The following is a 115,343-nucleotide window of genomic DNA, read 5'->3' as shown; positions in this document are numbered from 1 at the left end:
GCAATAGAACAACTTGATGAAGATGTGGTTGATTTAAACTTTCCAGTAACCGAATACCCAACAAAAATCAGCTCATTTAACTTTGATAAAGACCCTGTTGTAAGTGGTGTTTTACAAGGTATTAAAGGCCAGTACTTAATTTTTGAAAAAGGCGTTATTAATATTCGTAAATTTACGTCTTATGAAGTAACCGTAGGCTAACGGGCTATGTTAAACAGCTACCCACAGTTATTGGTTATTTATAATGAGCTTGAGATAGCCCATAACCAACAAGAGCAACAAGAGTGCTTACACAGCGTTATGCAAAGTGAACTAAGCGATGTGCGAGTACTTAATAAGCAAGGTGACTACCTTAATTTACAAGGCACTGCTTGCCCTGAATTGAATGGCGAGCAACTAGCACAGCTTGTTACAGCTTACTTATTAAATGAAGGACAATGCTGCCTTGGTAAAATCAAAACCCTAAGCACAGCGCAGGCGTTTAATTTATTAGGGCTATAAACACTCTCTTTATTTAAACCTCAGTAAGCACTTTTATATGCGCTACAGCACTGCGACCTAAAGCTGATAGCGCATAGCCACCTTCTAAATACGAAATAACACCTTTGCAGCCGCCCTCTTTAGCAACACCACATAGTTGCTCGGTAAGCCAAATGTAGTCATCCTCTACAAACTTTAAGCTCGCCATATCATCTTCTAGGTGTGCATCAAACCCTGCGCTTATAAAAAGTAATTCAGGCTTAAACGCTTTTAATTTTGGTAACCATTGCCCAGTAAACACCTCTTTTAGGTCGTCGCCATTACTAGCAATTGGCAGAGGTGAATTAACTATATGACTATTATTTTTAACCGCTGTATTAGGATAAAACGGATACTGAAATAACGAACAAAGCAGTACGTTTTCGTCATCAATAAAAATGTCTTGTGTGCCATTCCCATGGTGTACATCAAAGTCAGCAATCGCAATCCGCTTAATCCCTTTGCTTTGTGCGTACTTAACGGCAATAGCTAAGTTATTAAACACACAAAACCCAGATGATGAATCTTTATTAGCATGATGCCCTGGCGGGCGCACAGAACAAAAAGCAGCATCGAGTTTATCAGCAAGTATTTCGTCAACAGCTAACAATCCGGCACCTACTGCCCGCTCAATCGCTTTAAACGAATCGGGGCACAGCCACGTATCGCCATCTAAATTAGCGAGCCCTTCTGTTGGTAGTGTAGTTTCTACGTGCTTAACTAAAGCTTCATCGTGAGCAAGTAAATAATGCTCACGCTCGGCCTTAGGTGCTTGCAGGTGTGTTAAGCCAACATCTACACCGCTGGCTAATAATCTGTCGGTAATTGCATCTAAGCGCTCTGGGCACTCAGGATGGTCGTCTATCATTTTATGTTTACGGCAATGAGGGTGTGAAATAACTGCAGTACGCATAAAATGCTCCTAGCCAAAGTAAATTGAATGCTTAATATAACAAAGCCACCGACGGGTGGCTTTGCGACTTTGGTTTATATTGATACTTTAAATATCGATACCTTGAATATCAATATTATTAGCTATTTTGCTTTTAAATGCAGGTTTCTAAAATCAAAGCTAAAGTCGGTAACTTGTGTTGATACTGCACGCATTTTAGCGCTGTTTACACGATTTTGTGAGCTCATTTCAAAACGAATAAACGCATCCGCTTCAAGCAGCTTTTCATCCCACTTAACTATAAATGTATTACCAGTGTAATGCTCAAGTGTGCCTTTTAAGCGCTTAGTATGCGTAAAATCAATATGCAATTTACTATCAAGTTGTTCAATAATTACATCGCCATACCAATCATCGTGTAATGTACCGGTGTAATTAATGTTTGGTAATTGTGGTTGGTAGTCAGCGGGGGCTTCTGGTTTTGCATTAGCGTACGCCTGTTGTTTACCTTCAAAATGACTTTTAGCTAAATCCTCTACCCAGTCTTTATCTTCAAGCTCAAGCGCATCTTCAAGTACTTCATGGGTTACTGCCGAAAGTGCACCGAAAGCTTGTTGATTAGATAAAATAACAATACCAAGTTTTTTCTCAGGCAATAAAGTAACTTGCGATACCATTCCTAAAATACCACCGCCATGACCTAGCTTTTTAAAGCCGTGGTAGTCTTCAATGCTCCAACCTAATCCATAACCTCTAAACTGCTGATGATACGATTCAAACGCACTTTTAGACGCCATAGACGTAATATGTGGGTGCCACATTTGCGCTTGTTGCTTTTCGCTAAACAGCTGCTCGCCACTTGGCATTTTACCGCCTGCTAATTGCGTACGAAGCCATTGGCTCATGTCGTTTACACTTGAAGCAATGGCACCTGCGCCTCTAAAATCTTCTAGGTAATTCACAAAAAATGGATGAAGCGTGCCATCCATAGGAATATGACCTGTCGCCCAGTTTTTATTACTTTTTGGAATACGTGAAAAGCCTGCGCGTGAGTTGTCCATGTGTAGCGGTTGTAATATATTTTTTTCGATGTAATCGTTCCAGCTCATCCCCGACACACGTGCAACCACTTCACCAGCGGTAACAAACATCAGGTTGTTATAAGCGTACTTACTACGAAAACTGCTCGCTGGTTTTAAATACTGTAATCCCGCTAAAATTTCATCAACTGACTTGTCGGTACTTGGCCAAATCATTAAATCGCCTTGCCCAAGCCCTAGCCCACTGCGGTGACTTAATAAATCACGAATACGCATTTCGCGTGTTACGTATGAGTCGTATAATCTAAACTCTGGTAAATGATCAATTACGCGGTCATCCCAGCTTAACTTCCCCTCATCAACCAACTTGGCAAGCGCTGCTGTTGTAAACGCTTTCGTGTTTGAAGCAATACCAAACAAGGTGTCTTTGTTTACTTTTTTGCTGGTATCGAGATTAGTTACACCAAAGCCTTTAGCAAATATCACTTTATCGTTTTCAACAATGGCGACTGCCATGCCGGGTACGTCAAAACGCGCCATTGAGGCTTTAATAACGTCGTCAATTTTGTTGGTATCAACTTGTGCCCAGCTGCTAAACGTAGTGCCTGCTAGTAGTGCAATTGCGGCAAGTTTGGTTAATTTCATATCAATCCTATTTTATTATTTTTGATGAACTGCAAATTCAATTGCTGCGCGCTCTTGATTGGTATCGCTTTTTTGTGCGCGATTTAATATCGCATCACTGTATTCTTTTGGTACGCCCGCTTCAAGTGATCCGCGATGAACGTGTTTTATGTACCAATCGTATGGGAGTACATCGCTGTCATGGGTATTAGCTATATAACAATGTGCAGTTACAGTCTCACCCGTTAGAAGCGTTGGGGCTATATCTACGCAGTCGTAACCTACGCCCTCAATACCATCTAAAATAACTTTTTCATCTTCATTAAGCTCATAAATAACGCCGTAAACCAGCGCGCCTTCTTTATCGCTTGGGCAAATACTACATTTGCCAGAGCCATCTTTAAATAGCATATCAAAAGTTAGCTCGTAACCTTTAAGTACCGCTGTTCCTACACGCTTTACATTAGGTAAGCGCGCTAACAAACGATTAGATGACATATTAGAGCCAAACGAAAAATTATATAACGGCATTTTATCTCCTGTACTTTTTAAATAAGTTAAATAACAACACGTACTGCAAGGGCAATTAAAATAACGCCAATTCCACGGTCAAACCAATAACCGCGTTGTTGGAAAAAACCCCTTACATTATTTCTAGAAAGTATTATTGAAAGCATTGAAAACCACGCCCAAGTAGCCAGTGCCATGTACACACCGTAACCGATCTGTACGCTAGTCGGTGTTGTTGGGCTAATCACGAGTGTAAATAACGACATAAAAAATAACGTGGCTTTTGGGTTTAATGCATTTGTGAAAAAGCCGCGCCTAAAAGCAAGCCAAACAGGTTCCTCTTGAACGGTTTTGTTTTCAACATCTTTTGCAGCCTCGCCTTCATTACTTGCTGTAGGTTTTGCAGCTCTGAGTGCTTGTACGCCTAAATAAGCTAAATATGCACCGGCAAGATACTTAAGCGCCATAAATAAACTAGGCGATTGCGTTAAAATAAGCGCAACACCTAAAACGCAATAGGCAACGTGCAGTAAAATAGCAGCGCCAACACCGGCGCTTGTCCACAATGCATTGCGCCTTCCTTGTTGCACACTTTGCTTAAGTACTACGGCAAAGTCAGGCCCTGGGCTTGCTACTGCAAAAAAATGAGCAATAACAATCAGTAAAAATTCATCTAAGTATTCCACGCAGATCCTTGCTAGTTTGGCGAATAAGCTAATAACAGCGGGTTAGCCGAGTTATTTACCAATGCTTTAATTTCTTTTTGTGCTTTTTTGAACTGACCACGTAAATGCGGCTTTAAATGTTTTTTAGACACTTTATCGTTTTTAAAGTAACTAATCAGGGCATGCATAAATACCGTATGTGTTTCACTTAACTTAGCTTCACGGTTAGCGTATGGATTATAACAAGAGCCACAACCGCCTTTAAACTGATACACCGTGTTGGTCATCATCACACCAAATCCTAAAAAACAAGCAAGTGCATCGGCAGCTTGTGGTAAATACTCCCTACCGCCTGGCGGTAGCACCCCAACGTGATGGATAAGTATGGTGGCCAGAGTACCCGCATAACTTGCCACTAAATCTTGTGGCTGATTAATCTGATTAGGGTTAAAAGAGATACTGACCTTATGGCTTGGCGGCACAATTAGGTGGCTGCCTTCGCCACGTATTTCATCACTAAATTCAAAGTGCGGAAAAACTTGTGGTTGTAACTGCTGAGGTGCGACTAATTGAATAGGCCATGCATCCATACCCGCGTAATTAGTAACGCGGGTAAAAACATTACTCGCCATTTCCTCAATGCTCGATACCGAATCAGGGAAAAAAGTGGCCGTTGGCAGTATTATTTGTGTTTGCTTTGTAAAAAACTCAGCATCAAAATTTTCTACAGCCCAAATAAATGTATCAATAAGCCATTGCTGCTCTTGATCTTCCAATAAAGGTGCCGATTTAAATAAAGCTAACATAAGGTGCTCTTATAAGTTTTAGTGCTAGTTTAGTCTTTCTGTGTAAGCGCCCAATCCCACGCTTGAGTATTGTATAGCGGCACTGTTGATAGCGCATGGTGGTGGCTACCACTGGATTCTTTAGTTGAGTACGATAAGTACAATAAAGTACGATTCTCAGCATCGTAAATACGGCGCACTTTTAGTGATTTAAATAATATACTTTTAGATGATTTGAATATCACTTCACCTGATTTACTGCGGTCTATTTTTTGTAGCTGCTGCGCTGTAATAGGCCCCGTTTGACGACACGCTATAGACATATCAGAGGGATCAGAAAAATCCAAATTAGCCTCTATATGACTAATATGACAAGTAACGCCTTCAAGGATTGGATCTTGCTGCGAATTAACTACAACATCTTTAGTTGTAAATAACCCAAGACTTACCGACGCAACATCATCAGAGCAAGCACTTAATGTAACAACAGCACCTGCAAGTAAAACTAAACGTTTAAATTTTTGTGGTAATTTCATACTTATCCTTAATTAATATATAAGTAACTTAGCACCTACGTTACTAAGCGAAGGTTCACCTGTATGTTTTTATACTAACATCAAAAATAAATACGACTAAATTAGTTTAAAGTAAAGATTTTAGATAGCTCAGGGTTTAGCGAACCCTGTTGTATTTGATACAATTAACTCTCGCTCATGCAGTAACTCATAATAGGAAACGCCTAAATGCCGCACATTATTATTGAACACTCAGAAGACCTCCCTGTATTACCACAAGTTCTCGTAGAAAAAATTCACAATACCGCCTTTGAAAGCGATTTATTTGAGTTAGAAACCATAAAAACGCGCGCTATTGCTTATCAGCAATATCAACTTGGCGCAGGAAAATCAGGGTTTATACATATCGCGGTACATATATTGGCTGGGCGCTCAATTGAGCAAAAACAAATGTTAAGCGAACTGCTACTTTCATGCTTAAAAACATACTGCAGAGCATCAGACAGTTTAAGCGTAAATATTTACGATATTGAGCATGAGATATACCGTAAAAATTAGTTAACTCTTGTAGTTTTGAGCAATAAAAGTAAACACTAGTAAGTAAAAAGCCCCAATAGGGGCTTTTTTTGTATTCTAAAATCAGGTGCAGCTCATTGTCATTTACAAAACAGAGCATGAATAGCGTCCGATTTAACGCTGGAATTTAATAGTGCATTCGCACTCTTTCAAATTTAAGAAAGCTTAGCTTAATCTATGGATTAACTTTATTTAAATTATATTTATTATTAGAGGTAAATAAAGAATAATAAATTACACGATATTAAGTTCATGTAGCTTTAAATAATTTGAGTAGGTATTTTTTGGAAAGTTTGCAAAAGTGGTGGCCCCTCCCAGACTCGAACTGGGGACCTAACGATTATGAGTCGTGTGCTCTAACCAACTGAGCTAAGGGGCCAACTTTTATATAACTGCTAGGCAGTTAATTTTTGAAGCGTTCAGTCACAGAGCGACTAAAGCGGGTTGCAGTATAAAAACTTTTTAGGTGCTTGTCACTACCAAACACCTTTATTTTAACAATCAGTAAGCTAACTGCTTAAATAGTAATCTTTTAGGTGGGTATAAGCATAAAATACAAGATATTCCCGATGATATTCTCTGCATTAAATTATAAAAACCTTCCTCCCACATGTAGTCTTTTGTATTTAACGCTCTACTTTTTAAGTAAAGCTAACATATATGTGTAGGCATACAAGGCTGTAAAAAATATGCTTGGGGCCACTGTAAGTGCCAAATTAGGTGTCTGATTAATTACATTCACCATAATCACTAAGCTCGATTGAACAGTAATCGGAATAATAGGCGCAAAAAGTACACCTGCTATTTTTTTGTTACCTAAATACGAGGCGCTAGAGTTAATTGCATTATTGAAGCTTTGTCGTATTGCTACGTTTTGTGGTGTTTTAGAATGAAACATACAAATAATTGGAGTTACAAACGCAAGCGTTACATAACTAAACTTATACTTGTTGACGACCTTTTCTAAAATAAAAGTAAAAAACAGCGTTACAAATCCACTATACAAACCTTGTACTAATGCAGCTTGAAGCGTGACCGATTTAGCAATATCTGCCGAACTGTTTGCCCAGTAGGCCCAGCTAAAATAGAAAACGAATGACACAACGCCTGACAGTATAAGTCGAATATTCAATTAGCTACCTCAATATGCGTAAAAGCTTGGTTTAATGATAACACTAGAAGTGATGGTAATATTGTCACTAAATAATAGAGTAATTAATCGCGTATTGTAGATATATAAACAAACTAATGTTAAAGATTTCCTAACTAGCATCAATACAGAATCAGAACACTGCAGTTAGTTAGAAAGTTTAATTGAAGTAAACAATGGTTTGGCTGAGGGTATTTTGGGAGTGAGTTACAAGAAATAAATCACTTAGTTTGAGTAAATTAAAAATTAGATTTTGATAAAAAATATTTACTTTAAAAGCTAATATTGTGAGCCGAACAGTACTGGGGCACTTGTATCATTAGCCCTCAGTAGTCGGCTTACACAATATATAATCTGTCATTATTTTTTCGCAATAATGTAGATTGCATGTATTAACCCTGGGAAATAACCTAGCAGTGTTAATAAAATATTTAACCAAAAATGCATACCTAAGCCAACTTGCAAAAACACACCTAATGGCGGTAATAAAACCGAAAGTATTATACGAATAATATCCATGACTAAACTCCATTTAAATTAAGCATTAAAAAGACGTAAAGCCCAGTGTTAGTGGGCCTTAACCATACTGTATTATTCAGCAACAATAGCTAGTTTATCAACTACGTCACGAACATCTTCAGCATTTTTAGCAATTTTAACTGCTAGTTGTTTTTCAGCTTCAGACTCTACTGAACCGTTCAGAGTTACAATACCATTGTCGGTATCAACATCAATGTCTGTACCACCAACTTCTGAGTCAAACAGGAAGCGAGTTGTGATTACAGTGGTGATTTTAGCGTCCGTTAGGTCGTTATCATCATCGTCCATCATGTCATTGCTTTTATCTTTGGTATCCATGCTTTTAACAACAGTAAGGCTGTTATCAACATCAGATACACCATCTAAGCTAAGTACAAGTTCTTCTGCTAGCTCTTTATCAAGCTCGCTATTAACTTTACCTGTAAGTACTACTTTGCCATTTTTTACATCAGTGTTAATGTCAAAGTTGTTTAGATTAGTGTTCATAAGTAGAACTGTTTCTGCCTTACCGTCAATCCAAGCATCTTTACTTTCGTTTTCCCAGCTGTTTGCTTGGGCACCCATAGCCGTAGTACCAAGAACTAGAGCTGCGATAATAGACTTGTTAAATGTTTTCATAATCTTTCTCCTTTTGATTAAAGACACTTTAACTAATGCGAGCTTTGGGCCAACTTTATTTATACTTAAATTTCAACAGGTTGAGTTAATTTTTGAGTGAGTCATTATCTATAGTTGTGTAACTATTTACAGGCTACTCGGTAAAACTTTCTCAAATAGTGAAAATAGCTAGATAATTGCATTTTTGGTTAATCTATCGTTAATATAACAAAATAAAAAACATCATTATAAATTAACCTACTGATAATTAAGGTGATTATATTTGGTGCGTGCTTTGCATATAAACATCAAGAGCAATATCAATAGTAAATATAATAAGGAATGCCCCATGTCTGTAAAAGTTGAAGACCGCCCGATAGAGCAAGTACGCGAACAAGTAATTGATCAATTAATTTATAATTACAGTCATGGGGTTATTTCTGTTGATGCATTTGAGAGACGACTCGATAGCGCGATGGATGCACCTAATAACGAAGCACTGCTAGCCTTAGTAGAAGACTTAACACTTAATACCGATCAGCAATATAAAGCAGAAAAACAATCGCAATTTAAACCACATTATAGCGCACAGCAGAACAGTGATGATGACTTTACATTACGCAGTATTTTAGGCTCTAACGAACGAAGCGGTCAGTGGGTTGTCCCAAAAAATATATATTTAAGTAACTTTATGGGATCGGTGGTACTTGATTTTACTGATGCCATTTTTGCGCATCAAAATGTAACTATTCACGTTAACTGTATTTTTGGTAGCGATGAGATTTACGTACCAGAGCATGTAAATGTAGTGTCTAAAATGTTTTGTATTTTAAGTAGTCTTGAAAATAAATCTGTGTCGCTTAACAAACGCCAAGGTCCTACTATTCATATTGAAGGAAAGGCAGTTATGGGATCGGTTGAAGTAAAAATAAAGCGCACAATTAAAGAAAAATTTATGAGCTTTGCAAATGAGCTAAAAACCCAGTTTGGCACGGGTAGTAATAGCCGCTAACTATAATTGAGTAGCAGCACTTTAGCGTGCTGCTTAGTATTTTATTATAAATCGTTATTTCGCTCGCTTGGTATATCACTTAAATACTCTACAAACTCAACTTCAAACCCTGCAGGATCAATAAAGTAGACATTCTTTCTGAAAGGATTCTCGCTACCTTGCTTGCTTACTGTAAAACCCACTTTATTTAAGCGCATTACTACTGCGCTTAAATTATTAGTTACATAAGCAAAGTGTGCAAAACCAATTTGATGGCCCGATAAGTTTCTGTTTTCACCCTCACCATGGCTGCTTATCGCAATGTAATGCGTGTCATCTCCAAAGTGTACCCAGCGTCTTGGTTTTCCATGCCAATCGCCTCTGCCCTCACTTCTAATCGACCAATGTGGAAATACAGCGCGATAAAATTTAAGCATACTATCTATATCACTCGCGACTAAGTTTACGTGCTCTAAATACATAATGTTGTCCTATCAATTAAGTTAGGGGCACGATAAAACCTCAAGCTAACTTTAGGTAAAGCGTTATTTAAAATTAATTCAATTTAATTAACACACAAAGGAACATAGTGACTTATTAATTGCTCATTATTATTTTTTAAAAATATAGACACTTTTCAATCTTGTATAAAAAACAAACATAAGTATTTGGGGTTTATTGTTTACTTTATGTCAAAAGTCGCTAAAATACGCCGGCTGAAATATATAAACGTTCTTTTACAACCCAAAGGTAATACCATGCATCCAATGTTAAACATTGCGGTTCGCGCTGCGCGCAACGCAGGCAAAATTTTACTTCGCGCAAGTGAAGATTTATCAAAAGTTGAAGTGCAACAAAAAGGCGCTAACGACTTAGTAACTAACATTGATAAAGAAGCCGAAGCCGTAATTCGTGACACTATTTTACAGTCTTACCCTACTCACTCTATTGTTGGTGAAGAATTAGGTGAGCATAAAGGCAAGGATGATGATTACCAATGGATTGTAGATCCTATCGATGGAACAACTAACTTCATCAAAGGTATCCCTCATTACGCGGTTTCTATCGCACTTAAAGTTAAAGGTCGTTTAGACCAAGCTGTTATTTATGATCCAATTCGTGGTGAGCTTTTCACTGCATCTCGCGGTCAAGGCACTCAGTTAAACAGTAAACGTCTACGTGTTAGCAAAACTACGGTTCTTGCAGGCACTGTACTTGCTACTGGTTTCCCTTTCAAAAACAAAAACCACATGGATGCATACACTGAAGCGTTTAAAGCATTGTTTGTACACACTGCAGACATTCGCCGTGCAGGTTGTTCTGCTTTAGATATGGCATACGTTGCAGCTGGTCGTGTTGATGGATTTTTTGAAATTGGTTTAAAACCTTGGAACTCTGCTGCAGGCGAACTTATGGTTAAAGAAGCGGGCGGTATGGTTGTAGATTTCGCTGGTGGTAATAACTATAACCACAGCGGCAATATTATCTGTGGTTCACCAAAATTGACTCAAGCAATTATTCGTGAAATTCGTCCAGTACTAACTGAGTCGTTACTTCGCTAATTTGATGCTATTAATAGCATGCTAAAAAGGAGCTCAGGCTCCTTTTTTTGTGTCTAAAAATAAGGATTATCTAGCTTGAGTTCTACTGTTTTACCTTTTTCGTAAGGTAATGTATTTAAATCCTTCGCAAAGTATTCATCAAACAACGTATCAAACTCACCATTTTTTTGCATTATTTTAAGCCCTTTTTCAATTGCCACTGCAAGCTCTGGCTTACTATTTGATACAAAATAATAAAATCCTGTTGGGTAACTTATATATAAGTTAGGTACTATCACTAGGTTGCTTTCTTTATTTGCCGCTAGCTCTGAATTAACCTCGATGAATGAACGTGGAAAGTAATCAATACGCCCTGCACTTGTTAAGGCAAACATAGCCTGATAATTTGCAAACGGTCTTATATGCAAGCCATTAAATGCCATTATTTTTGTATCTGGCCAATCATGACCTTGCACCGCAGAAAGCTTACCTAACTGCCCTAAGCTAGTAATACCTTTAAATCTAGCAATGCTGTTCTTACTTGTTAATAGTGCCCTTTTACCTATGTAGCCTTTAAATAATGGGATTTTAATCGCAATAGCTAAAGACTCTCTTTCGGGACTGCTCATACTCCAGTATAAATCTAAATTTTTTGTATCTAGTGCTATTAAAGTACGTTGTTGATGGGGATGAATTAAAACGGGGTTAATCTCTGCAGGGTATTGTGCGCTAACCAATGCTTTTTCTAATAGCTCGTTAAGGTAGTCGTCACGAGCATATTGCACACGCTGCTCCTGGGCTACATTTACGATATTTACCTCACTCGCTAAAGCGCTGCATACAAACAAACTTACTACGTTAATCAAATACTTTAATGGCAACATAATTATCACCTTAGTTATTATCGGTAGTTTTAACAGTTATTATTGATAGTTTAAATTATCGCGTTATTTAAGCTAAATAGCTTCCAGCGCCTAAATATAAGATGACGATATTATGTAACTGTACTTATTAATAACCGCGCTATTAATACTTATTTTAAATACATAGTACGACGTTACACTCATGGCGTGCTCTACAAAGTTAGCACTGTTTATTCATACTTGCACAGTAAAGCTAAAACAATCGTGAGCATAAATATATTACAGGCAATAAAAAACCGCTCAATGAGCGGTTTTTTAAAGTAGTTACAAAACCATTACGGCATTGCGTCTAGGTCTGCACCTTCTTTTTCAATTACTTCTGGTATTAAGTCTTCTTTGCTTACGCCCATTGCTATAGCAACAGAGCTCGCAACATAAATCGAAGAATAAGTACCAATAAACACACCAAATAGCAATGCAGTTGCAAAGCCATGAATGGTTTGTCCGCCCCATGCAAACAAAGCAATCAATACTAAAATAGTCGTGATTGATGTTACAAGTGTACGATTAAGTGTTTGCGTAAGTGAAATATCAATAATTTCTACAGTATCGTCAATGCGCACTTTGCGGAAGTTTTCACGTATACGGTCAGATACAACAATCGTATCGTTAAGTGAATAACCTATTACCGCAAGAATTGCCGCTAATATAGTTAAATCAAACTCTAAACCTAATATCGAAAATAAACCCACAGTAATAATAACATCGTGTAGTAGTGCACCTACCGCACCCACAGCAAAGCGCCATTCAAAACGAAATGCAACGTAGATTAAGATACAAATAAGTGCAGTTAACATGGCAAGGCCACCCTGCTCTTTTAAGTCTTCACCTACACTTGGGCCCACAAACTCAATACGGCGCATTACTACGCTGTCGTCTGCTTTTTTAAGCGCATCAATTACTTGGTTACCAATCACTTCAGCTTTTACATCGCTACCGCGTGGTGCTAAGCGAACTAAAATCTCTTGGCTTGAACCAAATAGCTGCACTGATGCATCTGCAAAACCATTATCAGCTAGTGCATCACGTACTTTTTTAAGATCAGCCGGTTGTGAAAAACCCACTTCTACCGCCGTACCGCCGGTAAAATCTAAACCAAAGTTTAGGCCCTTAACAAAAATTGATGCAAACGACGCTAAAATTAATAACGTCGAAAAACCCATAGCCACTTTTCGAAGAGACATGAAACGAAGGGTTCTACTACCCAAACTTAAAATTTGCATGTCAGCTCCTTAAATCGAAAGTTTATCAATACGTTTACCACCAACAAATAAGTTGATTACCGCACGGGTACCAACGATGGCTGTAAACATTGAAGTTAAAATACCAATCGCAAGTGTTACTGCAAAGCCCGCTATTGGGCCGGTACCTACTGCAAACAGTATAATGGCAGCAATTAGCGTGGTGATGTTGGCATCGAATATAGTGCTAAATGCGCTATCGTAGCCAAAATGAATTGCTTGTTGAGGGCTTCGGCCATCGGCTAGCTCTTCACGGATACGTTCAAAAATAAGTACGTTAGCATCAACCGCCATACCTACCGTTAATACAATACCGGCAATACCAGGTAGCGTAAGTGTAGCGCCTGGAATTAAAGACATAACACCAACAATCAGTACTAAGTTAGCCGCAAGAGCAAGGTTTGCAACCATACCAAAGCCTTTGTAGTACACAAGCATAAACACAAGTACAAACGCAAAACCAAGTGCAACCGCAGTCATACCCGCTTCAATATTTTCTTGACCTAAACTTGGACCTACAGTGCGCTCTTCAACAATTTGAATTGGTGCTACAAGCGCACCTGCACGAAGTAGCAAACTTAAGTTATGTGCTTCAGCTGGGTTATCGATACCTGTAATACGGAACGAGCGATCAAGACGTGCTTGAATTGTTGCTACGTTAATAACTTCTTCAACCTTAATAGGCGGAAGCGCTTTACCGTCTGCATCTTTTTTACCTGATGGCTTATATTCAATAAATACCGTTGCCATACGCTTACCAATAGCACGTTTGGTAAAGGCATTCATTTTTGCCCCACCTTTGCTATCGAGCGTAATACTCACTTGCGGGCGTTGGTATTCATCAGCGCCAGATTGCGCGCCAGTAATATGACTGCCTTCTAGAATAATACGCTTTTTAAGTACAACAGGGTAACCGTCGCGGCTCATGATCATTTCAGTACCCGCTGGGATACGACCTTGAGCAGCAGCGCTGATATCAGCGTTTTCGTCTACTTCGCGAAATTCAAGTGTTGCTGTTGCGCCTAAAATTTCTTTAGCGCGTGCTGTGTCTTGAATACCTGGTAGTTGAACAATAATACGCTCAGCGCCTTGGCGTTGTACGTTAGGTTCTGCAACACCAATTTGGTTGATACGGTTACGAATAATCGTTTCATTTTGCTTGATAGCGTAGTCACGAATTCCTTTGAGTTTTTGCTCACTCATCGTCGCAAAAAATGCTTTATCGTTACTGCTGTCATCAATGTAAACGTTTAGTGGGTAGCGAGTTTCTAAAACGCTTTCAGCTGCATTTTTATCTTCCTCGGTACGCATTTCTACACGCATACGCTCAGAGCCGGCTACACGTCGAACACTACGGTAACGTAGTTTTTCTTCGCGCAGGTCGCTACGAAAATCTTGTTCCATTTGCTCAAGCTGGTTATCAACCGCTGTTGCCATGTCGATTTCCATGGTGAAATGTACGCCACCACTTAAATCAAGACCTAGCTTCATAGGGTTACCACCAACCGCTTTTAACCAAGCTGGTTGAGCAGGTGCCATATTAATAGCAGAAATGTAATCGTCGCTCAGCGAATCACGCAGTAAGTCATGCGCTTTAAGCTGTTCTTCAACATTTTTTAAACGAACTAAAATTTGCCCATCTTCAAGTATTGTCGATTTAGCGGTTACATTATTTTTTTCAAGGATTGCGTTTACTTTGTCTACAACACTGAGATCTACATCAGCGCCTTTAGCACCTGAAACTTGTATAGCCGGATCACGACCATACAAGTTTGGAGAGGCATATAAAAGGCCAATGGCTACCACAGCTAAAACAAGTAAATACTTCCAAACTGGAAACTTGTTTAACACGGGGTCGTCCTTATTATTTTTATAGCGACTTCATTGTGCCTTTTGGCAATACTGCAGATACTGCAGATTTTTGTACTGTTACTTCTGCCTGCTCGTTTAAAGAGATAACGATGAAATCTTTCTCTTCAGAAATCTTCACAATTTTACCCACTAAACCGCCTTGGGTAAGTACTTCATCGCCTTTAGCCATCATACTCATTAAGCTTTTGTGCTCTTTAACGCGCTTAGCTTGCGGGCGGTAGATTAAAAAGTAAAAAACCAAACCGAAAATAGCTAACATTATTAGCATTTCCCAACCACCGCTTGCCGCAGGTTGACCAGCTGCTGCGTGTGCATTTGAAATAAATAAACTCATGATACTTCCTCTTTAATTTTAAAGTTTAATTTTTTATATCTACTAGCTCTGGCACGTCTTGGCCTCGGCGAGCATAAAAATCTTGTACAAATTCTTCTAATTTACCTTCGCTAATTGCATTACGTAAACCTTCCATAACACGTTGATAGTAACGTAAGTTATGAATTGTGTTTAGTCGCGCACCTAAAATTTCGTTACATTTATCAAGGTGATGCAAATAAGCTCGTGAATAGTTTCCACACGTATGGCAATCACACTCAGGGTCAAGTGGCCCTGTGTCTGTTTTATGTACTGCGTTACGTATTTTAACTACACCTGTGGTAATGAATAAATGGCCGTTACGCGCATTACGTGTTGGCATAACACAGTCAAACATATCAATACCACGGCGAACAGACTCAACTAAATCCTCTGGCTTGCCTACACCCATAAGGTAGCGTGGTTTGTCTTCTGGCATTTTAAACGCACAATGATCAAGAATATTCATCATTTCGTTTTTAGGCTCGCCTACTGATAGACCACCTAATGCATAGCCATCAAAGCCAATTTCTTCTAAGCCTGCTTGCGATTGTGCACGTAATTCTGGGTACATACCACCTTGAATAATACCAAACAAAGCAGATGGATTGTCGCCATGCCCTTCTTTTGAACGCTTAGCCCAACGAAGAGATAACTCCATAGAATCTTTAGCTTCTTTTTCAGTTGCTGGGTATGGCGTACACTCGTCAAAAATCATAACGATGTCTGAGCCTAAGTCGCGCTGTACTTCCATCGACTTTTCAGGCGACATCATAATTTCATCACCATTTACTGGAGATTGAAATAACACGCCTTCTTCAGTGATTTTACGCATTGCGCCTAAGCTAAATACTTGGAAACCGCCTGAGTCAGTTAAAATTGGGAAATCCCAATTCATAAAGTCGTGTAAATCACCATGTTGCTTAATGATTTCAGTACCTGGGCGAAGCATTAAATGAAAGGTATTACCTAAACATATTTGCGCACCAGTGGCTTTTACCTCATCTGGCGTCATACCTTTTACAGTACCGTAAGTACCAACAGGCATAAATGCAGGTGTTTCTATTACACCACGGTCAAAAATTAAGCGGCCGCGGCGCGCTTTTCCGTCAGTACAATCTAATTCAAATTTCATATCATCCTCAATGTCAGAAAAACAGTCCAACAAGCTATAATTTAACCGCTCGATTCTACCCTTTTTGCCTCATTAATACTATTAGCTGCGATAAATTCAGTTTTGCTTATTATGCTAAACAAAAACCCCAGCTTCGTTGCTGGGGTTTTTAGTGTTTTTTACTGAGTATTAAATAATAAATGGTTACTTACGTGTTAAAAACATCGCATCACCGTAACTAAAAAATCGGTATTTTTGTTCAATTGCCGTATCGTATGCACCCATAATATTGTCTTGTCCGCTAAAAGCGCTGACTAGCATTATAAGCGTTGATTCTGGTAAGTGAAAATTAGTGACCATGGCGTCAACAACATTAAATTGATAACCCGGAAAAATAAATATATCGGTATCACCAAAATACGTATCTAATTTACCGCCATGAACTTTAGCTGCCGACTCTAATGAGCGTACTGAAGTTGTGCCTACAGCAATTACGCGCCCGCCACCTGCTTTGGTTTGTGCAACGGCAGCAACTACATCATCGGGTACTTCAATGTACTCGGAGTGCATTACATGCTCATCAACACTATCCACTCGTACTGGCTGAAAAGTACCGGCGCCAACGTGCAAAGTAACAAAAGCCATGTTTACACCTTTATCTTTTAGTGCCGTCATTAACTTATCGTCAAAATGTAAGCCCGCTGTTGGCGCAGCAACTGCACCTGGCTTTTCTCCATAAACAGTTTGGTAACGCTCGCGATCAGCTTCGGTATCAGGTCGGTCAATATAAGGAGGCAGTGGCATATGACCAATATCATTAAGTATATCTAGCACGTTTTGGCTATGATCAAACTCAAGCTCAAATAATGTATCGTGACGTGCAACCATTATTGCCTTGGCTTTGCCCTCTAAAATAACTTCGTTACCAACCTTAAGCGACTTACTTGCCCGTACGTGCGCAAGTACGCGATGTTCATCTAGCACTCGCTCTACAAGCACTTCAACTTTGCCGCCAGAGGCTTTTTGACCAAACATACGTGCTGGAATAACGCGTGTATTGTTAAAGACTAACAAATCGCCTTCGTTTACTAAATCAAGTATGTCGCTAAACACTTTATGTTCTAGAGTTCCGCTTGGGCCATCTAAAGTAAGTAAACGGCTGCTAGTTCTGTCCGCTTTAGGAAAACGAGCTATTAATTCATCAGGTAAGTCAAAGCTAAAGTCAGCCACGCGCATAATTAGTAATCCACATCATTTAAAATCGCGCCAAGTGTATATGTATCGGGTATTAAGCTCAAGAAATCAGCCAAACTTATAATGTCTTGTTTGCGTGTTTCTCATTAAATTTTCTTGTTCTTATGGTTAAATGTCACTATTCTTGTTCGGCTGAATTATTATAAGTTACATTAGGGGTGTTCAACACGTGCCAAACCAGCTTAAATTGCTAATATTAAACGCAAGTAGTGCTGAACGTCGCGCGATTAAAGGCACTTTAGATAGCTTAAATGTATTTACCTTTATTGATACGCAAGATAGCCAACAAGCTTTAAAGCTTTTAAAACAACACCCTGTTGATATTATAATAACGGGCATTAATGTTGGAAAAATTGACGGCTGGCGCTTTTCGAGGATGATCCGCTCAGGATTATTAAAAACACCAAAAAACACCCCAATTTTACTTATTCCGCCAATTTACTGTGAGCGTATTGCCGAAACAACAGCCCGAAGCTACGGGATAGATGCTGTACTGCCGTTTGAACATAAAGACATGCTCCCTCAAGTACTTGCGAATGTTTTATCTACTCACTTAGAAAAAAGTAGCCGGCTAAACTTATTATTATTAGAGCCACTTCAAAATACGGCCGACAAAATAAGTGAACAGTTAAAGTTAAACTTTGCTATTACTCACGTTACCTCAGCCAAAGCAGCACTAAACGCTTACAACCAACAGCAGTTTTCAATTGTGCTACTCGATGCCACTACATCAAGTGCAGAGAGCTCGAGTGTACTCGTTGAAGAAATCCTACAGCACAATTCTAAACAAGCTATTGTTACGATTATAGAAAGTGATGATGCTGATTACGCTGAGCAGCTTTTGCTGTCTGGTGTTACCGATTTTATTAGAGCCCCATACGACCCTTCATTTTTAAATAAAGTGTGTGACCACGCCGCACGACGTGAAGATTTTATGGTGAGTTATGCTGAGTTTGCTTACAAAGTAGAGCAGCTAAGCGTGAGCGAAGTGCGTTACAAAGAGTTATTTTCGGCTCATCAGCGTATTTTATTGCATTTGAATACGGTTGTTTTAGAGCTTGATCAGCAAGGGCATATTCGTTTTATTAACCCTGCATGGGAGGCATTGAGCGGTTTTGGTGTTAAATCATCACTACAAACCCCATTAAGCGCTTATTGTAATAACGAAGATAAAGGAAGACTAAATTATACTATTAATGACATTTTACATGGTGGCGAGCAACAGCAACAAATAGAAGTAAAGCTCACCCATAAAAATGGCAATTTAATTTGGGTCGAATGCAGATTACAGCTAATCAAAAATAGTCGTAATAACGCGACCATAACTGCCACTATCGACAACATACATGAACGTAAACAAGCAGAGATCCAACTACGTCATTTAGCACACCATGACCCATTAACTGGTTTACATAACCGTTATTACTTTGATCAACAGCTTAATAAAATATGCCAAGATAAATACACGTATGATGGCATAGAGCATGCTGTTATTTATATTGACCTCGATCACTTTAAAATAATAAACGACAGCAAAGGTCACCACCAAGGTGACATAGTATTAAAAGAAGTGGCGCAATTATTTAAAGCAAATATTGGCGAAGACCATTTGGTGTGCCGAATAGGCGGCGATGAGTTTGCAGTCATACTTACCAATATGAATTTACTGGATGCACACCTTATTGCTGAAGGTGTGTGCAGCGCAATAGAAAAACATGCTTTTAAATCAGAAGATCAGATATACACGATTAGCTGCTCTATCGGTTTAACTCAAATTACGACACAAAATAATGATCCTAATGAATGTTTAAAACAAGCCGATATTGCTTTGTATATTGCCAAAAATCTAGGGCGTAACTTAGTACATTGCTACTCAAAAGAGGACGCTCAAAACAATACGCTTCAAACTGGGCTTGAATGGGGTCACGAAATTCGCCAAGCACTGCAGCAAGATAATATTGAACTGCATTACCAACCTATTTGGGATTTTAAAGAGTGTAAAGTTGCTTATTTTGAAGCGCTCTTACGCTTAAAACTCAAAGATGAACTTGTGTACCCAAATCAATTTATTCCCTCTTTAGAGATGCTTAACGACACATTTTTGATGGATCAATGCGTTATACGTAATGCCGTTGCTTGTGTGTCTAAGCACCCAGAGTTAAACCAAGTTGCTATTAATTTGTCAGCACAATCATTCTTAGATGAACGCTTATTGCCATTAATTGAATCAAACCTTGAAAAGTATAACGTGCCCCCTTCGCGGATAATTTTTGAAATAACTGAATCAGCAAGTATTAACAACTTAAAAGCGACTCGTAAAATGATTGAGAAGCTTAATAGCTTAGGCTGTCATTTTTCTATTGATGATTTTGGAACTGGCTTTAGTACATTTAACTATTTAAAGCAGCTTCCAGCACAGCATGTAAAAATTGATGGCTCATTTGTAAGCGACATGCTTAATGACCCTATAGATTTAGCGTTAGTAAAAGCAATAAATGATATTAGTCGGTCTCTCGATAAGCGCTCTGTAGCTGAGTACGTTGAAAACGAAGAGATATTTTTTGCACTAAAAGAGATAGGTGTTGATTATGGACAAGGCTACTTTATTGCACGCCCAGTACCTGTTGAAAAAGTAAAAGATGAACTTGAAAAAATTTCAAAAAATAAAACGTTTTACCAACAACAAGCTAGCCCAAAATAAACAAAATTAAACAATTTGTTACTACCAATATTACCTTTCTTGCCTATACTTTCAGTATCAAATAAAAAATGTCGTGCCTTTTAATGTATTTCACTTTAAAAACATGACATTACCTTTTGGCGACGTAGTGCTGATATTTATAGTGGGTTTCAAAGCTATTTAAGCTTTTAAGGAGAAAGGTATGACACAGCTAGTTATGTTATTACTGATTATACATTTTGCAATCGCGTATCAGTGTTATCGTTACGCAAATATTAAAGGCTACCCAGTTAAGGTTTTTACTGTATTAGGCTGCGTGCCTTACTTTAACTTGGTGGTATGGATTTATTTACTATTTTTACCCGAACTTGAGCCTTTTGAAAGCCATCTTCAAAATCAAAAGCAGCCTTTATAGGCTGCTTTCATTCATTTCCTATTCTTATTTAGAAAAATCTAAACTACATTGGCGCTTTAAAAATATCTCAAGCTGTTGACTAAATAACTTAAAGTCGCGGATCCGCCCCGTAGTTTTACGCCACAATATGCCAATATCTCTATATGCATCGCTTTGTGATGGTGTTGCCACCATATTTTTATTATCTAAAATTCCGGCGTTAATCGCCATTTGTGGTAAAAAAGTCACTCCGAGCTGATGCTCAACCATACTCAATAATGTATGCAAGCTTGCTGCTTCAAATGGGTTAATACAACTAGCACGATTTAAATGACATGCACTGAGCGCATGGCCTGTCATACAGTGCTCACGCTCGAGTAAGAATACGCTAGCCTCTGGTAATAGATTAAAGTCGACTACGCCCTTTGCAGCGCTGTAATCCTTATGGTGCACTAAACTAAACTGATCTTTTGCCAATACTTGTGTATGAAATTTATCGGTTTCGTATGGCAGTGCAAGTAGCGCTAAATCAATATGCCCATGCTCAAGTTTATCCAGTAGCTTATCACTCGTATCTTCTATTAATACCAGCTCTAAATCACAAAAGGTTTCTTTACAAAAGTGATACAGAGGAGCCGCTATAAAGCTAGCAATTGTAGGTATAACACCCACCGTTAATTTACCACTCAGTGGTGTTAAAAAGCTTTTAGTGAGCTCTTTTAAACTAATTGTATCGTTAATTATTTTACGAGAGCGCTCAACAACTTCTTCACCAATACTGGTAAACATAAGGCTGCGATTTTCGCGTTCAATAAGCTGGCAACCCAAAGTTTCTTCAAGATTTTGAATAGCACTGCTTAAAGTAGATTGCCCAATAAAACAGGCACTGGCAGCTCTGCCAAAGTGCTGATGTTGATGAACAGCTAATAAATACTGTAGCTGTTTGATACTTGGAAGATTGGTCATTTTTTCTTTCCACAAATAAAAAGACCCCAACACCTAGGGCATTGAGATCTTTTCAAGCTAAAAGTCTTTGAGTACTTTTTTGTTAAACCCCAAATGCGGTTCTTAGTACGTAGAAAATAACAATAGCAAGGGCAGCGCCAACTGGCAATGTAATTACCCAAGAAACTACAATGTTTCTGATAACACCCATGTTAAGTGCACCAATTCCACGTGCCATACCTACACCTAATACCGCACCCACTAAGGTTTGAGTAGTAGAGATTGGCATACCAGTACCTGATGCAATAACAACGGTAGAAGCAGCGGCTAGTTCAGCAGCAAAACCACGGCTAGGCGTTAAATGTGTAATGCCTTCACCAATCGTTTTAATTACTTTTTTGCCCAAAATAGCAAGACCCGCAACAATACCAAAACCACCTAGAGGTAGAATCCACCAAGCAATAGCCGCTTTTTTAGCAATTTCACCATTGTTTTCAACAATATTTACAACAGCAGCTAGTGGACCGATTGCATTAGCAACATCGTTAGAACCATGTGCAAAGGCCATACAACATGCTGTTAATACCATAAGAACAGCAAACACTTTTTCAACATTGTTGAATTGCATTTGTTTATCTGCTTTTGGATCGATATTTAAACGAGAAATAGCAATTTTACCAATTATAGCAACGACAACTGCTACAGCTATTGCTAAGGCGTACCCTTCGGCTGCACCTAAATCAACACCAACATGCTTTAAGCCTTTTTTAATTGTGACCAAGGCCATTATAAAACCTGCTAAACCCATATAAAGTGGTACATAGCGTTTAGCATTTTTTAGTGGTGCATCTGTATTAAAAATAAGTTTTTGTGCACTCATAAATATTAAGTATGCAATAAAGCCTGATATGGCGGGCGTTATAATCCAACTACCAACAATACCACCTACTTTATCCCATTGAATCGCCTCAGTACCAACAGCAACTAACGCAAAACCAATGATTGCACCAATGATTGAGTGAGTCGTTGATACTGGCCAACCCAAGAACGAGGCCATTAATAACCAAGCACCCGCTGCAAATAAAGACGAAATCATACCCAGAACCATAAGTTCAGGAATGTCTGCAAATGGTGCGGCATCGATAATTCCTTTACGAATTGTTGATGTAACCTCACCACCTGCTAAGTAAGCGCCTGCAAATTCAAAAATCATCGCTATAAAAATAGCTTGTTTGATTGTTAGCGCTTTTGAACCTACAGATGTGCCCATGGCGTTCGCTACGTCGTTCGCGCCAATACCATAAGCCATAAAAAAGCCGACTGCTGCGGCAATTAAAATTAATACCGTGCCGTAAGATGCAATGATATCCATTGTAAAACCTTAATCTTTCGTGTTTGAACTGATTTTAAATTAACGAGCTAACATCAGCTCAAGACGTGATCCTACGCGCTCTGCAATATCTGCAAGCTCGCCAACCCATTCAATGATTTTGTACAAAAACATAACATCAATTGGATTTAACTCACCCTCTACATCACGTAGCTGGCGGCGTACTTTTATCTGCATTTCGTCCGTGTCTTGTTCTATGGCATCCAATTCAACTAACATTTTTTCTACTAAGGTGACTTCTCGACCTTTAAAACCCGTTTCTAGCAATTCTTCTAATTCGTTAATTGCTTTAGATGCTTGTTTAGTCGCATCTACACAACGGGTTAAGTAAGCTAAGAAATCAGCTTGCATAACTTTTGGAATGGTCATTTCACGACCAATCACTCGCCCTGCAATGTCTTTCGCTTTATTAGCAATCTTATCTTGTTGAGTTACTAGTTCGAGAAGATCTGTACGCTCTACCGGCATGAATAAACCACGCGGTAATTGTAAACGTATATCTCTTTTCATATCATCAGCTTCACGTTCTAAATTGCGAATAGTGATGCGAAGCTCTTCTGCTTGTACCCACTCTTCTTTAAATACGTGATTAAAAAAAGGTATCAAAGCTTTACTTGCTTGATGAACCTTCTTGATGTGTTCTTCCATTGGTTTGATAGGAGATTTTGCAAATACTCCTAAAAACGCGTTTGTAGGCATAACTGACCCTTTAATCAAATTGATATGCTTTGCAGCATGAATTTTACAGTATTAACCAAGATTGTGAACGCTTTTTATTACTTCACTAAAGCTTGCAACACACAAAGCGACACTAAGCCGCTTTAATAGAAAAGCATGATGGGTAAAAAATCATAGTGATTTTTCTATATCTTCTTGAGATGTATGGCGAATATCTTTGCCATTAACAAAATAAATAATGTATTCAGCAATGTTCTGACAGCGATCACCAATACGCTCTAATGAGCGAACAGACCAAACTAAGTCCATGATTTTAGGGATTGAGCGTGGATCTTCCATCATGTAAGTCATTATTTGACGTGTGATAGCTTCATATTCGCGGTCAACTTTTGCATCTTCTTTATGTACTTGAAATGCGCGTTGCACATCCATACGCGCAAATGCATCCAGTACGTCGTGTAGCATTTTTAAAACTTGACGGCCCATATTTTCAATATTTACTAATAAATCTTGCTGATCTTTGGTAAATGAGTCTAGTGCAACTTTAGCAATTCGCTCAGCTTCATCGCCAATACGCTCTAAATCAGCGATTGTTTTAGCTATTGCAATCACTAAACGCAGGTCACTTGCTGCAGGCTGACGACGAGCAATAATACGCGTACACTCTTCATCAATGCTTACTTCCATAGCATTCACTTTATAATCGTTCTGACGTACCTTTTGAGCAAGCTCTGCATCGTTACGGCTCACAGCATCAAGCGCACTATTTAACTGCTGCTCAACTAAGCCACCCATGCTTAATACATGATTACGTACATTTTCTAGTTCTTGGTTAAAACGCCCAGAAATATGTTTATTAATATTATGTTCCATAGTTACCTTCTCTCTTAATCTTGCACAACACGCTACAACGGGCTAATTAACCGTAACGACCGGTAATGTAATCTTCGGTCTTTTTCTTCGTTGGTGTAGTAAATAAGGTATTTGTGTCTGAGTACTCAATCAATTCGCCCATATACATAAAGGCTGTTTGATCAGATACACGTGCTGCTTGTTGCATGTTATGTGTAACAATAACAACGGTAAATTGGTTTTTTAAATCGTTTATTAGCTCTTCGATTACCAAAGTAGAAATAGGGTCAAGTGCTGATGTAGGTTCATCTAATAAAAGAACTTCTGGCTCAATTGCAATTGAGCGAGCAATAACTAAACGCTGTTGCTGACCACCCGATAAGCCAAACGCGCTATCGTGTAATCTGTCTTTTACTTCATCCCATAAAGCAGCACCACGAAGTGATTGCTCTACCACTTCGTCTAACTTACGCTTCTCTTTAATGCCTTGTAAGCGTAGGCCATAAACCACATTTTCATAAATTGATTTAGGAAATGGGTTAGGACGCTGAAACACCATACCTACATTACGACGAAGTGCTGCTACATCTACGCTCTTATCGTAAATATTTTGACCGTGAAGTAATATTTCACCTTCAATACGGCAAATATCAACCAAATCGTTCATGCGGTTAATACAACGTAATAGAGTTGATTTACCACAGCCCGATGGTCCTATAAACGCAGTTACTTGGCCTTTTGGAATGTTCATATTTACTTTATTAAGCGCTTGCTTATCACCGTAGTAAAGATCGAGATCTTTAATCTCTAGCGCTTTTTGGTCATCCGTTAAATTTTCTAGGTCTAACTTCTGGCCTATATTAGCTTGGTTTACTTTTGGAGCGACTGTAATCATTTTTGTTACCTATAAAATCTTTACTAATTAGTGTTCAAGCGATCTGAATTTTTCACGTAAATGGTTACGTATACCAATGGCCGTTATGTTTAGGGTAATAATCACCGACACCAATAAAAAGGCCGTTGCGTATACCAGCGGGCGTGCCGCTTCAACATTAGGGCTTTGGAAGCCAACATCGTATATATGAAAGCCTAAGTGCATGAACTTTCTATCTAAGTGAAAATACGGGAAGTTGCCATCAAGTGGTAATGTAGGAGCCATTTTTACAACGCCTACTAGCATTAACGGTGCAACTTCACCTGCAGCACGCGCAACTGCCAGTATTAAACCTGTCATAATTGCAGGGCTTGCCATTGGAATAATTATGCGCCATAACGTTTCAACTTTTGTTGCGCCAAGCGCTAGTGAACCATCGCGTACGGTACTTGGAATACGAGATAAACCTTCTTCAGTCGATACAATAACAACTGGCAACGTTAGTATAGCGAGCGTTAATGCCGACCACATTACACCTGGCGTACCAAATACTGGCGTTGGCGACGATTCTGGATAAAATAATTGGTCTAAGCTACCACCTAACATGTATACAAAAAAGCCGAGGCCAAATACACCGTATACAATTGAAGGAACACCGGCCAAGTTAATCACTGCGATACGAATCATTTTAGTGATTGCATTTTTTGCGGCGTACTCGTGTAAGTAAATTGCAGCAACAACGCCAAACGGCGTCACAATTACAGCCATCAGCATAACCATAAATACAGTACCAAATATAGCAGGGAAAACACCGCCTTCTGTATTTGCTTCACGTGGATCATCGGATACAAACTTACCTAGTTGCACAAAGTAGTGGCCTAGCTTTGCAAAAAAGCCCATATCGTTTGGAAACCAAACATCAAGTACTTGATACATAGGAATTGTAACAACTTCACCGCGCATATCTTTTACAGTTACGTGGTCACGTTTAGCTTGTTTGCGTAGTGCAAATAAATCTTTTTCGAGTACACCATACTCTGCACGTAATTCAGCACGTGCTTGAGCAAGCTCAGCAACACGCTCATCAGTGAGAGCGTTATCAAGTAAGTAGCCTTTTTCTTTTAAACGTAAGCGTTCAAGTGCGTAGTTAATATGCCCAATGTCACCATTTTGCAAATCAAGTGCTTCGTCATTTAAATCAACCGCACGCTCTACAAGCTCATGTAGCGCTTCTATTTTATCGCCATTAACCGGTTGACCGTCTTTAATAACGTTTTGCACATAACCATAAAAGTTACCGTTTTTACTACGCTCAAATACTGCAAGCGCCGCTGGTGCTGTTTTATTTGTTATGTCGGTTTCTAATATCCAACGAAAATCTAAATCTACATATTCGCGGTTACCTGTTTTAATAAGTAAGCGCTCTATTTCTTCTTTTTCAAACCCGCTAACATCAATACCTGTCGCGGCTAAACGCGTTTTTGGTACTAATTCACGGTCGTAAACTTCGCCAATAACGGTTTGCTTTGCAATCGACCCTTCAAGTTCAAACTGTACAACTTCTGAAGGCCAGAAAAAGCTTAACCCTTTCCAGGCTATCATTGCTAATAAGCCTAAAACTGAAATCAAACTGATGCTCACTGCACCACCGGTCATCCAAATCCAAGGAGAACCAGACTTAAACCACTGCTTTACCATGTCATGTCTCTCCGCTTACATTGAGCTGTATTTTTCACGCAGTTGCTGGCGAACAAACTCAGCGACTGTGTTAAAAATGAATGTGAATATGAATAATACAAAGGCCGCTAAGAACAATATTCTATAGTGCGAACTACCTACTTCTGACTCTGGCATTTCAACTGCAATATTTGCTGCAAGCGTACGCATACCTTGGAAAATGCTCCAATCCATAATCGGTGTATTACCGGTTGCCATAAGTACAATCATGGTTTCACCAACTGCTCGGCCAAGTCCCATCATTACCGCAGAGAAAATACCTGGGCTTGCTGTTAGTAATACAACACGTATTAGTGTTTGCCACTGCGTTGCACCTAATGCTAATGAGCCATTTGATAAATGCTTTGGAACACTAAATACCGCGTCTTCTGCAATTGAGAATATAGTAGGAATAACCGCAAAACCCATCGCAATACCTACAACAAGCGAGTTACGTTGATCGAATGTCATACCTAGCTCATTTGTTAAGTACTGACGCACATTGCCGTCAAACATCCAAAGTTCAACAAATTCGCTCATAGCAAACGAAAACCAACCAATAAGTAAAACGACCGGAATAAGGATGATTGAATGCGAACCATCAGGAATTCTATGGCGTATTTTTGTTGGTAATTTAGTCCAGGCTAAACCTGTCGCTAACATACCTAAAGGTAATAATATGAGTAACCCAACAATTGCAGGTAAGTGCTCTTCTATTAATGGGGCTAACCAAAGACCCGCTAAAAAACCTAAAATAACGGTTGGTAATGCTTCCATTATTTCAACGGTAGGCTTAACCACTTTACGTAATTTGCTCGACATAAAGTATGCCGTGTAAATAGCCGCCGAAAGCGCGATTGGTACAGCAAACAACATCGCATAAAGTGCTGCTTTTAATGTACCGAACGAAATTGGCACAAGTGAAAACTTAGATTCAAAGTCGTCACTGGCTGATGTTGACTGCCAAATATAACCTGGCTCTGGGTAACCTTCGTACCACACTTCTTGCCAAAGTGCTGACCAAGTAACTTCTGGGTGCTCGTTATGAATGTCTAATACTGTTAGCTTATTATCCGCTAAAATTAACGCAGCATTTGAACGTGGTGCAATTGCAAAGTTCTCTATTGCGCCTTCACTTACTTTCCCCTGCCATAATTTTGCTTCACTCGTTGTGTAGTACACACCTAGCTCACCATTATTGCCAGTAGTAAAAAAAGTACGACGGTAAAACTCAGTAAATATATTTAATTTACTTTGCTTAGTTGTTTCAAATGAGCGAATTTTTTGATATTCACGGCCTGTGTCAGTGTTTACTTCAAACCACTGCGAAATCTCGCCGTTATCATTAGCAAGCATGAGTGAATTTGCGCCCGCTAGCAGTTGTGCAGATACAATATTTGCATTTTCTTCGTTAGCCGAAAGCAACTGAATTTGCTCTACATCACTTGGGTCACGTGTATCGTATACATACACTTGATTAGCAGAACGCACAAAAGTACGTGTTGTATCTGGCGACATTAATAACTCGTCTACACGCCCATTAACATCAAGTTCTGTACGCTCAACAACCCACTCTACTTCACCGGTAAACATATTCTCTTCAGCAATAAAGCTGCTAAATAATACACGCTTGTCTTCTGTAAGAGCTACAACCGCTGTTTTGTCTTCATAGTGACTAAATGCAAAGCGTTTAATAGCCGCACCTTGCTCATCTACTTCTAAAGCCATTTCCCCAAGAGGAAAACCTAAGCGAGGTGTTAATTTACGTTCGTTGTTTGGAAAGGTAACTAAAAATTTAGGTGCAACAACCATTACGGTGCCATCTTCTAAACCAAACGCATAATGCCCTTGAAAAGGCGCGCTTGTTGCAAAGCTTGTTGCATCACTTGGTAAATCTGCATTAAGTGTTTTGAGTTTTTTACCAAAACTACCTGACTCAACACTGTAAAAATCAACCTGACCTTGCTGACTTAGTAAATAAGCAACTTCAGTTTGCTCTTCTACACCTAAGCCTGCTATTTGCTGTGAATTAGCAACATGAAAGCTATCGCGTTTTTCTACTTTTGCTGATTCAAAAATTGGCTGTACTACATAAAGAAGGTAAAAGAATATTAATAGCAGTGCTACCAATACCATTATCCCACCTGCGGTTATGCCAAACTTGGCAAACCGATCTTTAAATAGACGGCTTCGATCCGTATTAAAAGTCGGCTTATTCGGATTTGAAGTCATCAAAACACCCTTAAATCTTAACGTTGCATAAATTATATTTCATCAAGATGACAGTAATGTTACAGCAGTAATAATAAGCACTCTAAAACAGCTTTAAATAAAACTAACGAGGTAAATGCCTAAATTAACTTCAAATCGATGATTTATAAGTGAACTAAATTATAAAATAATTGGACAAAGTATTTATCGAGGTCAATACTCAAAGAGTACTTAGTAAATAATAATGACTATTGATACTGCGTAGAGTCAACACAACTATATCCATTTTTATTAATTTAAAATCAAAGATTTATACAAAGTGCAATAACAGACAATTTATATTAAACAATACACTTAATGCCTATGCATTTACTTTCTTTGGGCTTAAAAAGAGAATTATTTATGAAGCAGTTGGTTATAACTATTTTAGGGAAAGATCGCCCTGGTTTAGTAGAGAGCATCTCATCAGTCGTATTACAAAATCATGGCAACTGGCTTAGTAGTAACTTAAGCCATTTATTAGGTCATTTTGCAGGTATTATTCAACTTGAAGTTGCTGAGGAGCATTTTCAATCATTACAAAGTGCTTTAAATAAGTTACCTAAGTTAGACGTTCGTATTGAAACCGGAAACACAGGGATTGAACCATCAACACTAGAGCAAATTAATCTAGTTATAACAGGTAACGACCGTCCTGGTATTGTTCAAGAACTGGCAAGTGTAATACGTCATAAAGGCGCGAATATTACTCACTTAAATTCAAGACAACAAAGTGCACCTAATTGGGGAGTGCCTATTTTTAGCGCTGTTGCTACCGTTACTTTGCCAAATGGTATGGATAAAGACGAAGTTATTGAAGCATTGGAATCAATTACAAGTGATTTAATTGTAGATACGGAAGAAGTTTAACCTCCATTTATGCGTGCCATACAACTGACACGCATACCATTTTAGTCCATCAAAATGCTCTGCAGATTATTTAACGCAGACATAAAATAAGCCGATGCAAGCATCAGCTATTTTAAATAATCACCTTAAAGCTAATAAGAGCGAGATAAACTCAGTAATCCCGCTCTTTTATAAAGCTACATATCCATATGACGATTAGTACTTTGCATCATTTGCTTTATACCTTGCTTTTCAAGCTCTAGTATTTGTTGAAGCTTTTCTTGCCCACTTTCGGTTTCGGCGCGTTCAAGTAAGTATTCATATAACTCAATCACTTTTTGATGTTGCTGTGCTAAATAGCCTTGAATGACTTCTTCATCGAATTGCTGATCTTTACTAATGTCTTCAAAAGTAATTAGCTCAGGATTTTTAGCAAAGTATTCATAACTGTACGTATCGAGCGTATTTATTTCAGTTATCGCTTTAAACCCGACTAGATCTTCGGCGAGTTTTTTTTCGTAATTTAGGTAGTAGTCCACCAGCATTGCATTATGTTCATCGAGTAAATCCTTTACGCTATAAAAATTAGCCGCCATTTGCGTATGAAACAAAACGGTCCAATCGTATACCTCTTTAATTGTTTTAACTTGCATGTGCATTCCTTACTTAGTTGACTGTATAAGTAATACACTGCGTAAAGCGTGCCAATTAAAAAGCTATTTAAAAACAGTTAGTTAATTTAAATATGAGTAATAACTAGCTATTTAATAGAACAACTTACAAATTATAGGTAATTTTTATAGAGCAATGCGTGAGTAGTAACAGCATTGCTCTATAGTCTTGTTGTTTTATATTATTTAAGTCCTTGTTTGCGCCACAGCAAGTAAACAGCAGGAATAACAAGTAAGGTGAGTACAATTGCACTGCCCATACCGCCAACCATAGGCGCTGCTATTCGGCTCATTACTTCGCTTCCGGTGCCTGTACCATAAAGTACAGGTAATAAACCGATAATAATTGTCGCGACAGTCATCATAACCGGGCGTACTCGAAGCCCTGCACCTTCAATAATGGCTTGCTGTAATTGCACTAAGCTAAGCGGTTTTCCGGCTTGCTCTGCTTCGAGGCATTTTTCTTGATAGGCTTGGTTTAAATACACCAACATAATGACCCCAATTTCTACCGCTACCCCAGCTAAGGCAATAAAGCCTACACCTACTGCAACTGAAAAGTTAAAGCCCTCTAAATACATTAGCCATACGCCACCAATCATTGCCAGTGGCAACGTAGCCATAATAATAGTGACCTCAGCAAAGCTTCTAAAATTAAGGTAAAGCAATACAATAATAATCGCTAATGTAAGTGGTAATACATAAGTCAGTTTTTCTTTAGCGCGCTGCATGTATTCATACTGCCCAGCCCACGTAATTGAGTAGCCAGCAGGTAGTATTAGGTCTTTATCGAGCACTTGCTGAGCGTGCTCAACGTAAGTACCAATATCAACGCCATCTATATCAATAAAACTCCAACCGTTTAAACGTGCATTTTCGCTTTTTATACCAGGCGGTCCATCTTCAATAAATACATCGGCTACATCACCAAGTGCTATACGCTGCCCTGTAGGCGTTACAATAGGTAACAACATTAACTCTTCTGGCGAGTCTCTGTATGCTTGCGGATAACGTAAATTAACAGGGTAACGCTCTTGCCCTTCTACCGTTTGTGTTACGTTTGTACCACCTATTGCAGTAGATACAACTTGCTGTACGTCGCTGATGTTTAAGCTATAACGCGCGGCTTTTTCACGATTTATATCTACTTTTATATAACGTCCACCGGCTACTCGCTCTGAGTAAACCGATGCGGTGCCTTGCACATCTTTTAAAAGCACTTCTATTTGCTGACCAATTTTTTGAATTTCGCTCAACTTTGGTCCCGCAACTTTAATTCCCACAGGGGTTTTAATACCCGTTGCGAGCATATCAATACGTGTTTTAATTGGCATAACCCACGCATTTGTAAGCCCAGGAAACTTAACCAAACCGTCGAGTTCTTTTTTAAGTTTTTCAAGAGTCATACCCTCGCGCCATTCGTCTTTTGGTTTTAACTGAATAAACGTCTCTATCATTGTAAGCGGCGCAGGATCTGTTGCAGTTTCTGCTCGCCCAACTTTACCAAATACTGTTTTAACCTCGGGCACTGTGGCAATTAGCTTGTCGGTTTGCTGTAATATTTCGCGCGCTTTACCTACCGATAAACCAGGATACGTTGTGGGCATATACATTAAGTCGCCCTCATCAAGTGGCGGAATAAATTCACTGCCTATTTTGTTTACCGGGTAAAAGCCAATAACAGAAACAACCACCGCGAGTACCAGTGTCATTTTTGGAAATTTAAGCACCCAGTTAAGTAGTGGTCGATACGCTGCGACGAGTAATCGGTTAACTGGATTTTTTTGCTCCGAAATGACTTTACCTCTAATAAAGTAACCCATTAATACCGGCACTAAGGTAATCGCAAGCCCAGCAGACGCTGCCATAGCATAGGTTTTAGTGTAAGCCAGTGGCGCAAACATACGTCCTTCTTGCGCTTCTAAAATAAATACCGGCATAAAGCTGACGGTAATAATTAATAAACTAAAAAATAATGCAGGACCCACTTCACTCGCCGATTTAGCCACAACTTCCCAGCGGTTTTCGTTGGTAAGGGGCGTTTTTTCCATATGCTTATGCATATTTTCAATCATGACGATAGCGCCATCGGTCATTGCGCCTATCGCTATTGCAATTCCTCCTAAAGACATAATATTGGCGTTAATCCCCTGCCAATACATAATTATAAATGCCGTTAAAATTCCAAGCGGTAACGTAATAATCGCCACCAGCGATGAGCGCACATGAAACAAAAACACCACACACACTAAGGCAACTACAATAAGCTCTTCAATTAGCTTACTTGTTAAATTATCTACCGCGTTATTTATTAAGTTGGAGCGATCGTACACAGGGACTATTTCAACGCCCTCTGGCAATCCCTTTTTAAGCGATTCTAATTTTGCTTTTACAAGCTCAATGGTTTTTTGTGCATTTTCGCCATAGCGCATAATAACAATGCCGCCGGTTACCTCGCCTTCACCATTCAGTTCTGCAATACCACGGCGCATTTGCGGTCCGACTCTAATATCGGCTACATCACGTAATTGCAGCGCAGTACCGTTGGCGTTTACACCAAGCGGAATAGCTTCCAAGTCGGCAACACTCTTAATGTAGCCTGTGCTTGTTACCATGTATTCTGCTTCAGCCATTTCAACTACTGAGGCGCCCATCTCTTGGTTGCCTTGTTGAATAGCGGTTTGAATGAGGCTAAGCGGAATACCATATGCGCGTAATTTATCGGGCTCTACATTGACTTGGTATTGCTTAACCATGCCACCAACAGCAGCCACTTCAGATACACCGGGCACAGTTTGTAGCTCAAACTTTAAAAACCAATCTTGTAAGCTTCGTAGCTGACTAATATCGTGTTTATTTGTTTTATCAATTAGTGCGTATAAGTAAATCCAACCTACGCCTGTTGCATCAGGGCCAAGCTCTGGCGTAGCGCTATCGGGTAATCTACTCGCTACTTGGCTTAGGTATTCTTGTACTCGGCTACGCGCCCAATACAAATCGGTTTTTTCGTCAAAAATAACGTAAACGTACGAGTCTCCAAAAAACGAAAAACCCCTTACAGTTTGTGCACCCGGCACAGAAAGCATTGCTGTGGTGAGCGGAAATGTAACTTGGTCTTGCACTACTTGCGGCGCTTGCCCCGGGTAAGTGGTTTTTATAATGACCTGAACATCAGATAAGTCAGGCAAGGCATCCACGGGAGTATTTTTTACAGCAAACAATCCTCCACCCAGTAAAATTAATGTAAGCAACAACACAAAAAAGCGATTGCTAACAGACCAGCGAATAATGGCAGTTATCATAATGGCTCCTAGTGAGAACTATGTTGCATAGTAGAATGATCAATCGGCTCTGCGTTTTGCGCTTTAGTAATTACAAATTCATCGTTAATAATGCTAAAAGTAAAATTAATATACTGGGCATTTTCAAACTGACTAATATCAATATCTGGCGCTAATACAAAGTCCATTGTGGCGGGTTCTCGATTCCATTTTTCAATGGCTTCTCGGCTAATATTAATAATGCGATTTTGTGTATCTATGGCATTAATAGTGCCGTTAACCGTGGCGTTTTGTGGCTGCATATCCATGTTCATATTTGAGTCTGAACCAGAATCCGAACTCATACCTGAGTTAATACTAGAACTAGGCATTTCCATTCGTTTAAAGTCGGAGCTTTTACTCGATTCAGAGTCTATTAAAAATTGCGCTGAAGTCACTACCGTGTCACCTGTCATTACACCTGACAAAATGACAGCTTCATTACTATTAATTTGCCCAACTTCAACTTCTACCGATTTAAAACGACCCTCACCTAATGCAATAACCACACGGTTTTGATGCTGCGTGCGAATTACCGCTTCTTTAGGGACTGTAAATTGCGCCTTACTCGCTTTAGCGTGAATGCTCACTTGTGCAAACATATTTGGTTTTAACCGATGATCTGCATTTTCAAACCTAAGCCTTACACGCAGAGTCCGGTTTTTAGCATCAAGCGCGGGGTAAATGTAATCAACCTTACCTTCCCACTTTTGATCTTTTAAGTAATCAAGCGTCATTGTAACGGGCAACCCAACACTCACTTGTTCTGATTGGCGCTCGAACACTTGTGCCTCTACCCAGATTTCATCAAGCTGGGCAATACTCATCATTGATGTGCCTGGTTTAACGTAAAAGCCTTCTCGTACTGTTAGCTCATCTACCACACCACTTTGCTTTGCGTAAAAAGTAATATTTTGCATTATCTTTTTATTTTTTTGTAAGCGCTCGATAAATCCATCAGACACATTTAACGACTCTAAACGCGCCTTTGCAGCGCGAATTAACACGGTATTATTACGATTAACTGCCAATAAAAGCTCTTCCTGTGCGTTCACCAATTGTGGTGAATACAATGTATATAAAGGCTCACCGGCTTTAACTTCTGCACCTTGTGCTTTAACATATAAACTTTCAATCCAGCCTTCTACACGCGGATGAATGTGAATAAGTTGGTCTTGGTTATATTGCACATAACCCACAGTATTTATATCGCTGTGAAGTGTTTTAAGCTGCACTTTGGCAGTTCTTACACCAAAGTTATTAACTACTGCAGGCGAAATAGTTACAGCACCTGGTCCATCCTGAGCCTTGCTAGCGTTTTCATACACAGGTACTAAATCCATTCCCATTGGCGAAAGCCCTGGCGCGTCACGCCTGTAATTACTATCCATAGGGGCTACCCAATATAAGGGCTGTTTGTCTGCGCTTTGTTGTTCATTCATTGCCGAGTTGCTAGGTAAAAACTGCATTACTAAGCTGCCTATTAACCCAAAGGCGCCTGCGCCAACTAAGGCGGCAACAAGTAACTTTAAATTAGTATTCATTGTGTAATTCTCCAGTTTGCTCGCTCATTACTTGGGGGTCTAAGCTACTTGCATAATAATTAAGGCGGGCGGTAATAATATGTTGATCTACTTGAATATTCAGTGCATCAATTTTGGCGTTAAGTTCACTAATGCGCGCGCGCATCACGTCAGAAAAATCCCCGTCGTCGCGTGTATAAGCATTTAGTGTTGCCTGAGATTGCTCTGACATTTGCGGTAATAACGTATTTTGATAAAGCGCATCGCGTTTTTGCAAACGAGCGAGTTGGCTAAACTCCTTAAAGTACATGCCTTTGAGTTTTTGAAGCGCCACCAGCTTTTGTGTTTTAGTAGCTTCTGCACTAGCAATAGCCGATTTAACCTGTTGATCTTGTCTGTTATCAGTAAACAATGGCAAATCAATACTAAACCCTACAGAGAGTAAATCAGCTCGCGACTCACCCATCGGGGTATCATCTCGGTAACCATAACCCACATTAACGCCCATCTGAGGTTTGTAGCTTTGCTTAGCGAGTGCAACTTCGGTTTGCTTTGCCGTTACGGTTTTATCTATCGCAATAATTGCGGGATGCGTCATAAGCAACTGTATTAGCTCATCAAATTCAAGGCTCGCAAAATCAACCAGCCCTGCGGTTTTAGTAAACTCAGTATTTAAAGGCTGCATAAGCATATCCATAGGTAACCACTGTGCTAAGCGGTTTTTAGCACTTTCAAATTGCTGCTCAAGCATAACCAGCTTATCTTCAAGACGGGTGAGTTCTAATTGCGCACGAATAATATCTTGCTGACGTGTTTTACCTAAGGTGCTTGCGTAGCTTGCTTCGGTAATGTCAATAAGTTGAGTAAATAGCCCTTTATCTAGCTCAATTAAAGCAATACTTCGCTGAGCACGATACGCGTTTAACCACGACTCAATCACAATTGCTTTTACTTGTGCTAAGCGATCGGCGCGCTGCCAAGGGTATTGTTGAGCAGACTGTGCTAATGCTTTTTGTCTAAGCGCTAAACTATTCCCTCGGCTAAACTTTTGGCTCAAATCAACTTTAAGCTGCGTCATCCCTTCTTGGTCAAACGCATAACCGTTAGTAGGTAAGTTGAGTAAGCCAACCGTTAAAACAGGATCGGGTAAGGTGCCTGCGGCAATGCTTTGCGCTATTGCAGCATCTTCTTGGTAGCCACTCGCTTTTAGCCATGGCTCATGCGTTAGCGCATAATTAAGCGCTTGCGTTAAGCTAAGCGTTTGCTCATTACTAGTTTGCTTTAGCATTTCGGTATTTAGGTTATTTTGCGCATTAACAGCTGTGCTAAATAACACAACACTACATAATACGACTTTAATACTTACAGCGTGGTTCATCACCTGCTCCATCTAAAAATAAAAGAAAATCTTAAATTAGGAAGCAAAAAAGGTGTTTAGGAGTTACCAATAAACGGGGTTATCGCAATTTTTACATACACCTATCCTGCTATTAAGCAGACATAGGAGGGCGATAGAGTGAACGAGGTATATTAATTTGTGTAGTAAATACACGTACATTTACTTTTTCAGATTCAAGTAAAGTAACGCTAAATAAAGTATCAACATTAAGCATTGAGTTAGCAGCGCAGCCACTCATAGGGCATTTACAGTCATTTTGTGGCGTACTTTCGTCGTCGCAACAATCCATCTGCATCATATTTTCAGACATGCTAGCGACAGCTGTTGCATCACTACTTTGTGTCATTGGCATTTGGGCATGCATTGCTGTTTTAGTTGGCATATGTGGCATTTCGCATACCATAGCTACAGACGCAACTGCCTGACCCACAAAAGTGAGCAGTAAAGTTATCATGAGTAAACTAGAGTAAAAACGTTGCAACATTATGCCTTTTAATAAACTTTAAAATGATTGTAAGGTAACCTAACGGCAACCACAAATACTTTAATTATGTAGACTGCGGTTTATCAGGTGTTTTAATTAAGTTACTCGCGATAATTGCAAATATACAATATGCGCTAAAATACCAAAACCCTTCACCAAATTGTGCATTCATAACAAGTAGCTCACCACTTTTACCATGGGCGTTACCTGCTAAGTAAGTCACTATTAATGCAATAACAAATACATCAACCATGCTCCACTTACTTAATGCACAAATAACCAGACCGAGCTTTTGCTTAAACCCATTCAAAGGTAGGCAACAATAAAGCAATTGTAATAGCAGCTTCAAGCTTGGAATAACAATAGAAAACAACCCCACTAAAGCGGCTACAAATAAATTATTATTGCTAGCAAGCTCTTTAACTGTGCCTAAAATACTTTGTGTTTTGTTATAGGCGCTAATCTCACCTTCTAACTTATCAAGCCCTAGCATGTTCGAGAACATCATTAGCATACTGCGAGTTCGACCATCGCCCTCTTCAGCCAGCATTTCAATACCCGCTTGCGCTAGTTTTGATTTATCTATGTTGCCCTCTATTGTTAATACTGGTTTTGTAATACCAGGAAACAATAAACAAAGAGCAACCACTACACTTATAACCGACAACCAATTACGCATATTTATTCTGCTATTGCCTCAATAATGTCGTCACTGTATAAAACAGCATCCAGTAAAAAATTAAATATATCGCCAATGTGTAGCTCTGAGTTTATGTTGGCCAAATGGACCATAGCTTCATCTACATTATCTAATTCAAATTCTTTTATAAGCGATAAACACTCACCTAAAGTGCCTTTTTCAAGTAGCAAAGCATCTGATATTGCAGCATCTAAGGTAAACTCTTTAACTATGTCTTTTAAATCAGCATCTAAAATAGCATCAAGCACCGAGAACAAACCCACTAGATACCCTTGCTCGGTCAGCTCTTTATTATTTTGCTCTAAAGTAAGCGACATAAATTGAGCCCGCGTTAAAGCAAGCTTAGTTAATTCGGTTGGTTTTTCGACCCCCAACTCACTAATTGCTAATACGCGAACAAATTGCCTTATTGTGTCTTCACCTAAATAAATAACCGCTTGTGAAATAGAAGTAATAACTAAATTTGCTTTGCCTGAACGCGCGTTAGCCAGCTTTAAAACCCTGGCTGTTATAGCTACATCTCTGGCCACTCGTTGATGAACTTCTTTAAAGCAAAGTTTTTGTTTTGCTGTAAAACGCAATAGATCAAAAACAGTTAACTTTGAAGGCTCTACACCTTTATACGTAATCATTTCTGGGCGAGAAAAAAAGAACCCCTGAAATAAATCACAGCCTGCCAATTTTAATATATTAAATTGTTCATGCGTCTCTATTCGTTCAACAATTATTTTTGCATGTGGATTTGCGCGTTTTATTTTTTTAATGCGCATATTGGTTTTAATAACCGGATCATCTATCTCAATTTTTATGTAATCAACATGTGCTAATAGTGGCTCCCATTTTGGATCGCCATCGTAATCATCAAGTGCAAAAACATACCCTTCTTTTTTAAGTTCTTGCACACGCTCAGCAACCGCAGGAATATTGCCCGTACGCTCTACTATTTCAATAACACTATTTTCTGGCAATAAAAGTTTGGGAAAGTTATCGAGAATAGTTTCTGATGACAAGTTTATAAAAGCTAAATGATGCGCGGTAAGTCTATCTAAACCTACCAACATTAATGCATTAAAAAACAGGCGGCTTGTCGCATGCACATCAGAAGTGCCCACAGGAAACGCATTGTTGGCTGAGTCTCGATAAAGCAGTTCGTACGAGAAAACATTCTGGTCTATATCAAAAATAGGTTGCCGCGCGACAAACTGAGTTATTTTTTGTACCTCATCAGGTATGTTATTTAATTTCACTTGGCTCTAAACCTATAAATAAGAGATGGCAAAACAGCCAATAATATGTGTACTTTAATGCAACTCGCATAAGATAAACATAGTCGTCATTGCAAAAATGTTAAAATTACATAACACTAATATAAAAATATTAATATAAAAGGTGGAGATTTGGCTAATTTTATTCGGTTATTAGTACTGAGCCCTCTGCTATTTGTATTTTTTAGCTATGCCAGCATTAACCCTACTCCCCTCAAATACAATGTTAGCGCGTCAGGTAGTCATTATCCATATTATACAAATGATCCAGAAAAGCCTGGTGTATTACCCGAAATTATTGAAAAAGCACTCGATGATACAAATATTGCAGCTTCTCATATCGACCTACCCACAAAGCGTATTACCAAATATTTACAAGATGAAATAATCGATTTTGATGTTATTTCATTAGAATGGCTCCCAAAGGATGAGAGAAATGACTCTCGTTATGTTTTTTCAGAGCCCCTTATTTATGCCACAGAAATGATTGTTACCTTGCCTCAAAATGCCCAGAACTGGCAAAACGCTGATAGCTTAAAGGGCAAAAATATAGGAACAGTACTAGGTTACTATTACTTTAATGACAACACCTTTGAGCGTGTTGACTTTCCATCCGAGAAAGAACTTATGACCGCTCTATCAAGAAACCGTGTAGAAGCAGCACTAATAGGTAAGTTAACTGCGCTCTATTGGGCAAAGCAGTTAGGGATAAACATTGCCTTTGGCGCACAGCATTCCCATGGTTTTTTAAGAATTCGTTTATTGAGCAAACATAAAGGGTTATTGCCCCAAATAAACCTAGCAATTAAAAACCTTCACGCTCAAGGATATATAAAAAGTATTGAAGATAAGTATATGAGTAATATACCCACACAAAATTAAGGGACTAATGGCGCAGAGCTCGTGTTTTGGAGTACAATAGCAGTAAATGTTAACTCGACCAGAATCAGAAAGAGCCCCATGAGTATTGAAAAAGCCTTAATCGAACGTAGTAATAATCAATGTGAATTGTGTGCAGCCACCGAGAACTTATCTGTTTATGAAGTACCACCGGTAACTGAAACCCACTCAGATAAATGTATTTACACGTGTCAAACATGTAAAGATCAAATCGAGAATAACAGCGAAATAACGCCTACACATTGGCACTGTTTAAACGATAGCATGTGGAGCCAAACTCCTGCAGTACAAGTTGTAGCTTACAGAATGCTTTCGCGTTTAGCGCCTGATAATGGCTGGGCACAAGATGCGCTAGACATGATTTACCTTGAAGAAGATACGCTAACGTGGGCTAAAAAAGCACTTGCTGAAGATGACGATTTAAAGCATGTAGATAGCAACGGTGTAGTACTTCAAGCAGGCGATACTGTTACCCTAATTAAAGACTTAGACGTTAAAGGTAGTAGCCTTACAGCTAAACGTGGAACAGCTGTTCGTAATATTGGCCTAACCAGCAACCCTGAACATATTGAAGGGCGAGTTGACGGCCAGCGCATTGTTATTTTAACTAAGTTTGTTAAAAAATAATCGTTTGTTTTTAATTATTAAAGGCGCTAATGCGCCTTTTTTTATGTTTAAAATAAGTTAAGGAATGATTAAGTAACTAGGTAATACACTAAGGACATAATATTGAGTAAGGATAACCAACATGGAAAAGCATCAAGCAGTATCTTCGCGTAAAAAGGCAGTTGCAGGGATTGGCTTATTGGCGCTTAGCGCTTTTGCAGTAACTGTCTGCGGTGAGCAAACTAAATCGACTGAAAACACAGAAATTGCAGAAGCAATAACCAGCCTAACTATCCAAGCTAGCTACAAAGATCGCAGTATGCTTCGCCCTGGCTCGCAATTAATAGTTACGCTTTCCAATGTATCTAAAATGGATGTAAAAGCCGATATAATCACACAAGAAGTGATTGATGTAACCCAAGCCCCGCCATTTACCGTTGAGCTAATTTATGATGCCAGCAAAATTAGCGATAAACATCGCTATAGCCTAAGCGCCAGAATTATAAATAAAGACAAAGTGCTTTACACAAGTACAACAAATCATGACCCGTTTGCAGAATCACAGTTAACTACCCCCTATAAAATTGAGCTTTCAAAAGTGTCGACTCAAAAACCCGATGTAACACTCACAAATACTTACTGGAAAGCAATAACAATAAATGCTCAAACTGTGAATGTTACAACTAAAGAACCATTCATTCAGTTCAATAAAGACCACCGCGTTAATGGCTTTTTAGGCTGTAATAATTTTAGCGGAAGCTATAGTACCGAGCAGCAAACAATTACACTTAGTCAGCTAGCAAGTACAAAAAAGATGTGCTCGGATAATATGAGCCAAGAAGCGGCTATGTCTGACGTACTTAGCAAAACTTCAAAGTGGGAAATAACAGGTGAATCACTAAAACTTAAAAACAGTCGCGGTAATACACTTGCTACTTTTAGTGCGGTTTATTTTAATTAATATTTAGCTCCCTTATATAAATATTACCTAACACATTCGTATTGATTTTAAATAAAATGCCCAGCAAAGCTGGGCATTTTATTATTCGTTATAAGCGCTATTTAAAGTTACTCATCAACGAGTTGTTCACTTCTGTAAAAACCACTTGGCTCACTTAACAAACTAACAAGTTCAGGCATTATTGCATCCATTGTTTGCTTTAGCTTCCATGGAGGATTAATTACAATCATGCCCGATGCTGTCATACCGTGTACATCAGTATCGGCTTCAGTGCCTAATTCAAATAACTGAATGTTGCGCATTCCTGAATCAATTAAGCCCTGCTCCATATTATCAATGCGTTCTCTATCAACAACCGGATACCAAATCATGTAAGTACCTGTAGCAAAGCGCTGATGAGCTTTAACTAAGGTTTTTACAACCGTTTCGTAGTCATCTTTAATTTCGTATGGAGGATCAATTAATACACACGCTCTGCGAGATGCTGGTGGTAACAAACCAACTAAGCCTGCAAAACCATCCTCTCCACGTACACGAATAGATCGCTTACCTTGCATGTTTTCTTCAAGTAATAATAAATCGCGCGGGTGCAGTTCAAAAAACCAACCCTTATCTTGGCGGCGTAAGTAGTGCTCTGCAATTTTTGGTGAACCTGGATAAAACGCAAGTTCGTCAGTGTCGTTAAATGACTTAATTAATTCAATGTATTCATTAAGCTCAGCATGCTCACTTTTATGATGCCAAAGTTTTTCAATACCATCTTGATACTCTTGCGTTTTTTGCGCATCGGCAGCTGCAAGTTCAAAAAAGCCAGCACCTGAATGTGTGTCTATATAATCAAGCGGTTTATCTTTAATTGTTTGATAATTTAGCACTTGTGCCAGTACTAAGTGTTTAAGTACATCGGCAGGATTACCCGCATGAAATGAGTGTCTGTAACTAAGCATTATTTATTTTCGCCATACGCAATTTAATATCGTAAGTGAACCATAAGCACTAGGCTTTGGCAACTTACACCAAGATAAGAGAGTGTTTAAGTGAACCATTTCTGAATGAAAAAGCCCATATGCTGAATTATCCCTTAACGCAAAAGAAAAATCAGCTAAAACCACCGTAAATGCTGGCAAATCAACACACTTTGCTTTACATTTGCATGACATTAATTACAGTTATATGAGCGCCTTTATGAATAACACTACTCTTCAACAACTCGAACAACTGATCGATTCTTTAATCGAACGTAATAACCAATTACAAACAGATGTTGTTACTTTAAAAGAACAGAACACTAAACTAAGCGATGACAACGAATTGCTACAACTTGAAGCTTTAGAAAATGAAGAAAAGCAAAAAGATGCCAGCACTACTTTATCTGGTCTTCTTGATAAGTTACAAAGCGCACAACAGGCTAGCTAATGTCTGAGCTGCAAAACCAGCGGGTCACTGTTGAGTTGCTAGGTAAAGAGCAGCAATTTGCTTGCCCTGAAGGGCAGGAAGATGCATTAATAGCAGCAGCTAAAAATCTAAATGACTTAGTTGAGCAAATGAAGCAACGCTCAACCGTTAGAAACGATCAAAAAGCCCTACTAATGGCAGCATTAAACTTAAGCCACGAATTGCTAGAAGCAAAAACACAGGCTACAGTTGAGCAACAGCATCAAGACCAAATGATTGATAAACTCAGTCAGCATTTGGCAAATGACCCCAAACACCAAAAATAAAAAGCGCATACTGCGCTTTTTGTTTATTATTAAAGTAATTAAACATCAGCGTAGAGATAATAAATGAAGTTAAAACTTTCAAACATAGCCTCTTCATGTAAGCACTTACTATTAGCATGCACTTTATTATCAATAGTACCTAGCACCTATGCTGCCGTCACTTGGAATACAATAAACCCTCATATTCAGTTTTTAAAGCAACAAGACAAGCTTCGCTTTTACGACTCTAACCAAGTGTTAATTGAAGGCGAGAAATGTGCCCTACTTGTTGATACGAGCGCCAATTTTGCTGCAGTTGAACAACTTGCTGAAGATTTAAAGAACCGCCTTAAAACACCCTTATGCTATTTAGTGGCTACCCACTACCATGACGATCACTTGCTAGGTATGGCGGTTATGCAAAATTTTTATCCTGATGCCAAGCTCATTGTTCATCAGCAGGTAAATAAAAATTTTAACCTTTATCAAACAGCATATACCGACAAGCTAGACACGTATGAAAAGAGCATTGAGCTGAGCTACCAACGATTAGCGAATGTGCCCAAAGAAGAGCAAGCTAAATGGCGAAATAAGTTAGAGCTTGCAAAAAAACGACTTTTTCGCTGGCAAGAATATCAACTTGGCGAACCAAAAATAATAATCGATAATCATAAAACTATCGACCTTGGTGGTTTTGAGATAACCATTGAGCCGCAGCAAGCCCATACTAACGGTGATTTAACTATTACTACTAATAATGGCAGTGTGCTGATTGGTGGCGATATCGTTGACTGGCTTCCTTACCCTGGACACGGTGAACTTAAAAGTTGGCAAACGTTGCTTAAGCAATATATTAACGACGAAAAGCTCACTATTATTTTACCTGGGCACGGCGGTACATTAACAAAAGAGCAGCTGAAACAGCCTCTATCATTTTTAACAGCCATAACAGAGCACGTTAAAAACAATAAAGATCAAAGTATTGAGCAGTTAATGCTGTCGTTTCCTGAATCAGTTATTGAGCCTTATAAACAAGAAGCGCTTAATATAAAATCGAGCAACTTCTTTTTACAAGCTGGCCTAAATCGCGCAAAAAGCGCAGAATAACTCAACACAACGGATTGTGTTAAAATAATAAAAGGAATTCACAAAAGTGATCACTATGCGCAGTTTGGTTTTATGTTGTTTGGGTATTTTGTTATTTGGTTGTCAATCAACGGAGCAAGAACCACAAGAAGCTCCACAAATATTTACTCATTTTGAGCCTGACTATACTTATGATATTGATGATGAAGTAGCTCAAACGCCCCAAGTTAGTGAGCACGTTACGCCACTTCAATTCAAAAAAACAATCGTAAAAAAGCGCCCACCAAAAACCACCGATCTGTGGGTGCATATAGCCAACAATCTACACTTTACGGTTTATCAAAATCGCGCGTTAAAAAAGCGTATCAGCTGGTACGCAAAGCAACCTAACTACTTACAAACTGTGAGTAAACGCGCAGCGCCTTACCTGTATCATATCGTAAAAAAAATTGAGCAAAAGCAACTACCTATGGAGCTCGCTTTACTACCATTTGTAGAAAGCGATTTTAGACCAACGATAGCCTCATCACAGCAAGCTGTTGGTGTTTGGCAGTTAGTTGGCGCAACAGCGCATCACTTTGGAGTTAAGTCAGACCAATGGTACGACGGTCGCCAAGACGTACTTGCTTCAACCGATGCTGCACTTGATTACTTAAGCTACTTACATAAACGCTTTGATGGTAATTGGCTACATGCTTTGGCTGCTTATAACAGTGGTGAGGGCCGCGTTAAACGCGCAATCGAAAAAAACAAAAAACGCGGTAAAAGCACCGATTACTGGTCACTCAGTCTGCCAAAAGAAACCGCCGACTACGTACCCAAGTTACTCGCTTTAAGCTATTTAGTTAAGCACCCACAAAAGGGCATTAAACGCCCAAAGCTTGCATATAAGCCATTTACAACACAGATGAATATAGGCCAGCAGTTCGACTTTTCAGTCATCGCTAAGCTCTCTGGTATAGGTTCAAAGCAGTTACACGCGATTAATCAGGGATATTTAAAAAATCAAAGCTCACCTAACGGGCCGCATACTTTACTGCTGCCTATAGGGCAAGAGGCCTTATTAAAAAGTCAGTTTTTTAAATCAAACTTTGCTGGAGAGTACATCGTTAAACAAAACGACACGCTATACGGCATCGCTAAACGTTTTAGTATGTCGGTAAAAGCTTTAAAACAACTTAATAACAAAAATAATAATTTAATAGGCGTTGGAGAAAAGTTATTAGTTGGACAACCTAAAACCCTGCCAAGCACATTAACTGTTGATTACAAAATCAGCCCTTATTTAGAACACCAAGAGATTGCGATTCCCACCATTGAAATAGATTATGAAGTTAAGTCGGGCGATAGCCTTTGGAGTATAAGTCAGCTTTACGATGTACCTCATAGCGACTTGGCAAAATGGAACAAACTCTCTGCATCAAGTATTTTAAAGCCTGGCACTCAATTAGTACTGTTTATACCACAGGCTGAAAAGCAAAAAGCAGCCCCAACAAAAAAAGATTTTCTGCTAAATTTACAAAAAACACTAAATCAGCCACGTTAAGTTTATAAACAAGTATATTTCGCGTAAAATTGCGCCCTAACATAGTTATTATTTGAAGAGACAAGCATGCAAATTAGCAAAAATTCAGCAGTTGAATTTCATTACACCCTTAGCGAAGCGGGCGAGCAAATTGAAAGTAGCACAAACGAAGCGCCACTGACTTACATTCATGGCAGCGAAGGCATGCTTCCTGGTTTAGAAAAAGCACTTGAAGGCAAAGAAGCTGGCGAAAAATTTAGTGTAACTCTAGAGCCAAGTGAATCATACGGCGAGCGTGTTGATGACTTAATTCAACGTATTCCGCTTAAGCACCTACAAGGCGACGTTAAAGTATGGAAACCTGGTATGACAGCAATGGTTAGCTCTAACCAAGGTCGTCATCAGGTTACTATAGTTAAGGTTGGTCGTTTTAACGCAGATTGTGATTTAAACCACCCATTTGCTGGTAAAACGCTAACGTTTGACGTTGAAGTTATATCAGTACGTGAAGCAACAAGTGAAGAAGTTTCTCACGGACACGTGCACGCTGAAGGCGGCTGTGGTCACTCTCACTAGTTAGCAATAAAGGAAGTAAGTATGTCTAAAGTTGCAGTTGTTACAGGTGGTACAAAAGGTATTGGCTTAGCCGTAGTAAAGCGTTTGCTAAACAATGGCTATGAAGTACATAACCTTGATATAGAGCTGAGCGAAATCGGTATATTTCATCAGTGTGATGTAAGTGATGTATCGGCGGTACAAAGCTGTATCAACGCTATCTGTGAACAAAGCAAACGTATTGATGTACTTGTTTCTAATGCTGGAAAACACTTAAGCGCAAATATAGAAAGCACCGACGAGCAAACTCTCGATGCACTTTTTGCGCTTAATGTTAAAGGCGCTTATGCCGCAATACAAAGCGTATTGCCAAGCATGAAAGCGCAAAATGGCGGCGCTATTATATTAGTCGCTTCCGATCAGGCAATTATAGGTAAACAAAACTCTTTTGCGTATAACCTAACAAAACATGCCCTTGCCTCAATGGCTAAAACAACAGCGCTTGATTACGCGGGTTTTAATATTAGAGCAAATGCGGTATGCCCTGGCACAATAGAAACCCCGCTATTTCATAACGCGATAGATGCGTACTGCGCAAAAAGTGGCGCAAACAAAGCTGAAATAGTTGCCGAGGAAGCAAGTCTGCAACCGCTTAACCGATTAGGTCAAGCCGACGAGGTTGCCGCCCTTGTGGGCTTTTTAGCAAGCGACGATGCCAGCTTTATTACTGGCAGCCTACAAAGTATTGATGGTGGTTACACAGCGCAATGAGCATGCAAATTATTGACCCTCATGTGCATTTTTTTAATCTTGCCGAGGGGCAATATACTTGGCTACAAGGCGAAAACCCGCCAGCATGGCCTAACCTAGAAAAAATTAAACAACCAATAAGTGCAGAGCAACTTGTTAAAAGTACTGATTTTGAACTTGCGGGTATTGTGCACATTGAGGCTGGGTTTGATAACACCTCCCCTATTAACGAGCTAAACTGGCTAGACTCGCATTTAAAAGGTATTCCATTTAAAGCCATTAGTTACAACCAAATTGACGCATCGGCTGATCAGTTTATAAACTCGTTAGAAGCTTTAGCTCATCTGAGTTTGTGTGGCATTAGAGATATAACCGAAGGTACTGACGCAAAGCGTTTATTAGATGCTAATAGTTTTAAAAACCTAACAATATTATCAGATACCCAACTGCATTTTGAAGCTCAATTTGATATTGAAAATAGCGAAATAACCAAACAAATAGCTTACTACGCTAAGCAGCTACCGCAGCTTCAAATTATAATTAATCATGCAGGACTGCCAAGTAATTTAAATGATTGGCGACAAGGTGTTGAGTTACTTGCTCAGCATGACAACATAGCAATTAAATTCTCTGGTTTTGAATTACTACAACTCACCAGCGAGCAACAAGCAGCGTGTTTTAGTTTTCTTTTTAATCACTTTGGCCAGCAGCGTATTATGTTTGCTAGCAACTTCCCTGTGTGCCAAATAAATACAAGCTACAACAATCTATGGCACTGCCATAAGGCGTTATGCTCAAACGATAAGACATGGCATGACCTTAGCTATACAAACGCTAAGCACTACTACCAAGTGTAAGTAAAACTAGTTATATTAAACTCTCTTTTTATGATAATACGGCCAATTTATGAAAATGTACTTTTTACTAATCGTTGTATTTTCAGCGCTTCTTCTCAATGGCTGCATATCTCAAAACCCAGACCCGACACCTAAGCTGCAACATGCCCTACTGGCAAAGCCAAATAAAACAGCCGTTAGCAAAGCAATTAAAACACTTGTACATATGCAAGAGACTCAATTAGCTGATGATGTATTTACTACCAGCGGCACAGTAACCCTTAGCAATGTAGATGGTAATAATATTATCGACACGCAAAGTCGCAATACACCCGATCAGTTTGAATTGATGATTAAAGGTAATCAGTGCTACATACGCCATCTCGATAGCAAAGCAACTATTGAACTTAAAGACGTGGAATGTAAAGTCAACGAGTTATAACAAGCTTTACCTCCCCCCGAACAAGTAAAAGCCGGTAAGTGACTAATCACTTACCGGCTTTTTAATGCATGACCTAAAGTTAGCTTAAAAGGCTATTATTTTATTTCTACGCGTTGAGAACGCATAACAATCTCATCGTTTAATTCAATACCTAACCCAGGCTCTTCTGATACTTCAAAGAAACCATTTTTAGGTTGTGGGTCTTGTAAACATAACTCGCGGTTCCACTTTTTAATCGCATAAGTATGGTGCTCATGAATCAAAAAGTTAGGGATAGCCGTTTCTAAGTGCAGTGATGCTGCCGTTGCAACAGGCCCGCCACATACGTGAGCTTGAATACGCACATCAAAAATATCAGCGTAATCACACACTTTTTTGGTTTCGGTAAAACCACCACATAAACCAATATCAGGTTGTAGAACATCAATACTTTGATCTTCTAAGTACGGGCGCACACCCCAGCGATTATACAAACGTTCACCACCAGCAATTGGCACATTAACTTTATCTGCTACTTTTGCATGTAATGAATGGTTTAAATAGTTAACTGGCTCTTCAAAGTACATACAGTCAAATTCTTCTGCAATTTCACCCAACTGAATGGCGGTTGTCACGCCCGGTAAACTGTGGCATTCAAAAATAATGTCTACTTCGTCGCCTACGGCTTCGCGAATAGCTTGCATGCGTGCACGGTATAGCTTCATTTCAGTGCGTGAGATTATTTTTGTACGGTCGTAATAAGTATTGCCGTCTTTATCGTACTGAATTGGATCTACTTTTACTGCATCGTAACCTTCGGCCATCGCCTTTAAAGCCGCTTCTGCATATTCTTGCGGTTGTACTAGCGCTTTAAATTCGCTATCCCAGTCAAACTGTAATTGCGAAGCGTACGTACGTAGTTTGTCGTTAACCTTACCGCCTAATAATTGATATACAGGCAAACCAAGCGCTTTACCTTTTATATCCCAAAGTGCGGTATCAATTGCGCTCATTGCAGCATATACAACAGGTCCGCCACCTAAACCCCAAAAGCTCTCACGTAACATACGTGACCATAGTTTTTCTGTTTGAAATGGGTCGTGGCCGATTAAAAAGGCGTCGGCCATTTCTTTAATCATAGCCGCTGCAGCACTGTGACCTAAATCGTATGCAAGGCCCGCTTCGCCAACACCACTAATACCTTCGTCAGTATGAATACGTACAAACACAGGTGTCCACGAAGGTCTATCAGGACAGTGAATATCAAATACTTCAACGCGATTTACTTTCATTAAAATTCCTTATTAACCGCTATGGGTTATTTTGCAAAACTAGGGTCAAGTCGATACGCTTTACGTAACATCGCAGGCCACGCAAGTTGCCCGCCAGTGCTGCCACTGTGTACTACGTTTGCTTGATTATAAATATTGTCGATTATAGGTTGCGGTACTTCAATCACCTCTTGCGAGCTTGATTGTAGTGCTAATTGAATTTCACACGCTCGCTGTAAATCATAAAAGCGCATAAACGCATCGCCTACCGTTGGGCCTACTGTTAAGCCACCATGATTTACCAATAACATATGGCTAGTGTTGCCTAAATCATCTTGCAGCACTTTTCGCTCGTCGTCGTTTACTGCAAGCCCTTCGTAGCCATGATAAGAAAGCGATGGCAGTGAAAACATTGAATACTGGCTAAGCGGTAATAAACCATTTTTTTGTGTAGCTACAGCGATTGTTTCTTTAGTATGAAGGTGAATAACACAATGAGCGTCTTCGCGTACCTCATGAATCGCACTGTGAATAGTAAAGCCAGCTGGATTAATACTAAATGGCGTATCGTCAATAATATTACCGTCTAAGTCGACCTTTACTAAATTAGACGCAGTTACTTCATCAAAGGTTAAACCAAAGGCATTCACTAAGTAATGATCGGTGCCAGGCAAACGTGCTGATAAATGCGTATAGATTAAATCCCCCCAACGAAAGTGCTCTACCAGTCTATAACACGCGGCTAAATCAACACGCAGTTGCCACTCTTGTGCCGATACTTTATTTTTTAAATCGAGTTGGGGTAAATCAAACATAATAAGCCTTTTAAAAACGTACATTATTAACCTGTACGAACAGATGTTTAGAAGTCTAAAGCAGTCTCTATTTTATAGCAAACACCAAACAAAACAGCCACACTATTGTGTGGCTGTTTGTAAAATTAAAATACCAATTGCATTAAAATGGTATAGCTGCGTAAATTATTTTACGTTAGCTAGGTAATCTGCGATTGCTTCAAACTCTTCATCAGTTACCGTTGCAACCATTGCTTTCATAGCCATGGTCATACCGTTATTACGTGCACCTGATTTGATGTCTTTCATTTGCGCTACTAAATAGTCTTTGTTTTGACCGTTTAGTTTAGGGTACATACCCATAATTGGTGCTTTACCTTCAGCGCCATGACAAGTTTGACAATTTTTAGCGGTATAAAGTGCAGCGCCATCGGCAGCAGCTGCATTAAACGAGAAGCTTGCGGCTAAAGTAATGCCCGCGCCTAATAGTAGTGTTTTCATCTTGCTCATTGTATTTACTCTTCTTTTTTGACGGTTAGAAAAACTGTTCTATTGATTGTAGTAAACAATCAAATAAAAAGCATACGTACGAAACGACGCTAGACGATCAACTTAACCAAAAACCGCTAACTCGTTTCTGTCTCACTTTTATATACTTTATCAAATAAAAATGAGCTTACCCTTAATGGACTATTACCACACTATATCATCTGGTACTTCAAAGTCTGCGTACGGGTCATCTTCATCTTTTGGTTTGTTTTCTGGCTCTACATGAAAAACAATATACTTTTCGTCAACTTCGGCCACTTTGCGTGCTGGTTCGTCGTCTAATACGTAAAATTGCCCTTCTAGTACACAAATAGCTAAACGACCGCCCGATAACGCTTTTTGCGTTTTCTCGTTCACGTCGATATTTTTTACTTTGTTTTGATAAGTAAAATTAAATGTGCGCTCACCACGAATAGCGTCTTGGTTGTGGTGCTCTAAAATTTGTTTAACACGCGCTTCTTGCTCGCGCTGCTTTAAACTCACTTGGCGTGTTTGGTTAAGCTCTTCAGCTTTTTTTTGCTGTTCTAGCTTGGTTTGTTGAATATGCTTTTGCAGATCACTTGGGTTGCTAGTAGCCCCTTTCTTTTGCTTTTTTTGTTGCTTACGCTTTTCTGATTTAGCAACTTTAGCATTATGCGATGTTGTTAATCCTGCTTGAAGCAATTGGTCTTGTAATGAACCCATGGCTTTGTTCCACTAAAAACTAATATTATCGCTATTTTAATCACCAACGAGTTCAAATAACAGCGCTATCGACATTAATCTAGCAAACTAGTTAAAACAAACCATGATATAGCGCAATGACTATGGTTTTAATTATGAATTAAAAGCAATTTTTAATACAATACCACGCAATCAATCAGCAAATGCACGAGCCATATAATGCGTTTACCTCATCTACTCGTTTGCTCGGTATTTATATTTTTTGTGCTTTATGCACCCCAACCCCTACTTAGCCTTTTTGCGAGCGAATTTAATGTAGCACCTGCGGTAGCTGGCAGCTTAATGACTGCAACTATGCTGCCCTTAGCCATTGCCCCGCTCGTTTATGGTTTATTTTTAGCAAAAATAAATCCACTACTTATATTACGTATTGCAATGGTGCTTTTAGGCCTTAGCTGCTTACTTTTTATTTATGTACCTAGCTTTGAGCTTTTATTATTAGTCAGATTTTTACAAGGTTTAACGCTCCCCGCAGCTTTAACAGCAATGACTAGCTATATAGGTATGAGCTATAGCGCTGATACACTTCAAAAAAACATGACCCTATATATTGGTAGCAGTATAGTTGGTGGTTACTTTGGTCGTGTGCTCGCAGCTTTGTTTAGCGACTTATGGAATTGGCAGAGCTTTTATTACGTAATTGCTTTTATGCTTATTTGCTTAGCTTTGACAATTAAGCATTCTCGCTTTACAAACCCAGCTACACCGTCGCAGCTCTCCCCTCTGGATTACATTAAACAACTTAAAGAAGGCGCTATCCTTAAAGTGTACGGTGCCGTCTTTTGTATGTTTTTTTGTTTTGCTGCATTACTTAATTACTTACCGTTTATATTACAAAACACGTTTTTAATTACCAATACTCGTGACATAGGTTTAGTTTACAGTGGTTATTTAGTTGGGGCCCTCGCCTCTATTGCTGCACCTTGGTTGCTTAAAAAAGTCCCTTCGCCTTGGCATTTATTAACTGCGGTATTTAGTTTTTATAGTGTGAGTATTATTTTATTAATGAGCCACCAGCTTAGCTTATTTTTAATCGCATTTACTTTGTTTTGTGGTGCTATGTTTGTGATTCATTCAACTGCCGCACCGCTCGTTAATAAAATAAGTAAAGCCCCGCCAAGCGTAACCAATGGCGGATATGTATCGTTTTATTACAGTGGTGGGGCATTGGGGTCGTTATTACCCGGTGTGGTATACCAACATCATGGGCAAACAGCGTTTATGTTTACGCTGCTTGCGGTTTGTTTATGTGGTTTATCGTTAATTATGTGGGCTTATTTTGAGGGTAAAAATACAACGCGCGGTTGATGCTTTGTGTGATTAAAAAATGTTTCTAAATCAGCTTTACTAAGCAACCATGTTTGGGTGTTTTCAAACGGATGACAATGAAACAAATCACCACCCCAAATATCTTGGTCAACCCATAAGCTCACTTCGTTTTGCTTATCATTTAAAAGAGCCAACATAGATACACACCCAGGAGCCACTTTTAAATACGTTGCTAAGCGTTCACTCGATGCAAATCCTAAACGCGAAAGCCCTTGTTGCTTTGATAGTGCCTTTAAATCGAGTTGCTTATTGTGCGCTGTAATAACTAAAAAGTGTCGCTTGCCTTCGTTATCGCGTAAAAACAGGTTTTTAAGACGAGTACCTGGGCGCTCAATCATAAACTCATCAGCCGCTAAGCTAGTATGTAGCGGCGGATGTTCTATTGCATCGTAAGTAATATCTAGGTCCGCTAAAAGCTCTGCTAACTTAGTTTTATCAGGCAACATATTACAAACAACGCCCTCTTAGCTGTACACTCAAATCTCGCCATAAAACATCATTAACTTCATGTTTGTTATCGCAGTATTTACGCTCTTTTAGCTCTTGATTTAATAATTCAACTGCTTGGTCTTCTAGCTGTAACTTCAGAATGCTCGATTCTTCAAAATGCTCTTTCTCTATATACTGCTTAACCTCACCACGGCTTGGTCTATTGTTAGGACCACGGTCTAGGTTAAAGTTTTCACGATGCTTAGCTTTTACCGAAACAACATAAGCAAAAAGCTTATTGCCTTGCTCATCTTGCTTTTCGTGAAACTGTTTATTATTTATTTCAAAAGGCGGATCGTCATTCGAGGCACAGCCAGCGAGTAAAACCATAAGCGCTAGAACACATTTTTTCATTGTTTTTTATCGTTTTAGTTTTGAATTAAGCCGAGTCTAACAAAAATTGACGTAAACAGTGAAAATTTACGAAAAAATACTTGACCAATTTTATAAAAAAACTTAAAGTTCGTCCCGCTTGGAACTCAGCAGTCAAGCAGTTACATTATATGTAACTTAGGAATGTGGGGCTATAGCTCAGCTGGGAGAGCGCCTGCCTTGCACGCAGGAGGTCAGCAGTTCGATCCTGCTTAGCTCCACCACTTTCCTACTCCTTTTCAAATTCGCTCTACTCTTCTATTTTTCCATTGTTTTTATTATTTTTTGACACCCTACTATTCTAATTTTTCATTCTATATAATTTTAAATTTATCCATTCAACTTGTGTCTTTACAAGTTTTTAGCTATACATAATGTCACACATTAGTACTTTAGGCTTAACATGGACATACCTAAGCGTTCAACGCTAAAAAAGCTAGCTGCAATAGGTTTAACAGCTGGTGCAATAACACATGCGCCTTATGTTTTTGCCCGAAAAAAAGTCATATTAAGAGTACTTGGTACGCATGTAACACTCCAAGAGGCTATTCGCAAGCAAGCGATGAGTGACTTAGGTATTAATATAGAATTTACTCCCGCAGGCAGCGCTGCTGTTTTGCAAAAGGCATCAATGGACCCAAGCTCCTTTGATTTATACGAACAATGGTCAAACAGCATTAATGTGCTTTGGGATGCAGGTTCTATACAGCCAATAGAAAAAAAACGACTCACCTACTTTAACGAGATAAATCCACTTACTAAAACGGGAAAACTAACCGAAACTGCAAGTATTGGTGCAGGTGATGCTCCCTATAAATTATTAAATGTTCAACCCGATGGCACATTAAGCTCACAAGAAAGCGATCATATTAGCTTTTTACCTTATGTGCATAATGTTGACTCTTTTGGTTACAACACCGATTTTATTAAGCCCGGTATAGCATACGAAACCGAAAGCTGGAGTTGGCTGCTTGATGACGAGAACAGAGGTAAAGTAGCTATCGTAAATGCGCCTACCATTGGACTCTTTGACCTAGCCCTAGCAGCACAAAGTAAAGGGCTTATAAAATTTAACAATATAGGTGCGATGACTCGTTCAGAACTTGATAGATTGTTTAGTATATTACTCGACTTTAAACGCCAAGGTCACTTTAGTGGCTATTGGAATTCGGTTCCTGAGTCGATTGAATTTATGAAAAGTAAGCGAGCCCATATAGAAAGTATGTTTTCGCCTGCCGTCTCTGCGTTAAACAGCCAAAATATTAATGTTCGTTTTGCCGCGCCAAAAGAAGGCTACCGAGGCTGGCATGGTGTTATGTGTTTATCGTCACAAACACAAAGTAGCGTAAAAGATGCAGCTTACGATTATATGAACTGGTGGCTTTCGGGTTGGCCTGGTGCATTTATTGCTCGCCAAGGTTATTACATTAGTAACCCACAACGCTCTAAACTACTCTTATCGCCGGCCGAATGGGATTACTGGTACGGTGGAAAAGTAACAAGCATAGATTTATTAAATACAAATGGCGACGTAGCAGTAAAAGCAGGTGGACAACGTAATGGCGGTAGTTACCATAAACGCTTTAGCAATGTAGCAGTATGGAATACAGTTATGCCAACCTATGACTACAGTCTACAAAAATGGTATGAGTTGATTAGCCGATAATGATAATAAATTCAATTAAATCAAAAATAATATTAGCTTTGTGTTCGCTGATTGGATTACTTCTTTTACAAAGCTATTTGTTTAACTATTCACAAACGTCCTTACTTAACTTGCAAAAGTCGCAGCATAACGCGCTTATTCAAAGTGAAGCTGTGAATCACTTAGAAAACGATATTATTTCCCTGCAAGGGCATGCAGTTTCATTTATTGACAATGCAAATGAAAATACGATTACCAAATTTAATTTTTACTTAAATAAGGCAAATCTAGATCTTAAGCAACTAAAAGCAAACACTCAAAACCATACACCACAGTACAAAAACTCACTAATACGCCTTGGCGAGTATCTAAATAATTACCAAGATACATTTGGCCAAGTTGTCGTAAACAGACAAAAACGCGAACACCTTTACACTACTCAGTTCAAACAGCCTATTGATGACCTACAGGTAACAATTAGTGATTTAGAAGGGTCTTCAAACAATGATAATAAAGTTATTTTTAACGATGTTTTACTCACAATAAGTAATTTAAAACACGCAATTATAAGCTATCTCTATAAACCTAATTTTGATGAAGCACAAAATGTAAAACAAAACTTAAATCACTTACATAAAAAACTAACGAGCACCTCTGTAATAAATGAATCCCTCTCCAATAAAACAACAAGCTTAAAACAAGCTTATAACCAACTTGTATTACTCACCCGTAGCTACACTTTTTCTGTAAATGTAGTGCTTACAGGCATAGAAAACGAATTGCTGTATTTAACTAATGAAATTAAAAACATAGAAAAAAATAAACTAATCAAAACAGAAGAGCTACTAAGTAGCCACTTAACAAAAAATACAGAACAGGCAAATATATTTGCCGTTTTAATTATGTTAATCATTTTATTTTTAAGCTATTTTATTTTTAGATCGGTTATAAAACCAATTACTCAGCTCACTTTATTACTTAAAGATATGAATAGCGAAAAGCCAGTGACTATTTCAAATAACAGCCAAAATCAAACTGAAATAGCATCGGTAATAAAAGCAGCTAACGCTTTATATTTAAAAAATAAGCAAACCAAAGAGCTACTCAATAAAACCCGCGTATTAAATTCCCAAATGGAAGCAATGAATGCCGACCTGACGAGTGCTATGGAGCAAACCGATAAAGCCAATAAAACAAAAATAGATTTTGTAGCCAATATGAGTCATGAACTTCGCACCCCAATGAATGGCATATTAGGTATGTTGCAACTTTTACAAAGCAGTGAGCTTCCCTCAAGGCAAAAACACTATGCAGATAAAGCCTTTTCAAGTGCTCAAAATTTATTGCAGATTTTAAATAATATTCTAGATTTTTCTAAACTAGAATCGGAAAAAGTTCAGTTAGAGCAAATCCCTTTTACCTTACATACTATAGTTTCTAACGTTCAAAATTTATTCTCAACAAATGCTAAGCAAAAAGGCTTGTTATTAAACTTTACTTTACACGTTGATGCAGGGCTTGAACTTATTGGCGACCCAATGCACTTAAGCCAAATAATAAATAACTGTGTAGGTAACGCAATTAAATTTACTGAGCATGGTGAAATATCATTAATTATAGAAGCGACATCTCAACACGAAAAAACAATAAACCTTCGCTTTAGTATAAAAGACACGGGTATTGGGATGACGCAAGAGCAATCAAAAATTATATTCCAGTCTTTCTCGCAAGGTGATTCAAGCACAACAAGAAAGTATGGTGGGACCGGTTTAGGGCTCACTATAAGCAAACAATTAACTAAATTGCTGGGCGGAGATATACAAGTAAGGAGCACGATTAATCAAGGTAGCGAGTTTTTCTTTACTCTACCCTTTACTTTATCTGAGCAACAAAAGCTTAAAAAACACGCCTTATTAATTAGCCCTGATAATGAGCAAATTAAAAAATTAATGGACTTACTAAGTGATATAAATATAACGACAGAAACAACACAAGAACCATTAAGAGCCATTGCAAAAATGTCTCAGCCTAGTAGCCCATTTAGTATTGTAATAATGTCGATAGAAAAAAAAGAGCTCAACGATAACTTTATTTTACAACAACTGTACGCTCAAAATAAAAACGTTAATGAAAAATTGACACTGATTTTATTAATTACCGATGAAGAGTCTCCTGAGCCAATTGCAAAAAATGAAAATATAGACATTATAATTATTGGTAATAAAAATAGTGAAGTTGAAATTTTAAGAAAGCTTTCACCAAATAATTTTAAAGAAAAGCAATTAAAGCCTCACCCTAAATTCTCGGGTTTTAATGCATTAGTTGTTGATGATAATAGAATTAACCAAGAAATAGCCTCCGCCCTTTTAGCAAGATTAGATATGACCGTGATCATTGCTGACAATGGACATGATGCATTAGATAAAGTAGAGAAAAATGACATCGATATTATTTTTATGGATGTTCAAATGCCAGTTATGGATGGGCTAGAAGCAACAAGCATATTAAGAGAGCGAGGCTACAAAACTCCCATAATTGCAATTACAGCAGCCGCAGATCCTAATGATAAAAAAGCAGCGTTTAGAGCGGGTATGGATGACTTTTTAGTAAAACCGATTATTTTTGATGCGCTTTACGAAAGTATAGAAAAGCATCTGCAAAGTAGCGAATCTCTGAGCACTATAAACCTGCCTTTAGCAAAAGAAAACCTAGAAAGCAATGACGAATTGTTAGCTAAATTATTTACTCAGTTTGTTAACGATTACAATGACTTTTCGATTAAAGCTGATATATTAATCAAAAATAGAGAGTTAGAAAGCTTAATTCGACTAGTACATACACTCAAAGGCTTGGCCGGCACATTAGGCTTTGAGCTACTGCAACAAAGCGCGCAAAGTGTTGAGGAAAGCTTAATAGATAAGAAAAGTATTAATTTATCTCATTTTAATGAGCAATTAATACTTACACTTTTTGCTGTAAAACAATTTTTGATAGCTGACAGCTTTAAAAAAGAACATATACAGCAACATGAACTAGAAAATGAAGACTCGGTTATTGATAATATATACTCATTAGCATTAACGGCTCGCCCCGTACCTAGCAGTTTGGTTAGACAGCTAGAAATGAATCAATATGATAGAGGCCACTCCCTATTTAAGCTTAAAGAAGCAATTGATCATTTTAACTACGCGTTAGTAATTGAGCTTATTGATAAGTATAGAAACGATAATAAAAATTAGGCATAACCACTAACCTGAACTAGATTTAATATTGTAAAGAACGCAGAGAAGGACAGATAGTGCATTCAAATTACCTCGCAAACAATAATGGATTAACCACAGAACAAAAGCATAAACCTTTAATTCTTATTGTTGATGACGAACCTAGTAATTTACACGTATTAGTAGAAGGACTTTTAACTGACTACGATGTACGTATTTCTACTAGTGGTGAGCAGGCTTTGATCTTTATTGAGTCAACTAGGCCTGACTTGATTTTATTAGACATAATGATGCCCGGCATGGACGGCTACGAAGTATGTAATATACTCAAAGCGAAACAAAATACCAAAGGCATCCCCGTCATATTTGTAACTGCGCTTACCGAAGAAGAGTCTGAAGAAAAAGGCTTTGCTATGGGCGCAATTGACTACATACACAAACCTTACAAGCTAGCGCTCGTTAGAGCACGCATTCGCACTCATATTACCGCTCAAGGCATGCTAGATAGGCTTATAGAAAAAAACTTTGACCTGCACGACAAACTACTTGAAATTGAGTCACTGGCGAAAGAATTAAGTCAGCGTGAAGAAGAATTAAAAGAACTCTCCTCAAAACAAAAGTTATTTTATCAAGCCCTAACGGGAACTGCTGATGGCGTTGTTATTACCGACAGTAACGGAAAAATTATTGCCGTAAACCCTTCATTTTGCCGGATTACAGGTTACTCTGAATCTGACTCCCTGCAAATGCAGTTGCACGATATTAAACAAAATAACCACCCTAGTATTAGCTTTGATCAAGTATGGGAACATGCTAGCCAAGCAGGCTATTGGAGTGGAGAACTTGTAACTAGACGAAAAAATGGCGAGCTTTACCCTGAGCTGCTAACTCTCAGTATGGTAAAAAGCGAGCAAGATACCAACGTGCACTATATTGGTGTATTTAGTGATATTTCTAGCGTTAAGATAACGCAAGAAAGAATTCACTACCTCACATGGCATGATGAACTTACAGGTTTACCCAACCGAAATGGTTTTTTAAAGCAGTTGGAGCAGCAACTTCAGGTTTGTAGTACCGAAAATAGTTATGCCTATATTTATATTATTGACATAGACAGCTTCCACTCAATAAATGATGGATTAGGCCTACTCGCTGGCGATAACATATTAAAAGAATTAACTAAACGAATTCATTCTAAGGTGAGTAAAAAAGATGTTATTGCTCGCTTAGGCAGTGATGAATTTGCAGTACTGTGTACAGTTGAAAAAGGCGTTGGCAGGATCAGAGCCCAAGCTATGGCTGAAAATAAAGCCCAAGAACTGCTCATAAGTGTAAACCACTCCTTTGTGGTTGATGAACAAGACGTTAGCTTAACAGTAAGTATTGGCACGTATATTTTTCCTCGAGAAGATCAGTGGGAAAGTGCTATAGAAACAATTCGTAACTGTGAGGCGGCTTGTTACAAAGCAAAAGAAAAAGGCGGTAATAGAGTTACCTTTTTTGATACTTCGTTTGGCGAGCAAGCAAAACGCCGTTTTGAAATAGAGCAAGATTTACGTAAAGCAATCTCAAATAACGAGTTATCCCTATATTTACAATCCCAATTTGACCGAAGCCAAATCCTTAAAGGGGCTGAGGTTTTATTAAGATGGGAGCATCCTCAAAAAGGCTTCATTAGCCCTGGTGAGTTTATATCTATAGCCGAAGAGTCAGATATAATTTATGACTTAGATTGCTGGGTAACTTCAAATGCACTTGAAATATTAACGCAACTTAGTAAAACTCACCCTAAGTTAAACCTATCAATTAATGTAAGTGGCAGGCACTTTCATGAAGCGCGTTTTTTAAGCTTTATTAGCCAACAAATAAAGCAACATAGCATTAATCCTCAGCAACTCACTATTGAGATAATTGAAGGTACATTGCTTAATCACATGGAAGCGGCTATTGAGGCTGTTCACTTTCTCAAGAAGCTAGGTATTAGGGTATCAATTGATGACTTTGGTACTGGATATTCGAGTTTAACTTATCTTAAACAATTACCCATACAAGAACTAAAAATTGACCGTTCTTTTGTATTGGAAGCACCGACTGATAATAACGATAAGTTAATTATTGATATGATTGTAAGCTTAGGCCGTTTATTTGAACTCGAGATAGTTGCCGAAGGTGTAGAGAACCAGTCCCACTTTGATTTATTGCAAGAATATCCAGAAGTTATTCTTCAAGGCTATTATTTACACAGGCCTGAACCTGCAAGCGACTGGCTTGAAAAATTAAATTAATTACAGAGTAGTCTGAAAAAACAAAAAAGCCGAGTATTCCCATACTCGGCTTTTTAATGAAATTAAGCTTTAGCGGTTACTCGCGAACTTGGCCTTCACCATTCACTAAGTACTTCTCAGTAGTAAGTGACTCAAGTCCCATAGGGCCGTATGCATGAAGCTTAGAAGTTGCTATACCAATCTCTGCGCCTAGACCCAGCTGTGAGCCATCAGAAAAGCGAGATGATGTATTAACCATAACTACAGAAGCATCAACACTACGCTGGAATAACTCTGCAGCGGCTGCGTTTTTAGTGCAAATTACTTCAGTGTGGTTTGAACCAAACTGTGCAATGTGTTCAACCGCTGCCGTAAAGCTTGGAACAACGCGAATAGCGATTTCTAGGTCTAGGTATTCTTCACCAAATTCGTTATCGGCTAACACAGTTGCATTATCAAAGTATTTAGCTGCAAAGCTGTCAGCATTTATTTTTACACCTTCTTGGCGTAATACAACTGCGCACAGATTTAAAAACTCATCTGCAACATCTTGATGAACTACTAAGCCCTCAAGTGCATTACAAACACCCGTACGTTGCGTTTTACCGTTAAGTAGTAAGTTAAGCGCAATTTCTAGGTCTGCATCTTTATCTACATATAGATGACAAACGCCTTTGTAATGCTGAATTACTGGGATCGTACTGTTTTCAGTTACAAAGTTAATTAAGCCTTCACCGCCACGTGGAATTATTAAGTCAATGCTTTCACGTTGCTGCATTAATTCCATTAATAGTGCACGATCTGGATCTGGAATCACTGAAATAAGTGATACTGGTAAGTTATGCTTTTCAAGTACGCTGTGCATTACACTTGCGATAGCTTGCGAACTTTTAAGTGCTTCTTTACCGCCACGTAAAATTACGCCATTACCTGATTTAAAACATAATGCGCCAGCGTCTGCTGTTACATTTGGGCGTGCTTCGTAAATCATACATACAACGCCAAGAGGTACGCGCATTTTACGAATTTTAATGCCATTTGGACGCTCTGTAATATCACGTAGCTGACCAACAGGATCGTCCAGGCTTACGATTACTTCAATACCTTCTGCCATTGCTTCAATACGCTCATCGTTTAGCGTTAAGCGGTCGATCATTGAGGCTGCTAAGTTATTGTCGCGTGCTGCGCTTAGGTCACTTTCGTTTTCTTTGATTATAAATGCTTTTTGCTCTCTTAATGCCGCTGCCATTTCAACTAGTACTTGATTTTTAGTCTCGGTATCGAGTAAAGCAAGTGTATGGGCAGCTTTAGCTGTCTGGCGTGAAATGTCCGTAATTAAACTCATGACTTCTCCAATAATGCGATATGTTTTTCAGATATAACTGGTCCAATTGAATCCTGCATTTTTTCGCTGAATTCACTCTGTTCGTTGTCTGCAATAAAGTTTAACAAACAGCTACTATAATTTGCGGTCGCTTTAGCTAAACGCGTACCGTCTTCACTACGTACTAAAATGGTATCACCAACAGCAAATTCACCATGGACTTCCATGATTTCATCACCGCGAATACATCCACTTTCACCTTCAAGGGATTCATCAAATGATCCATCAACAACAACTTCACCTTGCTCATTTGCTGTGTGTGTCATCCAATGTACAGAATCTTGCATCGGTTTTTCGTACGGTAAAAATACGCTACCAGGATTTTCCCCAGCTAGCAGTTTCGTAAATGTTTCTTCTTTAAAGCCGTTTATAATATAAGTCGCGATACCATGTGACGTTGCTTTTTCTGCCGCCTCTATTTTGGTTTTCATACCACCAGTACCAACAGCACTTGTAGCACATCCTGCCATAGCATAAATAGATTCATCAATTGATTTTATTTCAGGCAGTAACACCGCATCATCATGTAAGTTAGGGTTTTTATCATATAACCCATCAACGTCTGAGAATATTAATAAAGCATCGGCATCGGCAGCTGCTGCGACCATTGCTGATAAGTTGTCGTTATCACCCACTCTTAAGTCGTCGGTAGTTACAGCATCATTTTCATTAATGATAGGAAAAACACCATGCTCAAGTAAAGTAAACACTGTTTCGCGAATACTTTGATAACGCTCGCGGTCACGTAAATCGCCATGCGTTAATAATAACTGCGCAGATGGAAAGTCAAAAAAGCGGTCCCACATGGCGATCATTTCTGTTTGGCCTGCTGCCGCCATTGCTTTTTTCATCACCACAGAGCGAGGTTTGTCTGATGGGAATAAATGCGCTCCAGCCGCTACAGAACCCGATGATACTAAAATCACCTCGATTCCACGGGCACGACAACGAACAATGAACTGTGCGATGGTTAATATGTAACGCGAACGGCAGCCATCTTGATCTGGTGCAATTAATGCACTACCTACTTTAAGTACGATACGTCGCCAATTTAACTTTTGCATAAATGCTCAACTTTCCATTTTATCTGCGCTCATCTTAATTAGACGAGCTAAAACTAAGTAGCTAGGTTTAAAACATAGCTTCGAATTTTTCTTTTCATTTAGGCAACACTTTTTTACACACACGCAAAAACCATATCTAAAACAAGAAGCTTAGATTTGAGGTTAAGTAAAAGTAGCAACAACCCAATAATATTGAGCAGCACTAATCAAAAAATTTAAAAGTGTTGTTTATGCATCGCTGTAAAAAGCTGTGTGTGGCTTTTTTATTAACAACATACATAGAGCCTCTAAAGTCTGATACACCAACAGATAGGGTGAAGACCAAAGGACCGAGATTTAACCGCCACGATGGGGGGCTAAATATTGAAAGTAATAGTTCAACTCAAACCTTTATTTACTTAAATAATTAAATAATTAAATAAACTTGTTTGGCAAAACCATACCAAGAATTCGGCAAATGATATTTTGTAATGCTCAAATACTAGAAACATCACTAACACATGATTATAAAGATTAAAAATGACGTTAAGATTAACAAGCCTGTTTTATCTTCAATAAACTTCGTTAGATGACTAATTATTAGAACACGAAGTATAATACACCAAATACCCCTTTAAAATCAAGGTTAAAATTCGAACTAAGTTAATACAAAACACTCATACCCTTTATATTGTTATTAAAATTCAATAAATTAAACAATTAATACACTTTAAAATAAGGTGGCTAAGTTCTCGCTAAATAATTTAAGCCTACTAATCTTTTATAAGCAGCTAAAATTGATTAGTAATATTTGAGTTTCCGGTGTATACCCCTGTATTAATAATTAACAAAAGTTATACTTTCTAAACATATCGTCATAAATAAGGAATTCTTAATCTATGTCAGCAATTTACATAGCCGGTATCGCACTTTGCTCTGTGCTTGCCCAATGGGTCGCGTGGGCTTTTAGAGTACCCGCTATTCTTTTCTTATTGCTTACTGGTCTTTTACTTGGACCATTTAGTGGTGTTTTAGACCCTGATGCACTTTTAGGTGATTTACTGTTTCCAGTAGTATCACTAAGCGTTGCCATCATTTTATTTGAAGGTTCCTTAACTCTGCATTTCAGAGAATTAAAAGGGATAGGAAAAGTTGTAAGGAATCTCTGCTCAATCGGTATGCTTACTACCTGCATTATTATTAGCCTAAGCGCCTACTGGTTGCTTGAGCTTAACTGGCGTGTTGCTGCGGTACTAGGCGCAGTACTCGTTGTTACTGGCCCTACCGTTATAGCACCGCTATTAAACTCAATGCGCCCAACACAAGACATAGACCGTATACTTCGCTGGGAAGGTATTGTAATAGACCCAATTGGCGCATTATTTGCTGTATTGGTATTTGAAGCTGTAATGCTTGTAGGCCAAGGCGAAGTATTTAGTCATACTATTATTGCTTTAGTTAAAACCCTAGGTGTCGGTTTAAGTATTGGTGTTGCTGCAGGTTGGCTAACAACCCTATTAATGCGTCGCGAGTGGCTGCCATTTGAATTACATAAGTTTGGGATTTTAGCACTAGTCCTTATTAGTTTTTCTGTATCAAATTATTTAAGCCATGAATCAGGCTTATTAGCAGTAACTGTATTTGGTATTTGGCTTGCGAACCAAGACGATTTAGAAATAGATTCTGTACTTGAGTTTAAAGAAGACTTGTCGATGATATTAATATCAACGCTGTTCATTTTACTTGCAGCACGTTTACAGCTTTCTGATTTGATGATGCTCGACAGCGATGTATTTATATTTTTAGCTATTGTGCTTTTTGTTGCACGCCCACTGTGTATTGCTATTTCGACCTTTGGTACTGACTTACCAATGAAGTCTCGCTTGGTACTTGCCTGGATTGCTCCACGCGGTATAGTTGCCGCAGCAGTTGGGTCGGTATTTGCACTAAGTATGATGGAAGCTGGCGTTGCTGATGCTGAAAAGATGGTGCCACTTATATTTACGGTGATCATCATTACGGTTGTGCTGCAAAGCTTAACAGCCATCCCTGTTGCCAAGCTATTAGGTGTACGCCAACCATCGCCAAACACAATATTAATTATTGGTGCAAACCATGTATCGCGTGCAATTGGACGTGGCTTACAAGAGCAGAATATTCCGGTTCACCTTTCAGATCCTGCATGGGAAAACTGCAGAATGGCACGTATGGATGGCTTAGCTTGTTATTATGGTAACCCGCAATCAGAGCATGCTGAACGCTACTTACCTCTAACAACTATTCGCAGTGTCTTAGCGCTATCGCCAAACCGTCATCATAATGCGCTAGGCGTTCAATACTTTTCGCATTTACTTAATGAAAAAAATGTATTTTCGCTTCGCTCATCAACGTCGCATGCTAAAGCAAATAAAGACAGTGCAACGTTTTTATCTAGACAAATATTGTTTGGAGACGAAGGCTCGTATGCACGTTTAAGCAGTATTATAGCTAAAGGCGGTAAGGTTAGTTCAACACGTATCTCGGATGAGTTTAGCTGGGAGCAATACCTAGAAATGAACCCTGAGGCTATCCCTTTGTTTATTCTTAAAGGTGATAAAGACAGCGACGACGATACGCCTATTAAGCTAAGACCGTTTACAATCAACATGGAAAAACCACCGCAAGAAGGTGAACGTGTTGTTGCATTACAGCCGCCTAAAATGTCGGTTTTAAAAGACCCGCAAACAAAGGCTAAAGAAGAAAGTTAAACACTTTTACAGGTAGTAAAAACTCAAAAACCCTAACTTAAAAAGTTAGGGTTTTGTTTTTAAGGGCCATTAAATAGGAAGACGAGCTCGCGCAACCACACTATCTGGCATTTTTTGCGCTAACTTAGTCAACGCTCGCTCAATTTTTTTATGAGTAGCTTTATCTGCCACCATAGAATTAAATAGCCAACGGTATGCATCTTCAAAATCTCGCGGGCTGCCATAGCCATCATTAAATAATTTAACCAAACGTAGTTGTGCTTTTAAATTGCCTTGCGACGACGCTTCACGCAAATACGTAATTGCCATTGCTTTATCTTGCTGGACTAAACGCCCAGTGTCGTAGTAACGCCCTAACTGCTCTAGCGCTGCCGCTAAGCCTTGCTCAGCCGCTTTTCGCATGTAATACACACCTAACTCTACATTACGATCCACGCACACGTTATAAGCCAGCATATCGCCGTATAAAAATTGATAAGACGGCAATGCCATTTTATTGGCTCGTGCTTCTATATCTTGCACTAACTGGCAATCATCTGCCTTTACCCGCGCTAAATGCGTATTTTTATTTATTAACGCAATTAGCTCAGATTCTGTATACAGCGGTACAGCAGCAGGGCTTTCTGTAGCTAAGCTGTTGGTTGCTATAAATAAAGACAGCGGAATTAACGAAAGCCTTAATACGCAATTACGGTAAAATAAACGCATGCTCACCACTTATAAAAATAAACTTATTAAAATATATACAAAGATCGTTCCAAGGTGAATTTTAGATACAAAAAAAGCTGCACTAGGCAGCTTTTTTTAATCTAATGGTAATTACGCAAACGGGTTGCGAAGTACCATAGTTTCTACGCGGTCTGGACCTGTAGAAATAATATCAATTGGAACACCCGTAATTTCTTCAATACGCTTGATGTAGTCAATCGCAGCTTTTGGTAAACCGTCAAGACTCGTTACACCAACAGTGTTTTCTGACCAACCTGGCATTTCTTCGTATACTGGCGTTACTTTATCGTAACCTTCAGCTGCTAATGGTGTTACGTTAGTAACTGTGCCATCTTCAAGCTTGTAACCAATACAGATTTTAAGCGTTTCTAAGCCATCTAAAACATCAAGCTTAGTTAAACAAAAACCTGAAATACTGTTGATTTGAACCGCACGGCGCATAGCCACTGCATCTAACCAACCAGTACGACGAAGTCGACCTGTTGTAGCGCCAAACTCATGGCCTTTATCACCTAAGTGCTTACCAACTGGATCTTGTTTCTCAAGACCGTCGTAAAGCTCTGTAGGGAAAGGGCCTGAACCAACACGTGTAGTGTACGCTTTAATAATACCTAAAACGTAATCAAGGTTTAATGGACCAAAACCTGCACCAGTAGCAACGCCACCAGCTGTAGTATTTGAAGATGTTACATAAGGGTAAGTACCGTGATCGATATCAAGTAACGTACCTTGTGCACCTTCAAATAAAATGTTTTCGCCTGCTAAACGCGTTTGATCTAAAAGCTCAGTTACATCTACAACCATTGCTTTTAAGATATCAGCAACAGCCATTGCATCATCAAACGTTTTTTGGAAATCTACAGCGTCTACTTTGTAGTAGTTAACTAAAGTGAAGTTATGGTATTCAAGAACTTCTTTTAATTTAGCTGCAAATAATTCAGGATTAAATAAATCGCCTACGCGTAAACCACGGCGAGCCACTTTATCTTCGTACGCAGGACCAATACCACGGCCAGTTGTACCAATTGGCTTATCGCCACGAGCAGTTTCGCGGGCTACATCTAATGCAACATGGAAAGGCAAGATTAGCGGACATGCTTCACTTATTAAAAGACGCTCGCGTACTGGTACGCCGCGTTCTTCAAGCATGCCAATTTCTCTCATTAGCGCTTCTGGTGATAAAACTACACCATTACCAATCACACATTTAACATTGTCACGTAATACACCCGATGGAATAAGGTGTAGAACCGTCTTTTCACCTTCGATAACTAAAGTATGACCCGCATTGTGGCCACCTTGATAACGAACTACTAAAGATGCTTTGTCTGTAAGGAGATCAACTACCTTACCCTTTCCTTCGTCACCCCATTGGGTGCCTAATACAACAACGTTTTTACCCATCGTAAATTCACTTAGAGAAAATTAGGACGAGATTTTACCAGAAAACTAAAGTAAAGATCACCCCTGTTCAGCTTATTTTTTCTGCGCGCATTTGTTATATCCAAATATTAGCTAATAACCACATAAATAACAGTGATTTAAAGCACTAGACTGTGTTTAACAAAAAGCCCCGCAAATGCGAGGCTTTTTAACTTTTAAATAATTAGCGTAAAGCCTATTGAGCTTTAGCGCCTTTCATATATTGGAAGAAGTCGCTATCTGGTGAAAGCACCATAACGTCTTGCTTATTTTTAAAAGTCTTTTTGTAAGCCTCGAGCGAACGCACAAAACTAAAGAACTCAGGGTCTTTGTTATACGCGCTTGCATAGATGCCTGCTGCATCAGCATCGCCTTGACCACGTACAGAACGCGCATTACGCTCTGCATCGGCAAGCATTACTGTTACACGACGGTCAACACCCGCACGAATAGTCTCGGCTTTTTCCTGACCTTCAGAACGGTGCTCTTTTGCAACAGCAGTACGCTCAGCGCGCATACGTTGGTAAATAGAGCTACTCACTTCTTGTGGTAGGTTAATTTGCTTAACACGTACGTCTAGCACCTCAATACCAAGCTCACGTGCACTTTCAGAAGCTTGTACTAACGCTTCTTCCATCAACTCGCTACGCTCACCCGATACAATTTCGCGAATTGTACGTGTACCAAAGTTTGTACGAAGACCATTATTTACTTTTTGTTTAAGTAGCGTTTCAGCATATTGCTTATCGCCACGGGCACGCAAGTAAAAAGCGCTAAAGTCATTAACACGCCATTTTACAAACGAATCAACAATTAAGTCTTTTTTCTCACTAGTAACAAAGCGGTCCGGCGCACCATCTAGCGTTTGAATACGTGCATCAATGCGACGTACTTGGCTAAAAAATGGCACCTTAAATTGTAGGCCTGGGCCATATACAATCGCTTGATCGTCGCTGTCTTTTTGTACTTTACTGAATAACATTACAATTGCTTTTTGCCCTTCAGGTACAACAAATACCGATGAGAAAGACATAACAATGGCAGCTAATAGTATTACTAAACTAAAGTTTTTCATTATGATTATCTCCCATCATTGAAGCGGTCGTTGTTAAAGCGGTCATTGCCACTATTAACAGAGCTATTGCGCGACGTATTTACTTTATTGCGTAAATCTTGAATATCACTAGAGCTTGGAAGTGCAACACGTGTTGCTGTCCCTTGCTTATCCATGATCTTATCAAGTGGTAAATAAAGCATGTTATTACCGCCTTTAACATCAACCAATATTTTAGAACTACTCCCTAACACTTCTTCCATTGCATCAATGTATAAGCGCTCACGAGTAACTTCTTTAGCTGCTTGATATTCAGGTAATAGCTTTTCAAAACGAGCTACTTCACCTTGTGCTTCTAATGTAATACGCTCTTGGTAACCTTCCGCTTCTTGAGTCATACGCGTTACTTGACCACGAGCACGCGGTTCAATTTCACGAGCATATGCTTCTGCTTCACGAATGAAACGTTCTTCATCTTCTTGTGCAGCAATCGCATCATCAAATGCATCTTTAACTTCAGTTGGCGGACGAGAGTCTTTAAAGTTCACGTCAGTAACAATTAAACCTAAGTTATATGGTTCGATAATCTTATTAAGCTCATCCCATGTATTTTGACGCACAACCTCACGGCCATTAGTTAATACTTGGTCCATTTTTGCATGGCCCACAACGTAACGTAGTGCACTATCTAGTGCTTCTTCTAAGCTACTATCAGCGTTAGTTACGCTAAATTCATAAAGGTATGGGTCAATAACACGGTATTGCACCTGAAACTCAACGCTCACTACGTTTTCGTCTTCAGTAAGCATGAAACCAGAAGCCGATAATGAACGAACTGCTTCAATATCTACTGGGATTACCGTTTCAATAAACGTCATTTTCCAACGCAGACCAGGATCAGCAATTCGGTCATATTTACCAAATTGAAGAACCACACCACGCTCGGCTTCTTTAACCGTATAAATACCACTTAACGCCCATACAATAACGGCGATAATAAGTATGAATGAAATACCGGCTCCGCCAAGTCCACCGCCGCTACCATTGCCGGATTTTTTCCCGCCAAATAAGCCGCCGAACTTGTTACTAAACTTGCGGAACACCTCGTCTAAATCAGGTGGGCCTTGATCACGTCCGCCTTTATTATTCCACGGATCTTTGTCATTGCCATTATTACCCGGTTCATTCCAGGCCATAGCTATACTCCATTGTTATCTAAATAAATTAGGAAATTGTGTTAAATCTAACAAATCTACCGCGTTTCTCATACAAAAACCGACATTAAAACGTCAATTTTTAATTACGGTTGATAAAACCAGCAATTTCAGGACCAAATTCTTTAATTAAACGATTCCACTCAACCATTGGCATTCTAACATCTAACAGCCAATTACCTTGCTCATCAAAGCGTTCTTCATGTACTGCATTTAAACTAAACAATGCAGCCCTTAGGCGACCATACAATGGCGTAAGAAATAATGTTTCGTTAAACATCTTCTTAGCAAGTAGCTCACTAATAGCTTCACTAAGTAATTCACACCCTTCACCAGTCTGAGCGCTAAGCCATACTCTTATAGGTTGGCCTTCGTCATCTCGATCAATACGTGGGCTTACGTTATCCAGCGCATCAATTTTATTATAAATTAATAGCTGTGGTACTTCATCGGCTTCAATTTCTTTAAGCACCGATTGTACTTGTTCAATATTTTCTTGAAGACGAGAGTCTGCTGCGTCAATTACATGTAACTGTAAATCAGCTTCACGAGTTTCAGTTAGCGTTGCTTTAAAAGCAGCAACTAAGTCGTGCGGTAAATGACGAATAAAGCCCACTGTATCAGCTAAGATAACAGGACCAACATCACCTAATTCAAGCTTACGTAGAGTCGGGTCAAGCGTTGCAAACAACTGATCGGCCGCGTATACATCTGAATTCGTAATTCGATTAAATAATGTAGATTTACCCGCATTGGTATAGCCAACTAACGATACCGTAGGTATTTCGTTACGAGTACGAGCTCGCCTACCTTGTTCGCGTTGCACTGCTACTTTAGCTAAACGCGCACGGATATTTTGAATTCGGGCACGAAGTAATCGTCTATCTGTTTCAAGTTGGGTTTCACCAGGTCCACGTAAACCAATCCCGCCTTTTTGGCGTTCAAGATGGGTCCAGCCCCGAATTAATCGAGTAGACATATGGCGAAGTTGTGCCAATTCAACCTGCAGCTTACCCTCATGGGTACGTGCACGTTGGGCAAAAATATCAAGAATTAGCGTCGTTCTATCAAGCACACGACACTGACAAACACGCTCTAAATTACGCTCTTGTGACGGTCTGAGTTGATGATTGAAAATTACGACATCTGCATTGTGGATTTTGACAATCTCAGCTATTTCTTCTGCTTTACCGGTACCGACGAATAGTTTCGGATGTGGTGCTTGACGGCTGCCTTGCACAACCGCCAAACTACTAACACCAGCAGAAGATACCAACATTTCTAATTCATGAAGATCTTCACGATCCCCTTCTTTAGGTAAGTCGATATGAACTAAAATTGCCTGTTCGCCGGATTCATAGCGGTCAAACAAACATTATGCTCCTAATTAAAAGTTACCAGCTTCTGGCTCTTCAGTTTCTTCACTCCCTTGAACTGCTTGGAAGTTAACTGCGCGAGCAGGGACAACTGTTGAAATTGCATGCTTATAAACCATTTGATTTACGGTGTTCTCTAGTAAAATAACAAATTGGTCAAATGACTGAATTTTGCCTTGTAATTTTATGCCATTTACCAAAAAGATTGATACTGGAATGCGCTCACGTCGTAGTGCATTCAAAAATGGGTCTTGTAACGATTGGCCTTTTGCCATGTTATTGTTCCTTCGTTCTAGGTGTTATTATAATTAAGTGGCTGAACTTATTTGATAAAAAAACATTCAACTACTACTAGCTTAGCGAACTTACTACACGATGCAAGTTTTCTTCGTCACCTGTTGTTAACCAAGTAACATCAGGCCAGCTACGAAGCCACGTTAACTGACGTTTTGCCAATTGACGTGTTGCTGCGATGCCACGAAAAACCATTTCATCATGGCTTGTTTCACCCGCAAGGTAATCCCACATTTGTCTATAACCAACACAACGAATAGAAGGCATATTGGGGTGTAAATCCTTACGTAGATATAGGGTCGAAACTTCATTTTCAAACCCCTGATCAATCATTATTTTAAACCTTTCTTCAATTCGGCTGTGTAATTCGCTGCGTTCTTGCGGTGCAATCGCAAATTGATGAAAAGTATAAGGTAAAGCCGGCTGCTTTTGCTTTTGCAACTCAGTCATGGTCTTACCAGTTAACCTGTAAACCTCTAAAGCTCGATTAATTCTTTGTGAGTCATTTTCACTTATTTTTTCGGCTGCTTTTGGGTCAACTTTAACTAATTCTTTATATAAATGAGGCCAGCCAAATTCTTTAGCTTGTGCTTCTAGCTCTGATCTTATTACTGTATCTGCTTCAGGCAAAGGCGATAAACCATCAATTAAAGATTTGAAGTACAACATTGTACCTCCAACCAATACAGGTACTTTACCTTGTCTATGAAATTCGTCAATTTTTTGTACTGCATCGCGCCTAAAATCAGCAACTGAATATGTTTCACTCGGGTCAAGTAAGTCGATCAGATGATGCGGAGCTTTAGCAAGTTCTTCTGCATCGGGTTTTGCAGTACCAATGTTCATATCTTTATACACTAACGCTGAATCAACGCTGATTATTTCTGTATTTAAATGCTCGCACAGTGAGATTGCCAATGCTGTTTTACCAGCAGCAGTTGGACCCATTAAAAATATGACTGGTAAATTACTCAACACTGATACCTTAATCTAATTGCATTAAATAGTGATTTAGCTCTATTTTAACTGCTTTTTCGCGTAAGCGTTCAATAGTTTGCGGATTATTTTGTAAGCGCATTTGTTGCGCTAAAAACACATTGCTTAAATAAAACCGGGGAGGTACACATTTTATCTGCCACTCTAACCAATTCTCTATATTTTCAAGATCTGCTTTACACCCATCAAGTAGCTCACCTATCGCTGTACTTACATCAAGTAAATATAAGCACGCTGGCAATTTTTTAACCATTACAAACTGTTTTTCTATTACGAGTTCAAAACCAAGTAAAGTAAACCACGATTGCTGAGCTTCTATAAGTAAGCAATCTTCTTTTGATAAGTTTACTCTTACGGGCAGCAAAAGAGCTTTCCCTTCTAAACTTCCGGACTCTTTAATTTGATTATGCCAATCATCTACCAATGCATATTTGAAATGTGAGCAATACAATTGCTGCTCAACACTAAATACACACGCACCTTCATTAACACTGATGATTGAAACTGTCTTTAAAACATTATGCGCAGACTCTAACTGGTGTTGTGCTACGGGTATGTTTGCTACATTATCAAAATGCGCAGCGTGTTGCTCACTCACACCTTGATAAAACGCGTTTACATCATGATGGCTCGTACTTGGTGTAGCACGGTATGCCCCGCCACCGCCAACACTTCTAGTACCTGATGATGAACTACCAGCACTTCCAGAGTAAGAGGGCTGTAATTGCGATTTAGGGTAATCAAATACTCCATCCGCTTTTGTATCATTAGAACTACTATGCGCTGACCCCATAAACACAGGCGCAGATTCCATCTCAGAGCTAAGCGGTTCATTCGTAAACTCACCTTGCAGCGGCACTACCACTTGCTTAATAGCCTGTAATATAAAGTCATGAATTAAGCGCCCTTGATGAAAACGCACTTCATGCTTAGCTGGATGAACATTTACATCAACCTGGCGAGGGTCTATATCAATATAAATGACAAAACCGGGTAATTCTTGTGTTCCACTTACTTCTTCAAATGCCTGGCGTATAGCATGCAGAATAAGCTTATCGCGCATCATACGATTATTAACATAAGTATACTGAGTCGTATTAGCTGAACCTACAGGTAGCACCCAACCATGCAGCTGTAAGCCACCCTCTCCTGATTGAATATGCAAACCTTGCTCAGCAAAAGCCTTACCTGCAACTTGCGCTACACGTGTAATAGCCTGAGAGGGATCTGTCTTCGCACGATACTGCCTTACTACTTTTTCGTTGTGAGTTAGTGTAATAGAGACATCAAAGCGACTAAGCGCAATACGCTTTATCAACTCATCAATATGGCTAAATTCAGTTTTTTCGGTACGCAAGAATTTACGACGAGCTGGGGTGTTAAAAAATAAATCTTTTACTTCAATGGTTGTGCCATCAGGGTGCGCTACTGGCTTTACTTGCACGGCCATATCGCGACCTTCTGCAAATGCTTGCCAAGCAGCTTCTTGATCTTTTGGTTTTGAGCTTAGCGTTAAACGCGATACAGAGCTAATTGACGCAAGCGCTTCCCCCCTAAAACCAAGTGAACAAATATTTTCAAGGTCATCTAGAGATTTTAATTTACTTGTAGCGTGACGAGAAAGCGCGAGCGTTAGCTCATCTTTACTTATCCCTGAACCGTTATCACGTATACGAATAAGCTTATGACCGCCACGCTCTATATCTATCTGAATACGTGTAGCGCCAGCATCTAAACTGTTTTCGACTAGCTCTTTTACTACCGACGCTGGGCGCTCAACCACTTCGCCTGCGGCAATTTGGTTAGCTAAACGCGCGGGTAATATTTCAATATTCATGAGATTTCCTAGCAAGCATTGCGCTAATAATAATGACTAACTTTGTGGTATATCGAGCTCTTGCCCAATAAACAAAGTATTAGAGCTAAGCTTATTAACTTGTTTTAATTCAGTGACTGTAATGCCATAGCGACTCGCCAACATACTTAAAGATTCACCCGGGCGTACCTTGTGCTTTGTTGGATATTGCGACTTTAATTTAGCAAATAAAGAGTCATCAGGTGGATTTTTTAAATAGTAATTTTTAATTGAAGTAAATATAGCTTTAGCCAAACGCTCTTGATGGTTAGCACTTTTAAGCAGCTTTTCTTCTCGTGGGTTAGATATAAACCCTGTTTCTACTAAAATTGATGGGATATCTGGTGATTTAAGTACAGCAAGACTCGCATGTTGGGGATCTTTTTTATGCAGCTTAGCAACTTTACGTAACTCTTTAACCACTTCGTCAGCTACGTTTAAGCCGGTTTTCATAGAGTGATCCATCGACATATCAAGTAATGCTTGCGCTAAGTATTTTTCGTTAGCGGCATCTTTCATTACATCCGCAGCGCCACCTAAAAGCTCAGAGTGCTTTTCTTTATCTTCTATCCATTTACCTATCTCTGAATTAGCACGCCTTAACGACAACACCCAAACAGAGGCACCATTTGGTCCCGGGCTCGTAAATGCATCAGCATGAATAGAGACAAAAAAGTCGGCCTTTTTTTCACGAGCACGATTGGTGCGCGTATTAAGTTTTACAAAGTAGTCACCGCTTCGTACCATGCGCGAAATCATCCCACGTTCGCCATCAATCATGCGCTCTAAACGTTTTGCAATTTGCAGTGTTACTGTTTTTTCGTACGTGCCAGAGGGACCAATTGAACCTGGATCTTCGCCGCCATGACCCGCATCAATTGCAATCACAATATCGCGTTCTTGGCTTAACTGGCGGTTTTTAGCGGCTGTTTGAGCAGGAGAAACAACTGTAGTAGCTTGGCTTTTATTGTATAAATCGACAACGAGCCTGTTTTTATAAGGGCCTGTAGGCGCTAAAGCAAATACAACTGGCTTTACTGGTGCGTTTAATTCAAACACTAACCGAACACTGTGCTTATTTTTAGGTTTTGAGTAGCGTAGCTTGCTCACTATTTGATGTTTTGGTGGTACACCTGGTAGTATTTTTAACTCGCTAGTGTTTTCTAAATCAATTACTAAGCGGCTTGGGTTTTTAAGCATGAAATAGCTAAAGTCAGGCTTATCATTTAAATCAAATACCACACGCGTACTATCAGGGGATGGCCATACGCGTACACTATTAATTGTATTTTTGGCCCACAGCGGCAAGCTTATGGTAATAACCATAAGGTAAATAAAGAGTTTAACTACACCTCGGCTCATTTGATAATTACTGCCTTAACTATATTATTATTTGTTATTTAGTTTTTCGACAATTGCTACACCACGCTCACTGGCGCTATTAATAACAATTTTACGTTCGTTACCCATATAGCTTAGAGTAATATCTAAATCAGGCACAGGAATAAATTCACCACCTTTTTCTGGCCACTCAACAACGCAAATTGCATCTGGTGAAAAATAATCGCGTATTCCCATGTATTCTAGTTCTTCAGGATCACCTAAGCGGTATAAATCAAAATGATAAACATTTGCGCGCTCGAGTTCATAGGGCTCAACAAGTGTATATGTTGGGCTTTTAACTTTACCTGTATGTCCAAAGCCTTGCACTACACCTCGAGTAAACGTTGTTTTACCAGCGCCTAAATCACCATGTAAATAAATAACCGCACCTTGCTCTATAATATCAGCAACGCAATTACCCATTGCGACCGTGGCTACTTCATCAGTCAAATGAAATTCAAAACTACGCGTCATTACTACCTCAAAAATTCATTCAAAAGCGCATATTTGCTAATCATACCAGAATATTAATTTAAGGCGATAAATTGAGGTTTTAGACATAAAAAAACCAGATAAGCTAATGATAGAAGTTGTGTATGGATGTCTATTTTCGATACTTTGAAACTGTATTATTGTAATAAAATAAGGTAAGTGGGTTCTCAGACTAAAAGACTGTAAAAGAAAAGTAACACCATGAATTAGATGGCCCCATGTTGGCATTAAATTAACTGAGATATGTAAGTTTATTATCTAACTTCTTCTGATTCAGTAGATGGTTCTGCTAGCAAAAAAGTAACTGGTACATGAAACTCTCACCACTCCCCAAGATAACTTTGTATTTTCAGATAAAAGACTAACCCAAATGACCCGCTCACCCTAGTTTACTGTTTGCAGGTGCTTTAAATACAAAAAGCCCCAGCTAATGCCGAGGCTTTTTTAAAAAACTAACTTAATTAAAAAATTAAGCTTGTTTTGGACTAGAAATAACGTCTACTAAAGTCCAAGATTTATTCTTAGAAATTGGTGCGCATTCACGGATAGTAACTACGTCACCCGCTTTTGCTGTGTTATTTTCGTCATGTACGTGTAACTTAGTCGTACGTTTAATGAATTTCCCATAGATTGGGTGCTTCACGTAACGTGCGATAGCGATAGTGAAAGATTTTTCCATCTTGTCGCTGATTACACGGCCTTGAAGAGTACGAATTTTATCGCTCATTATTGACCTGCCTTCTGGTTAATAACTGTTTTTACACGCGCGATATCGCGGCGTACTGTTCTTAGCGTGTGTGTCTGAGCTAACTGACCAGTGCTAGCTTGCATGCGCATATTAAATTGCTCACGAAGTAGTCCTAGAAGTTCAGCATTAAGCTCTTCTACGCTTTTGTCTTTTAGTTCGCTAGCTTTCATCACATTACCGTCCGAGTTACGAAAGTTGTTTTGAATGGCAATTTACGAGCAGCAAGGTCGAATGCTTCACGAGCAAGCTCTTCTGAAACACCTTCCATTTCGTAAAGTACTTTACCAGGCTGAATTTCAGCAACCCAATATTCAACAGAACCTTTACCTTTACCCATACGAACTTCAAGAGGTTTTTCTGTAATCGGTTTGTCAGGGAAGACACGAATCCAGATTTTACCTTGACGTTTCACGTGACGCGTCATAGCACGACGAGCTGCTTCGATTTGACGAGCAGTCATACGGCCACGGCCAGTTGCTTTCAATCCGAAAGTACCGAAGCTTACTTTGTTACCGTTTTGCGCTAAACCGCGGTTGCGGCCTTTGTGCATTTTACGGAATTTTGTACGTTTTGGCTGTAACATTAGTCGCTACCTCTACTTAGCACTTTTCTTGGCTTTCTTTGGTGCGCGTTTAGCTGGCTTCTCTTGCTCTTGTACTAGTGGTAAACCACCAATAACTTCGCCTTTGAAGATCCAAACTTTAACACCAATGATACCATAAGTGGTTAAGGCTTCAGAAGTTGCGTAATCGATATCAGCACGAAGAGTATGTAGAGGTACACGACCTTCACGATACCATTCTGAACGTGCGATTTCAGCGCCGCCAAGACGACCGCTAACTTCAACTTTAATCCCTTTAGAACCGATGCGCATTGCATTTTGTACCGAACGCTTCATAGCGCGACGGAACATAACACGACGTTCTAGTTGAGAGGCAATGCCGTCTGCTACTAGTTGTGCATCTAGTTCTGGTTTACGTACTTCAGAGATATTAATCTGAGCAGGTACACCAGCGATTTTAGTTACCGCTTGACGTAATTTTTCTACGTCTTCGCCTTTTTTACCGATAACAACACCCGGACGAGCCGTATGAATTGTTACACGGATTGATTTTGCTGGACGCTCAATAACGATTTTAGACACAGAAGCCGTTTTCAATTCCTTAGTAAGGAATGTACGAACTTTGTGATCGCCAAAAAGCTGTGCAGAGAAATCTTTTGAACTCGCGTACCAGGTAGAAACCCAAGGTTTAGATATACCTAGGCGAATACCAGTAGGATGAACTTTTTGTCCCATTACTTATACTCCTAGCTATCTGAAACCATAACAGTGATATGGCTTGTACGCTTAAGGATGCGGTCTGCGCGTCCTTTAGCACGAGGCATAATACGTTTCATTGTAGGACCATCGTCCACAAAGATCGTTGTTATACGAAGCTCATCAATGTCAGCACCTTCGTTATGCTCTGCGTTAGCAATAGCAGACTCAAGTACTTTCTTAACTAATACAGCCGCTTTCTTCGGGCTGTACGCCAGGATTTCTAGTGCGCGATCTACAGGTAACCCGCGGATCTGATCTGCAACTAGACGTGCTTTTTGCGCCGAACCAGAGGCGAATTTATGTTTAGCTAATGCTTGCATTTATCTTCCCCTCTTATCGTTTCTTCGCTTTCTTATCCGCAGCATGGCCACGGTAAGTGCGAGTTGGTGCAAATTCACCTAGTTTGTGACCGATCATTTCGTCAGAAACGAAAACTGGTACGTGCTGGCGACCATTATGGACAGCAATGGTCAATCCGATCATGTTAGGTATGATCATTGAACGACGGCTCCAAGTTTTAATTGGCTTTTTCTCACCGCTTTCCAAAGCTTTCTCTACCTTCTTCAGCAAGTGTAGGTCTATAAAAGGACCCTTCTTGAGAGAGCGTGGCATGGCTATTCCTCAATATTACTTAGTACGACGACGTACTATAAATTTATCCGTACGCTTGTTCTTACGCGTCTTCGCACCTTTAGTCGGTTTACCCCATGGAGACACAGGATGACGACCACCAGATGTACGACCTTCACCACCACCGTGTGGGTGATCTACCGGGTTCATGGCAACACCACGAACTGTCGGACGAATACCACGCCAGCGATTTGCACCTGCTTTACCAAGTGAACGAAGCATATGCTCAGCATTGCCTACTTCACCTAGAGTCGCACGACAATCAGATTCAACTTTACGAACTTCGCCTGAACGAAGACGTAATGTTACATATTGACCATCACGAGCAAGGATTTGAACGTATGCACCAGCAGAACGTGCGATTTGAGCACCTTTACCTGGTTTTAATTCTACGTTGTGAACAGTCGAACCTACAGGCATATTACGCATTGGTAATGCATTACCAGGCTTGATTGGTGCATCAACACCAGACTGGATTGCATCGCCAGCTTTTAAGCCTTTAGGTGCGATAATGTAACGACGCTCACCGTCTGCATATAATACAAGAGCGATGTTTGCGCTACGATTTGGATCGTATTCTAAACGTTCAACAGTAGCTGGAATGCCATCTTTAGTACGTTTAAAATCGATTAAACGGTAGTGTTGTTTATGACCACCACCGATATGACGAACCGTAATACGACCATTGTTATTACGACCACCTGATTTAGAGTTTTTCTCTAAAAGTGGTGCGTATGGCTTACCCTTATGTAGATCAGAGTTAACCACTTTAACTAGGTGACGACGGCCCGCAGAAGTAGGCTTACACTTTTGAAGTGCCATAATTCTATCCCCTTATTACTCGGCGCCGCCGACAAAGTCTAGCTCGCTGCCTTCTTTAAGAGTAACGTAAGCTTTCTTCCAGTCGCTACGACGACCGAAACGTGCGCCAGTACGTTTTGTTTTACCCTTAACGTTAAGTGTGCGAACACCAGTTACTTCTACTTCAAAAAGCTTCTCAACTGCTACTTTAATTTCAGCTTTAGTTGCGTCATTTACTACTTTAAAAACAATAGTATTGTTTTCTTCAGCAGCAATTGTGCTTTTTTCAGAGATATGTGGAGCAAGGATCACTTTTAAAAGACGTTCTTCGCGAATCATGCTAGCGCCTCCTCAAGTTGCTTAACAGCAGCGGCTGTAATAAGTACCTTATCGAAAGCAATTAAGCTTACAGGATCGATACCAGCTACATCACGTGTGTCAACCTTATAAAGGTTACGTGCCGATAAGAAAAGATTTTCATCTACTTCTTCAGTCACGATAAGAACATCTTTAAGCTCAAGTTCTTTAAGCTTAGCAACTAGTTCTTTAGTTTTTGGTGCTGCTAGAGCAAAACTTTCAACAACGATTAAACGCTCTTGACGAACTAATTCAGATAAGATGCTTTTAATCGCACCACGGTACATTTTACGGTTTACTTTTTGGCTGTGGTCTTGTGGTTTAGCTGCAAAGCTAACGCCACCTGAACGCCAAATTGGGCTACGGATTGTACCGGCACGTGCACGGCCAGTACCTTTTTGAGCCCATGGTTTTTTACCACCACCGCTTACTTCAGAACGTGTCTTCTGAGCACGAGTACCTTGACGAGCACCTGCTGCGTATGCAACAACTACTTGATGTACTAATGCTTCGTTAAACTCACGTCCAAAAGTAGCTTCAGAAACTTCAAGACCGCCAGAAGCGTCTTTAATTGCTAATTCCATCACTAAATCTCCAGGACTTATGCTTTAACAGCTGGTTTAACGATAACGTCACCGCCAATAGCTCCAGGTACTGCACCCTTAACTAAAAGCAAATTACGCTCAGCGTCAACGCGAACTAGTTCTAAGTTTTGAGTCGTTACACGCTCAGCACCCATATGACCGGCCATTTTCTTACCTTTAAACACCTTACCAGGTGATTGGTTTTGACCGATTGAACCAGGAGCACGGTGAGATAGAGAGTTACCATGTGTAGCGTCTTGCATGCTGAAATTCCAGCGCTTAACACCACCTTGGAAACCTTTACCTTTAGAAGTACCGGTTACGTCAACCTTGTTGATTTCGTTGAATAATTCAACAGTAAGCTCAGCGCCTACTTCAAAATCGCCTTCACCACCGTTAAGGCGGAATTCCCACAGACCGCGACCCGCTTCAACACCAGCTTTAGCGAAATGACCCGCTTTAGCTTTGTTTACACGACTTGCTTTTTTAGTGCCTGCGGTTACTTGAAGCGCGTTATAACCGTCTGTTGCGTCAGATTTGATCTGAGCAATGCGGTTAGGTGTCGCTTCAATAACTGTCACAGGGATAGATACACCATCTTCAGTGAAGATTCGTGTCATACCCACTTTACGACCGACTAGACCTAATGCCATTTTCCTAAAACCTCTCTAATCTTTCGATTAACCCAGGCTGATTTGAACATCAACACCAGCAGCAAGATCTAAACGCATAAGCGCGTCTACAGTCTTGTCAGTTGGTTCTACGATGTCTATCAGACGTTTATGGGTGCGGATCTCGTACTGATCACGCGCATCTTTATTAACGTGCGGTGAAGTTAGTACAGTAAAACGTTCAAAGCGTGTAGGTAGTGGGATTGGACCACGTACTTGTGCGCCAGTGCGTTTCGCAGTTTCCACGATTTCTGCCGTTGATTGGTCAATCAAACGGTGGTCAAAAGCTTTTAGGCGAATACGAATGCGTTGATTTGACATTCTTAACCTCAATATAAAGAGCATATAAAAGAGCATAAAAAAACGACCGAAACAATCTTAAAACTTAAGATGTCGGCTGTTTGATTATATCTACGTTGAGTTCCAAATCGGAACTCCTGTTTATTAGCTTGAAATCCAAGCTTAATTTATCCTTTCTAATTCCCAGAGGAATTTTGAAAGCCTGCGTATTATAGAGGTATTGGTGATAAATGCAACAACTATTTAGAAACAATACAATGGCTGTAAATTTGATTAAATAAGCGCCCATACATGCTTATTAGCTATACTTGAACTAATAGCTCTACTTGCTAGTCAATAAACAAGTTAACACCTTAATTACGCAAACTAAGTGATTTTTAGATATTATGGTATCCTACTGCGCTAATTTTGCCCTTAATACTCTCAATATGGTGAGTCGATGCGTATTTTTAATTATTGTTTAAATGTTATGTCTGCTGGATTTAGCCGCTTATTTGTAAAAAGCAAAGTGCTGCCAGAAAATCCTATTAAACAGTATGATCTAAACCCTGAGTATCCTACATTTTATATAGTGCGTTTAAATTCACGATTTGATTTAGCGGCTCTCGCACATGCGTGTAAAAAAAATGGTCTACCTAGCCCAACTGAAGAGCAAGTATTAGGTAACCAAGATTTAGACCGTTTTATTGGTATTAAAAATCCACCACCACTGTTTGGTGATGAAGCTAAGCCAACCAATGCTTTAGCTCAAGGTAAACAAATTATTGAATACCTAATACAAAGTGGGCAGCAAAACGTACAAGTGGTTCCGGTTACTATTTTATGGGGTCGCGACCCGGGTAAAGAAAAGCCGGGGCTACGAACTTTAATTACGCACTCTCTAACTCCTAGCTGGTTTAGAAAGTTTTTTGTGGTGTTGTTTTCAGGACGCGACAACTTTATTCGCTTTAGCCAACCACTCGACTTATCGCTTTTAGTTAATGAAAAAGCCGATGTAAGCGAGTTACCACATAAATTATTACGTGTAGCACGTGTTCACTTTAAGCGCCAAAAGCTAGCTGCTACAGGCCCTAAAATGCCCTCTCGTGAACAATTATTTAATTCATTATTAGCGTCACCTACAATAAAAAAAGCAATTCAAGATGAAGCTAAAGCTAAAAACATTAGCCAAACAGAAGCCCGCCAAAATGCACTTAAGCTACTTGATGAGATAGCTGCTAATTACTCTGAAGCAATGATACGTGTGGCCGAGCGATTTTTAACTTGGTTGTGGAATAAGCTCTATAACGGTATTGATATTAAACACGCAGAACAAATTCATGAACTAACAGATAAAGGCCATGAAATAATCTATATGCCTTGTCATCGCAGTCATATGGATTACTTACTGCTTACTTACTCTATTTATCATTTAGGCTTAGTTCCACCACATATAGCGGCAGGTATAAATCTTAATTTTTTCCCTGCCGGTGGCATATTTAGACGCTCCGGGGCATTTTTTATTCGTCGCTCGTTTGCAGGCAATAAACTTTATTCTGCCATATTCAAAGAGTATTTAAGCCAACTGTTTATTAAAGGTTACTCTGTTAAGTTTTACACGGAAGGCGGTCGAAGCCGAACTGGGCGCTTACTTCCACCTAAAACAGGTATGCTATCTATGACATTACAAGCAATGCTACGCGGAATAGACAGACCAATATCTATCGTTCCTGTGTACATTGGCTACGAGCACGTCATGGAAATTAACACCTACCTTAAAGAGCTAGATGGAAAAGATAAAAAAGGCGAATCCATATTTGGTATTTTTAAGGCAATCAAAAACCTTAAAAACTACGGTCGTGGTAATTTAAACTTTGGCGACCCAATCTCGATTAACCAATACTTAAACGATAACCAACCTGATTGGCGTGATTCAATACACCCTACCGATGTGCAAAAGCCACAATGGTTAGCGCCACAAGTAACTAAACTTGCCGACCAAGTAATGGTTAAAATTAATAATGCGGCCGCGCTTAATGCGGTTAACTTACTAGCGATGATATTGCTGGTTAACGATAAACAAGCATTGAGTAAACCAAAGCTATTAGCACAACTTGATTTTTATCTGCGCTTACAGCGCGATGCAAGCTATAGCGATAAAGTAACCGCGCCAGACGAAACACCAGAGCAATTACTAACGCATGCATTAAAGCTGAATAAGTTTGAAGTTATCAGTGATGAATTTGGCGAAATTATTACTATTAGCGATAAAGAAAAAGTACTGTTTAATTACTACCGAAACAACATTTTGCACTTGTTTGCAGTACCAAGCTTAATTGCACTACATCTATTCAAACAACACAGCACAACTATTGAGCAATGCCAGCAACTTGTAAAAACGTTTTATCCGTTATTTGCTAAAGAATGGTATTTACAGCCTCTTGATGAAAACTATATAACGCGTATTTTAGCTAATTTTGCTGATCAAAATTTAATTGAGTTTGATGGCGATAACATTCATATAACGAACAGTAATGACTGCTTAGCTAAGCTAGAAATGCTTGGACGAGCACTTAGTTTTACTCTACAACGTTACGCTATTGTGATTGGTTTTATTCAAACAAGTGATGGCATTGAAAAAGCAGAATTAGAACGAGAGAGCCAAGTGCTTGCACAACGTTTAGGCACACTGCATGGTATTAAAACACCTGAATTTTTTGATAAAAAAGTACTTGTTAGTTTTATCGAAAACTTACGTGGCGAGTCGTTAATAACAGATGGTGATAAAGGCTTAGTAGGCAGTACACAACTTTGCGAAACCTACGCACACCTTAAAACATTACTGCCAGCACGCGTCTGGCAGTCAATCAGCGATATAGTACAAGATCAGTGTAACTAGTACTCTATCCATAAAAGGGGGTTAGCGCTGACGCATAACCCCTTCTTGCATTGTTGAGGCAACCAAGTTGCCTTGGCGATCAAAAAACTGCCCGCGTACCAAACCACACCCATTACTCGCACTTGGACTATCAATTGAATACAAAATCCAATCATCCATTCTAAATGGGCGATGAAACCACATTGCATGATCTATAGTAGCTACTTGCATATTTGACTGCATAAACGATACACCATGAGGCTGCAATGCTGTTGGTAAAAACTCAAAATCAGAGGCGTATGCTAATAAGTAATTGTGGATGCGCTGATCGTCTGGCATTTCACCATTAGCTTTAAACCAAATATGCTTTACTGGCTCCATAACTTCTGGTTTAAATGGGTTATGAAAAGTAACTGGTCGCATTTCAATTGGCATTTCACGCGTAAACTTATTACGAATGACTTCAGGGATATGCGAAGCGTTATCTTGATAAAACTCAAGTGATGAACGTAACTCTTCAGGTGCGGGTACATCAGGCATTGTTGCTTGATGCGACAAACCATTTTCTTCACCTTGGAATGACGCTGTCATATAAAAGATTGGCTTACCGTACTGAATCGCTTTTACTCGGCGAGTACTAAAGCTCTTTCCATCGCGAATAGTTTCTACATCATAAACAATCGGTTTAGCTGGATCGCCTGGGCGTAAAAAGTAAGAATGCAATGAATGAACTATACGCCCCTCAGGTAGAGTTTCTTTAGCGGCAGAAAGCGCCTGCCCCATAACTTGACCGCCAAACACAGCACCAAAGCCTAAATCTTGGCTTTGTCCTCGATATAAACCTTGCTCAATTTCTTCAAGTGTTAACAACGACAATAAATCATCTAATACTTGGCTCATTACTTCTTCCTCATTACCCTAGTATCCAAATGATACTATACAATAGTGGGAAGTAAATATTTGTTAGGAATACTGTTATGGCTTACTGGCTATTTAAAACTGAACCCGATGCGTTTTCATTAGATGATTTAAAAAACGCACCAAAACAAACGACTCTTTGGGAAGGCGTGCGTAATTATCAAGCACGCAATTTTATGCGTGATGGCGTTAAGGTCGGTGATTCAGTGATGATTTACCATTCAAGCTGTAAACACGTAGGTGTAGCGGGTATTGCCGAAGTGGCACACGATGCCTACCCAGATCCTACTCAGTTTGATTTAAGTAGCGACTATTACGATGCAAAAGCCACCAGCGACAAACCACGCTGGGTTGTTGTTGAGGTTACTTACCAAAGCCATTTAAAAAAATTAATTAGCCTTAAAGATATTAAAGCCAATAATAATATTACTGAAATCGCACTTAAAAAAGGCGGACGACTATCAATAATGCCTGTTACTAAAAATGACTGGGATGAAATAATCAAAATGGCGCAGTAACACCCTCTCGGTTTGACCTAATTTCATTGAGTTTGATATGATCTATGCTGACTTATAGCTGGAGGATTAATGAAATTACTGTATTGGTTAGATGAATGGTTGGCTCTCCCGCGCAATGAGCAACAAACTCGATTACCCATGACGGGTAGTGATTTACTCGGCGATGTATTTGTTAAGTATGAATTTGTTGACGTTAATAAGCCCCTGCTTTTTACTTTTTCTCCTGCTGGTACTAATGTGCAAGAACAAGATCTCAATCCTGATTTTGCACCATGGGGTTATCACTTAGCTCAAAAACAAAACGTAAACGTAATCGCTTTTCAGCATTTAGGTAAAAGTAATTGGTTTCGTAATCGTAATTTAATCTTTTTTCTCGAGCAATTATCAACATTAATCACTCCATTTGACTGTCGACTTGGCTATGGTTTAAGTCGTGGCGGATTTGCTGTTGGCGCTTTTGCTAAACTATTAAAGCTAAACCAAGTACTGTTCTTTCACCCGGTAAGCACTAAAAATAAAGAATTAGTACCGTGGGATGACCGCTCTAGTACCGATATAGCTCAGCAGTTTGACTGGCAACAAGATTATCACGATCTAGATTTAGGAGATGCCCAAGGCTATATCATTTATGATCCTACTAATCGTATAGACCGAATGCACGCCAAGCGCTATAAGCAGTTAACTCACTTACGAGTATTTGGTATGGGACATGGCACACACGCTACATATTTGAATAAGTTTGGGTTTTATAAGCAAGTAGCCGTTGATTTCATTCAACATCAGCAAATCGATATTGCACAGTTTCGCCTGCAAACCAAAACCTTACGCTTAAAAGAAGATTATTATCAAAGTCTCAATACGGCTAATGCAGACTCCCCTCATCGTTTAGCATTATTGAGTACAGCGCATAAAATTTTAGCTGATGAAAAAGAAGTGTATGTACAAGAGCATCAAGCAAAAATTGATATTCAGCCATTAATAGATGTGGCACTTAAGCACCAAGATGAGCACCCTAATGATGCTATTCAGCTATTAGAAGTCGCCCAGCAACTTCTACCTGACGACCCTCTAATTGAGCATAAACTCAAACAGTTGGAAGAGTAATTATTCCAACGAAAACTGCTATAAAGGCTAACTACTCTATTTAGCCTTTTTCTTTTTGTGCCTATGCTTGGGCACAATGGTAAAGTACATCATTAAACCTAACCAAGAAAATATAATGATTCCCATTAGCCAGCCATTCTTTTCATGACCCTGTGTACGCTTACTGTTAAGTACAATAACGACAGGTAATATGTAAGCACTTAAAACAACAATTAAAAATACAACTTCATTCATTATTTTTCTAGGCTCGACCAGTCTACTTCACTATTTAATACTCGTTCTACCGATATATAGTGCAAAATATCGCCTTCACTTACTTTGTAATCTAATGGTGGGTTTAAATCCATATTTTGCGCACTTAAATTATGAGCAACACCTAACAGTATTGCATCATGCTCAAGCTTAAAGTGATGAAACAAAGTACCAAACTCCATATCTTTGCAGCCACTTGGTACTTTCAAGCTAAATTGTGTATCGCCGTGCAAAGTAGATAGCAGCTCCTCTTGCACACGGCTCGAACCTGGATCTTGCATTGAGCGTACTAATATCTCAGCTGATTTTGCACTACTACATTCTACATTTTGGCAATGCTCTAACATCATCTCAACTTTAGTTTCATCTAAAAAGTGAGCACTTATATGACAATCATCTTTTACTAAGCGACTTATGCGCAGGGCTGTCGTAAATGTCTGGTCGTCATCTTGACCATCAATAATCACTTTATCAGCACTACGAATAGCTACCCGCTCTAGTTCAGCTAAATTTGTAAAACTCGTTAAACGTGCAAAATCAACGCTTTCGTTAGCTAAAAAAGGATGATCCATTTGCTCTGTTACCGCGAGTAAAATACGACGGTCAGTACGTTTCGTATCTGCCAAAATGTAATCAATCATCTTTTTTGTACGAGTGTCGTGCCAACCAAAAATAATAATATGGTGGTTACTGTGGGCAAAGTTTTTATCACCAGTCATAGCGCGCCTAATTAAGTAAGTAACAGTTTGTCCTGCTTTTCCTAGCAAAACACCAAATAAAGCTAAACCAAATGGAATTTGTATTAATGCAACCACCCAACGACCAAGATCAGTAGTTGGACTAAAGTCACCATATCCCACTGTTGATGTTGTTACTGTGTAATAGTAAAAAAAGGTAGTAAGCGAGGTTAACGCTTTCTCATTCGCTATAAATAGTAAGCTCCATGTTAATAGCATATGAGTCAAAATAGCTAATGCCACTGCTTGCCAACTCAACTGATCTATATGAGCGCGAACAAGTAACGCTAGCCTTTTAAATATCACCGGCATAATACAAAATCTTCGTTAGTAAATTATCTATAAACAGTACGTTACTGTAAGCGATGCTTTTAAGCAATGTTTAAGCTTTTAACCGCAAATATAAGACTAAATGCTGTTTGCCAATGATGATTTTTCATGATTAATTAGCGTTAAAATAATAACCAAAACAGTTGTGCTTATGCTTAATAAAATAGCCCGCCCTTTTACTAAAATTGTAGAGCGCTATCTTCCCGACCCTTTTATATTTGTAATTTTACTTACAATAATTACTCTTGTCAGTGCGGGCTTATTTACAACCGCAACCAACATTGAAGTATTACAAGCGTGGGGAGGTGGGTTTTGGAACTTATTAAGTTTTGCTATGCAAATGCTACTAGTGTTAATTACAGGCTACATGTTGGCAAGTACGCCACCTATAAGTAAGTTATTAGAAAAACTAGCAACATTTGCAAGCACCGCACCTAAAGCAATTATATTAGTAACGCTTATTTCGCTTTTAGCGAGCTGGATAAATTGGGGATTTGGCTTAGTTATTGGTGCCCTTTTTGCCAAGGCAATTGCTAAACATACTCGTGTTGATTATCGATTATTAGTAGCCAGCGCTTACTCAGGTTTTGTTGTATGGCATGGCGGATTAGCCGGTTCGATTCCTTTAACTATCGCAACCGATGGTCACTTTTCAGAGGCCAGCATTGGTATTATTAGTACAGAGCACACTTTATTTGCGGGCTTTAATATAGCCATATTAGTTGGTTTATTCATTATTATGCCGCTCGTTAATCGCTATATGCTGCCAAGCGAGCAAGAAAGCGTATATATCGACCCAGCTCTTTTACAAGAGACAACACCTAAGCCTACTACAATAACGAGACCCGCCCAACATTTGGAACAAAGTAAACTACTCGGTATGACAATTGGCTTATTAGGTTTGGCATATTTAGGTTATTACTTTTTTATTGCTGGCGGAAACTTAAACCTTAATAGCGTTATTGCCGTATTTTTGTTTTTAGCTATTACGCTGCATCAAACACCCCATAATTTACTTAACAGTCTGCAACAAGCAATTCCAAGCGGGGCTGGCATTGTTATTCAATTTCCTTTTTATGCCGGCATCATGGCGGTAATGGTTGATAGCGGATTAGCACAACAGATATCACGTGGCTTTATTGCCGTTGCAGATGCTGATAGCTTGCCATTCTTTAGTTTTATAAGTGCAGGGCTCGTTAATATGTTTGTTCCCTCTGGCGGTGGCCAATGGGCTGTACAAGCACCTATTGTAATACCTGCAGCACAAGAGCTAGGTGCTGATATATCGCGCGTTGCAATGGCTGTTGCATGGGGTGATGCCTGGACTAATTTAATTCAACCTTTTTGGGCGTTGCCCGTATTGGCTATAGCAGGCCTAAAAGCAAAAGATATTATGGGGTTTTGTGTTGTGCAGTTGTTTGTGACTGGGGTTTTTATATCGCTGGTATTGAGCTTTTATTAAATGTAAACATAATAAAAAGGCGTGTAAAACACAAGTACTGGTCATTTTATGCACTCTCGCTCTGCTGTTGTAGCTCCACCAACCTACCCTCTTTCAGTTGATAGACTTTGCTGGCCATGTTAATGGTTTCTTGGCGATGAGCAATCATAATCCGTGTGATGGGTAAGTGCTGAATTTGCTCACTTATTTTCGCCTCGTTATCCTTATCTAAATGGCTGGTTGCTTCATCCATAAACAACACGCAGGGCGATTGATACAATGCGCGAGCAAGGAGTAAACGCTGTACTTGACCGCCAGATAAGTTTGATCCCATATCACCTACTAATGAGTTATAACCCATAGTCATTTTGGTAATATCATCATGAATAGCCGCATGTCGGGCACATTGCTCTATTTTTAAGTAATTGGGCTGTGGGTCAAAAAAGCTGATGTTATCGGCGATTGAGCCAGCTAACAATGTGTCATCCTGCATTACTGCAGCTATTTGTTTGCGGTAGTTTTTAAGGCCAAGCTGAGTAATATCTTTGCCATCAAGCAACACAGTCCCTGAGGTTGGCTGTAATAACCCTAGCATTATTTTCATCAACGTAGTTTTACCCGCACCAGATGGACCCGTAATCGCAATCGAGTCACCGGTATTCAGGGTTAAGTTAACGGTGTTTAAAATAGGCGCTTGCTCTTCACTGTAACTAAAGCAAATATTTTCGAGCGTAAGCTGACCTCTCACTTTACCTTCGTCATCACCTGTATAGGCCATTTCACCGTCACGATTAGCTTCTTGTTTCGTGAGTGCTATATCTGCAATACGGTCTAAGTGTAACCGCATCATTTTGAATTGAATAATTTGCTCAATTAAGTTGGCAAAGCGGCTGGTTAACTGGTTTTTATAAGCAATAAACGCCAGTACCATACCAACAGACAAGCTATTGCTCATAACTAGCAATGCAGCAAAGTAAATCACCAATACACTTTCAAGGCCAAATAACAGCTTATTAAATGAATCAAAGCTAATGTTTAAACGCCCTAAACGAATTTCACTGTTTATTACCTCTGCATAACGGTTTTGCCAAATACCTTGGCGCTGCGATTCATTACCAAACAATTTTATAGTTTGCATACCCCGAATATTTTCTAAAAAGTTCGATTGCTCTGTGGCAGATGATTGAATCATTTCTTCGGTGGCTTGATGTAGTGGACGATACAGCGCTAAACGTACCAAGGTATACAGCACAATTGCACCAACAACTACCGCAGTGAGTTTTAGCGAATAAATTAGCATCATAATCAATACGGTAATGCCCATTACGCCATCGACCAGTGTTTCTACAAACCCTGTAGTTATGCGCTCCCGTATTTGCGCTAATGAGCCAAAGCGCGAGACAATATCGCCAATATGGCGGGACTCAAAATAGTTCATTGGCAAGCGCAATAAGTGCCTGAGCAAATTCACGCCCATTTGCATATTGAGCAAACTCGAAAGCCGTAAAATTAGCCAACTTCGTACCGCATTAGTCACCACTGAAATTATCGCAATCAGAGCAAAACCCATGGCAAGTACCGTTAATAACGATTCATCAAAACTAATGAGTACTTCATCCACCACCCACTGCATATAATAAGGGGTCATCAAAGCAAATAATTGCAATACCAGTGACAACGCAATCAGTTTTATTAGCCCTGCTTTTAAGCCCTTCATTGAGCTCCAAAGTTGGGTAAACTTCATCTGTGCTTGTTCTTGTTTGGCTTCAAACTGACTGGTTGGAGTCAGCTCTAAACAAATACCGGTAAAGTGTTTACTAAACTCATTACTATTTAAACTACGCTTACCAACAGCAGGGTCGTTAATAGCAAATTTAGCCTTTGCACCTTTGCCAGAGACTTTGGTCAATACCACAAAGTGATTCATATCCCAATGTAAAATACACGGAGTTTGTAGTTTATGGACTTCATCAATAGGGCATTGCAATGCACGACTGGCGAGCCCCAAGTTATCACCCAGCTCAATCAGCTGTTGTAAGTTCATCCCCTTTAAATTAGCCGAAAAGCGCTTACGCATGGCTGGCATATCCAGCCTATGACCGTGATAGCTTGCCACCATTGCCACTGAGGCTAGGCCGCATTCAGCTATTTCGGATTGGAGAATTAGAGGAACTGACATGTTTATTTTAAATTCTATTGTAGCTTGCATGATAAAGGGTAAATTTTCCGTTGTTAATATTATTACCACTATAAATAAGATGGCAGAATGGAAGTACAACTAAGAAGTTTTCTATATAGTTTTACTTTCTTCTAGATATGTATGCACAAATAAAAACTGACGCTATCTCAATAATTACAACTAAAATATCTATTTTGGCGACACGTGTATTCAGATTAGAAATACTTTCTAATCCCTCTGTCTAGCTGAAAAAGTATCATTAATAGCCTCAACCTTTACGATAAAACTCCTCTTAGTAACTGCCAACGAAACTAAAGTAGTTTTATTTTCTAATATTTTTTAAATATTCATATAAATAATAAGATGGGATCATTAAAAATATTATATATAATGGATAATATAAATCAGGACTTATTATTTTTTCATAAATATTAAAGATCAAATGAATTAATAAAATATAAAGTAAAGATAAGATAATTTTTTGAATATTATTCATACATTTTCCTGCGGCTTTTTAGAGCAGCTTTAAAAAGCTACTCTATTACCTCTTTCAGCTAAATATGCTAGTTAACAGGTCGGTTCACACCCTGCTTGTTTTGTTTCTTTAGAACTTTGGTATTGTTTGTACTTTTCATGTGCATAGCCAACAATAACCCCTGCAATAAAAGTAGCAGCTATAGCTCCTAATATAGGAAAACCACCACTAACATTACTTTGCTCTTTCTTGGTTAACTCTCTCATAATTAGTCCCTTATTAATTAGCTAAAGCTTTTCCAACTTCGTTACCTACAACACCAGCACCGCCTAAAGCTGTAGCAGCAGCCGTAGCTTTCGTTCCTGCTTTAACTATTTTATAAATTCTATAAGCAATAAGTGCTACAACTATAGGATTACCACCATTTACGTCTTTAATTTCATTTACGTTTAATTCACGCATAATGTTATACTCCATAAATCCGATGCTTTTTAATTAAGTCATCGGGTTGTTAATATGCTCCCCTTCAATAAAGGTGAGCGGTTAATAGGCTAGCTTTAGCTGCTCGCTAAAGTTAACTAAAGCTGGCCGTCTTTTTCGGTTGTTTGCATTTAGCAAACCACCAAAACTTTCAAATTTTTCTTTATTTTATAAAACGCTACACTTAACTTACGCGCCCTTTTAGGCTGTACAGTGGCTCGAGTAACCACTCGATTAATGTGCGCTGCTCCAACATAATATCTGCCTCAAACAACATGCCACTTTTCAGCTCAAACGCCTTACCATAGGCCTGCATTTGTTGTTGGCTGAGTGTCGCTCGCAAACGGTACACTGGCTCTTGCAGGGTAATAGGCAGGCGTATTTCATTTGGAGTAATGAGCGCCTTGTCGATACGGCTAATTTTACTGTTAATAAAACCAAAGCGTTGGTAAGGGAAAGCATCAAAACGCAGGCGCGTATCGTTACCTAGCTGTATAAAGCCTGCTGAACGTGTTGGTAGCAGCAACTCTGCTACTAGCTCTGATCCTTCGGGAATAATATGCAACAGTGGTTTGGCTTGGGTAAGTGTTTCGCCTTCAACCACTTGAATGCCAGTAACAACACCGCTGTTACTGGCTGTTATGGTATATTGATAGTTACTTTTAATTTGTGTGAGCTGGTTTTGAATATCCGCTTGTTGGCGTTTAAGGCTATTTATACGCAAAGTATACTGCTGGGGCACGTTAGCAATATTAAAACTAAGTTGACTTAATTGATTTTCTTGCTGCATAAGCAAGCGCGCTAGGTTTTGTTTTTCTTGCTTAACATCTAACAAAGCTTGCTGTTGTTGCTCTCGCTCGGTGTTTGATAAAAAGCCATTTTTATTAAGTTGATTAAGGTTGCTTTGTTGGCGGTTAAGTAGCCCTAATTTTTCATCAGCCAGAGTAAGTTGACTTTGTAATGCAGCTTGCTCATTAGTAAGTGCACGTTTTTGCGCTTGCAAGTTAAGTGACTCTTGCTTTTGTAGGGTATGGTTTTGTGTTATCTCATCATTGAGCAACTGTATTTGCATACTTAGCTGCTCAACAAGCTGGGTACTCAAAGCTATGCCTTGGCTGTTATTTTGCTGCACAATAATGGTCGCCAGCGGCTGACCTTTAGTAACGGCATCACCCTCTTGTACAAATAGCTGCTCAATCATACCACCTTGATTAGCAAAGCTTTGGATTATCCCTTTATTGGGTATTAAAAACCCCCGAACTGTTTCCTTGCGTGAATATTCTGCTGTAAATAAAAAGGCTATCACTACAATCGAAATACATACCAAAATAAATACGGTAAGTTTTATTGATAGTGGTTGTGCGAGCGTAATCACTCCTGTTAAACGCTCTCTTTGCTGAGCGACAGCTTCCTTTCTAAATAACATCCAGTTGATCCGCTAAGATTGTTCTAATTTATATTACACTAGAATTCAATTAACAATAAATCAACATAAAAGTCAAAAAATAAAATATTAATGCAAAAAATGAACTTATTTAGTTAGAAAAAATAAAAATACTAGCTCGATAAAATAGTCATCGGCAGACTCAATATTGGATTTTCCGAATCGGCAAAGTGCATCATTACAGCTACATGCCCAGCGACTACAACTGCATACATAACCGCTGAAAAGCCTTGGCCATATTTATCTAGTGGCATTAAATGCGAGTAGTGGCGACCTCGCCATTCAAATACAATTTCCAGCGCACCTACAAACAAAAAGAATACCAGTAACATTAAGCCAAAGGTGTAGCTCAGCCATAAGCCAAATAGTACGCCTAATAAGCATACGCTTAAACCAATCCATGAACGCATTGAAAAACTGATACTTTTTAATACATGCCCACCATCAAGCGGTAAAATAGGTAATAAGTTAAATAAATTTAATAACGCACTAAGAACTGCCACACCTGCAAATATCTCCATTTCTGCGGCGTAATATAAAACGACACCCAACACCGAGGTAATTAAACCAAATGCAGGCCCCATTAATGATATAACTACATCTTGCCAACGGGTTGTTATTTTATCGTCACTTACAGCAAGCCCACCAACAAAGGGGATTAAATAAATACCTTTGGTTTTTATGCCAAAGTATTTCATTGCTCGCACATGGCCGTATTCGTGTACAACTAAGCAACCAATTAGCATTAGTGCAAATTCAATACTGAATAACCACGCATAGCCTGCCACAGAGGCACCTGCAAGCACTACTTTAATTACCTTAGCACTTTTAAAAAGCTTAAAACCTAATGCAGCCAGCCCTAAAAAGCCTTTTTTAGGTGATCCATTTGTAGGCGCTGGTAACGCAAGTTGTGTTACAAATTGCTCATCAACAAAGAGCGAAATACTTTGCTCTTCGACTGTCTCTGTATCAATACCTATTACTTTGTTGTCGTAAGTAAACTGATAATAGTTTTCACGAGGATTATCAAAGGTAATAGCTTGTTGAGCATGAAACACCTGCACAATTTTTTGTCCAGACACCATAAGCGAAAATGGCTGCTCGGCTAAAGTAAGATCTATTCTTATCATAATTAAGACCATTTAAAATAATGGCGCTAGTATACCTAATCAACTTAAAAACACGAGTAAAGGTGTTCTATAACTATTTTCAAAATAAAAGCATTTGATACTGACAAAATAAAAAAACACTACTACTTTTATAGTAACCATAAGCTATACATTGAAAGGGATAACAGTGAACAAAATAGTGCCTAACATTTTAGTTGTTGACGACTCAAAAGCGATTTTGATTGTTATGGAAGCCATATTAAATGAATTAAATATGTCTGATAATGTAGTCACCTGCTTGAGTGCTGCTGAAGCCCTCGAAAAAGTTGCTTCTGATATAAACTACTTTGATGCTATTTTTACTGATCTTAATATGCCCGAAATGGATGGTATGGAATTAATCCGCCACTTAGGAGGGCTACATTATCAAGGCGGTATTATTATTGTTTCTGAAATGGATCATAAAGTTATTAGTTTAGCTGCCAGCCTTGCCAAGCAACATAACGCTCACCTCATTGGTAATATTACAAAACCAGTGCAGCTATCTCAGGTTAGTAGGTTACTTATTAAAGTGGCGCAATTAAACAGTCACACTTTATTAAAAGAGTCAGCCATTTCAAAAGATGAGCTTATTAATGCATTGAAAAACGATGAAATAACGCCTTTTTATCAACCAAAAATAAACGCTGATAACAATAGAATTGAGAGCGTTGAAGTATTGGCGCGTATTCTATCAAGTAAAGACGGCAATATTATTTTACCTAACCGTTTTATAGGTATTGCCGAACAACATAACTTAATTAATCAAATTACATTTTCTCTTTTTGAAAAGGCCACCAGCGAATTCAAAAATATGAAAGCGCAACTAGGTCATGATTTTAAGATGGCATTTAACTTATCGCCAACTCAGCTCGACGACCTAAACTGCCCTAATAAATTACTGCTCATTTTAGAACTAAATCAACTCACGCCTAGTAATATAATTATAGAAATAACAGAACAACATGCACTCTCAAGCCTCATGCAATTAGAAACACTAAACAGATTAAGAATGCATGGCTTTGGTATATCGCTAGATGACTTTGGTGTTGGTTTTACTAATATGAATCAACTTCGGAACCTTCCTTTTACTGAAATTAAGATAGACCGCTCACTCATTAGCCATATAGAAACAGATTTATTTTCTCAAGTGGTTGTAAGTTCGTTATTTAACATTACGAGTAAAGATAATTTAGATTTAGTGGCAGAAGGTGTTGAACGACCAGAAGAGCTCGTTTATTTAAGGCATTATAAAAGAAAACTAGCCATACAAGGTTTTTTATTTAGCCGCCCTAAACCACAAGACGAATTTATATCTTGGGCTAAAGATTGGCTGAAAACTGATGGCAGTCCCGCTTAAAGAGGTATTAATATTTAATCGGGGCTGGTTAACTAATTATCACCCCGAGTGTGTTTATCTTCTTCACTGACTATATGCGCACTACTTGCTAAACGTTTGTGCCAACGCTGCCTTGCTACTGCGCGCATATTAGTAGATTGGTCACGCTCATCTACAATCTCTAGCCCCATTAAAGCTTCAATCATGTCCTCTAGCGTTACAATACCTTGCACGTCACCGTACTCATCTACAACTAGGCATATATGCGTGCGCTTTGTTAAAAGAGTTTGCAGTAACGACGATACATTTTGAGAACTCGGCACCGTATAAATAGGCTTAATCAATTTGCTAATTTTGTAATCGGTACCTAAACGGTGAAATGCCAGCATAATATCGTTTTTATGCACAAACCCAACAATATCGTCGCTGTCTTTATCAAATACCAATATACGAGAAAATGACGACGAGCCGTGATCGTTTAAATACTGATTCACGGTTAAGTCTTTGTGGATTTTAAAAATAACAGTTCGAGGCGTCATTAAGTCGCATAATTTTGCATGTCTAAAATGCAATAGATTACGAATTATTTCGGACTCATCCTGATGTAATGCACCCGACTCCGTACCTATATCAGCCATTGCCTCTATCTCTTGACGAATATAGTAAGCCTCATCGTGCTTTGGACCCATTAAATTTGTTAGCTTTTGTGCAAACCATACAAAAGGCTTTAGCGATATAACTAAAAACCGCAAAGCGTAGGTAACACTTGGGGTTAAAGCTCGCCAGTAATTAGCCCCCAATGTTTTAGGAATAATTTCAGAAAGGATTAATACGAGGAATGTCATAATGGCTGATGCAATACCTACAGCCGCATCGGAAAACACCACAGCCGCCTGCGCGCCAACCCCAGCAGCACCCGCAGTATGGGCAACCGTATTTAAAGTTAAAATAGCAGCTAAAGGCTGATCTATATTGTTTTTAAGTTTTTCGAGCTGTTTAGCAAGCTCAGGGTGATCTTTCCTAAGTGATGCAACATAGCTGGGCGAAATACTTAATAACACAGCCTCCATCACAGAACATAAAAACGAAATAACAATCGCCACTACCATATAAACTATCAGTAAAGTCACTTTCTCTCCTCTATATTGGATATGTGAGCATGGTATCAATACATGCTATATTTGGCCAAACTTCCAATAATAATAGGCATAATAATGAAATTTAGCGCACCATGGTGTCATCAAAATAAGCTATTTAAGCATGCAGCGACTCTTTTAACGCTTAGCAGCTTAAGCTTTGCTGCAATAGCTGCACCATTGGATAAATCAAAAATTCAGTTTATCGGCCCACTTGCCGAAGACATGCAGTTAAAGCCTTTTCAAACACCTCATGGCAATGCCATTATTAATAACCTATTGCCGCAACTACAAGCAGACTCAGATAGTTTTTCTGTATTTGGGAAAAAACAAAACTGGCAGCCGTTTAATAAAATCAATGCGCTCACTTTAGGTGGGTTACAGGCACTAAAATTTAATATTGAAACAACCCGCTTTACACAAGGTACGCTTACCTTAAAAGGGATTGAGCAAGGTCAGTTATTTATTAATGGCGAACTACAAACAGGCGATAAAAATAGCTATAAGTTAGCTTTAAATAACAGTACTCACTCTATTTTAATAGTAGCCCAACAAGTAGCTAATTGGCACGACGTAATGCTTGATTTTGCACCTAAAAGCGACGTTGATAAAATTACGCTTAGCGCCTCAAAAACAAAACGCTTATCTGCAAAACAATTGTTTGATGCCCCTATAATCAGCCAATTATCACTCGCACCTAATGCTAAGCAGTACGTTACTACTACTCGCACTTATAGCGATAAAACACAAAACCAAGCAAATACAGTTACAGTACTTAAAGATTCAGATAATCAAATGCTTTATCGCTTCGAAGCAGGCCAACCAAGTAACATTATTTGGAGTCCAGATAACCAATATTTAGTGTATTTGTTAAATGGTGAGCTTAAACAACTTAGCCGTAAAAACTTCTCAATAAAAACATTAGCAAACGATTTAGAAGGAGCCAATAGCTTTACCTTTTATAACGACACCAGCCTTTTGTTTAGCTGGTCTAAATCACCTGAGAGCACTAACAGCTTAACTAAGCACTATAAAGGTCTACAAGATCGCTGGTCGTATGCACGTACCACCAGCCAAATTTATATGTTTGATACTAAAAGTGGTTTAACAAAAGCACTTAGCCAAGGTCCTCTTTCTTACAGCCTTGAAGATTCAAATAGTAACCGTGGCAAAATATTAATGAGCCGCCCAGTAATGGCAATGCAAGCATCAACCCACCCTGAAACAGAGTTAGTCGAACTCGATTTAAAATCAAATAAGCTTTCATCGCTTGGTAAATTTAAAACGTGTAATTTAGCTAAATATGCAAATAAAGACATTTATGTAGTTGCAGGCCCCGATTTTAAAAATGGCGCAGGCAGAGCTCTACCAAAAGCAATGCTTGCCAATAACTACGACGGGCAACTTTATCTACTTACTGAAGGCGGTAAAAACGTAAAAGCACTTAGTAAACAGTTCGACCCCGCTATTGGCCAACTGCAAGTTTTAGAAAACGGCGATGCGCTCATTAAAGTAACAGAGCAAGACACTCAACCACTTTACCTATTTGATTTAAGTAAACAGCGCTTTAAAAAGTTAAGTACGGGATTGGATATTGTTGAACAATTTAGTTACTCATACGACCGTAATACCGAAATTTTACTAAGTGGTACCAACGCTTTAGCTCCACAACAACTAAAGCGCCTTAACGTAAGTAAAAATAAAACAGATTTAATATGGGATTCAAAACCAAGTAGCTATGCAAATACACGACTCCCTACATTAGAAGAGTTTAATTTTAAAAATAAACATGGTGTCGAAATAACTGGTCGTGTGTACATTCCTAGCAACTTAGATAAAACTAAAAAGCACCCTGCGCTCGTGTATTACTACGGCGGTACTTCACCAGTTACGCGTGGTTTTACAGGTCGTTACCCGTTTAACTTCTGGGCAGAAAATGGCTACGTTGTTTATGTAGTACAACCTACTGGCGCAACAGGGTTTGGACAAAAGTTTTCAGCGCAACATGTTAATGCCTGGGGCGACTACACCGCAGACGATATTATCAAAGGCACGCAAGCCTTTTTAAAGAAATACAACTATGTTGATAGTGAAAAGGTAGGAAATTTAGGGGCATCATACGGTGGCTTCATGACCATGCTACTAGCAACTAAAACCGATATATTTAGTGCTTCAATAGCTCATGCGGGTATTTCTAACATTACCTCATATTGGGGTGAAGGTTGGTGGGGCTATTTATATTCAGGCGAAGCATCAAAAAATAGCTTTCCGTGGAATAACCCTGAGCTTTACAGCCAGCACAGCCCTGTATTTCATGCCGACAAAGTAACAACTCCTATGTTACTTCTTCATGGTGATAGCGATACCAATGTACCTGTAGGCGAAAGTTTAACCATGTACACTGCGCTTAAACTGCTTAATAAGGACGTAGAGTTAATCGAATACAAAGGCGCCGACCACCAAATTTTTGCACGCGATAAACGATTTGATTGGTGGAACACCATGCTTGCATACTTTGATAAAAAGCTAAAAGATGAACCTCAATGGTGGGACTCAATGTATAAAAATGACTGAGCCTGAACCTTTAAAATAACGACTTAATACAGATTTATTAATAGTAGTATTAATTATTTAGCACCTTTTAATTAGTTTAAAGGTGCTAACCTCATCCTCTAATAACGTCTTATACACCTTTGAAATATTAAGTTACTTAAAACTAATAAACCCCCTTCTCAGCATTTACCTAATGGTGCTACCATACAGAGCTATAAGCATTCAAAATAAAGTACTATGGCTATTAATGTTTTATTGGTTGAAGACGATGAACTACTCGTTAAACGCATCCAAAATCACTTTGCAGATACCGAATTTACAATAGAGGTAGACCCAACTGGCGCTGATGCACTTAACATTGTAAGGCAGCGGGTAAACCTGCGCGGTGCTATATCATTAGCCATAATTGACATTGTTTTGCCAAAGCGTGATGGGCTTCAGCTGGCAAAAGAATTAAACACACTTACCGATATTGGCGTTATTGTATTATCGAGTCGTGACTCCCAAGCCGATCGTATTGCAGGCCTTGCACAAGGTGCTGATGACTATATTTGTAAGCCTGTCGATTTACTTGAGTTAGAACTTCGCATGCGCGCGCTCTATAAGCGTGTTGCAGTTAACCTAGAAGACGACGAAAGCGAAGAGTTTATAGAATATGCTGACTTTAAGCTTCACCCCGATAACCGCACACTAATTACTGCTGCAGGCGTTGAATCACGCTTAACTGAAGCCGAACATAAAGTGCTTATTTGCTTAATTAGTAATGCAGGTAAAGCCACATCCCGTGAAAAAATATCAGAAGAAATAGGCCAGCCCGATTGGAGTCCAAACGATCGTACTGTTGATGTGCTGATCGGTCGTTTACGTAAAAAATTAAATGACGAAAAAGATCAAAAACGTATTGTTACCGTTCGCGGTAAAGGCTATATGCTCTCTATTTAATATTTAGTTAATTGCGCAATAAGGCGCTCAAATGCACGGTAATTAAGTGCTTCCTTAAGCTCATTTAAACTAATATTTTCAGCCCCTTTTAAATCACTAATAGTCCGCGCCACCTTAATTACTCTATGATAAGAGCGTGGCGATAAAGACAACTTCTCGCTTGCTCTGGCTAAAAACTGCAACTCTGCTGGCGCCAGTACACAGTGCACACTCATTTCTTTATTATTAAGCCTCGCATTAACCTTACCTTGGCGTTTTAGTTGTAGGTAATAAGCCGCTTCAACTCTTGCTCTAACCTCAGCACTACTTTCCTCCGGCTGAGTACTTTGTAGTTCAACACTCGTTAAACGAGGTAGTTCTATTTGCAAATCAATACGGTCAATAAAAGGCCCCGACACGCGCGATAAATAACGCATAACTTGATCGGGAGTTGCCCGCTTATCTGTATGACTCCCTGTTGGGCTTGGATTTAATGCTGTAATAAGCTGAAACTGCGCCGGAAACTCCATTTGCCTAGCTGCACGTGAAATAGTAACCGTACCGGTTTCCATTGGCTCACGCAGTGAATCAAGTACCTTGCGTTCGAACTCAGGCAATTCATCCAAAAAAAGTACGCCATTGTGTGCCAGAGAAATTTCACCAGGCTTGGGATTTGAAGAGCCCCCCACCAAAGCAACAGCTGAGCACGTATGATGTGGATTACGAAATGGCCGCTGTCGCCAATTAGTTAAATCTATAGATTGTCCAATAATAGAGTAAAGCGCAGCTGTCGAAATAGCTTCATCGTCCGACATAGTAGGCATTATAGTTGCCATTCGCTGGGCCAGCATCGATTTACCAGTACCTGGAGGACCTAAAAATAGTAAATTATGCCCGCCAGCTGCAGCAATTTCGAGTACTCGCTTTGCACCGGGCTGACCTTTCACATCGCTTAAATCGAGTAAAAAGTCAGGGGCTTGTGTGCAGTCGGGGTACTCTATATTCAATGGTAAGGGTTGTTGATTAAGTAAGTCCCCCCACACTTCTTGAATAGAGCTTACGGCTTTGCGTTTAACGCCATTAACTAGGCTTGCTAGGCTGTCGTTTGCAAGAGGTAAAAAGCAGCAACGATCTTGTTCTTTTGCAGCAAGTACCGAAGGTAAAATAGCGTTTACACCACGCACCTCACCATTAAGAGCAAGCTCCCCATAAAACTCATACTTATGAATATCAGGACACACTATTTGTCCAGAGGCGACTAAAATACCCACCGCAATAGCAAGATCAAACCGTCCACCATCTTTTGGCAAATCGGCAGGGGCTAAATTTACAGTTATTCGTTGATCGGGAAAACCAAATTGTGAGTTTTCGAGTGCGCTACGTACCCTGTCTTTCGACTCTTTAACAGACGCTTCGGGCAGGCCTACAATATGAAAAGCAGGTAAACCATTTCCTAGGTGAACTTCTACAATAACTTCAGGGGCATTTATACCCACTTGAGCACGAGAAAATATACGAGCTAACGACATTCCTTATCCTAGTAAATGGTGTGATTACACCAGTTTAGTCAGGATATTTAAAAACGTGTAATGTGATTTGCCATTTTATAGCAGCCAAACGAAGTAATAAGGTCATTAACATACCTAATACCATCGCCATTTCGGTTACTAACGAAAAACTAATGCCAAGCGTATAAACAGTGCCACCCGCTATACAGGTAATAGCGTAAAGCTCACCTTTTAATAGCATAGGGATCTCGCGTGCAAGCACATCTCGAATTAATCCACCAAAGCAGCCTGTAATTACAGCCATAATTACCGCAGTCATATCGGGCATACCAACAAGCTGCGCTTTTTGTGCCCCCATTACTGCAAAAAAAGCTAAACCAAACGCATCCGCTGTTTGTAAAATATAATGAGGTATCGGCTTTTGTTTATTTATAAGGCGTGTTGTAACAAATACTGAAGCGAGTATGGCAAAAAAGTAACTTTGATCGTGTAACCAAAACACAGGAACATCTAAAATTAGATCTCGCACTGTACCACCACCAATAGCAGTTACTGTCGCTAAAACTACGACCCCAAAGCCATCCATTTTTTTCTCGTACGCTAGCAAAGTGCCCGATACAGCAAACACCGCAATGCCTATTAAATCAAACCAGTGGTAAAGTTCAGTCATATTTGTAACAACCCAAAAACATTTGTGCCGTTTTAACACAAACCAAACAAGGTTTTAAGTAATAACGATTTATTTTAAGAAGTTTATAACATTTTTGAAGTGTATCTCAGGGGGCGGGAGCTTGCGCTTATGAGAAGTGAATGCCTCATGCAGTGAAGATTATCTTTAACCTATAAGCTAAATCACCACACTCATCAAATTTCAGGCATAAAAAAACACGCTTTAAGCGTGTCGTTTCATTCTTATTTATTTCAGTGGTTGCGGGAGCCGGATTTGAACCGACGACCTTCGGGTTATGAGCCCGACGAGCTACCAGACTGCTCCATCCCGCGCCTGAAATTTGTAGACTTATTTAAAGTTGCTTACATTACAACTTGGCTTCCAATTAAAAATTGGTTGCGGGAGCCGGATTTGAACCGACGACCTTCGGGTTATGAGCCCGACGAGCTACCAGACTGCTCCATCCCGCGCCTGTATATTTTAAGTCTATCGACTACTTTATTTTATCTTTTAAGCTAGAGTTTACAGTAACCAAATCTTATAAAAAATTGGTTGCGGGAGCCGGATTTGAACCGACGACCTTCGGGTTATGAGCCCGACGAGCTACCAGACTGCTCCATCCCGCGCCTGTAATTTCTTTAAAACATTTTCGTAATATTTACGAGCCTGCCTTGAAGAGAGCGCTACTATATAGGAATAAACATTTAATGCAAGGCCTAAACTAATTAAAGTTGTTCAACCGAACAAAAAGCAATCAAATTGCTATTCTGCGCTCAACCTTTGATGCGGATTAATCATTTTTTGCCATTCCCAGTCTGGATGTCCCATCACTATAAAGTCAGGGTTCTCAGTACTCTCGCGTTGGTTGTACGTTAGCGGGTTAAATTCTGCATCGGTAATACAACCACCGGCTTCTTCAACAATAACTTGTGAAGCACCTGTATCCCACTCTCCCGTTGGACCAATTCTTAAAAAACAATCTGCTTTGCCTTCTGCAACAGTACAAGCTTTTAATGAGCACGAGCCAATAGCAATAGTTGTAAACTGACTATTTAAATACTGACTCACCGCTTCTATTTTTTGGCGGCGGCTCACTGCAAGCGTCAAGCTCTCTGGCGGCGCTACAGATATTTGCTTATCAATTGAGTTTTCACGTTTAAAGGCACCATTTTTAGCTGTAGCAAAATAAGTCACACCTTTTGCAGGCCAATGAATAACGCCAAGCACAGGATGATTATTTTCAATCAATGCAATGTTTACTGCAAAGTCGCCACTTTCTAAAATAAATTCGCCTGTACCATCCATCGGATCGAGCAACCAATAACGCTGCCAGTCCTGTCTGTCGGCGAGTGCAGGTATAGGTGTTTCTTCCGACATAATTGGGATATCGGGCGCAAGTGCTTTTAATCCAGCAACCAGTACGTCATTTGCTGCTAAGTCAGCTTTGGTAACAGGCGTATTATCTGATTTCTCTTGTTGGCCAATATCGCCTTTTTTATAAATGGCCATAATTGCATCGCCAGCACGCTCAGCTAATTCAATACACGGTTCGATTAATTTATTCATCGGCAGCTCCAGACGCTAAATACTTATCTAATAATAGCAAAGCTGCAACACTGCGTGCTTCGGTAAAATCTTCTTGGTCTAATAATGACTGCCACTGAGTTAATGGCCACTTAACAACAACAAGCGGCTCTGGTTCGTCGCCAATAAGGGTTTGTGGGTATAATTGCTTAGCAAATAAAATATGCATAGTGGCATTAAAGTAACTCGGCGCCATTGTTACTGTTCTTAATGGTTTAAAATACTCAGCACCAAAGCCAATTTCTTCTTTAAGCTCTCTGTTAGCAGCTTGCTCTGGCGTTTCGCCCGGATCGATTAAGCCTTTAGGAAAACCTAACTGGTAATCGTTTGTGCCCGCACAGTATTCACGTACAAGTAGTAATTCGTTGTCTGCACTTAACGGAACAATCATCACGGCTCCCCGGCCACCGCCGCGAATTCGCTCATACTGGCGCTCTTCGTTATTAGAAAACTTTAGCTCTAAAGACTCCACAGTAAACAGGCGGCTTTTAGCGACAACATTGTTACTGAGGATTTGTGGTGGTGTTGGGTGCTTTTTCTGTGTCATTGGCGTTAATTTGCTATCATGGCAGTTAGTTCAATAATAAACCTTATAAGTTGAAATTCCTATGTTAAATTGGTCAAAAATCGATACCGTTTTGCTCGACATGGATGGAACATTACTCGATTTACATTACGACAGTCATTTTTGGCTTAACGTTATTCCTGCGCAACACGCATTAGCAAGGGGCATTAGCCTAGATGCAGCTAAAGCAGATATTTTAAAACGCTATCAAGCTGTGAGCGGTCAAATACAGTGGTATTGTTTAGATTATTGGGAGCAGCAATTAAGCTTGCCTATAATGGAGCTTAAACGAGAGTCTCAGCATTTAATTAAAATGCGCGAAGACGTACCTCATTTTTTAACTGAGCTTAAAAAAGCAGGCAAAGAGTTAATTTTACTTACCAACGCCCACCCTGAGAGTGTCATGCTTAAATTTGAGCATACAGCGATTGATAACTACCTAGATGGCGTAGTGTCTACTCATGAATATGGAGTAAGTAAAGAGCAACAAAGTTTGTGGCACCAAGTACAAAAAGACTTAGGGTTTAATAAGCAGCGCACTTTGTTTGTAGATGACAGTGTGCCGGTTTTGAATGCTGCACGAGAATACGGCATTGAGCACTTACTTGCAGTTGCTAACCCTGATAGCCAACAACCACATAACGAAATAGCCGATTACCTGAGTGTTACCGACTATCGTAAGATTATTTAACTCAACTTACGTGACTTAAATTTTTGGGTAACGCGCTTCTAGCCCTTGATATACTAACTTTGCAAAATCTGCATGTTCTGTATCAAGGCTTTTAACTACTTCAACTAAATGCTCGTTATCTTCTTGCCCGTTCCATTCTTTAATATAGCTACCATCTTTGTAACCGTGATCTTGGCGGAAAAAGTTTAACGTATTTTTACCTACGTAGCCGCGATATAAATCATCAATATCCATACCCATTTGCGCCATACAGCCGGCAAAGGCACCTGCATTAAACGTTTTATCAGCAACAGCAGACGCCGCTAATATCTCTAGTGTTTGTTTAAAGTCATCAGCTTGTTGAGCATTACTAAGCTCAGTTTCAAGTTGCTTTGCTAAGTCTTCGTAGCTAGTTTCACCGTCAATTCTAAGCGATAGACCAAAATGAAAAATATCAACCAACTCTAAAATAACTTGTTCAGTATCTGGTGTTTGTTTTTTCCACCATTTCCAACCATGATGATCTAGCATTTCAGCACACTCAACCCAAATAGCGCGGTACCATTCAAACCCTTGAGTAAACCATTGCTCATGTACTTTAGTATTCATGGCGTTTTGCATTTCTAGCATCACTACTAGCTTGTTTAAATTGGCAGACATATCAATTCCTGTCGTTTTGGTTGGCGTAATTTTCGTTGGTGTAATAATACAGATAAAATGCTGATTGTGCATTGCTGTATATTTTTATTAGTGTGCTAATTATGTTTATCGTGACGTCGTAAACTCATGCCATGAATCAATTAAATCAATGAAATCTTCAAAGCCACAACCACTACTTAAACCATTTTCTTCAAGCGCTAAATCGTCATCCTGATACGCTATTAGGTCTTCGCTGTCTTGATGAAGCGCATGGGCTTCAAATAATGCTTCGTCTTTCGTTAATATTAAATCTATTTCTTGGCCTTTTAGTGTTAGCGGCTCATAGCTTGAACTTACCGATGCAATAAGCGCTAGTACCATGGCTACTTTGTCTTTGCCTATTTCTTCGTTTAGCCAGCGACCAATAATAGCGTGTTCACTGCTTATTTTAATACGTAGCCCACTAATAGGGTCGCGAATAAATTGATATTCCATAGGGTTTGCCTGTAAATCTTTGATTGCGTAATTATATACGTAAACGCCCGTAAACCACAGGACATATAAAGTAAAATAGCGCCACATGGCGCTATTTTACTCAACTTTAAAACCGTTAACTTCGCGATCTATAACGCGCTGCGTCAATGATCGACCATAAGTAGATAATAGGCACAAGTACAAAGCCTACAAGCACATAAATTAGTGCGTAACTTATTATAATAGCGAGTGCAAAAAATATAGCCGCTAAAATACGCCCTTGCACTAACTGCCCTAAACCAGGAAAAAATATATTACATAATGCTGCGATTACGTTACCGCCAGAACCTTGATCTGCCATACTAACCTCTGTATTTATTTGATTTTATAATTATTTACTTACACACTTTATGCCAATTTATTAAAGCTTACAAATCAAATAGTTAAATTAGTCTAGATTTAGAGAGTTAGTAAATTTTGCTAACTTTAGGTCAAATTAGCAATTTTTGTTATGCGTTTACGCTTTTTATTCGCTTAGTTAATTAGCAAGTTACTCGTTTTGAACACTATTTTATAAATAGCTGTTTATAAAAACAGTATTTTATTTAGCCTAACAAAAACACCTGTTATACTGCCCACAATATTGATTAAAAAGGCGTAACGATGGACGTTTCACAATTACTCGATGGCTTAAATGACAAACAACGCGATGCCGTTGCAGCCCCACTACAAAACATGCTGGTATTAGCAGGTGCTGGGTCTGGTAAAACACGAGTGTTAGTTCATCGTATTGCGTGGCTTATGCAAGTTGAGCAAGCCTCCGCTTACAGTATTTTTGCAGTTACATTTACTAATAAAGCCGCTAAAGAAATGCGTGGCCGCGTTGAAGAAACACTAAAAGCGCCTGTAGGTGGCATGTGGATTGGTACTTTCCATGGTTTATCGCATCGTATTTTACGTGCTCATCACCGTGAAGCTAATTTACCAGAAGCCTTTCAAATTTTAGACTCTGACGATCAGCTTCGGATGATCAAGCGCTTATTAAAGTCGATGAATATTGATGATAAAAAATGGCCTGCTAAACAATTTGGCTGGTACATAAGCGCCAAAAAAGATGAAGCACTTCGCCCTAAAGATATTCAAGCATACGATATTAATGAGCAAATGATGCTGCGTGTTTATGCCGCCTATCAAGAGGCCTGTGATAGAGCGGGCCTAGTTGATTTTGCTGAAATATTACTACGCAGCTACGAAGTGTTAAAAAATAACCCTACGTTACTGCGTCATTATCAGCAACGCTTTGCGCATATGCTCGTAGACGAGTTCCAAGATACAAATACCATTCAATATGCTTGGTTAAAATTACTTGCTGGCGATACTAACAGCATTATGATTGTAGGCGACGATGACCAAAGCATTTATGGTTGGCGTGGTGCTAAAATCGAAAACATTAAACGTTTTTTAACTGACTTTAGCGCAGAAACCATTCGTCTTGAACAAAACTACCGCTCAACAGCGACTATTTTGAAAGCGTCTAACGCATTAATTCAAAATAACTCAGAACGTATGGGTAAAAGCTTGTGGACCGACGGTAACGACGGCGAGCCAATCTCTATTTATGCAGCATTTAATGAGTTAGACGAAGCACGCTTTGTAAGTAGCAAACTACGAAGCTGGTTAAATGCAGGTAATGCCCTACAAGATGCCGCAATTTTATACCGTAGTAACGCGCAATCTCGTGTACTCGAGGAGGCCATGCTGCAAGAAGGCTTAAAATACCGTATTTATGGTGGTATGCGATTCTTCGAACGACAAGAAATTAAAGATGCGTTGTCGTACTTACGCCTAGTGGGTAATCGTCAAGACGATGCCGCATTTGAGCGTGTAATTAATACGCCAGCACGCGGTATTGGCGACAAAACATTGAGCCATATACGCGACTGTGCACGAGCAGAATCGTTACCGCTTTGGTATGCCGCAAAAGCAATTGTAGAACAACAGCATTTATCTGGTCGTGCTTCTGGTGCAGTAAGTAAGTTTGTAGAACTAGTTGAACAAATAGAAGATAAAATTAGCGATCTAACTTTGCATGAGCAAGCCAAGTACACAATTCAAACCTCAGGCTTGATGGCAATGTACCAAGCTGAAAAAGGTGAAAAAGGCCGTGCTCGCGTAGAAAACTTAGAAGAACTAATTAGCGCATGTGACCAGTACGAACTTCCTGAAGACGAAGAATACAGCTCGCCTTTACAAGGCTTTTTAGCACATACATCACTTGAGTCAGGTGAAGGACAAGCAGAAGAGCACGAAGATGCCGTACAAATGATGACGCTTCACTCAGCTAAAGGATTAGAGTTTCCGTTAGTGTTTATGGTGGGCGTAGAAGAAGGCATGTTCCCTTCTCAGCAAAGTAACGAAGAGTCTGGCCGCTTAGAAGAAGAGCGCCGCCTTTGTTATGTAGGCATGACACGAGCAATGGATAAGTTATACATTAGCCATGCTGAGAGTCGCCGCTTATACGGGCAAGAAAAATACCATAGCCCATCACGCTTTTTACGCGAAATACCTGAGGACTGCGTAGAAGAAATTCGTATTAAAACACAGGTTTCTCGCCCGCCGGCCGCCGGGCGTTTTAGCGCATCAGTTAGCCATGCCGCATTTGAAGACAGTGGCTTTAACTTAGGGCAACGAGTTTTGCATGCTAAGTTTGGTGTTGGTACCGTACTTAATTACGAAGGCAGTGGCGCGCAATCTCGCGTACAAGTTAACTTTGACGACCTTGGCAGTAAATGGTTAGTAACGGCCTATGCACGATTACAAGCTGTATAAAGCACACCTAAATGAGTTAGAGCAACAATTAGCTGGCGCGTATCATCGTCAGCTAGTGTTGATCACGGGCAGCCCAGCTTGGTGTTATGAAATACTTAACTCATTAATAGATGAAAACAATACACTTGTTGTATCCAAGCAGTGCGCGATTAAAAATTCGTACTGGCCTACTCGCACACACCAAATTTTAGGGCAAGAATTTGCTCATGCTGTTTACGATGGTTTTAGTGGTTTGCACCCTGATAAACTTGCAGCACTTGCCGGCACCGTTAAAGCAGGCGGTATACTGTTTTTATTACTGCCTGAACTAGATGATTTAGCCTCTTGGCAAGATCCAGCATTAAGTACAGTGCAATCACACGGTCAGAGCATTGACTACAGCATATTTAATCAACGTTTCGCGACTATTATTAAACCGTTGCCCGCTTTTCACTTTAGTGAAAAAAATGGCTGTATTAGTAATAACGCTAGCTATGTAATGCATAATAAAATTGATTATGAGCCACAGCAAAACTGTATTGAGCAAATAGTAAAAGTAGCTAACGGCCGTGCCAACAGGCCTTTACTCATTAATGCCGATAGAGGTAGAGGTAAGTCGGCAGCACTTGGCTTAGCCGCGGCAAAACTAACTGATAAAAAAGTAATTATTTGCAGCACTCAGTTTAAAGCGACCCATAGCAGCTTTAAACATTTAGCCCAAGAGTTAAGCCTTCAATACAACGCTGAACATAAACAGGTCGCCAACTTGCACTACGTTGCACCTGACGCGTTATTAAACACACTACCTGAGTGCGATTTATTACTCATTGATGAAGCTGCAGCAATCCCTGTTCCGTTATTGCTAAAAATGCTAGCTCATTACCCTCGTATAGTATTTGCAAGTACACTGGTTGGGTATGAGGGCAATGGTAGGGGTTATACCATTCGCTTTAGTAACTATATTAAAGCGCACTATAAAGCCTCTAAAGTTGTAACGCTTGATGAGCCACTGCGTTTTGCTAAACACGATCCCCTCGAGAAGCACATTCGCACCTTGCTTGCACTCGATGCACAATATAAAGAGTTAAGTAGTGAGCAATTAGAGCAGCCAGTTCATAGCGAAATAACTCAGCAATCCCTTGTAAACAATGAGCCTTTACTGCAACAAGTTATTGCCCTGCTTGCATTGGCTCACTATCAAAGTAGTGTAAACGATTTACGCCAACTACTAGACGCACCATCGCAACGAATATTCATCAGCAAAATTAACAATCAATTAGTTGGTGTATGTTTAATCGCAATAGAAGGTGGTTTAAGTGAAGAACTTGCTCTACAGGTTATAAGCGGAGAGCGCCGCCCACAGGGTCATTTAATGGCTCAAACCCTCTCACAACTTAGTTTTAATAATGACTACTTAACACAGTTGAGCGCTCGCGTTGTACGAATAGCGATTGATCCGAGTTCTCACAATATGGGTTTTGGTAAAAAGCTACTTAGCTATTGCGAGTCGCAAGTAAAAAGCCAATGTAGTTGGTTTGGTGCAAGCTTTGGCGCAACAGCGCAGTTACTTAATTTTTGGCAAAACCAAGGGTTTGATACCGTAAAGCTAGGTTATCAACGCGATAAAAGCACAGCTGAACATTCAGCGCTTGTGGTTAAATGCTTAAGCAACAAAAGTGCAATTATTCAACCTCTAAAAAAGCAGTTTAAAAACGATTTTTTTTATGCTCTTTTAACACACTTTAAAACACTAGATTGGCAACTTGTAAGTATTCTAATTGAAGGATTTAGCGATGAGTTAGTAAGCCCCGAGACTCGCGAACGATTAGCCTTACTCGTAAACAGTAACTTCACTCAATTTAATATCTCTGCGACTCTCTGGCAGGTAGTGAATCAGTCTCCTTCTTGTATGTCTCAATTAACAGAGTCTGATAAACAACTTTTAATAAAGTTAGTGCTGCAAAATGAATGTAATGAAAAAGTGATTCAACACTTAGGTTTATTAGGAAAAAAGCAGCTTGAGAATCAATTTAAACGTGCCATAAAAAACCTCACTAGTGCCATCTAATAACTCCTAGTTACCTATCTCTATTAAATCTTATCCATCTTTAAGCTATTTATTTAATTTGTTCTATCCTTAAAGCATTAACAGGTAAATTAAGATAAAGGCATGGAATTAATAAACTTTAAAGTGGGCTGCAAAACAATTTCACTTAAAATACTCGATATTTTATTAACAGAACGCTTTGACAATAATCTAACAACTTTACCCAACAATAATAAAAGCTTTATTGGTGTTAAAGATTATATGGATATACCAACGCCTGTGTTTGATTTAGGTATTATTTTAAATAATATCTCAACCGAACAAAGTAATGCGCATGTACTAAAACAACTAAGAACATGGCAAGAAAAACTATTAAACTGGTTCAATACCCTTCAAAGTAACTTGCTAAATAGCTCGGCTTCTATTTCAAGCAATGATGCAGAACTACAAGATTTTGCTCTGTTTTACAAAGAGTTCAACACCGATAATGAAGACTTAAAACTAACAATGTCTCGACTTAACGAACCTTTCCAATCATTGCTAGAAACGGTAAAAGAAGCTATATCAGCTCACAATCAAAGCGATTATAAACAAGTATCAGCTCTGCTCGAAAAAATTAAGCGTAGTAACCTAATTCAGCTAGAGCGTTTATTCGAATCAGCTAAAGAGCAAATAACCTTAGACTATAAACCTATTATTGTTTTTACCACTAAAGACGGCTTAAACCCACACGTAGGGTTATTGGTAGATAAAGTCGAAGATAATATCGACTATAAAAAAGAAGACATTAAACCACTAGATAAGCTCACTGAGGTTGGTTTTGATCTAGACCCACAAACTAAAAATATGATGCGAGGATTAATCAAGCTTTCACAAAAGCACAGTGTATTAATTGATCCAAGCGTAATATTTAAACCAACACAACTAGAAGAATCTGAAAGTGAAGAAACTCAAGCTTACGGACTATTTTAAATAGTCTTTAGATTTGGTTATAAACTTTAGTACTGAAGTAAGGAGCTATTCTACTCGACTTGTACATTTAGATAAATTGGAGAGAAATCGAGTGCGTAATGTTAGTTACTCATATTTCACTTTTCTGCAAACGTAAAAAAACCGAATCGTTAGATCCGGGCTTTCTACAATGTGAAGCTTGTGTAATGTCATAGTGCCCACAGCAGTAGAAAGTCACGTAGCAAATGCTGCTGTATTGGCCGACTGAGTTATTGAGGGATTTTATTGTGATTTTAGCGTCGGGAGTCGCTATGCTCGCCCTAAGTGATGGTGTAGATGTCAGTGAGTATTAATTGCGCGCATTTCACTTTTCTTCAGACGTAAAAAAGCCCGAATCGTTAGATTCGGGCTTTCTACAATTTGAAGCCTGGTAATGTCCTACTTTCACATAGCAAATGCTACACTATCATCGGCGCTGTTTCGTTTCACTACTGAGTTCGGCATGG

At 39.3% G+C, this 115,343-nt stretch carries 111 protein-coding genes and 5 tRNA genes (1 of these 116 running past the window's edge); 36 read left to right on the top strand and 80 right to left on the bottom strand.

The window, feature by feature from the left end:
* Both L659_RS0111320 and L659_RS0111315 read left to right on the top strand, forming a co-directional pair.
* Positions 1-201, top strand: the end of a protein-coding gene (locus L659_RS0111320; RefSeq protein ID WP_010553372.1) for a DUF2797 domain-containing protein. 609 nt of this gene lie to the left of the window's left edge; only the last 201 of its 810 coding nucleotides appear in the window; its start codon lies beyond the left edge, outside the window; its stop codon occupies positions 199-201.
* A gap of 6 nt (positions 202-207) precedes the next feature.
* Positions 208-501 (top strand): hypothetical protein, encoded by a 294-nt coding sequence (locus L659_RS0111315; protein WP_024590605.1) that lies wholly within the window; start codon positions 208-210, stop codon positions 499-501.
* Between the two features lie 13 nt (positions 502-514).
* Here the strand turns inward: L659_RS0111315 and L659_RS0111310 are convergent, their stop codons facing one another.
* The 6 genes from L659_RS0111310 to L659_RS0111285 form a co-directional block, all read right to left on the bottom strand.
* Positions 515-1,432 (bottom strand): histone deacetylase family protein, encoded by a 918-nt coding sequence (locus L659_RS0111310; RefSeq protein ID WP_024590604.1) that lies wholly within the window; start codon positions 1,430-1,432, stop codon positions 515-517.
* A 122-nt stretch (positions 1,433-1,554) separates the two neighbouring features.
* Positions 1,555-3,096 (bottom strand): serine hydrolase, encoded by a 1,542-nt coding sequence (locus L659_RS0111305; protein WP_024590603.1) that lies wholly within the window; start codon positions 3,094-3,096, stop codon positions 1,555-1,557.
* 15 nt (positions 3,097-3,111) lie between these two features.
* Positions 3,112-3,606: a gamma-glutamylcyclotransferase family protein gene (locus L659_RS0111300; RefSeq protein ID WP_007586500.1), complete on the bottom strand. Its 495-nt coding sequence runs from the start codon at positions 3,604-3,606 to the stop codon at positions 3,112-3,114.
* Between the two features lie 26 nt (positions 3,607-3,632).
* Positions 3,633-4,271 (bottom strand): LysE family translocator, encoded by a 639-nt coding sequence (locus tag L659_RS0111295; RefSeq protein WP_024590602.1) that lies wholly within the window; start codon positions 4,269-4,271, stop codon positions 3,633-3,635.
* 11 nt (positions 4,272-4,282) lie between these two features.
* A complete protein-coding gene (locus L659_RS0111290) occupies positions 4,283-5,056 on the bottom strand; it encodes a hypothetical protein (protein WP_024590601.1) in 774 nt (257 codons plus the stop codon).
* 29 nt (positions 5,057-5,085) lie between these two features.
* Positions 5,086-5,571 carry a CreA family protein gene (locus L659_RS0111285; RefSeq protein ID WP_024590600.1) on the bottom strand — a complete coding sequence of 162 codons (486 nt, stop codon included), beginning with the start codon at positions 5,569-5,571 and terminating at the stop codon, positions 5,086-5,088.
* 207 nt (positions 5,572-5,778) lie between these two features.
* On the opposite strand from L659_RS0111285, the gene L659_RS0111280 reads away from it, so the two are divergent.
* A complete protein-coding gene (locus L659_RS0111280) occupies positions 5,779-6,108 on the top strand; it encodes a 5-carboxymethyl-2-hydroxymuconate Delta-isomerase (RefSeq protein ID WP_024590599.1) in 330 nt (109 codons plus the stop codon).
* Positions 6,109-6,428: 320 nt separating this feature from the next.
* Here the strand turns inward: L659_RS0111280 and L659_RS0111275 are convergent.
* From L659_RS0111275 to L659_RS0111260, 4 genes are all read right to left on the bottom strand, one after another.
* Positions 6,429-6,505 (bottom strand) — tRNA-Ile (locus tag L659_RS0111275).
* A 255-nt stretch (positions 6,506-6,760) separates the two neighbouring features.
* Entirely contained in the window at positions 6,761-7,258 is a 498-nt protein-coding gene (locus tag L659_RS0111270) for a hypothetical protein (protein ID WP_024590598.1), read from the bottom strand.
* A gap of 378 nt (positions 7,259-7,636) precedes the next feature.
* Positions 7,637-7,795, bottom strand: coding sequence for a YqaE/Pmp3 family membrane protein (locus tag L659_RS1000000123420; RefSeq protein ID WP_002957822.1), 159 nt, complete (start codon positions 7,793-7,795; stop codon positions 7,637-7,639).
* A gap of 72 nt (positions 7,796-7,867) precedes the next feature.
* On the bottom strand, positions 7,868-8,434 hold the full coding sequence (locus tag L659_RS0111260) for a BON domain-containing protein (protein WP_007586486.1): 567 nt from the start codon (positions 8,432-8,434) through the stop codon (positions 7,868-7,870).
* Positions 8,435-8,762: 328 nt separating this feature from the next.
* Here L659_RS0111260 and L659_RS0111255 point away from each other — a divergent pair, with 328 nt between their 5' ends.
* Positions 8,763-9,425: a LiaF domain-containing protein gene (locus L659_RS0111255; RefSeq protein WP_029751117.1), complete on the top strand. Its 663-nt coding sequence runs from the start codon at positions 8,763-8,765 to the stop codon at positions 9,423-9,425.
* A 44-nt stretch (positions 9,426-9,469) separates the two neighbouring features.
* On the opposite strand, the gene L659_RS0111250 is transcribed toward L659_RS0111255, so the two are convergent.
* The gene (locus L659_RS0111250; protein WP_024590597.1) at positions 9,470-9,886 is read right to left on the bottom strand and encodes a VOC family protein; all 417 of its coding nucleotides are present in this window, start codon (positions 9,884-9,886) and stop codon (positions 9,470-9,472) included.
* A gap of 276 nt (positions 9,887-10,162) precedes the next feature.
* On the opposite strand from L659_RS0111250, the gene suhB reads away from it, so the two are divergent.
* Positions 10,163-10,966 carry an inositol-1-monophosphatase gene (gene suhB / locus L659_RS0111245; RefSeq protein WP_002957826.1) on the top strand — a complete coding sequence of 268 codons (804 nt, stop codon included), beginning with the start codon at positions 10,163-10,165 and terminating at the stop codon, positions 10,964-10,966.
* Positions 10,967-11,019: 53 nt separating this feature from the next.
* Here suhB and L659_RS0111240 read toward each other — a convergent pair whose 3' ends face one another.
* From L659_RS0111240 to queA, 6 genes are all read right to left on the bottom strand, one after another.
* Positions 11,020-11,829, bottom strand: coding sequence for a substrate-binding periplasmic protein (locus tag L659_RS0111240; protein ID WP_024590596.1), 810 nt, complete (start codon positions 11,827-11,829; stop codon positions 11,020-11,022).
* Positions 11,830-12,143: 314 nt separating this feature from the next.
* On the bottom strand, positions 12,144-13,091 hold the full coding sequence (secF, locus tag L659_RS0111235) for a protein translocase subunit SecF (protein WP_024590595.1): 948 nt from the start codon (positions 13,089-13,091) through the stop codon (positions 12,144-12,146).
* 9 nt (positions 13,092-13,100) lie between these two features.
* The gene (gene secD, locus L659_RS0111230) at positions 13,101-14,960 is read right to left on the bottom strand and encodes a protein translocase subunit SecD (RefSeq protein WP_024590594.1); all 1,860 of its coding nucleotides are present in this window, start codon (positions 14,958-14,960) and stop codon (positions 13,101-13,103) included.
* Positions 14,961-14,979: 19 nt separating this feature from the next.
* Entirely contained in the window at positions 14,980-15,315 is a 336-nt protein-coding gene (gene yajC / locus L659_RS0111225) for a preprotein translocase subunit YajC (protein ID WP_007586472.1), read from the bottom strand.
* A gap of 25 nt (positions 15,316-15,340) precedes the next feature.
* Positions 15,341-16,468: a tRNA guanosine(34) transglycosylase Tgt gene (gene tgt / locus L659_RS0111220; RefSeq protein WP_007586471.1), complete on the bottom strand. Its 1,128-nt coding sequence runs from the start codon at positions 16,466-16,468 to the stop codon at positions 15,341-15,343.
* Between the two features lie 183 nt (positions 16,469-16,651).
* Positions 16,652-17,683, bottom strand: a complete 1,032-nt coding sequence (queA, locus tag L659_RS0111215; protein ID WP_024590593.1) for a tRNA preQ1(34) S-adenosylmethionine ribosyltransferase-isomerase QueA — start codon at positions 17,681-17,683, stop codon at positions 16,652-16,654.
* 187 nt (positions 17,684-17,870) lie between these two features.
* Between queA and L659_RS0111210 the strand changes: the two genes are divergently transcribed.
* Entirely contained in the window at positions 17,871-20,402 is a 2,532-nt protein-coding gene (locus L659_RS0111210; protein ID WP_024590592.1) for a two-component system response regulator, read from the top strand.
* Positions 20,403-20,583: 181 nt separating this feature from the next.
* Positions 20,584-20,796: a hypothetical protein gene (locus tag L659_RS0111205; protein ID WP_002957835.1), complete on the top strand. Its 213-nt coding sequence runs from the start codon at positions 20,584-20,586 to the stop codon at positions 20,794-20,796.
* 24 nt (positions 20,797-20,820) lie between these two features.
* Here L659_RS0111205 and L659_RS0111200 read toward each other — a convergent pair whose 3' ends face one another.
* From L659_RS0111200 to L659_RS0111170, 7 genes are all read right to left on the bottom strand, one after another.
* Positions 20,821-21,741, bottom strand: coding sequence for a hydrogen peroxide-inducible genes activator (locus tag L659_RS0111200; RefSeq protein WP_007586467.1), 921 nt, complete (start codon positions 21,739-21,741; stop codon positions 20,821-20,823).
* 82 nt (positions 21,742-21,823) lie between these two features.
* On the bottom strand, positions 21,824-23,092 hold the full coding sequence (locus L659_RS0111195; protein ID WP_007586466.1) for an inorganic phosphate transporter: 1,269 nt from the start codon (positions 23,090-23,092) through the stop codon (positions 21,824-21,826).
* 39 nt (positions 23,093-23,131) lie between these two features.
* Positions 23,132-23,809, bottom strand: coding sequence for a TIGR00153 family protein (locus tag L659_RS0111190; protein WP_002957838.1), 678 nt, complete (start codon positions 23,807-23,809; stop codon positions 23,132-23,134).
* A gap of 150 nt (positions 23,810-23,959) precedes the next feature.
* Entirely contained in the window at positions 23,960-24,661 is a 702-nt protein-coding gene (phoU, locus tag L659_RS0111185; protein WP_007586465.1) for a phosphate signaling complex protein PhoU, read from the bottom strand.
* 46 nt (positions 24,662-24,707) lie between these two features.
* Positions 24,708-25,535 (bottom strand): phosphate ABC transporter ATP-binding protein PstB, encoded by an 828-nt coding sequence (gene pstB / locus L659_RS0111180; RefSeq protein WP_007586464.1) that lies wholly within the window; start codon positions 25,533-25,535, stop codon positions 24,708-24,710.
* Positions 25,536-25,562: 27 nt separating this feature from the next.
* Complete coding sequence (gene pstA, locus L659_RS0111175) at positions 25,563-27,212, bottom strand: phosphate ABC transporter permease PstA (RefSeq protein WP_024590591.1); 1,650 nt, start codon at positions 27,210-27,212, stop codon at positions 25,563-25,565.
* 15 nt (positions 27,213-27,227) lie between these two features.
* Entirely contained in the window at positions 27,228-29,462 is a 2,235-nt protein-coding gene (locus L659_RS0111170; RefSeq protein WP_024590590.1) for an ABC transporter permease subunit, read from the bottom strand.
* A gap of 381 nt (positions 29,463-29,843) precedes the next feature.
* Between L659_RS0111170 and L659_RS0111165 the strand changes: the two genes are divergently transcribed.
* Positions 29,844-30,350, top strand: a complete 507-nt coding sequence (locus L659_RS0111165) for a glycine cleavage system protein R (protein WP_024590589.1) — start codon at positions 29,844-29,846, stop codon at positions 30,348-30,350.
* A 176-nt stretch (positions 30,351-30,526) separates the two neighbouring features.
* Here L659_RS0111165 and L659_RS0111160 read toward each other — a convergent pair whose 3' ends face one another.
* From L659_RS0111160 to L659_RS0111130, 7 genes are all read right to left on the bottom strand, one after another.
* Positions 30,527-30,982, bottom strand: a complete 456-nt coding sequence (locus L659_RS0111160; protein ID WP_007586459.1) for a hypothetical protein — start codon at positions 30,980-30,982, stop codon at positions 30,527-30,529.
* A gap of 200 nt (positions 30,983-31,182) precedes the next feature.
* Positions 31,183-34,302: an efflux RND transporter permease subunit gene (locus L659_RS0111155; RefSeq protein ID WP_024590588.1), complete on the bottom strand. Its 3,120-nt coding sequence runs from the start codon at positions 34,300-34,302 to the stop codon at positions 31,183-31,185.
* Between the two features lie 8 nt (positions 34,303-34,310).
* Positions 34,311-35,864 (bottom strand): efflux RND transporter periplasmic adaptor subunit, encoded by a 1,554-nt coding sequence (locus tag L659_RS0111150; RefSeq protein ID WP_024590587.1) that lies wholly within the window; start codon positions 35,862-35,864, stop codon positions 34,311-34,313.
* Positions 35,854-37,221, bottom strand: a complete 1,368-nt coding sequence (locus tag L659_RS0111145; protein ID WP_024590586.1) for a TolC family protein — start codon at positions 37,219-37,221, stop codon at positions 35,854-35,856. The genes L659_RS0111150 and L659_RS0111145 overlap by 11 nt, the downstream gene beginning before the upstream one ends.
* A 112-nt stretch (positions 37,222-37,333) precedes the next feature.
* On the bottom strand, positions 37,334-37,696 hold the full coding sequence (locus L659_RS0111140; RefSeq protein WP_306790319.1) for a hypothetical protein: 363 nt from the start codon (positions 37,694-37,696) through the stop codon (positions 37,334-37,336).
* Positions 37,697-37,790: 94 nt separating this feature from the next.
* The gene (locus tag L659_RS0111135) at positions 37,791-38,405 is read right to left on the bottom strand and encodes a paraquat-inducible protein A (protein ID WP_010554372.1); all 615 of its coding nucleotides are present in this window, start codon (positions 38,403-38,405) and stop codon (positions 37,791-37,793) included.
* A 2-nt stretch (positions 38,406-38,407) separates the two neighbouring features.
* A complete protein-coding gene (locus L659_RS0111130) occupies positions 38,408-39,673 on the bottom strand; it encodes an EAL and HDOD domain-containing protein (RefSeq protein WP_024590584.1) in 1,266 nt (421 codons plus the stop codon).
* 150 nt (positions 39,674-39,823) lie between these two features.
* Between L659_RS0111130 and L659_RS0111125 the strand changes: the two genes are divergently transcribed.
* The 3 genes from L659_RS0111125 to L659_RS0111115 all read left to right on the top strand — a co-directional run bounded on the left by L659_RS0111125 (position 39,824) and on the right by L659_RS0111115 (position 42,158).
* Positions 39,824-40,573 (top strand): substrate-binding periplasmic protein, encoded by a 750-nt coding sequence (locus tag L659_RS0111125; RefSeq protein ID WP_024590583.1) that lies wholly within the window; start codon positions 39,824-39,826, stop codon positions 40,571-40,573.
* Between the two features lie 78 nt (positions 40,574-40,651).
* Complete coding sequence (locus tag L659_RS0111120) at positions 40,652-41,218, top strand: PhnA domain-containing protein (RefSeq protein ID WP_007586451.1); 567 nt, start codon at positions 40,652-40,654, stop codon at positions 41,216-41,218.
* A 121-nt stretch (positions 41,219-41,339) separates the two neighbouring features.
* Positions 41,340-42,158: an META domain-containing protein gene (locus L659_RS0111115; RefSeq protein WP_024590582.1), complete on the top strand. Its 819-nt coding sequence runs from the start codon at positions 41,340-41,342 to the stop codon at positions 42,156-42,158.
* Between the two features lie 107 nt (positions 42,159-42,265).
* Here the strand turns inward: L659_RS0111115 and L659_RS0111110 are convergent, their stop codons facing one another.
* Positions 42,266-43,105 carry a 23S rRNA (adenine(2030)-N(6))-methyltransferase RlmJ gene (locus L659_RS0111110; RefSeq protein ID WP_007586449.1) on the bottom strand — a complete coding sequence of 280 codons (840 nt, stop codon included), beginning with the start codon at positions 43,103-43,105 and terminating at the stop codon, positions 42,266-42,268.
* Positions 43,106-43,343: 238 nt separating this feature from the next.
* On the opposite strand from L659_RS0111110, the gene L659_RS0111105 reads away from it, so the two are divergent.
* The 8 genes from L659_RS0111105 (at position 43,344) to L659_RS0111070 (ending at position 49,052) form a co-directional block, all read left to right on the top strand.
* Positions 43,344-43,574, top strand: coding sequence for a hypothetical protein (locus tag L659_RS0111105; RefSeq protein ID WP_007586448.1), 231 nt, complete (start codon positions 43,344-43,346; stop codon positions 43,572-43,574).
* Positions 43,574-43,879, top strand: a complete 306-nt coding sequence (locus tag L659_RS0111100) for a cell division protein ZapA (RefSeq protein WP_007586447.1) — start codon at positions 43,574-43,576, stop codon at positions 43,877-43,879. Before L659_RS0111105 ends, L659_RS0111100 begins: the two co-directional genes overlap by 1 nt.
* Positions 43,880-43,942: 63 nt before the next feature.
* Positions 43,943-44,965: an MBL fold metallo-hydrolase gene (locus L659_RS0111095; protein ID WP_024590581.1), complete on the top strand. Its 1,023-nt coding sequence runs from the start codon at positions 43,943-43,945 to the stop codon at positions 44,963-44,965.
* A 55-nt stretch (positions 44,966-45,020) separates the two neighbouring features.
* Positions 45,021-46,490: a LysM peptidoglycan-binding domain-containing protein gene (locus L659_RS0111090; RefSeq protein ID WP_024590580.1), complete on the top strand. Its 1,470-nt coding sequence runs from the start codon at positions 45,021-45,023 to the stop codon at positions 46,488-46,490.
* 66 nt (positions 46,491-46,556) lie between these two features.
* Positions 46,557-47,045 carry an FKBP-type peptidyl-prolyl cis-trans isomerase gene (locus tag L659_RS0111085; RefSeq protein WP_007586440.1) on the top strand — a complete coding sequence of 163 codons (489 nt, stop codon included), beginning with the start codon at positions 46,557-46,559 and terminating at the stop codon, positions 47,043-47,045.
* A 21-nt stretch (positions 47,046-47,066) separates the two neighbouring features.
* Positions 47,067-47,795: an SDR family NAD(P)-dependent oxidoreductase gene (locus L659_RS0111080; protein WP_024590579.1), complete on the top strand. Its 729-nt coding sequence runs from the start codon at positions 47,067-47,069 to the stop codon at positions 47,793-47,795.
* Positions 47,792-48,631, top strand: a complete 840-nt coding sequence (locus L659_RS0111075) for an amidohydrolase family protein (protein WP_024590578.1) — start codon at positions 47,792-47,794, stop codon at positions 48,629-48,631. Before L659_RS0111080 ends, L659_RS0111075 begins: the two co-directional genes overlap by 4 nt.
* Before the next feature lie 49 nt (positions 48,632-48,680).
* On the top strand, positions 48,681-49,052 hold the full coding sequence (locus L659_RS0111070; RefSeq protein ID WP_024590577.1) for a hypothetical protein: 372 nt from the start codon (positions 48,681-48,683) through the stop codon (positions 49,050-49,052).
* Between the two features lie 95 nt (positions 49,053-49,147).
* Here L659_RS0111070 and L659_RS0111065 read toward each other — a convergent pair whose 3' ends face one another.
* The 4 genes from L659_RS0111065 to L659_RS0111050 all read right to left on the bottom strand — a co-directional run bounded on the left by L659_RS0111065 (position 49,148) and on the right by L659_RS0111050 (position 52,329).
* Positions 49,148-50,323, bottom strand: a complete 1,176-nt coding sequence (locus tag L659_RS0111065) for a mandelate racemase/muconate lactonizing enzyme family protein (RefSeq protein ID WP_007375956.1) — start codon at positions 50,321-50,323, stop codon at positions 49,148-49,150.
* 26 nt (positions 50,324-50,349) lie between these two features.
* A complete protein-coding gene (locus L659_RS0111060) occupies positions 50,350-51,117 on the bottom strand; it encodes a class II aldolase/adducin family protein (RefSeq protein WP_024590576.1) in 768 nt (255 codons plus the stop codon).
* Positions 51,118-51,282: 165 nt separating this feature from the next.
* On the bottom strand, positions 51,283-51,606 hold the full coding sequence (locus L659_RS0111055; RefSeq protein ID WP_002957866.1) for a c-type cytochrome: 324 nt from the start codon (positions 51,604-51,606) through the stop codon (positions 51,283-51,285).
* 183 nt (positions 51,607-51,789) lie between these two features.
* Positions 51,790-52,329, bottom strand: coding sequence for a DUF2058 domain-containing protein (locus L659_RS0111050; protein WP_002957867.1), 540 nt, complete (start codon positions 52,327-52,329; stop codon positions 51,790-51,792).
* 198 nt (positions 52,330-52,527) lie between these two features.
* On the opposite strand from L659_RS0111050, the gene L659_RS0111045 reads away from it, so the two are divergent.
* Positions 52,528-53,676: an MFS transporter gene (locus tag L659_RS0111045; protein WP_010554361.1), complete on the top strand. Its 1,149-nt coding sequence runs from the start codon at positions 52,528-52,530 to the stop codon at positions 53,674-53,676.
* Here L659_RS0111045 and L659_RS0111040 read toward each other — a convergent pair.
* Entirely contained in the window at positions 53,643-54,143 is a 501-nt protein-coding gene (locus L659_RS0111040) for a prolyl-tRNA synthetase associated domain-containing protein (RefSeq protein ID WP_024590575.1), read from the bottom strand. The two genes, L659_RS0111045 and L659_RS0111040, sit on opposite strands and share 34 nt — an antisense overlap.
* A 1-nt stretch (position 54,144) precedes the next feature.
* The gene (locus L659_RS0111035; RefSeq protein WP_024590574.1) at positions 54,145-54,540 is read right to left on the bottom strand and encodes a hypothetical protein; all 396 of its coding nucleotides are present in this window, start codon (positions 54,538-54,540) and stop codon (positions 54,145-54,147) included.
* A gap of 166 nt (positions 54,541-54,706) precedes the next feature.
* Between L659_RS0111035 and L659_RS0111030 the strand changes: the two genes are divergently transcribed.
* The 4 genes from L659_RS0111030 to L659_RS0111015 all read left to right on the top strand — a co-directional run bounded on the left by L659_RS0111030 (position 54,707) and on the right by L659_RS0111015 (position 61,709).
* Positions 54,707-54,782, top strand: a tRNA-Ala gene (locus tag L659_RS0111030).
* A 179-nt stretch (positions 54,783-54,961) separates the two neighbouring features.
* Positions 54,962-56,224: an ABC transporter substrate-binding protein gene (locus L659_RS0111025; RefSeq protein WP_024590573.1), complete on the top strand. Its 1,263-nt coding sequence runs from the start codon at positions 54,962-54,964 to the stop codon at positions 56,222-56,224.
* Positions 56,224-59,442, top strand: coding sequence for a response regulator (locus L659_RS0111020; protein WP_024590572.1), 3,219 nt, complete (start codon positions 56,224-56,226; stop codon positions 59,440-59,442). Before L659_RS0111025 ends, L659_RS0111020 begins: the two co-directional genes overlap by 1 nt.
* 59 nt (positions 59,443-59,501) lie before the next feature.
* Complete coding sequence (locus tag L659_RS0111015; protein WP_024590571.1) at positions 59,502-61,709, top strand: two-component system response regulator; 2,208 nt, start codon at positions 59,502-59,504, stop codon at positions 61,707-61,709.
* Positions 61,710-61,785: 76 nt separating this feature from the next.
* Here L659_RS0111015 and L659_RS0111010 read toward each other — a convergent pair whose 3' ends face one another.
* Positions 61,786-63,033, bottom strand: coding sequence for a glutamate-5-semialdehyde dehydrogenase (locus L659_RS0111010; protein WP_024590570.1), 1,248 nt, complete (start codon positions 63,031-63,033; stop codon positions 61,786-61,788).
* Positions 63,030-64,136, bottom strand: a complete 1,107-nt coding sequence (gene proB, locus L659_RS0111005; RefSeq protein ID WP_010554355.1) for a glutamate 5-kinase — start codon at positions 64,134-64,136, stop codon at positions 63,030-63,032. Before proB ends, L659_RS0111010 begins: the two co-directional genes overlap by 4 nt.
* A gap of 878 nt (positions 64,137-65,014) precedes the next feature.
* Between proB and L659_RS0111000 the strand changes: the two genes are divergently transcribed.
* Positions 65,015-66,862: a cation:proton antiporter gene (locus L659_RS0111000; protein ID WP_007586413.1), complete on the top strand. Its 1,848-nt coding sequence runs from the start codon at positions 65,015-65,017 to the stop codon at positions 66,860-66,862.
* Between the two features lie 69 nt (positions 66,863-66,931).
* Here the strand turns inward: L659_RS0111000 and L659_RS0110995 are convergent, their stop codons facing one another.
* From L659_RS0110995 to rpsJ, 21 genes are all read right to left on the bottom strand, one after another.
* Positions 66,932-67,570 (bottom strand): tetratricopeptide repeat protein, encoded by a 639-nt coding sequence (locus L659_RS0110995; RefSeq protein WP_007586412.1) that lies wholly within the window; start codon positions 67,568-67,570, stop codon positions 66,932-66,934.
* Positions 67,571-67,681: 111 nt separating this feature from the next.
* Entirely contained in the window at positions 67,682-68,995 is a 1,314-nt protein-coding gene (locus L659_RS0110990) for an adenylosuccinate synthase (RefSeq protein ID WP_010554354.1), read from the bottom strand.
* Positions 68,996-69,209: 214 nt separating this feature from the next.
* On the bottom strand, positions 69,210-70,088 hold the full coding sequence (hflC, locus tag L659_RS0110985) for a protease modulator HflC (protein WP_010554353.1): 879 nt from the start codon (positions 70,086-70,088) through the stop codon (positions 69,210-69,212).
* Between the two features lie 5 nt (positions 70,089-70,093).
* Positions 70,094-71,263, bottom strand: coding sequence for an FtsH protease activity modulator HflK (gene hflK / locus L659_RS0110980; RefSeq protein WP_010554352.1), 1,170 nt, complete (start codon positions 71,261-71,263; stop codon positions 70,094-70,096).
* 100 nt (positions 71,264-71,363) lie between these two features.
* The gene (gene hflX / locus L659_RS0110975) at positions 71,364-72,653 is read right to left on the bottom strand and encodes a ribosome rescue GTPase HflX (protein WP_007586404.1); all 1,290 of its coding nucleotides are present in this window, start codon (positions 72,651-72,653) and stop codon (positions 71,364-71,366) included.
* A 15-nt stretch (positions 72,654-72,668) separates the two neighbouring features.
* Positions 72,669-72,932: an RNA chaperone Hfq gene (gene hfq, locus L659_RS0110970; RefSeq protein WP_024590569.1), complete on the bottom strand. Its 264-nt coding sequence runs from the start codon at positions 72,930-72,932 to the stop codon at positions 72,669-72,671.
* 76 nt (positions 72,933-73,008) lie between these two features.
* Entirely contained in the window at positions 73,009-73,926 is a 918-nt protein-coding gene (gene miaA, locus L659_RS0110965) for a tRNA (adenosine(37)-N6)-dimethylallyltransferase MiaA (protein ID WP_024590568.1), read from the bottom strand.
* A 10-nt stretch (positions 73,927-73,936) separates the two neighbouring features.
* Complete coding sequence (mutL, locus tag L659_RS0110960; protein ID WP_024590567.1) at positions 73,937-75,784, bottom strand: DNA mismatch repair endonuclease MutL; 1,848 nt, start codon at positions 75,782-75,784, stop codon at positions 73,937-73,939.
* Between the two features lie 36 nt (positions 75,785-75,820).
* Complete coding sequence (locus tag L659_RS0110955; RefSeq protein ID WP_024590566.1) at positions 75,821-77,164, bottom strand: N-acetylmuramoyl-L-alanine amidase; 1,344 nt, start codon at positions 77,162-77,164, stop codon at positions 75,821-75,823.
* Positions 77,165-77,191: 27 nt separating this feature from the next.
* A complete protein-coding gene (gene tsaE, locus L659_RS0110950; protein ID WP_007586392.1) occupies positions 77,192-77,659 on the bottom strand; it encodes a tRNA (adenosine(37)-N6)-threonylcarbamoyltransferase complex ATPase subunit type 1 TsaE in 468 nt (155 codons plus the stop codon).
* 487 nt (positions 77,660-78,146) lie between these two features.
* On the bottom strand, positions 78,147-78,404 hold the full coding sequence (rpsQ, locus tag L659_RS0110945) for a 30S ribosomal protein S17 (RefSeq protein WP_002957888.1): 258 nt from the start codon (positions 78,402-78,404) through the stop codon (positions 78,147-78,149).
* Positions 78,404-78,595 carry a 50S ribosomal protein L29 gene (gene rpmC, locus L659_RS0110940; RefSeq protein ID WP_002957889.1) on the bottom strand — a complete coding sequence of 64 codons (192 nt, stop codon included), beginning with the start codon at positions 78,593-78,595 and terminating at the stop codon, positions 78,404-78,406. Before rpmC ends, rpsQ begins: the two co-directional genes overlap by 1 nt.
* Positions 78,595-79,008, bottom strand: coding sequence for a 50S ribosomal protein L16 (gene rplP, locus L659_RS0110935; protein ID WP_002957890.1), 414 nt, complete (start codon positions 79,006-79,008; stop codon positions 78,595-78,597). The genes rpmC and rplP overlap by 1 nt, the downstream gene beginning before the upstream one ends.
* A 12-nt stretch (positions 79,009-79,020) precedes the next feature.
* Complete coding sequence (rpsC, locus tag L659_RS0110930) at positions 79,021-79,722, bottom strand: 30S ribosomal protein S3 (RefSeq protein ID WP_002957891.1); 702 nt, start codon at positions 79,720-79,722, stop codon at positions 79,021-79,023.
* Between the two features lie 11 nt (positions 79,723-79,733).
* A complete protein-coding gene (gene rplV, locus L659_RS0110925) occupies positions 79,734-80,066 on the bottom strand; it encodes a 50S ribosomal protein L22 (protein ID WP_002957892.1) in 333 nt (110 codons plus the stop codon).
* 13 nt (positions 80,067-80,079) lie between these two features.
* Positions 80,080-80,358, bottom strand: a complete 279-nt coding sequence (gene rpsS, locus L659_RS0110920; RefSeq protein WP_004588689.1) for a 30S ribosomal protein S19 — start codon at positions 80,356-80,358, stop codon at positions 80,080-80,082.
* Positions 80,359-80,373: 15 nt separating this feature from the next.
* A complete protein-coding gene (rplB, locus tag L659_RS0110915; RefSeq protein ID WP_002957895.1) occupies positions 80,374-81,198 on the bottom strand; it encodes a 50S ribosomal protein L2 in 825 nt (274 codons plus the stop codon).
* A gap of 15 nt (positions 81,199-81,213) precedes the next feature.
* Complete coding sequence (gene rplW / locus L659_RS0110910) at positions 81,214-81,516, bottom strand: 50S ribosomal protein L23 (protein WP_002957896.1); 303 nt, start codon at positions 81,514-81,516, stop codon at positions 81,214-81,216.
* Positions 81,513-82,118, bottom strand: a complete 606-nt coding sequence (rplD, locus tag L659_RS0110905; protein ID WP_002957897.1) for a 50S ribosomal protein L4 — start codon at positions 82,116-82,118, stop codon at positions 81,513-81,515. The genes rplW and rplD overlap by 4 nt, the downstream gene beginning before the upstream one ends.
* A gap of 17 nt (positions 82,119-82,135) precedes the next feature.
* A complete protein-coding gene (gene rplC, locus L659_RS0110900; protein WP_002957898.1) occupies positions 82,136-82,771 on the bottom strand; it encodes a 50S ribosomal protein L3 in 636 nt (211 codons plus the stop codon).
* A 27-nt stretch (positions 82,772-82,798) separates the two neighbouring features.
* Positions 82,799-83,110, bottom strand: coding sequence for a 30S ribosomal protein S10 (gene rpsJ, locus L659_RS0110895; protein ID WP_002957900.1), 312 nt, complete (start codon positions 83,108-83,110; stop codon positions 82,799-82,801).
* 418 nt (positions 83,111-83,528) lie between these two features.
* On the opposite strand from rpsJ, the gene plsB reads away from it, so the two are divergent.
* Positions 83,529-85,967, top strand: coding sequence for a glycerol-3-phosphate 1-O-acyltransferase PlsB (plsB, locus tag L659_RS0110890; RefSeq protein WP_024590565.1), 2,439 nt, complete (start codon positions 83,529-83,531; stop codon positions 85,965-85,967).
* Positions 85,968-85,988: 21 nt separating this feature from the next.
* Here plsB and tesB read toward each other — a convergent pair whose 3' ends face one another.
* The gene (gene tesB, locus L659_RS0110885) at positions 85,989-86,846 is read right to left on the bottom strand and encodes an acyl-CoA thioesterase II (protein ID WP_024590564.1); all 858 of its coding nucleotides are present in this window, start codon (positions 86,844-86,846) and stop codon (positions 85,989-85,991) included.
* Positions 86,847-86,923: 77 nt separating this feature from the next.
* Between tesB and L659_RS0110880 the strand changes: the two genes are divergently transcribed.
* Positions 86,924-87,382, top strand: a complete 459-nt coding sequence (locus tag L659_RS0110880; protein WP_024590563.1) for an EVE domain-containing protein — start codon at positions 86,924-86,926, stop codon at positions 87,380-87,382.
* Between the two features lie 69 nt (positions 87,383-87,451).
* Positions 87,452-88,486 (top strand): hypothetical protein, encoded by a 1,035-nt coding sequence (locus L659_RS0110875; protein WP_024590562.1) that lies wholly within the window; start codon positions 87,452-87,454, stop codon positions 88,484-88,486.
* Between the two features lie 36 nt (positions 88,487-88,522).
* On the opposite strand, the gene L659_RS0110870 is transcribed toward L659_RS0110875, so the two are convergent.
* On the bottom strand, positions 88,523-88,720 hold the full coding sequence (locus L659_RS0110870) for a PLDc N-terminal domain-containing protein (protein WP_007587044.1): 198 nt from the start codon (positions 88,718-88,720) through the stop codon (positions 88,523-88,525).
* Positions 88,720-89,787 carry a potassium channel family protein gene (locus L659_RS0110865; RefSeq protein ID WP_024590561.1) on the bottom strand — a complete coding sequence of 356 codons (1,068 nt, stop codon included), beginning with the start codon at positions 89,785-89,787 and terminating at the stop codon, positions 88,720-88,722. Before L659_RS0110865 ends, L659_RS0110870 begins: the two co-directional genes overlap by 1 nt.
* Before the next feature lie 169 nt (positions 89,788-89,956).
* On the opposite strand from L659_RS0110865, the gene L659_RS0110860 reads away from it, so the two are divergent.
* On the top strand, positions 89,957-91,267 hold the full coding sequence (locus L659_RS0110860; RefSeq protein ID WP_024590560.1) for a short-chain fatty acid transporter: 1,311 nt from the start codon (positions 89,957-89,959) through the stop codon (positions 91,265-91,267).
* Positions 91,268-91,313: 46 nt separating this feature from the next.
* Here the strand turns inward: L659_RS0110860 and L659_RS0110855 are convergent, their stop codons facing one another.
* The 5 genes from L659_RS0110855 to L659_RS0110830 all read right to left on the bottom strand — a co-directional run bounded on the left by L659_RS0110855 (position 91,314) and on the right by L659_RS0110830 (position 96,954).
* Positions 91,314-93,425, bottom strand: a complete 2,112-nt coding sequence (locus tag L659_RS0110855; RefSeq protein WP_081709158.1) for a peptidase domain-containing ABC transporter — start codon at positions 93,423-93,425, stop codon at positions 91,314-91,316.
* 567 nt (positions 93,426-93,992) lie between these two features.
* The gene (locus tag L659_RS1000000123715; RefSeq protein ID WP_155945840.1) at positions 93,993-94,166 is read right to left on the bottom strand and encodes a hypothetical protein; all 174 of its coding nucleotides are present in this window, start codon (positions 94,164-94,166) and stop codon (positions 93,993-93,995) included.
* Positions 94,167-94,179: 13 nt separating this feature from the next.
* Positions 94,180-94,362: a hypothetical protein gene (locus L659_RS0110840; protein ID WP_133120273.1), complete on the bottom strand. Its 183-nt coding sequence runs from the start codon at positions 94,360-94,362 to the stop codon at positions 94,180-94,182.
* A 202-nt stretch (positions 94,363-94,564) separates the two neighbouring features.
* Positions 94,565-95,806, bottom strand: a complete 1,242-nt coding sequence (locus L659_RS0110835) for an HlyD family efflux transporter periplasmic adaptor subunit (RefSeq protein ID WP_024590557.1) — start codon at positions 95,804-95,806, stop codon at positions 94,565-94,567.
* Between the two features lie 131 nt (positions 95,807-95,937).
* Positions 95,938-96,954: a metalloprotease gene (locus tag L659_RS0110830; protein WP_024590556.1), complete on the bottom strand. Its 1,017-nt coding sequence runs from the start codon at positions 96,952-96,954 to the stop codon at positions 95,938-95,940.
* A gap of 166 nt (positions 96,955-97,120) precedes the next feature.
* Between L659_RS0110830 and L659_RS0110825 the strand changes: the two genes are divergently transcribed.
* Entirely contained in the window at positions 97,121-98,332 is a 1,212-nt protein-coding gene (locus tag L659_RS0110825; RefSeq protein ID WP_024590555.1) for an EAL domain-containing response regulator, read from the top strand.
* Between the two features lie 32 nt (positions 98,333-98,364).
* On the opposite strand, the gene L659_RS0110820 is transcribed toward L659_RS0110825, so the two are convergent.
* Positions 98,365-99,441 carry a hemolysin family protein gene (locus L659_RS0110820; RefSeq protein WP_024590554.1) on the bottom strand — a complete coding sequence of 359 codons (1,077 nt, stop codon included), beginning with the start codon at positions 99,439-99,441 and terminating at the stop codon, positions 98,365-98,367.
* An 84-nt stretch (positions 99,442-99,525) separates the two neighbouring features.
* Here L659_RS0110820 and L659_RS0110815 point away from each other — a divergent pair, with 84 nt between their 5' ends.
* Together L659_RS0110815 and L659_RS0110810 are read left to right on the top strand one after the other, a co-directional pair.
* A complete protein-coding gene (locus tag L659_RS0110815) occupies positions 99,526-102,021 on the top strand; it encodes an alpha/beta hydrolase family protein (protein ID WP_024590553.1) in 2,496 nt (831 codons plus the stop codon).
* A 216-nt stretch (positions 102,022-102,237) separates the two neighbouring features.
* Positions 102,238-102,942: a response regulator transcription factor gene (locus L659_RS0110810; RefSeq protein ID WP_002957913.1), complete on the top strand. Its 705-nt coding sequence runs from the start codon at positions 102,238-102,240 to the stop codon at positions 102,940-102,942.
* Here the strand turns inward: L659_RS0110810 and L659_RS0110805 are convergent.
* The 7 genes from L659_RS0110805 to nudE all read right to left on the bottom strand — a co-directional run bounded on the left by L659_RS0110805 (position 102,939) and on the right by nudE (position 107,230).
* Positions 102,939-104,450 carry a YifB family Mg chelatase-like AAA ATPase gene (locus tag L659_RS0110805; RefSeq protein ID WP_024590552.1) on the bottom strand — a complete coding sequence of 504 codons (1,512 nt, stop codon included), beginning with the start codon at positions 104,448-104,450 and terminating at the stop codon, positions 102,939-102,941. The genes L659_RS0110810 and L659_RS0110805 overlap by 4 nt on opposite strands.
* A gap of 34 nt (positions 104,451-104,484) precedes the next feature.
* Positions 104,485-105,099 carry a trimeric intracellular cation channel family protein gene (locus L659_RS0110800; RefSeq protein WP_007587018.1) on the bottom strand — a complete coding sequence of 205 codons (615 nt, stop codon included), beginning with the start codon at positions 105,097-105,099 and terminating at the stop codon, positions 104,485-104,487.
* 255 nt (positions 105,100-105,354) lie between these two features.
* A tRNA-Met gene (locus L659_RS0110795) sits at positions 105,355-105,431 on the bottom strand.
* Between the two features lie 61 nt (positions 105,432-105,492).
* Positions 105,493-105,569, bottom strand: a tRNA-Met gene (locus L659_RS0110790).
* Positions 105,570-105,648: 79 nt separating this feature from the next.
* Positions 105,649-105,725, bottom strand: a tRNA-Met gene (locus tag L659_RS0110785).
* 136 nt (positions 105,726-105,861) lie between these two features.
* On the bottom strand, positions 105,862-106,665 hold the full coding sequence (gene cysQ, locus L659_RS0110780) for a 3'(2'),5'-bisphosphate nucleotidase CysQ (protein WP_002963016.1): 804 nt from the start codon (positions 106,663-106,665) through the stop codon (positions 105,862-105,864).
* Entirely contained in the window at positions 106,658-107,230 is a 573-nt protein-coding gene (gene nudE / locus L659_RS0110775; protein WP_007586548.1) for an ADP compounds hydrolase NudE, read from the bottom strand. The genes cysQ and nudE overlap by 8 nt, the downstream gene beginning before the upstream one ends.
* 61 nt (positions 107,231-107,291) lie before the next feature.
* On the opposite strand from nudE, the gene yrfG reads away from it, so the two are divergent.
* A complete protein-coding gene (yrfG, locus tag L659_RS0110770; RefSeq protein WP_007378908.1) occupies positions 107,292-107,939 on the top strand; it encodes a GMP/IMP nucleotidase in 648 nt (215 codons plus the stop codon).
* 15 nt (positions 107,940-107,954) lie between these two features.
* Here yrfG and L659_RS0110765 read toward each other — a convergent pair whose 3' ends face one another.
* From L659_RS0110765 to L659_RS0110755, 3 genes are all read right to left on the bottom strand, one after another.
* The gene (locus L659_RS0110765) at positions 107,955-108,578 is read right to left on the bottom strand and encodes a dUTP diphosphatase (RefSeq protein WP_007586550.1); all 624 of its coding nucleotides are present in this window, start codon (positions 108,576-108,578) and stop codon (positions 107,955-107,957) included.
* Positions 108,579-108,683: 105 nt separating this feature from the next.
* Positions 108,684-109,052: a YacL family protein gene (locus L659_RS0110760; protein WP_024590551.1), complete on the bottom strand. Its 369-nt coding sequence runs from the start codon at positions 109,050-109,052 to the stop codon at positions 108,684-108,686.
* Between the two features lie 115 nt (positions 109,053-109,167).
* A complete protein-coding gene (locus L659_RS0110755; RefSeq protein ID WP_002963009.1) occupies positions 109,168-109,392 on the bottom strand; it encodes a hypothetical protein in 225 nt (74 codons plus the stop codon).
* Positions 109,393-109,694: 302 nt separating this feature from the next.
* Between L659_RS0110755 and uvrD the strand changes: the two genes are divergently transcribed.
* The 3 genes from uvrD (at position 109,695) to L659_RS0110740 (ending at position 114,858) form a co-directional block, all read left to right on the top strand.
* Complete coding sequence (uvrD, locus tag L659_RS0110750) at positions 109,695-111,860, top strand: DNA helicase II (protein ID WP_007586555.1); 2,166 nt, start codon at positions 109,695-109,697, stop codon at positions 111,858-111,860.
* Positions 111,838-113,907, top strand: coding sequence for a GNAT family N-acetyltransferase (locus L659_RS0110745; RefSeq protein WP_024590550.1), 2,070 nt, complete (start codon positions 111,838-111,840; stop codon positions 113,905-113,907). The genes uvrD and L659_RS0110745 overlap by 23 nt, the downstream gene beginning before the upstream one ends.
* A gap of 102 nt (positions 113,908-114,009) precedes the next feature.
* Entirely contained in the window at positions 114,010-114,858 is an 849-nt protein-coding gene (locus tag L659_RS0110740) for a chemotaxis protein (RefSeq protein ID WP_024590549.1), read from the top strand.
* Positions 114,859-115,343: the final 485 nt, after the last annotated feature.

The sequence above is a fragment of the Pseudoalteromonas sp. S8-8 genome (assembly GCF_000497875.1).
GTDB classification, from domain to species: domain Bacteria; phylum Pseudomonadota; class Gammaproteobacteria; order Enterobacterales; family Alteromonadaceae; genus Pseudoalteromonas; species Pseudoalteromonas arctica.
This window is presented reverse-complemented; position numbering and strand designations above follow the sequence as displayed.

Coding starts and splice junctions, on each gene's coding strand:
- L659_RS0111160 (WP_007586459.1), bottom strand. CDS start 30,982: ATGCAAGTTAAAACAATTAAAGAGGTATACGATTGGACCGTTTTGTTT.
- L659_RS0111040 (WP_024590575.1), bottom strand. CDS start 54,143: ATGTTGCCTGATAAAACTAAGTTAGCAGAGCTTTTAGCGGACCTAGAT.
- L659_RS0111000 (WP_007586413.1), top strand. CDS start 65,015: ATGTCAGCAATTTACATAGCCGGTATCGCACTTTGCTCTGTGCTTGCC.
- proB (WP_010554355.1), bottom strand. CDS start 64,136: ATGCAAAAGTTAAATTGGCGACGTATCGTACTTAAAGTAGGTAGTGCA.
- L659_RS0110880 (WP_024590563.1), top strand. CDS start 86,924: ATGGCTTACTGGCTATTTAAAACTGAACCCGATGCGTTTTCATTAGAT.
- L659_RS0111260 (WP_007586486.1), bottom strand. CDS start 8,434: ATGAAAACATTTAACAAGTCTATTATCGCAGCTCTAGTTCTTGGTACT.
- plsB (WP_024590565.1), top strand. CDS start 83,529: ATGCGTATTTTTAATTATTGTTTAAATGTTATGTCTGCTGGATTTAGC.
- tgt (WP_007586471.1), bottom strand. CDS start 16,468: ATGAAATTTGAATTAGATTGTACTGACGGAAAAGCGCGCCGCGGCCGC.
- hfq (WP_024590569.1), bottom strand. CDS start 72,932: ATGGCAAAAGGCCAATCGTTACAAGACCCATTTTTGAATGCACTACGA.
- yajC (WP_007586472.1), bottom strand. CDS start 15,315: ATGAGTTTATTTATTTCAAATGCACACGCAGCAGCTGGTCAACCTGCG.
- L659_RS0110765 (WP_007586550.1), bottom strand. CDS start 108,578: ATGTCTGCCAATTTAAACAAGCTAGTAGTGATGCTAGAAATGCAAAAC.
- secF (WP_024590595.1), bottom strand. CDS start 13,091: ATGCAAATTTTAAGTTTGGGTAGTAGAACCCTTCGTTTCATGTCTCTT.
- rplC (WP_002957898.1), bottom strand. CDS start 82,771: ATGGCATTAGGTCTAGTCGGTCGTAAAGTGGGTATGACACGAATCTTC.
- L659_RS0111280 (WP_024590599.1), top strand. CDS start 5,779: ATGCCGCACATTATTATTGAACACTCAGAAGACCTCCCTGTATTACCA.
- L659_RS0110955 (WP_024590566.1), bottom strand. CDS start 77,164: ATGAGCCGAGGTGTAGTTAAACTCTTTATTTACCTTATGGTTATTACC.
- L659_RS0111095 (WP_024590581.1), top strand. CDS start 43,943: ATGAAGTTAAAACTTTCAAACATAGCCTCTTCATGTAAGCACTTACTA.
- rpsJ (WP_002957900.1), bottom strand. CDS start 83,110: ATGTCAAATCAACGCATTCGTATTCGCCTAAAAGCTTTTGACCACCGT.
- rpsS (WP_004588689.1), bottom strand. CDS start 80,358: ATGCCACGCTCTCTCAAGAAGGGTCCTTTTATAGACCTACACTTGCTG.
- L659_RS0111115 (WP_024590582.1), top strand. CDS start 41,340: ATGGAAAAGCATCAAGCAGTATCTTCGCGTAAAAAGGCAGTTGCAGGG.
- L659_RS0111145 (WP_024590586.1), bottom strand. CDS start 37,221: ATGAACCACGCTGTAAGTATTAAAGTCGTATTATGTAGTGTTGTGTTA.
- phoU (WP_007586465.1), bottom strand. CDS start 24,661: ATGGAACATAATATTAATAAACATATTTCTGGGCGTTTTAACCAAGAA.
- L659_RS0110800 (WP_007587018.1), bottom strand. CDS start 105,099: ATGACTGAACTTTACCACTGGTTTGATTTAATAGGCATTGCGGTGTTT.
- L659_RS0110755 (WP_002963009.1), bottom strand. CDS start 109,392: ATGGCAGATCAAGGTTCTGGCGGTAACGTAATCGCAGCATTATGTAAT.
- L659_RS0111070 (WP_024590577.1), top strand. CDS start 48,681: ATGAAAATGTACTTTTTACTAATCGTTGTATTTTCAGCGCTTCTTCTC.
- L659_RS0110995 (WP_007586412.1), bottom strand. CDS start 67,570: ATGCGTTTATTTTACCGTAATTGCGTATTAAGGCTTTCGTTAATTCCG.
- L659_RS0110840 (WP_133120273.1), bottom strand. CDS start 94,362: ATGCGTGAATTAAACGTAAATGAAATTAAAGACGTAAATGGTGGTAAT.
- L659_RS0110830 (WP_024590556.1), bottom strand. CDS start 96,954: ATGATAAGAATAGATCTTACTTTAGCCGAGCAGCCATTTTCGCTTATG.
- L659_RS0111285 (WP_024590600.1), bottom strand. CDS start 5,571: ATGAAATTACCACAAAAATTTAAACGTTTAGTTTTACTTGCAGGTGCT.
- L659_RS1000000123715 (WP_155945840.1), bottom strand. CDS start 94,166: ATGAGAGAGTTAACCAAGAAAGAGCAAAGTAATGTTAGTGGTGGTTTT.
- L659_RS0110805 (WP_024590552.1), bottom strand. CDS start 104,450: ATGTCGTTAGCTCGTATATTTTCTCGTGCTCAAGTGGGTATAAATGCC.
- L659_RS0111205 (WP_002957835.1), top strand. CDS start 20,584: ATGACACAGCTAGTTATGTTATTACTGATTATACATTTTGCAATCGCG.
- rplW (WP_002957896.1), bottom strand. CDS start 81,516: ATGATTCGCGAAGAACGTCTTTTAAAAGTGATCCTTGCTCCACATATC.
- L659_RS0111025 (WP_024590573.1), top strand. CDS start 54,962: ATGGACATACCTAAGCGTTCAACGCTAAAAAAGCTAGCTGCAATAGGT.
- L659_RS0111165 (WP_024590589.1), top strand. CDS start 29,844: ATGAAGCAGTTGGTTATAACTATTTTAGGGAAAGATCGCCCTGGTTTA.
- yrfG (WP_007378908.1), top strand. CDS start 107,292: ATGTTAAATTGGTCAAAAATCGATACCGTTTTGCTCGACATGGATGGA.
- L659_RS0111140 (WP_306790319.1), bottom strand. CDS start 37,696: ATGATAACTTTACTGCTCACTTTTGTGGGTCAGGCAGTTGCGTCTGTA.
- L659_RS0111060 (WP_024590576.1), bottom strand. CDS start 51,117: ATGTTTGATTTACCCCAACTCGATTTAAAAAATAAAGTATCGGCACAA.
- L659_RS0111150 (WP_024590587.1), bottom strand. CDS start 35,864: ATGAATACTAATTTAAAGTTACTTGTTGCCGCCTTAGTTGGCGCAGGC.
- L659_RS0111250 (WP_024590597.1), bottom strand. CDS start 9,886: ATGTATTTAGAGCACGTAAACTTAGTCGCGAGTGATATAGATAGTATG.
- L659_RS0111035 (WP_024590574.1), bottom strand. CDS start 54,540: ATGAAAAAATGTGTTCTAGCGCTTATGGTTTTACTCGCTGGCTGTGCC.
- tesB (WP_024590564.1), bottom strand. CDS start 86,846: ATGAGCCAAGTATTAGATGATTTATTGTCGTTGTTAACACTTGAAGAA.
- L659_RS0110760 (WP_024590551.1), bottom strand. CDS start 109,052: ATGGAATATCAATTTATTCGCGACCCTATTAGTGGGCTACGTATTAAA.
- L659_RS0111240 (WP_024590596.1), bottom strand. CDS start 11,829: ATGTTGCCATTAAAGTATTTGATTAACGTAGTAAGTTTGTTTGTATGC.
- L659_RS0111065 (WP_007375956.1), bottom strand. CDS start 50,323: ATGAAAGTAAATCGCGTTGAAGTATTTGATATTCACTGTCCTGATAGA.
- rplB (WP_002957895.1), bottom strand. CDS start 81,198: ATGGCACTTCAAAAGTGTAAGCCTACTTCTGCGGGCCGTCGTCACCTA.
- L659_RS0111310 (WP_024590604.1), bottom strand. CDS start 1,432: ATGCGTACTGCAGTTATTTCACACCCTCATTGCCGTAAACATAAAATG.
- hflC (WP_010554353.1), bottom strand. CDS start 70,088: ATGAAAAACTTTAGTTTAGTAATACTATTAGCTGCCATTGTTATGTCT.
- L659_RS0110815 (WP_024590553.1), top strand. CDS start 99,526: ATGAAATTTAGCGCACCATGGTGTCATCAAAATAAGCTATTTAAGCAT.
- L659_RS0111045 (WP_010554361.1), top strand. CDS start 52,528: ATGCGTTTACCTCATCTACTCGTTTGCTCGGTATTTATATTTTTTGTG.
- L659_RS0111190 (WP_002957838.1), bottom strand. CDS start 23,809: ATGCCTACAAACGCGTTTTTAGGAGTATTTGCAAAATCTCCTATCAAA.
- rplP (WP_002957890.1), bottom strand. CDS start 79,008: ATGTTACAGCCAAAACGTACAAAATTCCGTAAAATGCACAAAGGCCGC.
- L659_RS0110870 (WP_007587044.1), bottom strand. CDS start 88,720: ATGAATGAAGTTGTATTTTTAATTGTTGTTTTAAGTGCTTACATATTA.
- L659_RS0111300 (WP_007586500.1), bottom strand. CDS start 3,606: ATGCCGTTATATAATTTTTCGTTTGGCTCTAATATGTCATCTAATCGT.
- L659_RS0111080 (WP_024590579.1), top strand. CDS start 47,067: ATGTCTAAAGTTGCAGTTGTTACAGGTGGTACAAAAGGTATTGGCTTA.
- L659_RS0110860 (WP_024590560.1), top strand. CDS start 89,957: ATGCTTAATAAAATAGCCCGCCCTTTTACTAAAATTGTAGAGCGCTAT.
- L659_RS0111155 (WP_024590588.1), bottom strand. CDS start 34,302: ATGATAACTGCCATTATTCGCTGGTCTGTTAGCAATCGCTTTTTTGTG.
- L659_RS0111085 (WP_007586440.1), top strand. CDS start 46,557: ATGCAAATTAGCAAAAATTCAGCAGTTGAATTTCATTACACCCTTAGC.
- L659_RS0110835 (WP_024590557.1), bottom strand. CDS start 95,806: ATGTTATTTAGAAAGGAAGCTGTCGCTCAGCAAAGAGAGCGTTTAACA.
- L659_RS0111170 (WP_024590590.1), bottom strand. CDS start 29,462: ATGACTTCAAATCCGAATAAGCCGACTTTTAATACGGATCGAAGCCGT.
- rplV (WP_002957892.1), bottom strand. CDS start 80,066: ATGCAAGCATTAGCTAAACATAAATTCGCCTCTGGTTCGGCGCAAAAA.
- L659_RS0110990 (WP_010554354.1), bottom strand. CDS start 68,995: ATGGGTAAAAACGTTGTTGTATTAGGCACCCAATGGGGTGACGAAGGA.
- tsaE (WP_007586392.1), bottom strand. CDS start 77,659: ATGACGCGTAGTTTTGAATTTCATTTGACTGATGAAGTAGCCACGGTC.
- L659_RS0111200 (WP_007586467.1), bottom strand. CDS start 21,741: ATGACCAATCTTCCAAGTATCAAACAGCTACAGTATTTATTAGCTGTT.
- L659_RS1000000123420 (WP_002957822.1), bottom strand. CDS start 7,795: ATGGATATTATTCGTATAATACTTTCGGTTTTATTACCGCCATTAGGT.
- L659_RS0110865 (WP_024590561.1), bottom strand. CDS start 89,787: ATGCCGGTGATATTTAAAAGGCTAGCGTTACTTGTTCGCGCTCATATA.
- L659_RS0111075 (WP_024590578.1), top strand. CDS start 47,792: ATGAGCATGCAAATTATTGACCCTCATGTGCATTTTTTTAATCTTGCC.
- L659_RS0110740 (WP_024590549.1), top strand. CDS start 114,010: ATGGAATTAATAAACTTTAAAGTGGGCTGCAAAACAATTTCACTTAAA.
- rplD (WP_002957897.1), bottom strand. CDS start 82,118: ATGGAATTAGCAATTAAAGACGCTTCTGGCGGTCTTGAAGTTTCTGAA.
- L659_RS0111255 (WP_029751117.1), top strand. CDS start 8,763: ATGTCTGTAAAAGTTGAAGACCGCCCGATAGAGCAAGTACGCGAACAA.
- L659_RS0111090 (WP_024590580.1), top strand. CDS start 45,021: ATGCGCAGTTTGGTTTTATGTTGTTTGGGTATTTTGTTATTTGGTTGT.
- L659_RS0111120 (WP_007586451.1), top strand. CDS start 40,652: ATGAGTATTGAAAAAGCCTTAATCGAACGTAGTAATAATCAATGTGAA.
- L659_RS0111195 (WP_007586466.1), bottom strand. CDS start 23,092: ATGGATATCATTGCATCTTACGGCACGGTATTAATTTTAATTGCCGCA.
- L659_RS0111055 (WP_002957866.1), bottom strand. CDS start 51,606: ATGAGCAAGATGAAAACACTACTATTAGGCGCGGGCATTACTTTAGCC.
- pstB (WP_007586464.1), bottom strand. CDS start 25,535: ATGATTACAGTCGCTCCAAAAGTAAACCAAGCTAATATAGGCCAGAAG.
- L659_RS0111010 (WP_024590570.1), bottom strand. CDS start 63,033: ATGAGTTTAATTACGGACATTTCACGCCAGACAGCTAAAGCTGCCCAT.
- nudE (WP_007586548.1), bottom strand. CDS start 107,230: ATGACACAGAAAAAGCACCCAACACCACCACAAATCCTCAGTAACAAT.
- L659_RS0111050 (WP_002957867.1), bottom strand. CDS start 52,329: ATGGGTTCATTACAAGACCAATTGCTTCAAGCAGGATTAACAACATCG.
- L659_RS0111290 (WP_024590601.1), bottom strand. CDS start 5,056: ATGTTAGCTTTATTTAAATCGGCACCTTTATTGGAAGATCAAGAGCAG.
- L659_RS0110810 (WP_002957913.1), top strand. CDS start 102,238: ATGGCTATTAATGTTTTATTGGTTGAAGACGATGAACTACTCGTTAAA.
- L659_RS0110875 (WP_024590562.1), top strand. CDS start 87,452: ATGAAATTACTGTATTGGTTAGATGAATGGTTGGCTCTCCCGCGCAAT.
- pstA (WP_024590591.1), bottom strand. CDS start 27,212: ATGGTAAAGCAGTGGTTTAAGTCTGGTTCTCCTTGGATTTGGATGACC.
- hflK (WP_010554352.1), bottom strand. CDS start 71,263: ATGGCCTGGAATGAACCGGGTAATAATGGCAATGACAAAGATCCGTGG.
- cysQ (WP_002963016.1), bottom strand. CDS start 106,665: ATGAATAAATTAATCGAACCGTGTATTGAATTAGCTGAGCGTGCTGGC.
- L659_RS0111020 (WP_024590572.1), top strand. CDS start 56,224: ATGATAATAAATTCAATTAAATCAAAAATAATATTAGCTTTGTGTTCG.
- L659_RS0111100 (WP_007586447.1), top strand. CDS start 43,574: ATGTCTGAGCTGCAAAACCAGCGGGTCACTGTTGAGTTGCTAGGTAAA.
- uvrD (WP_007586555.1), top strand. CDS start 109,695: ATGGACGTTTCACAATTACTCGATGGCTTAAATGACAAACAACGCGAT.
- L659_RS0111315 (WP_024590605.1), top strand. CDS start 208: ATGTTAAACAGCTACCCACAGTTATTGGTTATTTATAATGAGCTTGAG.
- rpsQ (WP_002957888.1), bottom strand. CDS start 78,404: ATGAGCGATAAAATTCGTACTCTTCAAGGCCGTGTAATCAGCGACAAG.
- mutL (WP_024590567.1), bottom strand. CDS start 75,784: ATGAATATTGAAATATTACCCGCGCGTTTAGCTAACCAAATTGCCGCA.
- L659_RS0110745 (WP_024590550.1), top strand. CDS start 111,838: ATGCACGATTACAAGCTGTATAAAGCACACCTAAATGAGTTAGAGCAA.
- L659_RS0111135 (WP_010554372.1), bottom strand. CDS start 38,405: ATGCGTAATTGGTTGTCGGTTATAAGTGTAGTGGTTGCTCTTTGTTTA.
- L659_RS0111110 (WP_007586449.1), bottom strand. CDS start 43,105: ATGCTTAGTTACAGACACTCATTTCATGCGGGTAATCCTGCCGATGTA.
- queA (WP_024590593.1), bottom strand. CDS start 17,683: ATGCGCGTGGCTGACTTTAGCTTTGACTTACCTGATGAATTAATAGCT.
- rpmC (WP_002957889.1), bottom strand. CDS start 78,595: ATGAAAGCTAGCGAACTAAAAGACAAAAGCGTAGAAGAGCTTAATGCT.
- L659_RS0111305 (WP_024590603.1), bottom strand. CDS start 3,096: ATGAAATTAACCAAACTTGCCGCAATTGCACTACTAGCAGGCACTACG.
- rpsC (WP_002957891.1), bottom strand. CDS start 79,722: ATGGGACAAAAAGTTCATCCTACTGGTATTCGCCTAGGTATATCTAAA.
- suhB (WP_002957826.1), top strand. CDS start 10,163: ATGCATCCAATGTTAAACATTGCGGTTCGCGCTGCGCGCAACGCAGGC.
- L659_RS0111105 (WP_007586448.1), top strand. CDS start 43,344: ATGAATAACACTACTCTTCAACAACTCGAACAACTGATCGATTCTTTA.
- L659_RS0110855 (WP_081709158.1), bottom strand. CDS start 93,425: ATGTCAGTTCCTCTAATTCTCCAATCCGAAATAGCTGAATGCGGCCTA.